General features: G+C 71.7%; 101 protein-coding genes and 1 pseudogene (1 of these 102 cut by a window edge). 59 read left to right on the top strand and 43 right to left on the bottom strand.

From position 1 onward, the window contains the following. The 8 genes from ACFYRY_RS25535 to ACFYRY_RS25570 all read left to right on the top strand — a co-directional run. On the top strand, window positions 1-1,608 hold the 3' portion of the coding sequence (locus ACFYRY_RS25535) for an NHLP family bacteriocin export ABC transporter peptidase/permease/ATPase subunit (RefSeq protein WP_389149936.1). 615 nt of this gene lie to the left of the window's left edge; 1,608 of the gene's 2,223 nt are visible here — the last part of the coding sequence; the start codon falls outside the window, past its left edge; the stop codon is at window positions 1,606-1,608. A gap of 1 nt (window position 1,609) precedes the next feature. Next, on the top strand, window positions 1,610-4,426 hold the full coding sequence (locus ACFYRY_RS25540; RefSeq protein WP_389149939.1) for an NHLP bacteriocin export ABC transporter permease/ATPase subunit: 2,817 nt from the start codon (window positions 1,610-1,612) through the stop codon (window positions 4,424-4,426). Between the two features lie 159 nt (window positions 4,427-4,585). Further along, entirely contained in the window at window positions 4,586-6,085 is a 1,500-nt protein-coding gene (locus ACFYRY_RS25545; protein ID WP_389149942.1) for an MFS transporter, read from the top strand. A gap of 201 nt (window positions 6,086-6,286) precedes the next feature. Continuing rightward, window positions 6,287-7,291: a Ppx/GppA family phosphatase gene (locus tag ACFYRY_RS25550; RefSeq protein ID WP_389149945.1), complete on the top strand. Its 1,005-nt coding sequence runs from the start codon at window positions 6,287-6,289 to the stop codon at window positions 7,289-7,291. Between the two features lie 77 nt (window positions 7,292-7,368). Further along, window positions 7,369-7,554 carry a hypothetical protein gene (locus ACFYRY_RS25555; RefSeq protein ID WP_389149947.1) on the top strand — a complete coding sequence of 62 codons (186 nt, stop codon included), beginning with the start codon at window positions 7,369-7,371 and terminating at the stop codon, window positions 7,552-7,554. A 115-nt stretch (window positions 7,555-7,669) separates the two neighbouring features. Further along, entirely contained in the window at window positions 7,670-8,683 is a 1,014-nt protein-coding gene (locus ACFYRY_RS25560; protein WP_389149950.1) for an iron-containing redox enzyme family protein, read from the top strand. 20 nt (window positions 8,684-8,703) lie between these two features. Further along, window positions 8,704-9,384 carry a HemK2/MTQ2 family protein methyltransferase gene (locus ACFYRY_RS25565; RefSeq protein ID WP_389149952.1) on the top strand — a complete coding sequence of 227 codons (681 nt, stop codon included), beginning with the start codon at window positions 8,704-8,706 and terminating at the stop codon, window positions 9,382-9,384. Further along, the gene (locus ACFYRY_RS25570; protein ID WP_389149955.1) at window positions 9,365-9,562 is read left to right on the top strand and encodes a CDGSH iron-sulfur domain-containing protein; all 198 of its coding nucleotides are present in this window, start codon (window positions 9,365-9,367) and stop codon (window positions 9,560-9,562) included. The genes ACFYRY_RS25565 and ACFYRY_RS25570 overlap by 20 nt, the downstream gene beginning before the upstream one ends. 156 nt (window positions 9,563-9,718) lie before the next feature. Here the strand turns inward: ACFYRY_RS25570 and ACFYRY_RS25575 are convergent, their stop codons facing one another. After that, window positions 9,719-10,153, bottom strand: coding sequence for a protease inhibitor (locus ACFYRY_RS25575; RefSeq protein ID WP_389149958.1), 435 nt, complete (start codon window positions 10,151-10,153; stop codon window positions 9,719-9,721). Window positions 10,154-10,478: 325 nt separating this feature from the next. Between ACFYRY_RS25575 and ACFYRY_RS25580 the strand changes: the two genes are divergently transcribed. The 3 genes from ACFYRY_RS25580 to ACFYRY_RS25590 all read left to right on the top strand — a co-directional run bounded on the left by ACFYRY_RS25580 (window position 10,479) and on the right by ACFYRY_RS25590 (window position 13,081). After that, window positions 10,479-11,030 carry a hypothetical protein gene (locus ACFYRY_RS25580; RefSeq protein WP_389149961.1) on the top strand — a complete coding sequence of 184 codons (552 nt, stop codon included), beginning with the start codon at window positions 10,479-10,481 and terminating at the stop codon, window positions 11,028-11,030. Window positions 11,031-11,120: 90 nt separating this feature from the next. Continuing rightward, window positions 11,121-11,810: an alpha/beta fold hydrolase gene (locus ACFYRY_RS25585; RefSeq protein WP_389149964.1), complete on the top strand. Its 690-nt coding sequence runs from the start codon at window positions 11,121-11,123 to the stop codon at window positions 11,808-11,810. A 101-nt stretch (window positions 11,811-11,911) separates the two neighbouring features. Beyond that, window positions 11,912-13,081, top strand: coding sequence for a lactate 2-monooxygenase (locus ACFYRY_RS25590; RefSeq protein ID WP_389149967.1), 1,170 nt, complete (start codon window positions 11,912-11,914; stop codon window positions 13,079-13,081). Window positions 13,082-13,091: 10 nt separating this feature from the next. Here ACFYRY_RS25590 and ACFYRY_RS25595 read toward each other — a convergent pair whose 3' ends face one another. From ACFYRY_RS25595 to ACFYRY_RS25605, 3 genes are all read right to left on the bottom strand, one after another. Then, complete coding sequence (locus tag ACFYRY_RS25595; RefSeq protein WP_389149970.1) at window positions 13,092-14,720, bottom strand: RICIN domain-containing protein; 1,629 nt, start codon at window positions 14,718-14,720, stop codon at window positions 13,092-13,094. Between the two features lie 506 nt (window positions 14,721-15,226). Beyond that, window positions 15,227-15,604 carry a toxin Doc gene (locus tag ACFYRY_RS25600; RefSeq protein ID WP_356778441.1) on the bottom strand — a complete coding sequence of 126 codons (378 nt, stop codon included), beginning with the start codon at window positions 15,602-15,604 and terminating at the stop codon, window positions 15,227-15,229. Window positions 15,605-15,607: 3 nt separating this feature from the next. Further along, window positions 15,608-15,853, bottom strand: a complete 246-nt coding sequence (locus tag ACFYRY_RS25605; protein WP_389149973.1) for a hypothetical protein — start codon at window positions 15,851-15,853, stop codon at window positions 15,608-15,610. Between the two features lie 189 nt (window positions 15,854-16,042). Between ACFYRY_RS25605 and ACFYRY_RS25610 the strand changes: the two genes are divergently transcribed. Further along, window positions 16,043-16,765 (top strand): 2OG-Fe(II) oxygenase, encoded by a 723-nt coding sequence (locus tag ACFYRY_RS25610; protein WP_389149976.1) that lies wholly within the window; start codon window positions 16,043-16,045, stop codon window positions 16,763-16,765. 60 nt (window positions 16,766-16,825) lie between these two features. Here ACFYRY_RS25610 and ACFYRY_RS25615 read toward each other — a convergent pair whose 3' ends face one another. Together ACFYRY_RS25615 and ACFYRY_RS25620 are read right to left on the bottom strand one after the other, a co-directional pair. Further along, window positions 16,826-19,069, bottom strand: a complete 2,244-nt coding sequence (locus tag ACFYRY_RS25615; RefSeq protein WP_389149979.1) for a glycoside hydrolase family 9 protein — start codon at window positions 19,067-19,069, stop codon at window positions 16,826-16,828. Window positions 19,070-19,206: 137 nt separating this feature from the next. Beyond that, window positions 19,207-22,302, bottom strand: a complete 3,096-nt coding sequence (locus ACFYRY_RS25620; protein WP_389149981.1) for a glycoside hydrolase family 2 TIM barrel-domain containing protein — start codon at window positions 22,300-22,302, stop codon at window positions 19,207-19,209. A gap of 267 nt (window positions 22,303-22,569) precedes the next feature. Between ACFYRY_RS25620 and ACFYRY_RS25625 the strand changes: the two genes are divergently transcribed. The 3 genes from ACFYRY_RS25625 (at window position 22,570) to ACFYRY_RS25635 (ending at window position 27,283) form a co-directional block, all read left to right on the top strand. Further along, a complete protein-coding gene (locus ACFYRY_RS25625) occupies window positions 22,570-24,960 on the top strand; it encodes a SpoIIE family protein phosphatase (RefSeq protein WP_389149984.1) in 2,391 nt (796 codons plus the stop codon). Window positions 24,961-25,181: 221 nt separating this feature from the next. Next, on the top strand, window positions 25,182-25,859 hold the full coding sequence (locus ACFYRY_RS25630) for a DUF4232 domain-containing protein (protein WP_389149987.1): 678 nt from the start codon (window positions 25,182-25,184) through the stop codon (window positions 25,857-25,859). A 125-nt stretch (window positions 25,860-25,984) separates the two neighbouring features. Continuing rightward, on the top strand, window positions 25,985-27,283 hold the full coding sequence (locus ACFYRY_RS25635; protein ID WP_389149990.1) for an arsenic transporter: 1,299 nt from the start codon (window positions 25,985-25,987) through the stop codon (window positions 27,281-27,283). Window positions 27,284-27,338: 55 nt separating this feature from the next. Here ACFYRY_RS25635 and ACFYRY_RS25640 read toward each other — a convergent pair whose 3' ends face one another. Continuing rightward, window positions 27,339-29,336, bottom strand: coding sequence for a ricin-type beta-trefoil lectin domain protein (locus ACFYRY_RS25640; protein WP_389149993.1), 1,998 nt, complete (start codon window positions 29,334-29,336; stop codon window positions 27,339-27,341). Between the two features lie 406 nt (window positions 29,337-29,742). Further along, entirely contained in the window at window positions 29,743-30,672 is a 930-nt protein-coding gene (locus ACFYRY_RS25645; protein WP_389149996.1) for a helix-turn-helix domain-containing protein, read from the bottom strand. A gap of 63 nt (window positions 30,673-30,735) precedes the next feature. Between ACFYRY_RS25645 and ACFYRY_RS25650 the strand changes: the two genes are divergently transcribed. Beyond that, a complete protein-coding gene (locus tag ACFYRY_RS25650; protein ID WP_389149999.1) occupies window positions 30,736-31,554 on the top strand; it encodes a phytanoyl-CoA dioxygenase family protein in 819 nt (272 codons plus the stop codon). A 36-nt stretch (window positions 31,555-31,590) separates the two neighbouring features. On the opposite strand, the gene ACFYRY_RS25655 is transcribed toward ACFYRY_RS25650, so the two are convergent. Next, window positions 31,591-32,559, bottom strand: coding sequence for an aldo/keto reductase (locus tag ACFYRY_RS25655; protein ID WP_389150001.1), 969 nt, complete (start codon window positions 32,557-32,559; stop codon window positions 31,591-31,593). A 71-nt stretch (window positions 32,560-32,630) separates the two neighbouring features. After that, window positions 32,631-33,158, bottom strand: a complete 528-nt coding sequence (locus ACFYRY_RS25660; protein WP_389150004.1) for a flavoprotein — start codon at window positions 33,156-33,158, stop codon at window positions 32,631-32,633. 254 nt (window positions 33,159-33,412) lie between these two features. Here ACFYRY_RS25660 and ACFYRY_RS25665 point away from each other — a divergent pair, with 254 nt between their 5' ends. Continuing rightward, entirely contained in the window at window positions 33,413-33,793 is a 381-nt protein-coding gene (locus tag ACFYRY_RS25665) for a hypothetical protein (protein WP_389150007.1), read from the top strand. An 84-nt stretch (window positions 33,794-33,877) separates the two neighbouring features. On the opposite strand, the gene ACFYRY_RS25670 is transcribed toward ACFYRY_RS25665, so the two are convergent. Continuing rightward, complete coding sequence (locus ACFYRY_RS25670; protein WP_389150010.1) at window positions 33,878-34,078, bottom strand: ferredoxin; 201 nt, start codon at window positions 34,076-34,078, stop codon at window positions 33,878-33,880. A gap of 11 nt (window positions 34,079-34,089) precedes the next feature. Then, window positions 34,090-35,289, bottom strand: a complete 1,200-nt coding sequence (locus ACFYRY_RS25675) for a cytochrome P450 (RefSeq protein WP_389150013.1) — start codon at window positions 35,287-35,289, stop codon at window positions 34,090-34,092. Between the two features lie 331 nt (window positions 35,290-35,620). On the opposite strand from ACFYRY_RS25675, the gene ACFYRY_RS25680 reads away from it, so the two are divergent. Beyond that, window positions 35,621-36,253: a LysE family transporter gene (locus ACFYRY_RS25680; RefSeq protein ID WP_389150016.1), complete on the top strand. Its 633-nt coding sequence runs from the start codon at window positions 35,621-35,623 to the stop codon at window positions 36,251-36,253. 43 nt (window positions 36,254-36,296) lie between these two features. On the opposite strand, the gene ACFYRY_RS25685 is transcribed toward ACFYRY_RS25680, so the two are convergent. Further along, complete coding sequence (locus ACFYRY_RS25685; RefSeq protein WP_389150299.1) at window positions 36,297-36,725, bottom strand: nuclear transport factor 2 family protein; 429 nt, start codon at window positions 36,723-36,725, stop codon at window positions 36,297-36,299. Window positions 36,726-36,939: 214 nt separating this feature from the next. Here ACFYRY_RS25685 and ACFYRY_RS25690 point away from each other — a divergent pair, with 214 nt between their 5' ends. Continuing rightward, window positions 36,940-37,389 carry a nitroreductase family deazaflavin-dependent oxidoreductase gene (locus ACFYRY_RS25690; RefSeq protein WP_389150019.1) on the top strand — a complete coding sequence of 150 codons (450 nt, stop codon included), beginning with the start codon at window positions 36,940-36,942 and terminating at the stop codon, window positions 37,387-37,389. 63 nt (window positions 37,390-37,452) lie between these two features. Here the strand turns inward: ACFYRY_RS25690 and ACFYRY_RS25695 are convergent, their stop codons facing one another. Further along, window positions 37,453-38,424, bottom strand: coding sequence for a cation diffusion facilitator family transporter (locus ACFYRY_RS25695; RefSeq protein ID WP_389150022.1), 972 nt, complete (start codon window positions 38,422-38,424; stop codon window positions 37,453-37,455). Window positions 38,425-38,555: 131 nt separating this feature from the next. Here ACFYRY_RS25695 and ACFYRY_RS25700 point away from each other — a divergent pair, with 131 nt between their 5' ends. Together ACFYRY_RS25700 and ACFYRY_RS25705 are read left to right on the top strand one after the other, a co-directional pair. After that, on the top strand, window positions 38,556-39,581 hold the full coding sequence (locus tag ACFYRY_RS25700) for a glutathione S-transferase family protein (RefSeq protein ID WP_389150025.1): 1,026 nt from the start codon (window positions 38,556-38,558) through the stop codon (window positions 39,579-39,581). Between the two features lie 44 nt (window positions 39,582-39,625). Then, a complete protein-coding gene (locus tag ACFYRY_RS25705; protein WP_389150027.1) occupies window positions 39,626-39,922 on the top strand; it encodes a DUF4235 domain-containing protein in 297 nt (98 codons plus the stop codon). Between the two features lie 31 nt (window positions 39,923-39,953). Here ACFYRY_RS25705 and ACFYRY_RS25710 read toward each other — a convergent pair whose 3' ends face one another. Continuing rightward, the gene (locus ACFYRY_RS25710) at window positions 39,954-40,346 is read right to left on the bottom strand and encodes a VOC family protein (RefSeq protein ID WP_356774123.1); all 393 of its coding nucleotides are present in this window, start codon (window positions 40,344-40,346) and stop codon (window positions 39,954-39,956) included. Between the two features lie 219 nt (window positions 40,347-40,565). Between ACFYRY_RS25710 and ACFYRY_RS25715 the strand changes: the two genes are divergently transcribed. Both ACFYRY_RS25715 and ACFYRY_RS25720 read left to right on the top strand, forming a co-directional pair. Continuing rightward, window positions 40,566-40,928, top strand: coding sequence for a DUF1304 domain-containing protein (locus ACFYRY_RS25715; protein WP_389150029.1), 363 nt, complete (start codon window positions 40,566-40,568; stop codon window positions 40,926-40,928). Beyond that, the gene (locus tag ACFYRY_RS25720) at window positions 40,925-41,488 is read left to right on the top strand and encodes a TetR/AcrR family transcriptional regulator (protein ID WP_389150032.1); all 564 of its coding nucleotides are present in this window, start codon (window positions 40,925-40,927) and stop codon (window positions 41,486-41,488) included. Before ACFYRY_RS25715 ends, ACFYRY_RS25720 begins: the two co-directional genes overlap by 4 nt. A 16-nt stretch (window positions 41,489-41,504) precedes the next feature. On the opposite strand, the gene ACFYRY_RS25725 is transcribed toward ACFYRY_RS25720, so the two are convergent. Beyond that, window positions 41,505-42,470 (bottom strand): GlxA family transcriptional regulator, encoded by a 966-nt coding sequence (locus ACFYRY_RS25725; protein WP_389150035.1) that lies wholly within the window; start codon window positions 42,468-42,470, stop codon window positions 41,505-41,507. A 71-nt stretch (window positions 42,471-42,541) separates the two neighbouring features. Here ACFYRY_RS25725 and ACFYRY_RS25730 point away from each other — a divergent pair, with 71 nt between their 5' ends. Beyond that, a complete protein-coding gene (locus ACFYRY_RS25730; RefSeq protein ID WP_389150038.1) occupies window positions 42,542-43,492 on the top strand; it encodes an NADP-dependent oxidoreductase in 951 nt (316 codons plus the stop codon). 45 nt (window positions 43,493-43,537) lie between these two features. Here ACFYRY_RS25730 and ACFYRY_RS25735 read toward each other — a convergent pair whose 3' ends face one another. Then, on the bottom strand, window positions 43,538-44,644 hold the full coding sequence (locus ACFYRY_RS25735; protein WP_389150041.1) for an NAD(P)-dependent alcohol dehydrogenase: 1,107 nt from the start codon (window positions 44,642-44,644) through the stop codon (window positions 43,538-43,540). Between the two features lie 25 nt (window positions 44,645-44,669). Next, the gene (locus tag ACFYRY_RS25740) at window positions 44,670-46,124 is read right to left on the bottom strand and encodes an aldehyde dehydrogenase family protein (protein ID WP_389150043.1); all 1,455 of its coding nucleotides are present in this window, start codon (window positions 46,122-46,124) and stop codon (window positions 44,670-44,672) included. Between the two features lie 103 nt (window positions 46,125-46,227). Between ACFYRY_RS25740 and ACFYRY_RS25745 the strand changes: the two genes are divergently transcribed. Both ACFYRY_RS25745 and ACFYRY_RS25750 read left to right on the top strand, forming a co-directional pair. Further along, a complete protein-coding gene (locus tag ACFYRY_RS25745) occupies window positions 46,228-46,665 on the top strand; it encodes a MarR family winged helix-turn-helix transcriptional regulator (protein ID WP_389150046.1) in 438 nt (145 codons plus the stop codon). A 135-nt stretch (window positions 46,666-46,800) separates the two neighbouring features. Beyond that, window positions 46,801-47,181: an anti-sigma factor antagonist gene (locus tag ACFYRY_RS25750; RefSeq protein ID WP_389150049.1), complete on the top strand. Its 381-nt coding sequence runs from the start codon at window positions 46,801-46,803 to the stop codon at window positions 47,179-47,181. Between the two features lie 52 nt (window positions 47,182-47,233). Here ACFYRY_RS25750 and ACFYRY_RS25755 read toward each other — a convergent pair whose 3' ends face one another. After that, window positions 47,234-48,187, bottom strand: a complete 954-nt coding sequence (locus tag ACFYRY_RS25755; RefSeq protein ID WP_389150052.1) for a ribose-phosphate diphosphokinase — start codon at window positions 48,185-48,187, stop codon at window positions 47,234-47,236. Window positions 48,188-48,317: 130 nt separating this feature from the next. Continuing rightward, window positions 48,318-49,508, bottom strand: coding sequence for a cytochrome P450 (locus tag ACFYRY_RS25760; protein ID WP_389150055.1), 1,191 nt, complete (start codon window positions 49,506-49,508; stop codon window positions 48,318-48,320). 143 nt (window positions 49,509-49,651) lie between these two features. On the opposite strand from ACFYRY_RS25760, the gene ACFYRY_RS25765 reads away from it, so the two are divergent. Beyond that, complete coding sequence (locus ACFYRY_RS25765; protein WP_389150058.1) at window positions 49,652-50,314, top strand: DUF4230 domain-containing protein; 663 nt, start codon at window positions 49,652-49,654, stop codon at window positions 50,312-50,314. A gap of 185 nt (window positions 50,315-50,499) precedes the next feature. Continuing rightward, window positions 50,500-51,084, top strand: a complete 585-nt coding sequence (locus ACFYRY_RS25770) for a VanZ family protein (RefSeq protein ID WP_389150061.1) — start codon at window positions 50,500-50,502, stop codon at window positions 51,082-51,084. A gap of 40 nt (window positions 51,085-51,124) precedes the next feature. Here ACFYRY_RS25770 and ACFYRY_RS25775 read toward each other — a convergent pair whose 3' ends face one another. Further along, complete coding sequence (locus ACFYRY_RS25775) at window positions 51,125-51,361, bottom strand: hypothetical protein (RefSeq protein ID WP_389150063.1); 237 nt, start codon at window positions 51,359-51,361, stop codon at window positions 51,125-51,127. Window positions 51,362-51,516: 155 nt separating this feature from the next. Between ACFYRY_RS25775 and ACFYRY_RS25780 the strand changes: the two genes are divergently transcribed. The 5 genes from ACFYRY_RS25780 to ACFYRY_RS25800 all read left to right on the top strand — a co-directional run bounded on the left by ACFYRY_RS25780 (window position 51,517) and on the right by ACFYRY_RS25800 (window position 57,110). Beyond that, the gene (locus ACFYRY_RS25780; protein WP_389150065.1) at window positions 51,517-52,557 is read left to right on the top strand and encodes a PHP domain-containing protein; all 1,041 of its coding nucleotides are present in this window, start codon (window positions 51,517-51,519) and stop codon (window positions 52,555-52,557) included. A gap of 50 nt (window positions 52,558-52,607) precedes the next feature. Then, a complete protein-coding gene (locus ACFYRY_RS25785) occupies window positions 52,608-53,264 on the top strand; it encodes an HAD family hydrolase (protein ID WP_389150068.1) in 657 nt (218 codons plus the stop codon). Window positions 53,265-53,312: 48 nt separating this feature from the next. Then, complete coding sequence (locus ACFYRY_RS25790; RefSeq protein ID WP_389150070.1) at window positions 53,313-54,602, top strand: aromatic acid exporter family protein; 1,290 nt, start codon at window positions 53,313-53,315, stop codon at window positions 54,600-54,602. A gap of 363 nt (window positions 54,603-54,965) precedes the next feature. Further along, window positions 54,966-55,937 (top strand): SDR family NAD(P)-dependent oxidoreductase, encoded by a 972-nt coding sequence (locus ACFYRY_RS25795; RefSeq protein ID WP_389150073.1) that lies wholly within the window; start codon window positions 54,966-54,968, stop codon window positions 55,935-55,937. Window positions 55,938-56,081: 144 nt separating this feature from the next. Next, window positions 56,082-57,110, top strand: a complete 1,029-nt coding sequence (locus ACFYRY_RS25800; protein WP_389150075.1) for an SDR family oxidoreductase — start codon at window positions 56,082-56,084, stop codon at window positions 57,108-57,110. A 101-nt stretch (window positions 57,111-57,211) separates the two neighbouring features. On the opposite strand, the gene ACFYRY_RS25805 is transcribed toward ACFYRY_RS25800, so the two are convergent. Then, window positions 57,212-57,493, bottom strand: a complete 282-nt coding sequence (locus ACFYRY_RS25805) for a hypothetical protein (RefSeq protein WP_389150078.1) — start codon at window positions 57,491-57,493, stop codon at window positions 57,212-57,214. 119 nt (window positions 57,494-57,612) lie between these two features. Then, window positions 57,613-60,780, bottom strand: coding sequence for a cytochrome P450 (locus ACFYRY_RS25810; protein ID WP_389150081.1), 3,168 nt, complete (start codon window positions 60,778-60,780; stop codon window positions 57,613-57,615). Between the two features lie 242 nt (window positions 60,781-61,022). Between ACFYRY_RS25810 and ACFYRY_RS25815 the strand changes: the two genes are divergently transcribed. The 4 genes from ACFYRY_RS25815 to ACFYRY_RS25830 all read left to right on the top strand — a co-directional run bounded on the left by ACFYRY_RS25815 (window position 61,023) and on the right by ACFYRY_RS25830 (window position 65,115). Beyond that, complete coding sequence (locus ACFYRY_RS25815; protein WP_389150302.1) at window positions 61,023-61,652, top strand: PAS domain S-box protein; 630 nt, start codon at window positions 61,023-61,025, stop codon at window positions 61,650-61,652. 229 nt (window positions 61,653-61,881) lie between these two features. After that, complete coding sequence (locus ACFYRY_RS25820) at window positions 61,882-62,376, top strand: FBP domain-containing protein (protein WP_389150084.1); 495 nt, start codon at window positions 61,882-61,884, stop codon at window positions 62,374-62,376. A gap of 145 nt (window positions 62,377-62,521) precedes the next feature. After that, on the top strand, window positions 62,522-63,748 hold the full coding sequence (locus ACFYRY_RS25825; RefSeq protein ID WP_389150087.1) for an aromatic acid exporter family protein: 1,227 nt from the start codon (window positions 62,522-62,524) through the stop codon (window positions 63,746-63,748). A 167-nt stretch (window positions 63,749-63,915) separates the two neighbouring features. Further along, window positions 63,916-65,115 carry a lactonase family protein gene (locus tag ACFYRY_RS25830; RefSeq protein WP_389150089.1) on the top strand — a complete coding sequence of 400 codons (1,200 nt, stop codon included), beginning with the start codon at window positions 63,916-63,918 and terminating at the stop codon, window positions 65,113-65,115. On the opposite strand, the gene ACFYRY_RS25835 is transcribed toward ACFYRY_RS25830, so the two are convergent. Next, window positions 65,083-65,805, bottom strand: coding sequence for a DUF2470 domain-containing protein (locus ACFYRY_RS25835; protein ID WP_389150092.1), 723 nt, complete (start codon window positions 65,803-65,805; stop codon window positions 65,083-65,085). The two genes, ACFYRY_RS25830 and ACFYRY_RS25835, sit on opposite strands and share 33 nt — an antisense overlap. 87 nt (window positions 65,806-65,892) lie before the next feature. Continuing rightward, window positions 65,893-66,840, bottom strand: coding sequence for a LysR family transcriptional regulator (locus ACFYRY_RS25840; protein ID WP_389150095.1), 948 nt, complete (start codon window positions 66,838-66,840; stop codon window positions 65,893-65,895). A 96-nt stretch (window positions 66,841-66,936) separates the two neighbouring features. Between ACFYRY_RS25840 and ACFYRY_RS25845 the strand changes: the two genes are divergently transcribed. Continuing rightward, window positions 66,937-68,097: a nuclear transport factor 2 family protein gene (locus tag ACFYRY_RS25845; protein WP_389150098.1), complete on the top strand. Its 1,161-nt coding sequence runs from the start codon at window positions 66,937-66,939 to the stop codon at window positions 68,095-68,097. Between the two features lie 4 nt (window positions 68,098-68,101). Here ACFYRY_RS25845 and ACFYRY_RS25850 read toward each other — a convergent pair whose 3' ends face one another. Then, a complete protein-coding gene (locus tag ACFYRY_RS25850; protein WP_389150101.1) occupies window positions 68,102-68,710 on the bottom strand; it encodes a TetR/AcrR family transcriptional regulator in 609 nt (202 codons plus the stop codon). A gap of 107 nt (window positions 68,711-68,817) precedes the next feature. On the opposite strand from ACFYRY_RS25850, the gene ACFYRY_RS25855 reads away from it, so the two are divergent. Then, window positions 68,818-70,428 (top strand): cytochrome P450, encoded by a 1,611-nt coding sequence (locus ACFYRY_RS25855; RefSeq protein ID WP_389150104.1) that lies wholly within the window; start codon window positions 68,818-68,820, stop codon window positions 70,426-70,428. On the opposite strand, the gene ACFYRY_RS25860 is transcribed toward ACFYRY_RS25855, so the two are convergent. From ACFYRY_RS25860 to ACFYRY_RS25905, 10 genes are all read right to left on the bottom strand, one after another. Further along, window positions 70,390-71,220 carry a pentapeptide repeat-containing protein gene (locus ACFYRY_RS25860; protein ID WP_389150106.1) on the bottom strand — a complete coding sequence of 277 codons (831 nt, stop codon included), beginning with the start codon at window positions 71,218-71,220 and terminating at the stop codon, window positions 70,390-70,392. The genes ACFYRY_RS25855 and ACFYRY_RS25860 overlap by 39 nt on opposite strands. 81 nt (window positions 71,221-71,301) lie before the next feature. After that, window positions 71,302-72,213, bottom strand: coding sequence for an RNA polymerase sigma factor SigJ (gene sigJ / locus ACFYRY_RS25865; protein WP_389150109.1), 912 nt, complete (start codon window positions 72,211-72,213; stop codon window positions 71,302-71,304). Window positions 72,214-72,306: 93 nt separating this feature from the next. Then, a complete protein-coding gene (locus ACFYRY_RS25870; protein WP_389150112.1) occupies window positions 72,307-73,050 on the bottom strand; it encodes a PIG-L deacetylase family protein in 744 nt (247 codons plus the stop codon). 87 nt (window positions 73,051-73,137) lie between these two features. After that, window positions 73,138-74,169 (bottom strand): LacI family DNA-binding transcriptional regulator, encoded by a 1,032-nt coding sequence (locus tag ACFYRY_RS25875; protein ID WP_389150115.1) that lies wholly within the window; start codon window positions 74,167-74,169, stop codon window positions 73,138-73,140. A gap of 79 nt (window positions 74,170-74,248) precedes the next feature. After that, complete coding sequence (locus ACFYRY_RS25880; RefSeq protein WP_389150118.1) at window positions 74,249-75,670, bottom strand: BNR repeat-containing protein; 1,422 nt, start codon at window positions 75,668-75,670, stop codon at window positions 74,249-74,251. A 16-nt stretch (window positions 75,671-75,686) separates the two neighbouring features. Continuing rightward, entirely contained in the window at window positions 75,687-76,007 is a 321-nt protein-coding gene (locus tag ACFYRY_RS25885; RefSeq protein ID WP_356774052.1) for an L-rhamnose mutarotase, read from the bottom strand. A 17-nt stretch (window positions 76,008-76,024) separates the two neighbouring features. Further along, a complete protein-coding gene (gene rhaS / locus ACFYRY_RS25890; RefSeq protein WP_389150122.1) occupies window positions 76,025-77,110 on the bottom strand; it encodes a rhamnose ABC transporter substrate-binding protein in 1,086 nt (361 codons plus the stop codon). 118 nt (window positions 77,111-77,228) lie between these two features. Continuing rightward, window positions 77,229-78,227, bottom strand: a complete 999-nt coding sequence (locus ACFYRY_RS25895; RefSeq protein WP_389150125.1) for an ABC transporter permease — start codon at window positions 78,225-78,227, stop codon at window positions 77,229-77,231. After that, complete coding sequence (locus ACFYRY_RS25900; protein ID WP_389150127.1) at window positions 78,220-79,260, bottom strand: ABC transporter permease; 1,041 nt, start codon at window positions 79,258-79,260, stop codon at window positions 78,220-78,222. The genes ACFYRY_RS25895 and ACFYRY_RS25900 overlap by 8 nt, the downstream gene beginning before the upstream one ends. Further along, the gene (locus tag ACFYRY_RS25905) at window positions 79,257-80,774 is read right to left on the bottom strand and encodes a sugar ABC transporter ATP-binding protein (RefSeq protein WP_389150129.1); all 1,518 of its coding nucleotides are present in this window, start codon (window positions 80,772-80,774) and stop codon (window positions 79,257-79,259) included. The genes ACFYRY_RS25900 and ACFYRY_RS25905 overlap by 4 nt, the downstream gene beginning before the upstream one ends. Window positions 80,775-81,010: 236 nt before the next feature. On the opposite strand from ACFYRY_RS25905, the gene rhaI reads away from it, so the two are divergent. The 8 genes from rhaI to ACFYRY_RS25945 all read left to right on the top strand — a co-directional run bounded on the left by rhaI (window position 81,011) and on the right by ACFYRY_RS25945 (window position 91,143). Beyond that, window positions 81,011-82,171: an L-rhamnose isomerase gene (rhaI, locus tag ACFYRY_RS25910; RefSeq protein ID WP_389150131.1), complete on the top strand. Its 1,161-nt coding sequence runs from the start codon at window positions 81,011-81,013 to the stop codon at window positions 82,169-82,171. A 126-nt stretch (window positions 82,172-82,297) separates the two neighbouring features. Next, the gene (locus ACFYRY_RS25915) at window positions 82,298-84,337 is read left to right on the top strand and encodes a bifunctional aldolase/short-chain dehydrogenase (protein ID WP_389150135.1); all 2,040 of its coding nucleotides are present in this window, start codon (window positions 82,298-82,300) and stop codon (window positions 84,335-84,337) included. Then, the gene (locus ACFYRY_RS25920) at window positions 84,334-85,797 is read left to right on the top strand and encodes a rhamnulokinase family protein (protein WP_389150138.1); all 1,464 of its coding nucleotides are present in this window, start codon (window positions 84,334-84,336) and stop codon (window positions 85,795-85,797) included. The genes ACFYRY_RS25915 and ACFYRY_RS25920 overlap by 4 nt, the downstream gene beginning before the upstream one ends. A 71-nt stretch (window positions 85,798-85,868) precedes the next feature. Next, window positions 85,869-86,624, top strand: coding sequence for a (Fe-S)-binding protein (locus ACFYRY_RS25925; RefSeq protein ID WP_389150141.1), 756 nt, complete (start codon window positions 85,869-85,871; stop codon window positions 86,622-86,624). Continuing rightward, on the top strand, window positions 86,621-88,132 hold the full coding sequence (locus ACFYRY_RS25930) for a LutB/LldF family L-lactate oxidation iron-sulfur protein (protein ID WP_389150144.1): 1,512 nt from the start codon (window positions 86,621-86,623) through the stop codon (window positions 88,130-88,132). The genes ACFYRY_RS25925 and ACFYRY_RS25930 overlap by 4 nt, the downstream gene beginning before the upstream one ends. After that, the gene (locus tag ACFYRY_RS25935; RefSeq protein ID WP_389150147.1) at window positions 88,129-88,773 is read left to right on the top strand and encodes a lactate utilization protein C; all 645 of its coding nucleotides are present in this window, start codon (window positions 88,129-88,131) and stop codon (window positions 88,771-88,773) included. Before ACFYRY_RS25930 ends, ACFYRY_RS25935 begins: the two co-directional genes overlap by 4 nt. A 157-nt stretch (window positions 88,774-88,930) precedes the next feature. Next, on the top strand, window positions 88,931-89,788 hold the full coding sequence (locus ACFYRY_RS25940) for an AAA family ATPase (protein WP_389150305.1): 858 nt from the start codon (window positions 88,931-88,933) through the stop codon (window positions 89,786-89,788). After that, window positions 89,785-91,143, top strand: coding sequence for a VWA domain-containing protein (locus tag ACFYRY_RS25945; RefSeq protein WP_389150150.1), 1,359 nt, complete (start codon window positions 89,785-89,787; stop codon window positions 91,141-91,143). Before ACFYRY_RS25940 ends, ACFYRY_RS25945 begins: the two co-directional genes overlap by 4 nt. Window positions 91,144-91,206: 63 nt before the next feature. On the opposite strand, the gene ACFYRY_RS25950 is transcribed toward ACFYRY_RS25945, so the two are convergent. From ACFYRY_RS25950 to ACFYRY_RS25960, 3 genes are all read right to left on the bottom strand, one after another. After that, window positions 91,207-91,566, bottom strand: coding sequence for a cupin domain-containing protein (locus ACFYRY_RS25950; RefSeq protein ID WP_389150153.1), 360 nt, complete (start codon window positions 91,564-91,566; stop codon window positions 91,207-91,209). Window positions 91,567-91,716: 150 nt separating this feature from the next. Beyond that, window positions 91,717-92,694, bottom strand: coding sequence for a threo-3-hydroxy-L-aspartate ammonia-lyase (locus ACFYRY_RS25955; RefSeq protein WP_389150156.1), 978 nt, complete (start codon window positions 92,692-92,694; stop codon window positions 91,717-91,719). Next, complete coding sequence (locus ACFYRY_RS25960; RefSeq protein ID WP_389150159.1) at window positions 92,691-93,386, bottom strand: transcriptional regulator; 696 nt, start codon at window positions 93,384-93,386, stop codon at window positions 92,691-92,693. Before ACFYRY_RS25960 ends, ACFYRY_RS25955 begins: the two co-directional genes overlap by 4 nt. Window positions 93,387-93,677: 291 nt before the next feature. On the opposite strand from ACFYRY_RS25960, the gene ACFYRY_RS25965 reads away from it, so the two are divergent. From ACFYRY_RS25965 to ACFYRY_RS25990, 6 genes are all read left to right on the top strand, one after another. After that, a complete protein-coding gene (locus tag ACFYRY_RS25965; protein WP_389150161.1) occupies window positions 93,678-94,991 on the top strand; it encodes an MFS transporter in 1,314 nt (437 codons plus the stop codon). Between the two features lie 38 nt (window positions 94,992-95,029). After that, complete coding sequence (locus ACFYRY_RS25970) at window positions 95,030-96,790, top strand: beta-galactosidase family protein (RefSeq protein ID WP_389150164.1); 1,761 nt, start codon at window positions 95,030-95,032, stop codon at window positions 96,788-96,790. Beyond that, a complete protein-coding gene (locus ACFYRY_RS25975; protein ID WP_389150167.1) occupies window positions 96,787-99,237 on the top strand; it encodes a beta-galactosidase in 2,451 nt (816 codons plus the stop codon). Before ACFYRY_RS25970 ends, ACFYRY_RS25975 begins: the two co-directional genes overlap by 4 nt. Before the next feature lie 132 nt (window positions 99,238-99,369). Next, window positions 99,370-100,437: a LacI family DNA-binding transcriptional regulator gene (locus ACFYRY_RS25980; protein ID WP_389150170.1), complete on the top strand. Its 1,068-nt coding sequence runs from the start codon at window positions 99,370-99,372 to the stop codon at window positions 100,435-100,437. A gap of 177 nt (window positions 100,438-100,614) precedes the next feature. Beyond that, window positions 100,615-101,586 (top strand): alpha/beta hydrolase, encoded by a 972-nt coding sequence (locus ACFYRY_RS25985; RefSeq protein ID WP_389150172.1) that lies wholly within the window; start codon window positions 100,615-100,617, stop codon window positions 101,584-101,586. 31 nt (window positions 101,587-101,617) lie between these two features. Next, a complete protein-coding gene (locus ACFYRY_RS25990; protein WP_389150175.1) occupies window positions 101,618-102,334 on the top strand; it encodes an alpha/beta fold hydrolase in 717 nt (238 codons plus the stop codon). A gap of 192 nt (window positions 102,335-102,526) precedes the next feature. Here ACFYRY_RS25990 and ACFYRY_RS25995 read toward each other — a convergent pair whose 3' ends face one another. After that, a complete protein-coding gene (locus ACFYRY_RS25995; protein ID WP_389150178.1) occupies window positions 102,527-103,231 on the bottom strand; it encodes a hypothetical protein in 705 nt (234 codons plus the stop codon). Between the two features lie 112 nt (window positions 103,232-103,343). Here ACFYRY_RS25995 and ACFYRY_RS26000 point away from each other — a divergent pair, with 112 nt between their 5' ends. Then, entirely contained in the window at window positions 103,344-103,721 is a 378-nt protein-coding gene (locus tag ACFYRY_RS26000) for a DUF952 domain-containing protein (protein WP_389150180.1), read from the top strand. A 27-nt stretch (window positions 103,722-103,748) separates the two neighbouring features. Here ACFYRY_RS26000 and ACFYRY_RS26005 read toward each other — a convergent pair whose 3' ends face one another. Together ACFYRY_RS26005 and ACFYRY_RS26010 are read right to left on the bottom strand one after the other, a co-directional pair. Next, a complete protein-coding gene (locus ACFYRY_RS26005) occupies window positions 103,749-105,362 on the bottom strand; it encodes a CocE/NonD family hydrolase (RefSeq protein ID WP_389150183.1) in 1,614 nt (537 codons plus the stop codon). A gap of 17 nt (window positions 105,363-105,379) precedes the next feature. Continuing rightward, the gene (locus ACFYRY_RS26010) at window positions 105,380-106,723 is read right to left on the bottom strand and encodes a CitMHS family transporter (RefSeq protein WP_389150186.1); all 1,344 of its coding nucleotides are present in this window, start codon (window positions 106,721-106,723) and stop codon (window positions 105,380-105,382) included. Between the two features lie 145 nt (window positions 106,724-106,868). On the opposite strand from ACFYRY_RS26010, the gene ACFYRY_RS26015 reads away from it, so the two are divergent. The 4 genes and pseudogenes from ACFYRY_RS26015 to ACFYRY_RS26030 form a co-directional block, all read left to right on the top strand. Beyond that, entirely contained in the window at window positions 106,869-107,792 is a 924-nt protein-coding gene (locus ACFYRY_RS26015) for a LysR family transcriptional regulator (protein ID WP_389150189.1), read from the top strand. Between the two features lie 125 nt (window positions 107,793-107,917). After that, a complete protein-coding gene (locus ACFYRY_RS26020; RefSeq protein ID WP_389150192.1) occupies window positions 107,918-109,138 on the top strand; it encodes a CaiB/BaiF CoA transferase family protein in 1,221 nt (406 codons plus the stop codon). Next, entirely contained in the window at window positions 109,128-110,042 is a 915-nt protein-coding gene (locus ACFYRY_RS26025) for an HpcH/HpaI aldolase/citrate lyase family protein (protein ID WP_389150195.1), read from the top strand. Before ACFYRY_RS26020 ends, ACFYRY_RS26025 begins: the two co-directional genes overlap by 11 nt. 105 nt (window positions 110,043-110,147) lie before the next feature. Then, window positions 110,148-110,390: pseudogene (locus ACFYRY_RS26030) on the top strand (DUF6461 domain-containing protein); the annotation flags it as partial. Between the two features lie 628 nt (window positions 110,391-111,018). Here the strand turns inward: ACFYRY_RS26030 and ACFYRY_RS26035 are convergent. Further along, a complete protein-coding gene (locus ACFYRY_RS26035; protein ID WP_389150198.1) occupies window positions 111,019-111,423 on the bottom strand; it encodes a MerR family transcriptional regulator in 405 nt (134 codons plus the stop codon). Between the two features lie 60 nt (window positions 111,424-111,483). Between ACFYRY_RS26035 and ACFYRY_RS26040 the strand changes: the two genes are divergently transcribed. After that, window positions 111,484-111,765 (top strand): MFS transporter, encoded by a 282-nt coding sequence (locus tag ACFYRY_RS26040; RefSeq protein WP_389150201.1) that lies wholly within the window; start codon window positions 111,484-111,486, stop codon window positions 111,763-111,765. Window positions 111,766-111,901 lie beyond the last annotated feature (136 nt).

The raw sequence follows: 111,901 nt of genomic DNA on the forward strand, positions 1-111,901 counted from the left end.
CCCGCGCTCAGCCGCACCTACATCGACATGTTCCTGATCGGCGGTCAGACCTCCCTGCTCGGCGTGCTGTTCGCGTCGATGGGGGCGTCCGTGCTGCTCACCCTCGTGCTGACTTGGTTGCAGCAGGCGAACCTGCTGCACGGCCGCATCATCTCCTCCACCCTCTCCAGCGCCCGCTTCCTGCGCCATCTGCTGCGGCTGCCGGTGACCTTCTTCTCCCAGCGCAGCCCCGCCGACCTGGTGCAGCGCCTGCAGTCGAACGACCAGGTGGCCGAGACCCTGGCCCGCGACCTCGCGGCGGCGGGCGTCGACGCGGTGGTCGTCGTCCTGTACGCGGTGCTCCTCTACACCTACGACCCGCAACTGACCTACGTCGGAGTCGGCGTGGCCCTGCTGAACGTGGTGGCCATGCGGGTCGTCGTCAAACTGCGCGCCACCCGTACGGCGAAACTGCGTGCCGACAGCGCGCGGCTCACCAACACCGCCTACACCGGGCTGCAGTTGATCGAGACGATGAAGGCGACCGGCGGTGAGGACGGCTACTTCCGCAAGTGGGCGGGGCAGCACGCCACCACGCTGGAGGAGCAGCAGCGGCTCGGCGTGCCGAGCGCCTGGCTGGGCGTGGTCGCGCCGACGCTGGCGTCGCTGAACAGCGCGCTGATCCTGTGGATCGGCGGGATGCGGGCGGTGGAGGGCGGCATCTCCGTCGGTCTGCTGGTCGCGTTCCAGGCGCTGGTCACCCGCTTCACCGCCCCGATCACCCGTCTTAACGGTGTCGCGGGCCGCATCCAGGACTTCGCCGCCGACGTGGCCCGGCTGAAGGACGTGGAGAACTTCCAGGCCGATCCGCTCTACGGCCGTCCCGGCGGCGGCGAGTCGACGCGCCGTCTGCAGGGCCATGTGGAGCTGGAGAACATCACCTTCGGCTACAACCCGCTGGACAAGCCCCTGCTGTCCGGCTTCGACCTGACCGTGGGTCCGGGCCGGCAGGTCGCGCTGGTCGGCGGTTCGGGCAGCGGCAAGTCGACGGTGTCCCGGCTGATCTCGGGCCTGTACACCCCCTGGGAGGGCGTGATCCGCATCGACGGGCAGCGTCTGGACGACATTCCGCGCGGGGCGCTCGCGGCGTCCGTCTCCTTCGTCGACCAGGACGTGTTCCTCTTCGAGGGCTCGGTCCGCGACAACGTGGCGCTGTGGGACCCGTCGATCCCGGACGACGCGGTGGAGGACGCGCTGCGGGACGCCGCCCTGTACGACGTCGTGGTGCGGCGACCGGGCGGCATCCACAGCAAGGTCGAGCAGGACGGGCGCAACTTCTCCGGCGGTCAGCGGCAACGCCTGGAGATCGCGCGGGCGTTGGTGCGCCGGCCCAGCATCCTGGTGCTCGACGAGGTGACCAGCGCACTGGACGCGGAGACCGAGCTGGTCGTGATGGACAACCTGCGCAAGCGCGGCTGTGCCTGTGTGGTGATCGCGCACCGGCTCAGCACGGTGCGCGACAGCGACGAGATCGTCGTACTGCAGCACGGCACGATCGTGGAACGCGGGCGGCACGAGGAGCTGGTGGCGCGCGGTGGCGCGTACGCCGAGCTGGTCAGGGAGCGGTGAGATGACGACCGCACACGAGCCGGACCTCGTTCTGGGCGCGCTCGGTTCCATGGGCGCGCCCCTCGACTGCACCGGCTTGAGCCGCCTCGATCTGGAGGGGCCGCAGGTGCTGTGGCTGGTCGCGGCCGGCGCCGTCGACCTGTTCGCGGTGGACGCCGACGAGCAGGGCCACTGGCACCACCTGGGCCGCCTGGAGGCGGGCTCACTGCTGCTGGGCCCGGTGCCCGGGCCCGAGCACACCCTGGTGGCGCGGCCGCTCAGGGACTGCGTGGTGCGCCGGATCGGTCTGCGTGAGCTGTACCAGCCCGCGAACACCGAGACCTGGTCCTACGACGAGTACGGCAACCCGCAGTACGTGCCGCCGACGACGAGCCCGCTGGAGTACGCCCTCGCCCTGGGCGTCGGCCGCAGCCTGTCGATCCTCTTCCAGGCGCCGATGGCCACCGAACGGGCCGCCGCGCTCACGGACGACGACGTGTTCTGGATGCAGGTCCCGCCGGGCAGTGTGCAGTACGGCTCGCTGTACGGCGCCGAGGCGGCCGCCGACCTGCTGATGGACCCTGCGGTGTGGCAGAGCATGGTCGACCAGCAGTACCGGCTGCTGACCACGCTGGACCGCTGGATCGAGCAGCTGGAGCACACCCACGAGACCCGCACGGCGGCCGGGATCAAGGCCGGCGAGGCGGTCCGCGCGCAGGCCGACCGGACGCTGCTGGCGTCGATCGGCAAGCGGTCCGACCGACGCACCACGGCCGCTGACGCGGACGCCAGTCACGCCGCGTGCAAGCTGGTCGCCGAGGCGGCCGGGATCACGCTCGCCGAGCCGGCGCAGTCCGGCACCGAGAGCGACCGTCTCGACCCGGTCGAACGCATCGCGATCGCGTCCCGCGTGCGCACCAGGGCCGTCCGGCTGGACGGGCGGTGGTGGCACGACAACGTCGGCCCGCTGGTGGGCCACCGGGCCCTGTCCGGCGCGCCGGTCGCGCTGCTGTGGCGGCGCGGCGGGTACGTGGCCGTCCATCCGGCGACCGGCCGGGAGACGCCGATCGAGAAGGCGAACGCGGAGGAGTTCGAGCCGCGTGCGGTGATGTTCTACCGTCCGCTGCCCGACCGTCCGCTGACGCCGCTCGGGCTGCTGCGCTTCAGCATGCGCGGCACCGGCGGCGACCTGCGGAACCTCCTGATCAGCGGTCTGGTGACGGTCGCGATCGGCGCGCTGGTGCCGATCGCGACCGGCAAGGTGCTCGGCGAGTTCGTACCGAAGGCGCAGACCGCGCTGATCGTGCAGGTCTGCCTCGCCGTGATGGTCAGCAGTGTGGTGGCGGCGGCCTTCATGCTGCTGGAGAACCTGACGATCCTCCGCCTGGAGGGCCGGATCGAGTCCACGCTGCAACCGGCGGTGTGGGACCGGCTGCTGAGGCTGCCGACCAAGTTCTTCACCCAGCGCTCCACGGGCGAACTGGCGAGCGCCGCCATGGGCATCAGCGCGATGCGCAGGATGATGGCGGGCATCGGTCCGGTGCTCGCCCAGTCGGTGACCGTGGGCGCGATGAACCTGGGGCTGCTGTTCTGGTACAGCGCCTCGATGGCGTTCGCGGCGATCGGCATGCTCGTCGTCATCGCCGCGCTGTTCCTGGGCCTCGGCCTGTGGCAGGTGCGGTGGCAGCGGCGGCTGGTGGTGCTCGGCAACAAGCTGAACAACCAGGCCTTCCAGACCCTGCGCGGCCTGCCGAAGCTCAGGGTGGCGGCCGCCGAGAACTACGCCTACGCGGCCTGGGCGTCGGAGTTCGCGCGCAGCCGGGAACTCCAGCAGAAGGTGGGGCGCATCAAGAACCTCACCACGGTGATGGGCGCGGTGTACCTGCCGCTGTGCACCCTGCTGATGTTCATGCTGCTGGCGGGCCCGGCGCGCGGGGCGATGTCGGCGTCCGCGTTCCTCACCTTCAACACGTCGGTGACGATGCTGCTGACGGCCGTGACCCAGCTGACCGGCTCCTTCGTCTCGGCGGTGGCCGCGCTGCCGCTGTTCGAGGAGATCAAGCCGGTCCTGGAGGCCACGCCCGAGGTGCGTACGGCGAGCACCCGGCCCGGCACGCTCTCAGGGGGTATCGAGGCCCGCCGGCTGTCGTTCCGTTACTCGGACGACGGTCCGCTGGTCCTGGACGACGTCTCGTTCGACATCAGGCCCGGTGAGTTCGTGGCGGTCGTCGGCCCGAGCGGCTGCGGCAAGTCGACCCTGCTCAGGTTGCTGATCGGCTTCGACCCGCCGGTCTCCGGCAGTGTGCTCTACGACGGTCAGGACCTGGCGGCGCTCGACCAGTCCGCCGTACGCCGGCAGTGCGGGGTGGTGCTCCAGCACGCGCAGCCGTTCACCGGCTCGATCCTGGACGTGATCTGCGGCACCGAGCCGTACACGCCGGAGGAGGCGATGGCGGCGGCCGAGATGGCGGGGCTCGCCGAGGACATCAAGCGGATGCCGATGGGTCTGCACACGATCGTCTCGGGCAGCGGCGCGGTCTCCGGCGGCCAGCGGCAGCGCCTCATGATCGCGCAGGCGCTGATCCGCCGTCCGCGCATCCTCTTCTTCGACGAGGCGACCAGCGCCCTCGACAACGAGACCCAGCGCACGGTCATCGAGAGCACCAAGGCCCTGCACGCCACCCGCGTGGTCATCGCGCACCGCCTGTCGACCGTCATGGACGCCGACCGCGTGATCGTGATGGAGGACGGCAAGGTCGCCCAGCAGGGCCCGCCCGCCCAGCTCCTCGCGGACACCGGCGGTCGGCTGCACGAGCTGGTGCGGCGCCAGATGGCCTGACGCCTCAGGCGTCAGGACCGGAGCGGGCGCGGCCGAGCTCCCCCCTTCCAACGAAACGTTGCCGTTTCGCTGGAAGTGCTCTAGTCTCCAAGCGTACGAAACGGTTTCGTTTACGTGCCCTTTCATCGCGAACGACTTCCCTGGAGTGTGGGTTCCCCGATGTCACAGAAAACGCTGACCGAGAGAAGCACGGAGGGCGCCGCGGCGCCGGACGGCGCCTCGTCGAAGAAGTGGTGGATCCTCGCGGTCATCGCGCTGGCCCAGCTGATGGTGGTCCTGGACGCCACCATCGTGAACATCGCGCTGCCCTCCGCGCAGGCCGACCTCGGGTTCTCCGACGGCAACCGGCAGTGGATCGTCACCGCGTACGCGCTGGCGTTCGCTTCACTGCTGCTGCTCGGCGGGCGCATAGCCGACCTGTTCGGCCGCAAGCCGGCCTTCCTCATCGGCATCGTCGGCTTCGCGGCGGTCTCCGCGCTCGGCGGCGCCGCGACCAACTTCGAGATGCTGGTCACGGCTCGCGCCCTGCAGGGTGCCTTCGGCGCGCTTCTCGCGCCCGCCGCGCTCTCCCTGCTGAACACCACGTTCACCGACGCCCGCGAGCGCGCCAAGGCGTTCAGCGTGTACGGCGCCATCGCCGGCGCGGGCGGCGCGGTGGGCCTGCTGCTCGGCGGCGTCCTGACCGACGCCTTCGACTGGCGCTGGACGCTGTACGTCAACGTCGTCATCGCCGTCGTCGCCTTCGCGGGCGGCTGGGTCCTGCTGTCCAACAAGCGCGCCGACTCGAACGCCAAGCTGGACGTGCCGGGCACCGTTCTGGTCGCCGCCGGTCTGTTCTCCGTGGTCTACGGCTTCTCCAACGCGGAGACCCACGACTGGGGCTCCCCCGCCACCTGGGGCTTCCTGATCGCCGGCGGTGTGCTGCTGGCCGCGTTCACCTGGTGGCAGACCCGCGCCGCGCACCCGCTGCTGCCGCTGCGCATCCTGCTGGACCGCAACCGCGCCGCCTCGTTCCTGGCCGTGCTGATCTCCGGCGCGGGCATGTTCGGCGTGTTCCTCTTCCTCACCTACTACCTCCAGCTGAACCTGGGCTTCAGTCCCACCAAGACCGGTGTGGCGTTCCTGCCGATGGTGGCCGCGCTGATGGTGACGGCACAGGTCGGCACCACGATGCTGGTACCGCGGATCGGGCCGAAGGCGGTCATCCCGCTGGGCTTCGCGATCGCCGGCGTCGGCATGGCCTGGCTGACCGGGATCGGCGTCGGCTCGTCCTACACGAGCACGGTGCTGCCGCAGCTCATCGTGACCGGCATCGGTCTCGGCCTGGTGATGCCGCCGGCCATGCAGTTGGCCACCGGCGGAGTGCGGGCCGAGGACGCGGGCGTCGCCTCCGCCACGGTCAACGCCATGCAGCAGGTGGGCGGTTCGATCGGCACGGCGCTGCTGAACACGCTGGCCGCGAGCGCCGCCGCCGACTACCTGGCCGGGAAGAACCCGGCCGACAAGCTGGTGCGGGCCCAGGCCACGATCGAGAGCTACACCACCGCCTTCTGGTGGTCGGCGGGCTTCTTCGCCGCCGGTGCGCTCATCGCGGGCCTGCTCTACCGACGCGGGGTGCAGGAGCAGGACGCGGACGCCGCGCCCGTCGTCCACATGTGACCCATGGGGTCTGAGCCGCCAGGTCCGAGGGGCCGCCGTCCGCAGGGAGACGGCGGCCCCTCCGCACGCTCCCGTCCCGTTGGGGCGCCCGCACCGGCCTGGCGACCCCAACCAGGCGGCGGGGCGAGGCAGTTGGCCGGTACCCGACCCCTTGGGCAGTCCTCGACGTTGGGCGAGAGGCCAACTGGGTACCCACGGGCTATGCGAATCAGCGTGGTGGACGTGGGCTCGAACACCGTCAGACTTGCGGTCGCGGACGCGGAGGACGGGGTTCCGTTGCCGGTTCACACCGCCAAGTGGCGTCTGCGGCTGTCCGACCAGGTGCAGCCGGGGGGTTCGATTCCGGACGAAGCCGTCGAGCGGCTGGTGGACGCCGTGGCCGAGGCGAGCCGGACCGCGACCCGGTGGGGTGCGGCGAACCCGCTCGCCTTCGCGACCGCGGTGGTACGCAACGCACCGAACCGCCAGGAGGTGCTGCGGGCCGTCCGGGCGCGGACCGGGGTCGAACTGTGCACCCTGCCGGGCGAGGTGGAGGCGGAGCTCACCTTCCTCGGCGCACGCCGCTGGATGGGCTGGCGGTCCGGGCCGCTCGCCCTGCTGGACATCGGCGGCGGCTCGCTGGAAGTGGCCTTCGGCCGCGGCCGGGTACCGGACTTCGTGGCCTCGCTGCCGCTCGGCGCGGGCCGCCTCACCCACGAGTTCTTCGACGGCCAGGACCCGCCGACGCCGGAGCAGGTCCGGGCGCTGCGCCGCAAGGTCCGCCACCAACTGCGGGACGCGGCGGCCCGGATCCGCTGGGAGGGACCGCACACCGCGGTGGCCACCTCGCGCACCTTCCAGCAACTGGGCCGCCTGTGCGGGGCTCCCCCCGGACGGCACGGCCCGTTCATGGAACGCCGGTTGCACCGCGACGACCTACGGGACGCGGCCGTCCGCCTGGCCACCCTGTCCACCGCCGACCGCGCCCTGCTGCCCGGTATCTCCGCGCCGCGCGCCGCGCAGAGCCTGGCCGGCGCGGTGGTCGGACACACCGCGATGAAGCTGACCGGGATCAAGACCGTCACGCTCTGCCCGTGGGCGATCCGGGAGGGAGTGCTGCTGCGGCACATCGAGGACGGGCCGTCCTGGTGGGCGGAGATCACCCGCCGCAACGAGGCGGCGCCGCCGGACCCGGTACCCCTGCGCATCGCGACCGCCACCAGCTGAACCGGGAAGGCCCGCGAGAGACGGGCCGGACGGGGAAGCCGTAGCAGCACAGCCACCACGGAAGAAGGGAGCCGACCATGGCCGACACCGGGAAGAACGACCGGAACGAGCCGCCCGAGACCGCTCTCGAAGAGGTCCTGCGGGAGATCGAGGACGCCGAGACCCGTACCGGGGAATCCGACGAGCGGCGCTCGCGCCGGGGCGAGGCCGGTGAGGCCATCACCCCGAACACCCGAGCCCAGGAGGAGTCCGAGGGCGAGTGACCTGCCCGGACGGCGCGCCCGCGGGACCTCTCGCAGGAGCCGCGCCGTCCGGGCACGTCCCGTGGGCGGGTCCGCTCGGACGGGTGGCCCGGCACCGGCGGGGTACCCGGCCCGCATGCCACACGAGAGCCAGGAGCCCCTTCTGCCGGCCCCACGAGGGCCGGTCTCGGCAGCCGTCGTGGAGTACCTGCGGGGCGCCGGACCGCTGCCGCGCCCCGAGGACGTCGCGGCCGCGCCCGTCTACGGCGACGACCTCCAGCTCGCCCTGTACCTCTGCTACGAGCTGCACTACCGCGGCTTCGCGGGCGTGGCCCCGGAGTGCGAGTGGGACCCGGACCTGCTGCGCACCCGCGCCGCGCTCGAACACCGTTTCCTCTCCGCGCTGCGGGCGGACACCCCCGTCCACGACAGCGTCCAGGACGCGCTCGCGGGAATCCTGGTCGAGCCCGTCGACGGCACGGGCGTCTCCCACCATCTGCGCGACCGGGGCGAGCTGTGGCAGGTGCGCGAGTACGCCGCCCAGCGCTCCCTGTACCACCTCAAGGAGGCGGACCCGCACGCCTGGGTGCTGCCGAGGCTGTGGGGCCGGGCGAAGGCGGGAATGGCGGCGGTGGAGTTCGACGAGTTCGGCGGGGGCCGCCCGGATCGCGTGCACGCCCGCCTGTACGCCGACCTCATGGCCGACCTGGGCCTGGACACGACATACGGCCGCTACCTGGACGCGGCCTCGGCCGAGCTGCTGGCCACGGTGAACCTGATGTCCTTGTTCGGGCTGCACCGCTCACTCCGGGGCGCCCTGGTGGGCCACTTCGCGGCGGTCGAGATCACCTCCTCCCCCGGCTCCCGCCGACTGGCCGAGGCGATGCGGCGCACGGGGGCCGGAGCCGCCGCCGAGTTCTTCTACGACGAGCACGTCGAGGCCGACGCGGTCCACGAGCAGGTCGTACGCCATGAGGTCATCGGTGGTCTGCTCGAACAGGAGCCGCACCTCGCGCCGGACGTCGCCTTCGGCATCGACGCCACCGGACATGTCGAGGACCGTTTCGCCGCGCGTCTGCTCGCCGACTGGACCGCGGGCCGCTCGTCGTTGCGCACGCCCCTGGAATCCGAAATGTCAGGAATCCCCTGAATGTCCCGGGGTACTCGGAGGTGGTGAATCCACTGGTGTTTCCCCTGGTCCTCCCGCTGGTCCTCCCAGGCGTGTACTGCCCTCAGGAGGACACCGCCCTGCTGACCGGGGCCCTGTCCGAAGAGCCGCTCCCGCCGGGAGCGGACGTGCTCGACGTGGGGACCGGGAGCGGGGCCCTGGCCATCGAGGCCGCCCGCCGCGGCGCCCGGGTGACCGCGGTGGACGTGTCGCGGCGTGCGGTGTACACCGCACGCCTGAACGCCCGGGTGGCGGGCGTGCCCATCCGCGTCCGGCGCGGCAACCTCTTCGCCCCGGTGCGGGGCCGGTCCTTCGACCTCATCCTCACCAACCCGCCGTACGTGCCCTCCCCCACGGGTCTGAGGCCGCCCCGCGGCCGGGCCCGGGCGTGGGACGCCGGGCATGACGGGCGGGTCGTCCTGGACCGGATCTGCCAGGAGGCGCCCACGCTGCTCAGGCCCCGCGGGGTCCTGCTGATGGTGCACTCAGGGCTCAGCGACCCGGCCCGGACGCTCGATCACCTGCGCACCGCCGGACTGAAGGCCTCCGTGATCCGACGCAGCCGGATCTCGTTCGGTCCGGTGCTGCGGGGGCGGGAGAAATGGCTGCGGGGGCGCGGGCTGCTGTCCCCCGCCGACGAGCAGGAAGAGCTGGTGGTCGTCCGTGCCGAACTCCCCGTCTGACCCGCCCCGCAGGATCTCGATGCGGCGCCGGGGGCCCCTGCTGGTGGAGGGCCCGGTGGAAGTGGAACTGGAGGATGGCACCACGGTGTCCTCCGACCGTTTCCGGGTGGCCCTGTGCACCTGTCGCCGCAGCCGCCGCTACCCCTGGTGCGACACCAGCCACCGCGACCGGGCCTGAATCCCGGCCCGGACATCCGGATACGGGGGTCGGCGGACGGCCCCACTCCGTCCGCCGACCCCGGTTGCGGGACCGCGTGTCCTCGCGCCGGGGGCCGGCACTCCCCTTACTGCGGGCCCCCCGGGAGGGTCACCAGGACCGCGCGGTCCCGGTCTCTCAGAACATGAAGACGCTGCTGCCGTAGGCGCTCTTCACGCACTCGTTGGCGAAGGTCCGCTCGTAGGAGACCCGCTGCCCCCGCCAGACACCGTCGACGGTGACGACCACGGGGTCGTACTGCTTGGTGCACTGGACGCCGCTCCTGGCCGTCAGGGCGTCGAAGTCCCCGTCGACGGAGCGGAGTTCGGCGCACGCCGACGCCGCGGCCGGGTGGGTCCCGGAGGCCGTCGGCGCACAGGTCAGGGTGACCGCACGGGCCGGAGTGGCGAGGCTCGCACTGTCGCCGTGCCCCACGGTGAGCACCAGGGCCGTGGGGGCGTAGAGCGAGGTCGGGGCGGTGGGCGGGGCGGCGAGCGCGGTCCCGGTGAGGGGGCCGCAGACGGCGGTGGCCGTCAGTCCGAGGGTCGCTGCCCAGCGCGCGGTGTTCCGCATTGTGTGCATCCTTCCGCTGATTCGAGGGTGTACCGCCGACCGGCTCGATCGGTGCCGGAGGCGGCGAGCGCGAGTCTGCCGAGTCCGTCGCCGAAACTCACATCGGACCCACAGGTTTCAGTAACCTTGCGTATTGAATCAGTGGCGCGAAGTCACGGAATTCGATCGCTTCGACCCCGGAACTGAGCGGTTCTTGATCGCCGGATCGGACCCGATGGCCGGATTCCCCCCGCTCGGCAATAGGCCTGAAACATTCCGCTTCAGCCCTGAGCGCATCCCTTGGCGACCCCTTGTGTTCATGTTCGGTTGGAGTAATGGTGATTACATGATTACTTCAGAGCAACGAGAGAAGCTGCGCGGCTGGTTCGCCGGCCGCCTCCCCGACGACCTGTTCGAGGAACTGGTCGAGGTGACGGTGGACCGCGAGGAGATCACGGTGATCGGCCGGATCCCCGAGCCCAGGCTGGCGGACGACGCCTCGGACGCCGAGCGGGAGGCCGCCGTACAGGGCCGGAGCCAGGAGTTCCGGGAGCGGACCCGGGACGCCCGGATCGCGGTGGCGCGGGACGCCGAGCACCGGTTCGGCCGGAAGGTCTCCTGGGGCGTGGTGTGCGGCACCGAACGCACCCTGTTCACCCATGTCGCGGCACCCGTGATGACCCGGCTGCGCCAGCCGGAGCGCCAGGTCCTGGACACCCTCATCGCGGGCGGTGTCGCCCGCAGCCGCAGCGACGCGCTCGCCTGGTGCGTGCGCCTCGTCCAGAGCCACACCGACGACTGGCTGGCCGAACTGCGGGAGTCCCTCGAACACGTCCAGCGGGTCCGCGCCCAGGGACCCGACGCCGAACCGGAGGACACACCGGCCGACGAGACATGAGGGAGGGGCCGCCCACCCACGGCCCCGGGCGATGCCGCCCACAGCCTCCCTGTCGGCCGCGCTGTCAGACCCCTCCGCTACGTTCTCGGCATGACCAACTTCGTTCTTGTGGCAGGCGCGTGGCTCGGCGCGTGGGCGTGGGAAGAGACGGCTGCCGGGCTGCGTGCGGCCGGGCATGACGTCCATCCGCTCACCCTGTCCGGACTCGCCGAGAAGCGCGGTGTGCCCGCCGGACAGCAGACCCATGTCCAGGACATCGTCAGTGAGGTGGAACGGCTCGACCTGCGGGATGTGGTGCTGGTCGGGCACAGCTACGCCGGGGTACCGGTCGGCCAGGCCGCCGGGCGGATCGCGGACCGGCTGACCCGGGTGGTGTTCGTCGACGCGAACGTCCCGGTGGACGGGGAGTCGTTCCTGTCCGGCTGGTCCAGCGAGCAGGTGCGGGAGGCGATCGAGGCCCACGGGTTCTGGCCCCCGCTCACCGCGCCCGACTTCGCGGGCCAGGGCCTGACGGACGAGCAGATCACCCGGATCGTCGACGGCTCCACCCCGCACCCCGGTGCCGCGGCCACCGAACCGGCCGTTCTCACCCGGCCTCTCGGCGAGCTGCCCGCCACGTACGTCAAGTGCCTGCTCGACGGCGACGAACCGCTGCCCGCCGCGGCCGAACTGCTCAAGAGCGAGCGCTGGGAGCGGGTCGACATGGACACCGGTCACTGGCCGATGTTCTCGCAGCCCGCCGAACTGGCCCGGGTCCTGGACCAAGCCGCCAGAGCCTGATCCCCCTCCGCAGGTCCACCCCCCGGTGGGCGGACCTGCGCTTACTCGCCAGTATCGTCAGGGAGCAGCGCGTTCTCAGCGACGAGAGGCGGGACGTCCCCATGGCCAAGCACTGGGCGGACTTCCAGTACGAGATCTATCTCAACGGGATGTCGGGCGCCGTCCCGCGCCTGCCCACCGATCTGACCCGGCTGGAGGAGCTGACCGAGCAGCGGCTCGGTCCGGGGCCCGTCGGGTATGTCGCGGGGAGCGCCGGTGACGGCAGCACCGCGCGCGCGAACCGGGCCGCCCTGGAGCGGCGCCGGATCGTGCCGCGCGTGCTGCGGGACGTACACGCACGTGATTTGTCCGTCGAGGTCCTCGGCCGGTCCCTGCCCGCCCCGCTGGCCCTCGCGCCGGTCGGAGTGCTGTCGATCATGCATCCGGAGGCCGAGCCGGCCGCCGCCCGGGCCGCCGCCGCGCAGGGCGTGCCCTACGTCCTGTCGTCGGCGTCGAGTACGCCGATGGAGCAGGTCGCGGAGGCGATGGGGGACGCCGAGCGCTGGTTCCAGCTGTACTGGCCGAAGGATCCCGAGGTGGCCCGCAGCTTCCTCGACCGGGCGAAGGCGGCCGGGTTCACCGTGCTGGTGGTCACGCTCGACACCCCGTTGCTGTCCTGGCGTCCACGCGACCTCGATCAGGCGTATCTGCCGTTCCTGCACGGCGTCGGCACCGCCAACTACTTCTCGGATCCCGCCTTCCTCGCGGGTCTGGCCAAGCCCGTGCACGAGGACATGAACGCCGCTGTTCTGCGTTTCGTCGGCATGTTCTCCGACCCGGCCAAGACCTGGCCGGACCTGGCGTTCCTCCGGGAGAACTGGGACGGGCCCATCGTCTTGAAGGGGATCCTGCATCCGGACGACGCCCGGCTCGCCGCCGACGCCGGGATGGACGGCGTGGTGGTGTCCAACCACGGGGGACGCCAGGTCGCGGGTTCAATCGCGGCGGCCGACGCGCTGCCTCGGGTCGCGGAGGCGGTCGGCGACCGGCTGACCGTCCTGTTCGACAGCGGTGTCCGCACCGGCGACGACCTCTTCAAGGCGCTGGCGCTCGGCGCCCGGGCGGTGCTGGTCGGACGGCCCTACGTCTACGGGCTCGGACTCGACGGGCAGGCGGGCGTGGAACACGTGATCCGCTGCCTGCTCGCCGAGTTCGACCTCACCCTCGCCCTGTCGGGTCACGCCGGCCCGGCCACCGTGGGCCCCGCCGACCTCGTGACGGAGCCCCGGTGAGCGCCATCCCCTAAATCCGGTCCGTCACCTCAGCCGGCCACGCCGGCGGCTTCTGCGTCCCGGTGATGGACAGGGATCCCGGGGTGGCCGTCGACGTCGAATCGGTCAGCCAGCGCTGATCGGTGGATCCGTCCCGGACCTTGACGACGATGTCGGCGCCCGCGTCGTCGTCGGTGAAGGTGACGGCGAGCCGGTCGTCCCAGCGGGGCAGCACCTCCCCCCGCACGGTCAGGTCGTAGCGCACGTCGTCGGCGCGCTTGTCCTTCTCGTCGGCGCAGCCGCCGAGGACCACCACACCGGCGTCCACGTGCGAGTCCAGGCACAACGCGGGATCGGCCACGCTGCGCAGCAGCCCGTCGTTCTCGTACGACCACTGCTGGGTCGCCGCGGTGGAGCACTTCGCCAGTTCCGTCCCGGCCCCCTTCTTCGGCTTGCCCGTGATGTCGAGGCACAGGTCGGCGTCGGCGCTGCGCAGCCTGGTCCGACCCGGAGCGGCGGGGAGTCCGGCGGTGCCGGAGGATGCCGTCGGCGGGGACGGGGAGCCGTTGTCCGGCCCGCCGAGGCCACCGTTCGCACTGGTGGAGGCGGCAGGGTCGACTCCGTCGTCCGTCGACCAGAGGCCGGCCACCAGCACCGTCGCCAGCAGCCCGGCGGAGGCGAGGCCGACTCCCGTGAGCAGTGTCCGCGAGGAGCGCAGGCCGCCCGGGATCCGGCGGTGCAGCGCGGCTGCGCCCGGGGTGCCGGTCAGAAGACGGCGGCGGCCGCCACCGTGCCGGGCGGTGCCCTGCGCCCCTTCCTCGGGCCCACCGCGGCCAGGGCGGCTGTCGAGGTAGCGGCGGGCGCCCCAGCCGATCACCGCCTCGGCGAGCAGGACCCCCAACCCGCCCTCGAAATAGCTCAGCTGTTCGGCGGCGTTACGGCAATAGCGACATTCCCCCAGATGGTGCTGAACATCCGGCAGCAGTCCCCCGCCCCGGCGAATCGGAACGTCGAGGAGGCGGTTGTAGAAGCGGCAATCCTTGGTCGGCGCGAGTTCCCGATGGGCATGTACACATCCTTCGCGGAATTTTTCACGCGCCTGTTCGAGTGCCGCCGACGCGGTGTCGATATCCATGCCGGACAGAGCGGCGGGGACGGATATGGGCTCCGCCTCCACCTCCACGTGCCACAGCACACAGCGGGAAAGTGCGGGAAGAGCATGAAATGACCGCTCGGCGAGCTTGCGGTTTTCCGGCGTCATGGACTTCGCCGTACGCATCGCGCGGGCGCCCGCGGGTTTGTCGAGGTCCGGCAGAACACCGGATATCCGGTCATCGGCGACCCACTGCCGGACCGTGTCCCGCACGGCCAGCAGCAGCCGGGGACGTAAGGCCATCGCCGATTCGCCGAGGGCCAGCCGGTCGAGGACCTGGTGGAAGGCGGCGGCGGTGGCCATGGAGGCGCTGTCGGCGGAATCGGCGAGACAGATCGCCGCGTACTCGTGGGCCGACGGCCAGTGCCGGGCCATCAACAGCGCCACGGCGGGGCTGCTCTCCCGGTCCGGGCGCCCTCTGAGTCTCGCGCCGAGACTGTCGTCGGATTCTTCGGGAGGCCCACCGGGCGGCGGGTAGGGGGGACGAGGGGGGTGGGGGGTGGACACGGAGCGGATTCCTTCCCACGCGCATACGGACACAGAAGTTCTGGTCGCCGAAAAGGAGCCCGGGGAGTGCGGCACCTTTCGGGCGCGGGCGCGGGGAGCGCGAATTCACCAACGTCCATCCGCCCCGGTTCCCCACGGGACGAATGCCGGCCGGCCCTTACCCCCACGCCGGTGCTTCACCCTTGCACAAGTCACTCATGACCAACAAGGCGCTCGGGGCAACCTGCACATCATTGAAAGAAAGTCAGATACGGCGAGGGGTCTGCGCCAACTCGTCGATCGAGTACCGGATTTCGGCATTGCACGCGCCCCGTGTGAAACGCGCGCACGCGCCGGAGCGCCACGCACGGTCCCGGCGCGGGGTCCCGCGTAGTGCACTGGAGGCGGCCTTTCCTCGAAGGCCCCGCGCAGGACGGCGGCTCTTCTGCGCGACGACGGCCGCCGACCCCGATCCTCCCGCCCTCGGTCGGCGGCCCCGAGGACGGTGCCAGGTGCCGCGCAGGACGTCAGATCTGCCAGGAGCGCAGCCGGTCGGCGGCGCCGTACACATCCGTCTTGCCGGAGATCAGGTCGCGGGCCAGGTCGACCAGAGCGCCGTAGGGCGGGTCGATGCCGACGTCGCTGACGAACATGTACGCCACGGCCGTCGCGCAGGCGAAGCGGGCGTTGGCCGCCGGCAGCGGCTTGAGCAGGGCGAGGGTGTGCAGCAGCGCCGCGGCCCGCCAGGCCGGGTCGGAGTCCACCCCGAGGCGCGGCGGGTCGACGCGGTGCCGGGCGACGGCGGCCACCAGCGCGGAGAAGTCGTTGACGGTGGGCTGGTCGGGCAGGACCTCTTCATGGCGCTGGAGCAGCCAGGGCACGTCGATGTGGACGACAGGAGCCATCGGTCAGGCGACCCGCCCCTCGCTTCGGGCGTGTGGTTCGTCCTCGGGGAAGGCGGCCGCGAACTCGTCGGCGTGCGAGGCGAAGAACCGGCGGAAGGCCTCGGCGCCCTCCTGCAGGGCCCGGTGCCGGGCGATGTCGGCCGCGGCTGCCTCACGCACCAGTGCCTTCATCGACGTACCGCGTTCCTTGGCGATCTGCCGCAGGTCCTCCAGCTCACGGTCGCTGAATTCCACGTTCAGAGCAGGCATGACCCCACGGTACCGCGCGGGTACTCACCCGTAAATACCACCAGGTCAAGGCAGGGTCTGCGCGGTACCAAAGGATCAGAAACACCAGGTCCGATTCCCGCCGGAGCAAGGACCGCGCCGGCCGCACACTCGGGAGGGAGAACACCGACGGGACATCACCCGCACAGGACGGGAGGAGGGGCGGACCTCATGACGCTCAGCACCGACACAGCCGTACGGCGGGTCGACGGCACCGACTGGGGCGCGCTCGCCGAGGACCTGGACACGCACGGCTGCGCCACCACTGCGCAGCTGCTGACGCCCGCCGAGTGCCGCGACCTGGCGGCGCTGTACGAGAAGCCGGAGCTGTTCCGGACGACGGTCGACATGGCGCGGCATCGCTTCGGCTCCGGGCAGTACCGCTATTTCACACACGACCTGCCCGACCCGGTCGCCGCGCTGCGCGAGAGCCTCTACCCGCGGCTGCTGCCGATCGCCCGGGACTGGGCGGCCCGGCTCGGCCGCCCGGCTCCCTGGCCCGACTCGCTCGGCGCTTGGCTGGAGCGCTGCCACGCGGCCGGGCAGAACAGGTCGGCGCAGATCCTGCTGCGGTACGGCGAGGGCGACTGGAACGCGCTGCACCGTGATGTGTTCGGGGAGCTGCTGTTCCCGCTCCAGGTGGTCGTCGGCCTCGACGCGTACGGCACCGACTACACGGGCGGTGAGTTCCTGATGGTGGAGCAGCGTCCCCGCGCGCAGTCCCGCGGCACGGCCACCGCGCTGCGCCAGGGACATGGGCTGGTCTTCACCACCCGGGACCACCCGGTGCGCACCCGGCGCGGCTGGTCGGCCGGAGCCATGCGGCACGGCGTGAGTGTCGTGCGCTCGGGCAGCCGGCACGCCCTCGGGATCGTCTTCCATGACGCGTCCTGACCGAGGCGGGGCGTGCCCCGGCCGCCCGGGAGCGGCCGGGGCACGGATGGGGCGGGGCCCTCAGGCCTGATCGGCGACGAAGGACGCCATCCGGGTCAGGGCGGAGTTCCAGTTGATCGTGTGCTCGTTGGTCGACCAGGACTGGATGTCGTCGATGTAGCAGAACTGACCGACGCAGCCCTGGAGTTTGCTCTGTGCGTAGGGGTCCTGGATGGACGAGTTCGGTCCGCCCGCGAGAGTTCCGACGGGCGGGGACGGCAGACCGGGGTCGAGCTCATGGGCGTACCAACGGCTGTGCTGGTTATGAGAGTTGACCTCGCCGTAGCCGGTCACGTACGACATGTTCAGCGCGTTGCGGCCTAGCAGGTAGTCCATGCTCTGGACGGCCCCGTCCCGGTACTTCGAGGCGCCGCTGATGTCGTAGGCGGTGGCGATGACGACCGCGTTGTGCAGGATCTGGTGGTTGGAGCCCCAGTCGTACAGGTTGCCGGCGGGCGCGTAGGGCATGCCGTACGGCTGTGACGCCAGGGTGGCGAGGTAGCGGTCGGCGCCCTTGATCACCGACTGGCGCACCTTGTCCCGGCCGGGCAGTCGGCTCGGCACGGTCGCGAGGTCGAGGCGGGCCGCCGCGGCCGTACGGGCCCAGTCGTAGCCGAGGGAGCCGAAGATGTCGGCCGTGTGGACCGGCGAGGCGAGCACGTGGTCGGCGAACGTCTTCTCCCCCGTGGTCAGGTACAGCTCGGCGGCCGCCCAGTAGAACTCGTCGGTGGCGTCGGAGTCCGCGTAGCTGCCGCCGCCGATGCCGTCGTTCGGGTCGGCGTACATCTCGGGGTGGGCGAGCGCGGCAGCCCAGGCCTTGCGGGCGGCGGTGAGGGCCCGCGCGGCGAACTCCCGGTCGTAGGGCCGGTACAGGCGTGCCGCCTGTGCGGCCGTCGCGGCCAGGTTCAGGGTCGCCTGGGTGCTCGGCGGGTGCAGTTCGCGCTTCTGCGGGTCGTCGCTGGGCAGCAGCGGCAGGCCGGTCCACTGTGCGTCGTGCATCTTGTGGTGGGCCATGCCGGCCAGCGGCTGCCCGTCCGGCACCTGCATCTTCATCAGGAAGTCCAGCTCCCAGCGGACCTCGTCGAGGATGTCCGGGACCTTGTTGCCGCTCTCCGGGATGGCGAGCGAGCCGTCGCCCAGCTTGGCCGGCTGTCCGGTGCGGGCGGTCAGGGAACGCTCGTAGGTGCTCAGCAGCTCCCAGACGGAGATGCCGCCGTTGACGACGTACTTGCCGTGGTCGCCGGCGTCGTACCAGCCGCCGGAGACGTCCAGCGTGTAGTCGCACCCGCCCGGCCGGCACGGCACGTTCGCGTCGCCCTGGTTGGGTGCGACGCCGACGTGGCCGGCGGGGCGGGCGTAGCCCGGGCGCAGGTCGTCGCGGATCGCGATGCCGCTGCGCTGCGTGTAGTAGTACTTCGCGGCGTCCAGGCGCAGCTTCTCGTAGGCGCCCGTGCCTATGTCGAAGGGACGGCCGGTCTCGCCGTCGGCCACCAGAGTGAAGCCGGTGCCGCGCTTCTTGTAGGCGCCGAAGTCGATGGAGTGGACGTTCTGCCCGGAGGAGGCGTCAGTGCCGCGCGGGACGGTCCAGCCGTGGGCCACGACCACGCCTGCGGAGTTCTTCAGCTGCCAGGGCAGTTTCGTGGTCGCGTCGGTGACGAGCGTCGCGTTCTTGGGCCCCGAGGGCAGATAGGCGACCTGGTTGACCCGCACCCGGGGCCCGGTGTCGGGCTCGTACACCTCGGGCGGCACCCCGCCCAGCAGGGACACGTCGTCCATGCAGAAACGGAACGGGTCCGCGCTGCCACCGAGCTGGAGGCCGACCTGGCCCTGGGTGGTGTCGACGGGTGCGGTGAACGTGTAGGAGTACCTGTTCCCCGACACGCTCAGCTGCGGGCTCACCTCGAAGTAGGTGTCGTAGGGCGCCACCGACAGGCCGACGATCGCGCGGACGACGTGTCCGTCGGGCGAGCCGTTCGCGGTGAAGGAGAACCGGTAGGACTCCCCCTTCACCAGGGTGATGTCGTTCTGGCCGACGGCGGCGTCCCAGCGGTTGGCGGTGCCGCCCGGCACGTCCGCGCAGAGCCGCCCCTCGGACAGGCCCGCGGTGACGTTGCTGGTGGTCCACCAGGGAGCGGTGGTGGTGTCGAAGGTGCCGTTCTTGACCTGTTCGACCTCGTCGGCGGCGGCACCGGGGGCGGGAAGGCCCACCAGGGCGGCCCCCAGCAGGGCCGTCAGGGACAGCAGGGCGGTTCTGCGTCGTTTCACGTCTGGGCTCCTCGGGGGGAGGTGCGGGTGACGCTCGCATGGGAGCGCTCCCAGAGGCGGACGCAGCCATGCTTGTTGGAAACATGACACTCCGTCAACGGCCGGGACAGGACTGGCCCGTCCCGGCCGCGCCCGTTTCAGCCCGCCGGAACCTCCAGCTTGCTGACGCGCATCGCGCCCCGGACCTCGCCGGGGTGCGCGCTGTTCAGCGTAAGCCGCAGCCGGGATCCGCGCACGGCGTCGAAGGTGATGACCGTCGGCGCGTCCGAGGCGGTGGCCCAGTCGACGACCGCACCCTTCACCGGTACGTACGCGTCGCCGTCCCACACCTCGACCTCGACAGCGGCGGGCAGGCTGTGGGTCTCGCTCAGCGTGAAGGAGACCTCCGCCCGGTCGAAGGTCCGGGTGCGCCCGAAGTCCACCGAGACCCAGTCCTCGGCCCGGGCCCCCGCGAACGCGGGCAGCAGGGCTGTGGCCGCCTTGCTGAAGGCGTTGGACCAGCCGGTGGCCGGGTCGCCGTCGAGCATCGCGGCGGGCAGCGTGTCCGGGCGGCCGGAGTAACTGGCGTCCGCCAAGGGATAGTTGACCGGGGCCGGGTGGTCCGGCTCGAACCTGGCCGCCGGGGTGGCGGCGGACGACCGGGCGGGGGTGGTGCGCACGGTCACGGAGCCCGGCCGCAGGCCCTCCACCCGGGCGGTCACCTTCAGGGACCCCGGCCGCGCGGAGGACCGTACGATCGCCAGCGCCTTGCCGTGGAAGGCGGTCCGGGTACTGGCCTGGTAGCGCTCGGCGCTCTCCTCCCGGCCGTTGTCGAGTCCGGCGAGCGAACCGCCCGTCACCGCGAAGGAGATCAGGTGCTCGGCGTCCGGCACGACCACACCGCGGGCGTCGACGATGTCCGCGGTGACGAAGACCAGCGCACGGCCGTCGGCGGCCAGGGACCGGCGGTCGGCGGTGAGGCGTACGGCGTGCGGTCTGCCCGCTGTGCGCAGCACGTCGGTGGCGACCACCTTGCCGTGTCTGCGGGCGACCGCCTTCAACTCGCCCGGCCGGTACGGCACTTTCCAGCCGAGGTGGAGCTTGCCCGCGCTGCCGTTCGGGCTGGTGTAGCTGCCCGGGTAGGGGCCGTCGGTGAAGGTCTTGTCGTCGCCGGTCGCCTCGGTGGTCTCCAGGTAGGCGCGGCCGTCTACGGTCTTCTTGCGGTCGAAGGTCCGGGTGCCGAGTGAGGTGCCGTTGAGGAACAGTTCGACGGTGTCGACGTTGGCGTACGCCCACACCTCGACGGTCTCGCCCTCCTGGTGGTTCCAGGTCATCGGCAGCAGGTGGACCATGGGCTCGGCGACCCACTGGCTGCGGAACAGGTGGTACATGTCCTTCGGGAAGCCCGCCGTGTCGACCGCGCCGAAGAAGGACCCCTTCACCGGGAAGACGTCGTACGGCGTCGGTTCCCCGATGTAGTCGATGCCGGACCACAGGAACTGCCCCGCGAACCACTTCCGGTCCCGGTCCTTCTTGTGACCGTACTCGCCGCTCATGGTCCAGGAGGCGAGGTTGTTGTCGTACGAGGAGGTCTCCCGCTTGCCCGGCGTGTGGTTCTCACCGGTGTTGAGGTGCTCGGGCTCCTGGTAGGCGCCGCGTGTCGAGGTCTCGGAGGACGACTCCGACTCGAAGAGGAACAGGTGCGGGTAGCGGGCGTGCAGGGCGTCCACCGACTTGGCGCTGTTGTAGTTGAGGCCGAGGCCGTCGAGCTTGGCGAGAATCAGGTCGCCCGGGGTGCCGGGGGCCGGCAGGCTGCGGTGCCGGTCGGAGCCGATCACGACGGGGCGGGTGTCGTCGAGTGCCTTGATGCCGGCGATGAGGCGGTCCGCGATGGTGAGTCCGGCGGTGGAGGTGAACTCGGAGATCTCGTTGCCGATCGACCACATGAGGACGGCGGGCGAGTTGCGGGCCGCCAGCACCATCTCCGCGATGTCCCGGTCGGACCACTCGTCGAAGAAGCGGCCGTAGTCGTAGCGCGTCTTGGAGCTGCGCCAGCAGTCGAACGCCTCCACCAGCATCACGATGCCCAGCTCCTCGCAGACCTCGATCATCTCCGGGGAGGGCGGGTTGTGCGAGGTGCGGAAGGCGTTGACGCCCATCGACCGCATGATGGTCATCTGCCGCCGGATCGCGTCCTTGCTGACCGCGGCGCCGAGCGCGCCGAGGTCGTGGTGCAGGTCGACGCCCTTGAGCTTGTGGTACGTACCGTTGAGGTGGAAGCCCTCGTCCGGGTCGAAGCGGAAGGTCCGGAAGCCGAAGGGAGTGCGGTAGGTGTCGACGGCCTTGCCGCCGACCCGCAGTTCGGTCTCCAGGGTGTAGCGGCGGGGCGTCTCGAGGTCCCACAACTGCGGTCGTTCAACGGTGAGTTCGTGGGTCTCGGTGGCCTGCCCGGCGACGTCGACCGTGGTCGTCGCGCGGGCCACGGTGCGCCCGTGGGGGTCCTTGATCCGGGACCGGATCTCGACCGGGCCCGCGGTTCCGGACTCGTTCAGCACGGAGATCCGCGCCTCGACCGTGGCGCGTTCCGCGGTGATCTCGGGCGTGGTGACACGGGTGCCCCAGCGGGCCACGTGCACCGGTTCGGTGACGACCAGGCGGGCCTCGCGGTAGATGCCGCTGCCCGAGTACCAGCGGCTGCTGGGGAGCCGGTTCTGCACCTTGACCGCGATCACGTTCTCCGTGCTGCCGTCGGTGTGCAGCAGGTCGGTGAGGTCGAAGGCGAAACCGGTGTACCCGTAGGGGTGCCGCCCGACCTCGGTGCCGTTGCAGTGGACGTACGAGTCCATGTAGACGCCGTCGAACTCCACCGAGATCCGCTTGCCGGCCAGGGCGGGCGGCAGGGTGAAGGCGAGGCGGTACCAGCCGAGCCCGCCGGGGAAGAACCCGGTGCCGCTCGTGGTGCCGTTCTGCGTGGTCGGCGTCAGCTCGATGCTCCAGTCGTGCGGCACCGCGACCTCGCGCCATCCGGAGTCGTCGTAGCCCGGCGCTGCGGCGTCGGCGTACGCACCGGTCGGGTCGGTGATGCCGCCCGGGTTGACCAGCGCGAAGCGCCAGCCGTCGCGCAGGGCGACGGTACTGCGGCCCTTCGCGTCTGCCGCGGCCTCGGCGGCCCATGCCACCGGGGTGCCCAGCAGCGCTCCCGCAGCCGGTGCGGCCGCGGAGGCGAATAAGACCGATCGACGCGTGACCTGCATGACGGCTCTCCCTCATCAGGACTCAGAAGTAATCACAATTGATCGTGAACAAACAGATTCTGACGGCCGACCACTCGGGCCCGTCAAGGGTGCGGGAACGGGCTTCTGCCCCAGGGGCCACAACGGCCGGTTTTCCCTCTTGCCCGAGGTCCGGTCACCGGACCGCCCGCACTGGGGTTCCCATCCGCGGGAGGGCCCGACGCACTACCCTGGAGCCCAAGTGAAGGCACCTGTTCACTGAGAGTGTGCGCAATGGAGTGGGCGCCGATGAGACCTGGCTACCCGTACGACGATGCCGCCACCGCGCGGGCGGTCATCGACGCCACGGGTACGCTCGTCGAGTGGAACGACGGGGCCGTCAAGCTCCTGGGCCACACGGCCGCCGAGGTCGTGGGCCGCCCCGCTGCCGAACTCCTGGCCGACGGATCCGCGCCACGCATGCCGGAGGGCCCCCGCGAGGACGGCACCCTCACGCTGCGTCACCGCGACGGCTCGACGGTCACCGTATGGCTGCTCGCCCACCACCGGGGCGCCGAGGGCGCCGCGCCGGGACAGTGGCTCGTGGTGACCCCGCTGGACGGCGACGGGCCGCTCCCGCCCGAGGAAGACCCCCTGGAGCGGGCCCAGCTCCTCCAGGCCCCCTGCGCGGTCGCGATCTACGACGAGCGGCTGCGGCTGCGCCGGATGAACGCCGCCATGGCCGAGGTGCTCGGACTGCCCGAGGAGCGGGTGCGGGGGCTCAGGGTGGCGGAGATGAGCGGACGGGCCCAGAGCCTGGACATCGAGCAGCATCTGCACCGGGTGCTGACCACCGGCCAGGGGCACGACGTCCGCACGTACCTGCCGATCGGCGACGACGGCCACGTGAACGCCTGGCTGGCCCGGATCGCCCCGATCACCGACGACACCGGCCGGGTGTGCGGCGTGTGCGTCGCCGCCCACGACTTCACCGAGCACCACCTCGCCCAGGAGCGGCTGCAGCTGGTGAACGAGGCGAGCGTCCGGGTCGGCACCACCCTCGACGTCGCCCAGACCGCCCAGGAGCTCGCGGACGTCTGTGTGCCCGCCCTCGCCGACTTCGTCAGCATCGATCTGCTGGACCCTCCGGAGGCGGGCGGCGAGCCGTTCACCGACCGGCTGACCGCGCCGGTCAGTCTGCGCCGGGCAGCCCACCAGTCGGTCAACCCGGGCAGCCCGGAGGCGGTCGCCAAGCCGGGCCAGCTGGACGTCTACCCCGCCCCCTCCCCGCAGGCCGACTCCATGGTCGCGGGGCACACCATCGTGGCGTCGACGGACACCGGCGACCTCGCCCACTGGCTCTCCTGGGACACGGTACGGCTGGACCGCATACGGCAGTACGGCATCCACTCCACGATGTCGGTACCGATCCAGGCGCGCGGCCAGACCCTCGGGGTGGCGGTGCTCACCCGCTTTCGGCGCGCGGACAGGTTCACGCCGGACGACGTGCTGCTCGCCGAGGAGATCACGGCCAGGGCGGCGGTCTGCATCGACAACGCCCGCCGTTACTCCCGCGAGCGGGAGACCGCCCTCGCCCTCCAGCGCAGTCTGCTCCCCAAGTCACTGCCGCGCACGGCCGCCGTGGAAGCGGCCTCCCGGTATCTCCCGGCGGCCCGGGCGGGAGTGGGCGGCGACTGGTTCGACGTGATCCCGCTGTCCGGGATGCGTGTCGCGATGGTCGTCGGGGACGTCATCGGCCACGGCATCCAGGCGTCGGCGACGATGGGCCGGCTGCGCACCGCCGTACGCACCCTCGCCGACATCGACCTGGCGCCCGACGAGCTGCTCACCCACCTGGACGACCTGGTGGCGCGGCTGTCCGCGGAGGCGGGCGGCATCGGCAACCCCGGCGAGGTGGGCGCCACCTGCCTGTACGCGGTGTACGACCCGGTGTCCCGGTGCTGCACGCTGGCCCGGGCCGGGCATCCGGCGCCGGTCATGCTCGCGCCGGGCGGCACCCCCGAGGAGATCGATCTGCCCGCGGGGCCGCCGCTGGGGCTGGGTGGGCTGCCGTTCGAGTGCGCGGAGGTCGAACTGCCCGAGGGGACCGTGCTGTCCCTCTACACCGACGGCCTGATCGAGACCCGGGAGCGGGACGTGGACGCCAGCCACGCGCTGCTCTGCGAGGCGCTGGCGGCCGGCTCCGACTCCGGCTCGCTGGACGAGACCTGCGACCGCGTGCTGCACCAGCTGCTCCCGCCGGGCGGCGCCCTCGACGACGTGGCCCTGCTGCTGGCGCGCACGCTCGGGCTGCCCGCCTCCCAGGTCGCCACCTGGGACATCCCGTCCGACCCCGCGCTGGTCTCCCCGATCCGCAAGCAGGTCGTCGCCCAGCTCACCCGATGGGGTCAGAGCGACGCGGCGTTCACCGCCGAGCTCGTGGTCAGCGAGCTGGTCACCAACGCCCTCCGGTACGGCGCCCACCCGGTCCGGCTGCGACTGATCCATGACGCGAACACGTTGATCTGCGAAGTGTCCGACACCAGCCACACGGCCCCGCATCTGCGTCGGGCCAAGACGTGGGACGAGGGCGGCCGCGGTCTGCTGCTGGTCGCCCAGCTCACCGAGCGCTGGGGCAGCCGGCACACGGAGGAAGGCAAGACCATCTGGGCGGAGATCCCCCTCCTCGACGAGGCATGACCTCAGACCGTCCCGGACAGCAGGACGGCGCCGCCCCGGCGACCGACCGCGTTGATCCCGGAGGCCGTACCCGGCGGAAGCTGACACGATTCGTTGTGGGCGACGCGCGAGCATCTCGGCGTCCGTCCGTGTCGGGCCGCTGTGACGGGGCACAGCGCACCGTAAGCACGTGGGTCATCCCCGTCCCCGTGCGTGAGGTCTCTTTGGGAGTGTGGGCAGACATGGCGAAGACATCCCGAAGCGCGCCGCGGGCGGCCCTGCTCGCCGGAACGGTCGCGGTACTGGGGCTGCTGACCGCGTGCGGCGACGGCGACACGGCGGGCGCTCCGCAGACGGACTCGACCACCAGCGGCGCCGCCACCTCCTCGGCCGCTCCCACCGGCACCGGCTCCACCGCGAGGACCTCGACACCGAGCCCGGACGACGGTGGCTCCACCCCGCCGGCCGCCACCCGGTCCGCCGCCTCCCCGGCCGCCGCCCTCAGTCGCTGCCACACCTCCGAGCTGCGCGCGACCGTCGGCCGCAACGACCCGGGCGCCGGCCAGGAGAACTTCCCCGTGGTCCTGACCAACGCCTCCAGCCGTACCTGCACCGTGCGCGGCTACCCGGGGGCCGCCTTCCTCGACACGTCCGGCAGGCAGCTGGGGCCGGACCCGAAACGGTCCTCCGCCACGCCCGAGACGGTGACGCTGGCGCCGGGGAGGAGCGCGTGGGCCGGGCTGTCGTTCGCCAACCCCGAGATCAGCGGGGCGCACGCGGCCACTCCGGCGTCGCTCCTGGTGACACCGCCGAACGAGCGGGACCCGCTGAAGGTGCCGTGGCGGGGCGGAAAGGTGCCGGTGTCCGGCAACGAGTCGTCGGTACGTCTGCTCCCGTTCAGTCCCGGCACCGGACCGTGACCGGCGGCTAGGGCCTGTCTGACGATTCCCGTGCCGCCCGAGGAGGCGTCGGTACGGGCGGGCGGGGTGGTCGCGAGCGGCCCGGTACGGGGTAGGCGTGGGGGCTCTTACCCTTGCCTGCTTTGATGGGCGGCCGGCCCCCGCCCATCGCGTTCGAAGGATCGACCCTGAACACCCCGCTCGCCGAATCCCTGTCCGTCGTCCTGCTCGTCGCCGTCCTCACGTGGGCGGTGCTACGCCCCTTCGGATGGCCGGAGGCGGTGGTCGCGGTCCCCGCGGCGGGGGCGGCGATCGTCGGCGGCGCGATCTCGCTGGAGCACGCGCGGCAGGAGGCCGAGCGGCTGGGCCCGGTGGTGGCGTTCCTGGCCGCGGTGCTGGTGCTCGCCCACTTCTGCGACGTCGAGGGGCTCTTCAAGGCGTGCGGGGCGTGGATGGCCCGCCGGGCGGCGGGGTCACCGAGGCGGCTGCTGACGGCGGTGTTCGTGCTGGCGTCGGCGATCACGGCCGTGCTCAGTCTGGACGCGACCGTGGTGCTGCTGACACCGGTGGTGTTCGCCACGGCCTCCCGGATGGGCGTGGCCGCGAAGCCGCACGCCTACGCGAGCGCGCACCTGTCGAACACCGCCTCGCTGCTGCTGCCGGTCTCGAACCTCACCAATCTGCTGGCGTTCGCGGCGAGCGGGCTGAGCTTCACCCGCTTCGCGGCCCTGATGGCGCTGCCGTGGCTGGTGGCGATACTGGCCGAGTACGTGGTGTTCCGGCGCTTCTTCGACCGCGAGCTGACTCGGACCACTCACCCGGCCGATCCTGCCGACGAACCCGAATTGCCGGTGTTCGCGCTGGTCACCGTCGCCTGCACGCTGGCCGGGTTCGTGGTGGCCTCGGCCCTCGGCATCGAGCCGGCCTGGGCCGCGCTGGCGGGGGCCCTGGTGCTGGCCGGCCGGGCCCTCGCGCGTCGGCAGGCCACCCCGCTCTCGGTGGTACGGGCGGCGCAGCCCGCCTTCCTGGCCTTCGTCCTGGCGCTGGGGATCGTCGTCCGGGCGGTCGTCGACAACGGCCTCGCCGGCGCGCTGCGTCACGCGCTGCCGGGCGGGACGGGTCTCGCCGCGCTGCTCGGCATCGCCGTGCTGGCCGCCGTACTGGCGAACCTGATCAACAACCTGCCCGCGGTACTGGTCCTGCTGCCGCTGACCGCGGCGGCCGGGCCCGGCGCGGTGCTCGCCGTGCTGCTCGGGGTGAACATCGGCCCGAACCTCACCTATGCCGGGTCGCTGGCCACGCTGCTGTGGCGGCGCATCGCGCACGGGCACGGGCACGATGTCGAGGTGGGCGAGTTCACCCGGCTCGGACTGCTCTGCGTACCGGCCGCTCTCATATCCGCGGTGCTGGCGCTGTGGGCGTCGCTCCAGGTCGTCGGGGTCTGAACCGACGGGCGGGACCCGAGCAGGACAGGATCGACCAGACCGGTCCGTAGCCCGGTCAGCGCTGCCCGCCGGCGCCGTAGTACGGGCCGTACCCTCCGTAACCGCCGTACCCGCCGCCCCAGTAGCCTCCCCCGTACCCGCCGTAGCCTCCCCCGTACCCACCGCTCCCCGAGGGCCCGTTCGTGGGATACGGGTACGACGGCGTCGGCGCGTGGGTGGCCCGCGGGGTCGGCGGGGTCGCGGAAGGCGTCGGCTCGGGGGTGGACGGGGGTGCGGACGTGGGTGACGGGCTCTTCGACACCTTGGGGGCGGGCGGGGCCTCGGGCGCCCGCACGGGGGTGGTGTCGGCGTCCCAGTTGACCACCTCCATCTGGAGGTCGGTCTTGGAGGTGTCGATGACCCAGTGCTGAGCCGAGTTGCTGTCGTCCCGGTTCTTGAGGACCAGCGCGCCCGACGCGTCGGTGGCCGCGGGAGTGAGCGCCAGGTCCTGGTCCCAGCGGGGGACGAGGGCGCCCTGGAGGGTGAAGTCGTAGCGGATGTTCTTGCTGTCGGACTTGGCAGCGGCCGTGCAGGGGGCCAGCACCACCGAGTGGCCGAGGTGGGAGTCCATGCACAGGTCGGGGGCGTCCGCGCTGCGCAGCAGACCTTCGGGCTCGTACGACCACTGCTGGCCCCGGTCCGAGGAGCAGGTGGTGAGGGCGGTCTCCGCGCCCTCTACGGCCTTTCCGCCGACGAGGCCGACACAGAGGCCGGACGTGACGTTGTGCAGCCGCCCGCGCACGGTGCCCTGCTGCGCGTCGCCGGCTTCGACCCAGGACCGGTCGGACGTCGACGTGCCCGACCCGGTGCCGGGCTCGGCGGAGAGGCCGTCGGCCTGCGGAGCGCCGTCCGAGGAGCCGATGGACGACCACAGGACCAGCGGCAGGACGATCAGCCCGCTGACGGTGAGGACGGCCACGGTGAGATTGCGGCGGGAAGCGCGGCGGCGGGAGGCACGGCGGGGTGACTTGTGGGCGGACCCGCGCGAGGCGCCGCGCGAGCGGGCGCGGGTGCCGGTACGGCTGCCCGCGGGCACGGGAGGCGTCAAGGGCGCGGCATCGGGCGCGAAGGGCGCGAAGTTCTCGCCCGCGAACGCGGGTTCCGCAATGGAGGTGTGGGGCATCGCGCCGAAGAACTCGTCCGGGACCGGCGCGGGCGGCGTCATCGTCCCGTCCGGGACGGCGTGCACGTGCGCGCGTGCCTCCACGTAGGCCTGGGCGCCCCAGCCGAGTACCGCTTCGGCGAGCGCGACGCCGAGGCCCTCGTTGAACTGGTGGAGTTGGTCCGCGGTGTCCCGGCAGTGCCTGCACCACCCCAGGTGCTCACGCAGATCGGCGTCCACGTCGACGCCGCGACGGCGGTAGGTCACGTCCAGCAGCCGCAGATAGTGCCGGCACTCCTGCTCGGGGGCGAGTTCGCGGTGGACCTGGAGGCATTCCTCGCGCAACCGCTCACGGGCCCGCCCCAGTTCGACACGGGCACCCTCCTCGTCCAGGCCGAGCAGCGCGGCGGGTATGTCGAGCGGTTCCGCCTCGACCTCGGTGTGCCAGAGCAGGCAGCGGGCCGACTGGGGCAGCCGCTGGAACGCCCCGGACAGCATCCGGCGGTTCGCGGGCGGCAGCATACGGGCGGCGATCCGGTCCCCGTTGCCGTCGGTTCTCAGTTCCGGGTGCAGCTGTTCACGTCGGTGGTCGGTGTCCCATTCCGCCGCGATCCGGCGCACGGTGACCAGGAGGTGGGGCCGCCAGGCGGAGCTCGGCCCGGTCTGGCGCAGGGATTCCCCGAAGAGCCGGGTGAACGCGGCGGTGGTGAGCATGCCCGCGGGACGCGGACCGTCGGTGCACAGCCTGGCGTAGGCGAAGGCCGCTTCCCAGTGCCGGTCGAGGAGTTCGCCGACGGGTTGCAGCGCGGGTGTCGCCCCACTCCACTTCTTGAGCTCGGCGCTCAGCTGCTCGTCCGTGGCATCGCTCGGGCGAGCGGGAGTCGGGGAATTCGACGGCCCTGCGCTATTCACTGCGGCATTCCTCCGAGGACAAACTGCACAAATTCCATACCAACGGGTATGCGGTGCCGTCGGCTGAGCGACGGGATCAATCCGCACAAGGTTCGGCATATCGTACGCCCGCCATGACGGCTCTTTTGAAGCGGTGGGGAGCGAACGGGAGCGGCCTTGTACGCACAGCGGAGACATGGGTGTCCGTGCGTCGACCTCGCACACCTTTGCACAGGCCACTGAGCTGTAACAAGAGATCACGCGGTTTTGTGCATTGCGTGCCCGTCGAAGGGATTTGACGAAGTGTCATACCCGGGACACTCCGGGGATCGACCCGGTGTCAGTGCGTCGTATCCGGAAATGACATCCAGTCGACCGCGGGCCGCTCAAACCATTGGACGACCACTCCAGCGCGCATTCCGGCCGACTACGCGGACCGGGTCCCAACCATTGGGCCACTCGACCGGTAACCGCCGGGCGGCAGACCGTAACGCTCGCGGAAGACCCGGTTGAAGTGACAGGGGCTCGCGAAGCCGCAGGCGGCTGCCACGCGTTCCACCGGCAGGTCGGTGCCCTCCAGCAGCAGGGCGGCGTGCCGCAGCCGCGCCTCGCGCAGTTCCCGCATCGGCGAGCGACCGAGCTGCCCGGAGAACAGGTGCGCGAACCGGGAGGGGGACAGTGCCACCTCGGCGGCGAGCGAGCGGACGGTGTGCGGGGCTCCCGGGTCGGCCGCGATCAGCTCCTGGGCACGGCGCACCCGGGGGTCGACGCCGGGCCGGGGTGACGGTGCGCGGTCGGCGCCGGTGGTGAGCAGGACGACTTCCTCCAGCGCGCAGAGGGCGAGTTCGCGGGCCGCGGTGCCGTGCGCCACCGCGACCTGTCCCCGGCCGTCCTCCGTCACCGGCGGCGCCCCGGTGCCCGTCCAGCGGGCGTCCGAGAGCATCCGGCGGAACGCGGCCTCGATCCGGTCGTGCACGGTGGCCGGGGTCGGGGTGATCACGTGCAGGCCGTCGCCGGTGGCGTACGGACGCAGCCAGGACGGCCAGGACGGTCTGGCCCGGCAGTGCGCCCACCAGAACCGCCAGTGCCGGGCGCCCGCCGCGACGCCGTAGTCGTGCCGGACGCCCGGGGCGAGCACCACCAGGTCCCCGGCACCCGTCCGCGTCCAGGACTCCCCTTGACTCAGCAGCCCCTGTCCGCCGGTGGTCCAGATGAAGAGCCAACTGTCGGCACCGCCTGGCCGGTCGACGCCGTACCCCGGGGGCTGGTCGTAGCGGCCGACCACCACCAGGCCGGGCGGCGGGGCGGGGTCACCGGGTGCGGCAGTCCTGGGCAATCCGTCAGCGGTCACGGGCATCCCCCTTCGGCGGGCGGCGGCCTAGCGTGTCGTAGCGACGGCACCCGACCGAGGAGCGGACGAATGACAGTCACGGACAACGGCACCGCCGACGTTCCCATCCTGCCCGAGGCGGGGCGGCGGGCGTTCGCGGAGGACGGCTTCACCGTCGTGCGGGGTCTGTTCGGGTATGACGAGATCGACCGGTTGCGCGCCGAGTTCGCGGCGCTGCACGCGGCGGGCCCGGTGCCGGGGCACTTCGAGCCCCGGGAGTCGGCGGATCCGCTGCACCGCTACCCGCGGGTGATGCAGCCGCACGAGTTCAACGGTCTCGCGCGGAGCGTGCTGCTGGATCCACGGCTGCGCTCCGTGCTGGAGGCGCTGCTCGGGGAGGAGGCGCTGGCCGCGCAGAGCATGTTCTACTTCAAGCCGCCGGGGGCCCGGGGGCAGGCGCTGCACCAGGACAACTTCTACCTGCGGGTCGAGCCGGGCACCTGTGTGGCGGCGTGGATCGCCTGCGACGAGATCGACCGGGACAACGGCGGTCTGGAGGTCGTGCCGGGCACCCACCGGATGGAGGTGTTCTGCCCCGAGGAGGCGGACGAGGAGGTGTCGTTCGCCCGGGAGTACGTGCCCCCGCCGCCGGGGCTCGCGGCCGCGCCGGTCGACATGCGGCCGGGGGACGTGCTGTTCTTCAACGGCAGCCTGGTGCACGGCTCGCAGCCCAACCGCACGTCCGACCGGTTCCGTCGGTCGTTCATCGGGCACTACGTGGGGCGTTCCACCGAGCGCATCGGGCACTTCTACCGCACGCTGTCGATGAGCGGCGAACGGGTACCGCTGCCGGAGAGCGAGGGCGCGGGCCCGTGCGGCACGGAGTTCGCACCGCACGGGCCGCACTGAATCCCCTCTGTCCGACGGGAATCGTTGTGACAGGACTCAGTGACCGGAGATCGGGCGGGCCGTGTAGGGCTGTTCGAGCTCCTCGATCTCCTTGTCGCTGAGTTCGAGTTCGACGGCGGCCACGGCGTCCTCGATGTGCCGTGGCTTGGCCGCTCCGACGATCGGGGCGGCCACCGTGTCCCGCTGCAACAGCCAGGCGAGGGCGACCTGGGCGCGCGGGACCCCACGGTCGTCCGCGATACGGGTGACGGCCTCGACGATGGTGCGGTCGCCCTCCTGGTAGAGCCGGCCGCCGAAGTCGTCGTTGGCGCTGCGCTCGGTCACCGTCCCCCAGTCCCGGGTGAGACGCCCGCGGGCGAGCGGGCTCCACGGCAGCGTGCTCACGCCCTGGTCCGCGCAGAGCGGCAGCATCTCCCGCTCCTCCTCGCGGTAGAGGAGGTTGTAGTGGTTCTGCATGGAGACGAACTTGGTCCAGCCGTGCCGCTCGGCCGTGTACTGCATCTTGGAGAACTGCCAGGCGTACATCGAACTCGCCCCGATGTAGCGGACCTTGCCCGCCTTCACCAGGTCGTGCAGCGCCTCCATGGTCTCCTCGACCGGGGTGTGCGGGTCGTAGCGGTGGATCTGGTAGAGGTCGACGTAGTCGGTGCCGAGCCGGGCGAGGCTGTGGTCGATCTCGGTCATGATCGCCTTGCGGGACAGCCCGGCTCCGTTGGGTCCGGGCCGCATGCGTCCGTTCACCTTGGTGGCGAGCACCACGTCGTCACGCTCGACGAACTCGGCGAGCGCCCTGCCGACGATCTCCTCGCTGGTGCCGTCGGAGTAGACGTTCGCGGTGTCGAAGAAGTTGATCCCGGTCTCCAGCGCCTGCCGGATGAGCGGACGTGACGCCTCCTCGTCGAGGGTCCACTCGTGCGCGCCGCGGTCGGGCAGGCCGTAGGTCATGCAGCCCAGACTGATCCGCGACACGTCCAGGCCCGTCGAACCGAGCTTCACGTACTGCATCGTTGCTGCTCCTGCCGTCGGGATGGGTACGAAGGTACGAGGGTACGAAGGGGAGCGTACGACGGTCCCCCTCAGGTCAGCAGGTGCAGCGCCCGTTCCCACCCGAAGTCGGGCCGCCCGCCGTCCTCCCCCGCCTCACCGGAGTACGGCTCACCGAACCTCACGTCCATCTGCCGCAGCCGTATCAGACTGTCTTGGTAGGCGGGATGGGCGGCCAGCGCGTCGGCCACACACGGGAGTACCGCGACCGGGACGCCCAGGCCGTAGGCCTCGCACAGGGTGGCCACGGCGAGGGTGTCGGCGAGTCCGGCCGCCCACTTGTTGATCGTGTTGAAGGTGGCGGGCGCGACGACCACGGCGTCGGGCGGCGGGAAGGGGCGCGGGTCGCCGGGGGTGCGCCAGGCGGAGCGGATCCGTCGTCCGGTGAGCGCCTCGACGGCGGCGGTGTCGAAGAAACCGTTCATGGCGACGGGCGTCGCGATGACACCGACCTCCCAGTCCCGCTCCTGGGCGGCGGTGATCAGCCTGCCGACGTCCACCGCGATCCCGGCGGCGCAGACGACGACGTAGAGGAAGGGTTTGCGGGCTTGTTCGGTCACCCGCGCACCCTACTCAAGGGCCCGGCAGCCCCGGGCCTACATGAGGGAACGTCAAATACGCTCATTCCTCGGTTACTTGACCATGCCTGCGCGCCGGAGGGCGCCCAGGTCGGCGATGAGCGCCCTCTATGCCCTCTGTCCGCACCATCGTGGCGTTTAGGGGGATTTCCTCCCTATTCGCCGAGCACCGCCGTGAGGATGGCCGGTGAGAGGACTCCGCTTCTCCGGGGCCCTCCTGACGGAAGGACATACGTATGCGAGGCAAGCAGGCGATCGGCGCGGGCGTTCTGGCCCTGGCCCTGGTGTCCGGAGTCGGCTGGGCCGCCCAGGCCACCGCCGGCGAGAGCGCGGGCAGCCAGGCTGTCGCGGCCAAGGCGCCGGTGCGGGCCGCGGGCGTGGACGGCTACCAGATCGTCCAGCTCCCCAACGCCAACGTTCCCAACTTCCAGCGCCGGACCCTCTACTGCCCGTCGGGCAAGAGGGTCATCGGCGGCGGCGCCGAGGCCCAGGGCAACGGCGCGGTACTGGTCGGCAGCTTCCCCACCGCCGACGGCACCGGCTGGATCGCCCTCGGCCGGCAGGACGGCTACTCCAGCGTCGGCATCAGCGTGTACGCGATCTGCGCCAACCCCTGATCAGGCAGTTCTGACCCAGTGGTGGTTGCTGCCCACGCGGCGGCAACCACCACCCGAGAGACCTCCGCCGAATCCTGTCGAGGCTCAGCGCACCGTCTCGGACACCGTGATGGCGGTGACCGGGCAGGCCCGGGCCGCCTCCCGGACCATCGGGTCGCCCGCGCCGTCCTCCCGGCCCGGCAGCAGGGTGCTGAGGCCGTCGTCGTCCTGGGTGAAGACGCCCGGGGCGGCGAGGGCGCACTGGCCGGCGCCGATACAGACGTCCTTGTCGATGTCGATGTGCATGACCGCAGCCCCTACCAGGTCACGGGGAGTTCCAGCATCCCCTGGATCGTGTCGCCGGGCTTGAAGGGGATCTCGTCCGCCGGGGCCGCGAGGCGGAGCGTGGGCAGTCGGTCGAAGAGGGTCCGCAGGGCGATCTCCAGTTCGGCGCGGGCCAGGTTCTGGCCGAGGCACTGGTGGACGCCGAAGCCGAAACTGACGTGGTGGCGGGCCGACCGTTGCCAGTCCAGGGTGTCGGGGTCGGGGTAGACGCCCTCGTCGCGGTTGATGACCGAGGTCGCGAAGACCACGCCGTCGCCCGCGCGGATCGTCGTTCCCGCCACCTCGATGTCGTCGGTGGCCCGCCGCAGCAGCCCGTCGGCGATCGACAGCATCCGCATGAGCTCCTCGACCGCGGTGGGCACCAGCGCGGGGTCGGCGCGCAACTCGGCCAGCCGGTCCGGGTGTCGCAGGAGCGTGTAGGTACCCAGCGAGATCATGTTGGCGGTGGTCTCGTGGCCCGCGACCAGCAGGATGAGCGCCAGGGAGATCACCTCCTGACGGTCGAGTTCGCCGTCGCGCAGCCGCTGGTGGACGAGGTCGTCCAGCACGCCGTCCCCTGGCTCCGGCTGCTTCTGCTTGTGGTCGATCAACTCGCCCAGGTACGCCTCCAGTCGGTCACGAGCGTCCGAGGTGTCCTCGGCCGTCGGTCCACGCAGCAGCCGTCGTGACTGGCCCTCGAAGAAGTCGTGGTCGGCGTAGGGGACACCGAGCAGAGCACAGATCACCGTCGAGGGCACGGGCAGCGCGAAGGCGCTCACCAGCTCGGCGGGCGGCCCCTGCGCGATCATCGCGTCCAGGCGTTCGTCGACGACCTGCTGGATGCGCGGACGCATTTCGGTGGCGCGTTTCAGGGTGAAGGCGGGGATCATCATCCGCCGCTGGGTCTGGTGCTCCCGGCCGTCGACGCCCAGCAGCGCGGTCTTCCGGTTCCGGGCCGCCGCGAAGCGGGCCGTGGGCGCGGGGAAGTCGGGGTGGGTGCGGTCGGTGGACAGACGCCGGTCGGCCAGCAGGGCGCGGGCGGTGGCGTGCCCGCTGACCAGCCAGGCGGGGCGGCCGTCGAAGAGCTCGATCCGGGTCAGTGGCCGGGTCTCGCGCAGCGGGTCGTAGGCGGTCGGCGGGTGATAGGGACAGGTGCGGTCCTGTGGGAAGGCGACGGATTCCGTTTCTGGCATGGAGACCTCGCAGACAGGGAGAACGTCGTGCAGATCTTCATTAGATGCTTCAGGCATCTATGAGGCGACGACAAGTTCGGCCAGATCAGCGACGCGCGCAATCTGGCCGGGGATGATCGCTTCACGCCCGCGCATCGGAGGATGGCATTCGCCCCGGCGCCCCAGGCGACGGGCATCCCTGGGAAAACGGGTTGTCGCCGCTCGGTCCGCACCCTCAGGATCTGGCCATGTCTACGTTCGATGCCCTTCTGCCGTCCGCCGCCACCGCCATCCGCCCGGTGGCCCGCCGTCAGCAGTCCGGCCGACCGGGGAGTCCGACGCCGCCGCGCTCGTGACCGCCGCGCTCGTCGCGGGGCTGCTCGCGGGGTACGGCATCGCCGTGCCCGTCGGCGCGGTCGGAACCTATCTGGTCTCCCTCACCGCCCGTACGTCCTGGCGGACCGGGAGCTGCGCCGCGCTCGGCGTCGCGACCGCCGACGGCTGGTACGCCCTGCTGGCCACGCTCGGTGGCGCCGCTCTCGCCGGTGCGCTGCGGCCGGTGCTCGGGCCGCTGCGCTGGGCCTCCGCGCTGGTGCTGATCGTGTTGGCGGTCCGGGGCGCGGTCACGGCCGTGCGCCGGCACCGGGGCCACCGCCTCGCCACCCGTTCCGAACCGCCTCCGCCAGGCCCGGCGCGGGCCTTTCTGGGACTGCTCGGGATCACCCTGCTCAACCCGACCACCGTGGTCTACTTCACCGCGCTGGTGCTGGGCACCCGGGCCGAGGAGGCCGTACGGCCCCTGGAACAGGGGGTGTTCGTGCTGGCGGCCTTCACCGCGTCCGCGAGTTGGCAGTTGCTGCTCGCCGGAGGCGGCGCCTTGCTGGGCCGTGCTCTGACCGGGAACCGGGGGCGACTGGTGACGGCGCTGGTGTCGAGCGGCGTGATGACGGCCCTGGCGGTGCGGATGCTCGTGGCTCCGGGGTGAGCGGGCCGATCGTCCCAGGCGTGCGCGTGAGCGGGCCGGCCGGTCACGGTGTGAAGGCGTGAGCCACCGCGAGGCTGTCCTCGTAGACGTGGTGTCGGACGATCAGGCCGTCCTCGACGGTGAGATGGAGGGCGAACCTGGCGCGATAGGGGCGCCCGGTGGCCGCGGCGGTCTGCCGGATCTCGCCGAGCACCACGGCGTCGGCACCGTCCACCAGGACGCGTTCGATCTCCGTGCCCGCCTGCCCGGGACGGTGGTGGGCGGCCAGTTCGCGGTAGTGGGCCGCGGCGTCGGCCCGGGTGGCCCGGTGCCGGATCCAGGGGGTCTCGGCACGGCCGTGCTCGCCCTCGGGCCAGTTCAGCTTCCAGTCCACCCGCTCGGCGTACAACTCGGCGATCTGCTCCGGGTCGCCCTCGCCGATCCGCAGCAGCAGGTCCTGGACCACGGTACGGGTCGTCGGGACGGAGGTCATGGTCATGGTGCGGCCCTCTCACGGGGACGGACGGCTGTCGTGCCGGGTCGTCCACGACGGTGCCCCACGCGGCCCGTTCGCGCGATTACCGGGGAGGTAATAGCCAGGGGCGCCCTTTGGCGTCGTCACGGAAAACGGTAAGGATGGATCTCGCACGGTTCGATGTTGAACCGTGTGCGAGCAAGCCGTAGTCGATGACGATGGGACGGATGCCATGCCTCTTGAGGGCGAGTACGAACCCAGCCCGACGCAGTGGGTGCGCGACCAGGTGGAGCTGTACGAGAGCTCGGGCGGCACCAAGGGGACGACCCTGATGGACACGGGGATGCCGGTCATCCTGCTGACGACCCGGGGCTCGAAGAGCGGCAAGCTTCGCAAGACGCCGCTGATGCGCGTGGAGCATGACGGGCGTTACGCCGTGGTCGCCTCCCTGGGCGGGGCACCCAAACACCCCGTCTGGTACCACAACGTCAAGGCTGATCCCCAGGTGGAGCTCCAGGACGGCCCGGTGAAGCAGGACATGAGGGCCCGTGAGGTCACCGGGGCGGAGAAGGCCGAGTGGTGGGAACGTGCCGTCGCGGCCTTCCCGCAGTACGCCGACTACCAGAAGAAGACAGACCGGGACATCCCGGTCTTCGTGCTGGAGCCCGTCCAGGGGAGCTGAACCCGTCGGAAAAAAATATCGCCCGGCGGACGCATGGACCCGCGTCCGCCGGGCACCCGACGGTCAGGCCCCGCCGCGCTCCCCCGTCGCGGCGGGGCTTTCTCGTGCCTCGGCGGCAGGTCGGTCGGTCACGTCGAGGAAGATCTGGTCCGCCTCCGAGACGATGTCGGCGATCGACCGCTTGATCCGTACGGCGACCTCCTCGACCCGTTCGCTGTCCATTCCGGGCATCAGGTCGACGCGGGCGGCGACCAGCACCGAGTCCAGACCCATCTTCATCGTGAACAGCGCCTCCACGCTGTCTATCTCGGGCTGGGCGTCCAGCAGGGCCCGGATCCGGCCGCTGGCCTCCGGGTCGGCCGCCTCTCCGATCAGCTGGTCCCGTGCCTCGCGTCCCAGCCGGTAGGCGACGTAGACGAGCAGCGCGCCGATCGTCAGTGAGGCGGACGCCTCCCACACCACCTGCCCGGTGATCATATGCAGCGCCATGCCGATCATCGCGAGCGTGACACCCAGCACCGCCGTGCCGTCCTCGGCGACGACCGTGCGCAGCGCCGGGTCACGCAGGCCGTCCATGCCCCGGCCCTGGCGGCGCACCTGGTACAGCGCCCTGACCAGCGAGGCCCCCTCGGCGAGCAGGGCGACGCCCAGCACGATCAGGCCGGCCACGTATCCGCTCTGCTTCTCCTCGGCCCCGTTGCGGAGCGCGTCGATGCCCTGGAAGAAGGAGAAGCAGCCGCCCATCACGAAGATCCCGACGGCCGCGAGCAGCGACCAGAAGAAGCGCTCCTTGCCGTAGCCGAAGGGGTGGCGCCGGTCGGCGGGGCGGCGGCTGCGGCGCAGCGCCGCCAGGAGGAAGACCTCGTTGAGGCTGTCCGCGACGGAGTGCGCGGCTTCGGAGAGGAGCGCCGGTGAGGCGGCGAAGATCCCGCCCACGGCTTTGGCGACCGCGATCACCAGGTTCGCGGCGAGCGCCACGAGCACCGTGACGCGTGTCTTCCGGTCGGCTTTCTTACTTGAGGATGTCCCTGTCACCTCCGCCGACTGCCCCGGTCATTTCAGCTCACACCGTGCCGTCGGCGGAAAACGGGGAACGCGTTCACCAGGGCAGGCGTACCGCCGAGCACAGTGGCGGGCGTACCGCGAGGGACAGCAGGGAGGACGGCATGACCGCCGGCGAGGACGGCAACAGCGGGTACGGGAGGAAGGCGTTCAAGCGGTCCAAGAGCCATTTCGCGGACCGGATCACCGCGGACGGCCGCGACGGCTGGCCGGTGGAGGCGGGCCGCTACCGCCTGGTGGCCAGCCGCGCCTGTCCGTGGGCGAGCCGGGCGCTGATCTCCCGGCGTCTGCTCGGTCTGGAGGACGCACTCTCCCTCGCGATCGCCGATCCGATCCAGGACGACCGCAGTTGGCGCTTCACCCTGGACCCGGACGACCGCGACCCGGTCCTCGGCATCCGCTTCCTCAGTGAGGCCTATGACGAGCGGGAGCGGGACTACCCGGGCGGGGTGAGCGTGCCCGCGATCGTGGACGTGCCCAGCGGGAAGCTGGTCACCAACGACTACCAGCAGATCACCCTGGACCTCGCCACCGAGTGGACGGCCCTGCACCGGGAGGGGGCGCCCGACCTGTATCCGGTGGCGCTGCGCGACGAGATCGACTCGGTGATGGCGGAGGTCTACGAGGACGTCAACAACGGTGTGTACCGGGCGGGCTTCGCGACCGGCCAGGAGGAGTACGAGGCCGCCTGCGCCGGTGTGTTCCGTCGGCTGGAGCTGCTGACACCGCGTCTTGCCCGGCAGCGCTATCTCGTCGGTGACACCCTCACCGAGGCGGACATCCGGCTGTTCACCACTTTGGTCCGTTTCGACGCGGTCTACCACGGTCACTTCAAGTGCAACCGCTGGAAAGTGGCCGAGAACCCGGTCCTGTGGGCGTACGTCCGCGATCTCTACCAGACACCCGGCTTCGGCGACACGGTCGACTTCGACCACATCAAGCGGCACTACCACCAGGTGCACACCGGTATCAATCCGACCGGCATCGTGCCCCTGGGGCCGGATCTGTCGGGCTGGCTGACCCCTCATCACCGGGAGGAACTGGGCGGCCGGCCGTTCGGGGACGGGACCCCGCCGGGGCCGGCTCCGGCGGCCGAGACGGTTCCGGCTGAGCACCGGCCCACCCGCTGACGACCGACCCGCTGAAGACCCGCCCACCGACGAAGGAGAGTGACATGGCGAAGAAGAAAAAGATGCCCCTCGCCTACAAGCCCATCGGCTTCCTGCTGGGCTGGACGAGCGGGACGCTGGCCGGACTGGCCTTCCAGAAGACCTGGAAGGTGATCCGGCACGAGGACGACGCGCCCGACGCGCTGGACCGGGACCGCGGCTGGGGAGAGATCCTGTTCGCCGCCGCGGTCCAGGGCGCCATCTTCGCCGTGGTGCGCAGCGCGGTGGATCGCGCGGGCGCCAAGGCCATCGAGCGCTCCACCGGCGCCTGGCCCTCCGAGGAGAAGGGCGGCCGGGACTGACCCGCTCCCCGGCCGCCGGTTCGGACGGCGCTCAGCCCTGCTTGGGCGCCGTCGACGGGACCAGGCGAAGGGTGAAGGAGTGGCCGGCCGGGTCGGCGAAACCGCGTTCCTCGTACGGCCCGCTGGCGTCCTTGGTCTCCAGCGGCCGCCCGCCGAGCCCGATGACCCTGCGCTCCGCGTCGTCCAGATCCTCCACCACGAAATCCAGGTGGGCCTGGAGGGCGTTCTCCGGACGGGGCCAGCTCGGCGGCGTCGCGTTCACGTCACGCCGGAAGGCGATCCGGAGCCCGTCGTCGGCCCTGATCTCCACCCGGTTGGCGCTCTCGTGTGTCTGCTCGGCCTCCAGCAGTTCCTTGTAGAACACCGCGAGCTTCTCCGGCTCGGCACAGTCGAGCACGATGACACCCGCTTTCACCAAGACCATGTCTCCTCCGAAGGGTTCGGGGCGCGGGACGTCCGTGCCCCGCCCTCTTACTTGCGGATATCCCGAGCCGCCCGATTCAGTCGGTGACCGGCCGCTCACGGTGACCCGACATCCCTACGAACGGTGACCGGCCGCTCGTCTCCTGCACGACTCTTGGACAGGTGTCCATGTATGGTGGACACCTGTCCAATAATTTGTCGCTATGAAGGAGTGCCGCGCGTGGAGACGGTCGCGAATGTGCTGGTAGGCCTGGTGGCCGCCCTGCACGCCTACATCCTGGTGCTGGAGATGTTCCTGTGGCAGAAGAAGCCCGGCAGATCGCTGCACGGCTTCGATGCCGAGATGGCCCGGGCGACCGCACCCATGGCCGCCAACCAGGGGCTCTACAACGGCTTCCTCGCCGCGGGTCTGGTGTGGGGTCTGATCGCCGCCGATCCGACCGGTTTCCGCGCCCAGGTCTTCTTCCTGTGCTGTGTCGTGGTCGCGGGGGTGTACGGCGCCGTCACGGCGAACCGTCGGATCCTGTTCGCGCAGGCCCTGCCGGGCGCGCTCGCCCTGGGCGCCGTCCTGCTCGCGCGATGACCCGCGGCGGACCCGGGGACCCGCGGGCCGCGCGCACCCGGGAGCGACTGCGCCGGGCCCTCCTCGACGAGTGCGCCGAGCGCCCCCTGTCGGAGGTCGGGGTGGCCGCGCTGGTACGGCGGGCGGGTGTCGGCCGGGCGACGTTCTACGTCCACTACGCCGACCTGGAGGCGCTGGCGGTCGACGCCTGCGCGGACGTCGTACGGGAGGCCGTCGAGGCGCTGCACGCCTGGCGCGGGCGCCCCGATCCGGTGCACGCGCCGCCCGCGCTGGCGGAGTTCTTCGCCTCCCTCTCCCCCCATGCCGCGCTGTACCGGGCCCTGCTCGCGCCGGGTGGCGGCGGCCCGCTGGGAGGTGTGCTGAACCGGGACCTGCGGGCCTACAGCCTGCGCGAGCGTGAACTCGCGGGCGCGGCCGACGCCCCGCTGGTCGCCTCCGCCGTCGCCGCCACCTTCGCCGGAGTCCTGGCCGACTGGCTGCACGGGCTCCTCGAAGCCGACGCCGCCCACATCGCCGACCAGGTGTGGCAGCTGCTGGTCGCCCTGCACGCGAGCCGGTGAGAGCCGTCCGCGACGTTCAGCGGGCGACGGCGGTGGCCTTGAAGGTGCGCCGGTACGTCTGCGGCGCGACCCCGATCGCGGCCCGCAGGTGCTGGCGCAGCGAGGCGCCCGTGGCGAACCCGACCTGGCCGGCGATCTGGTCCACCGACAGGTCGCTCGCCTCCAGCAGCTGACGGGCCCGTGTCACCCGCTGCTGGATCAGCCAGCGGCCAGGGCTGAGGCCGACCTCGTCGTTGAAGCGGCGGGCGAAGGTGCGCAGGCTCATCCGGGAGTGGGCGGCGAGGTCGGCCAGGGTGAGCGGTTCGTCAAGGCGTTCCAGCGCCCAGGCTCGCGTGGCGGCCGTGCCGACGGCGCCGAGTTCGGGGACGGGCTGCTCGATGTACTGGGCCTGGCCGCCCTCCCGGAAGGGGGGTACCACGCAGCAGCGGGCCACCCAGTTGGCCAGGTCGCCGCCGTGGTCGGTGCGGACGACGTGCAGGCAGACGTCGACTCCGGAGGCCGCGCCCGCCGAGGTGAGGATCCGGCCGTCATGCACGAAGAGCACGTCGGGGTCGAGGTCGACGTTCGGGTACGTACGCCGGAACAGATCGGCCACATGCCAGTGCGTAGTGGCCTTCCGGCCGTCGAGGAGGCCCGCCGCGGCCAGCACGAAGGCGGCGGTGCAGATGGACACGATCCGCGCGTCCGGGCGGATCAGGTCGAGCGCGGCGGCGAGCTCGGCGGACAGCTCGGTGGGGATGTGCGAGGACGCCACGGAGGCGACCACGACCGTGTCGGCCGTCGCCAGGATCTCGGGCCCGTGCTCGACACCGATCGTGAAGTCGGCGTTGGTGCGCACGGGTTGTCCGTCGACGCTGCAGGTCAGCACCTCGTACCGGCCGCCCGCCGCGCCGAAGATCCGGCTGGGGATGCCCAGTTCGAAGGGATACACCCCGTCCAGGGCCAGCACCACGACCCGTTCCACCCGCTGTTCGCCACTCATGGCACGATCCTATCGAAGGTTGGCAATCGTGCCATTCCCTGGGATGGGGCCGCTCCGGCAGGCTGGTGCGCATGAGCAGTGAGAACACGATGCGAGCCATCAGTCAGGACGTCCTCGGCGGTCCCGAGGTGCTGAAGGAAGTGGAGCTGGCGCGTCCGGAGCCACGTGCGAATGAGGTACTGGTGCGGGTGCGCGCCGCCGGGGTCAACCCGACCGACTGGAAGCACCGGGCGTTCGGCGCCTTCCTCGGCGAGCCGCCCTTCGTGCTCGGCTGGGACGTGTCCGGCGTGGTCGAGGCGGTCGGCGTCGGTGTGGCCACGTTCCGGCCCGGCGACGAGGTCTTCGGCATGCTGCCGTACCCGTACGGCCACGGCTCGCACGCCGAGTACGTCATCGCCCCGGTCCGGGCCCTCACCCACAAGCCGTCCGTGATCGACCACACCCAGGCCGCCGCGCTGCCGCTGGTCTCCCTGACGGCGTGGCAGGCCCTGGTCGAGAACGCGGACCTCCAGCCGGGGCAGCGGGTGCTGATCCACGCGGCGGCCGGCGGTGTCGGGCACGTCGCCGCGCAGATCGCCAAGGCGCGGGGCGCGTATGTGATCGGTACCGCGAGTGCGGGCAAGCACGAATTCCTGCGCGGCATCGGCGTGGACGAGGCGATCGACTACCGGGAGACGGACTTCGTCGACGCGGTGAAGGACGTCGACGTCGTGCTGGACACGCTGGGCGACGAGACCTCGGTGCGTTCGCTGCGCGTCCTGCGGCCGGGCGGGATCGTGGTGTCGATCCTGCCGATCGGATCGGAGGACTTCTTCGAGGAGGCCGAGCGGCTCGGCGTACGGGCACTCAGGATGCTCGTGGACGCCGACCGGGCCGGGATGAGGGCGATCGCGGACCTCGTCGAGCAGGGGAGGCTGAGGCCCACGGTCGCCCGTACCTTCCCGCTGGCCGATGCCGCCGAGGCGCATGCGCTGGGCGAAACCGGCCGGACCACGGGGAAGCTGGTCCTCACGGTCGACTGAGCCGGTCCCCCGACCGGTTAGGTCAGAACGTGGGCACCGCCTGCTTCAGAACGTGAGCACCGGCTTGATCGCCTTGCCCGCGCCCATGTCGCGCACCGCCTGGTCGATGTCCGCGAACGGATACGTGCTGATCAGGCGGTGCAGCGGAAGCCGCCCCTCCTTCACCAGCCGGACCAGGGCGGGGATGAACGTCTGTGTCTCGGCGTCACCGAGGGTCAGTCCCACGACCTGCTTGCCGCCGAGCATCCCGTTGACGTCCAGGGCGACCTCGGTGCCGAACGGCGGGGCGCCGACGATCACCAGGGTGCCGCGGGCGGCGAGCGCGTCGACACCCTGGCGCAGCACGCCGACGTTGCCGGTGGTCTCCACCACGCCGTCCGCGCCGTGACCGCCGGTGATCTCCGCGAGCGCCTCACCGAGGTCCCTCTCGCCCGCGGTGACGGTGTGGGTGGCGCCCAACTCCTTGGCGAGTTGCAGGCGTTCGGCCACCCGGTCGACGGCGACGACGGTGGTGGCGGGGCTGAGGGCGGCCGCCATGACCGCGGACAGTCCGACGGCTCCGGCGCCGAGGACCACGAGGGTGCTGCCGGTGACCGGCTTCAGCACGTTCCAGACGGCGCCGACACCCGTCTGCACTCCGCAGCCCAGCGGGGCGATCGACTCCAGCGGAACCTCCGGGTCGACCTTGACCAGGCTGCGCTCGTCGACCAACGCCCGTTCGGCGAACGAGGACTGGCCGAAGAAGTGACCGCCGAGCGGCTCGCCGTCGCGGCTGATGGTGCTGGTGCCGTCGGCGCGCCGGCCGCCGATGAGGTTCAGCGGCAGCCAGCCGTCGCAGTACGCGGGGTGGCCGCCCCGGCAGTTGCGGCAGTCGCCGCAGGAGGTGAAGGACAGCACGACATGGTCGCCGGGAGCGACGCCGGTCACGGCGGACCCGACAGCCTCGACGACGCCCGCACCCTCGTGCCCGAGAACTCCGGGGAGCGGAAAGGGCAGTCCGCCGCTCGCCACACCGAGGTCGGTGTGACACAGGCCGGTGGCGACCATCCGGACGACCGCCTCGTGCGCCCCGGGCTCGTCGAGCTCAACGTCACTGAGGGTGAAGGGCGCTCCGCCGGACTCGACGACGGCAGCGCGGGTGGTGAAGGACATCGCAGGAACTCCTTGGAGAGCGCGCTCAGTCGAGCGAGACGACGACGGACTTGACCTTGGTGTAGGCGGCGAACGCCTCGGGCCCGTACTCGCGGCCGAAGCCGGAGTCCTTGACCCCGCCGAACGGCACCGCGGGATCGAGCATCGCCCAGTCGTTGATCCACACGATGCCCGCCTGGAGCCGTGCGGCGACCCGGTGGGCACGGGCGAGGTTGCCGGTCTGGACGCCGGAGGCCAGGCCGTACGGCGTGGAGTTGGCGAGGGTGACGGCCTCCTCCTCGGAGTCGAAGGGCTGCACGGTGAGGACCGGCCCGAAGATCTCCTCCTGCACCACCCGGGAGTCGTTGGGGAGGTCCGCGATCACGGTGGGCCGGTAGTAGTAACCGCCGTCCAGGTCGAGACGCTCACCGCCGCAGACGACGCGGCCGCCCTCCTTGCGGGCCAGGGCGACGTACTCCTCGACCTTCCTCAGGTGCTTCTCCCCCGCCATCGGCCCGACGACGGTCTCGGCCCGGCGCGGGTCGCCGACCGGTACACCGGGGACGGCCTCGGCGAGGATGCCGAGGAGGGTGCTGTACACCGGGCGCGCCACCAGCAGCCTGGGGCCGCCCATGCAGAACTGCCCGGTGTTGAAGACGAAGCCCTTGATGACGGCGCCGACCGCCTTCTCCAGGTCGGCGTCCTCGAAGACCACGTGGGCCGCGTTGCCGCCGAGCTCCATGGTGACGGGCTTGAGGGCCTGCCCGGCGACGCTCGCGGCGTGCCGGCCCACGGCGGTGGAGCCGGTGAAGGCGATCTTGTCGACGCCGCTGTGCCGCAGCAGCGCCTCCCCGGCCACCGGGCCGGCGCCGGTGACGATGTTGACCACACCGTCCGGGACCCCCGCCTTCTGGAAGAGGCGGGCCATGTAGAGGGCACTGAGCGGGGTCTCGTCGGCCGGTTTGTGCACGACCGTGTTGCCGGCCGCGAGCGCCGGGGCGATCTTGGATCCGGCCAGGATCAGCGGGAAGTTGAAGGGCGTGATCGCGGCGACCACCCCGATCGGCTCACGCCGGGTGTAGGCGAGGGCGTTCATGGGGGTGTCACGGTTCGAGCCGTGCAGGGAGTGGGCGAGCGCGGCGAAGTGCTCGTAGTCGTTGGCCGCGTTCGTCACGTCGACGGCGTGGCACAGCGTGATCGGCTTGCCCACGTCGAGGCTCTCCAGGTACGCGATGTCGTCGGCGTTCTCCCGGATCAGCTCGGCGACACGATGCAGGATCCGGCCCCGCTCGCGGCCGCTCAGCCCTGACCAGGCGCCCCCGTCGAAGGCCGCACGGGCGGCGCGTACGGCGTCGTCCACATCGGCCTCGCCCGCCTCCGCGACGGTCGTGACGACCGCGCCCCGGGACGGGTCGACCACCTCGGTGCGCGCTCCGTCGGCGGCCTCGCGCCACTGGCCCCCGATGAACAGCCGGCCGGGTTCGATCTCGAAGGTGGTCATCGCCACTCCTCAGCCTCATTGCCAAGATTTCAACAAACAGGATTCCTGTTGGTCCGCAGTCTCTTTACAGACAGGTTTCCTGTCAATGCTCTAGGGTGAACTCATGCTCGACTCCCAGGCGACCAAGGCGACCCCGTCGCTCCTCTACATGGTGAAACAGGTGGAGCTCGTCGCGCGCTCCCGACTGGACGAGCTGGTCAGGCCGTCGGGGATCACCGCTCTCCAGTACACCGCGCTCACGGTCCTGGAGCGACACGACGGACTGTCGGCCGCGCAACTGGCCCGCGACTCGTTCGTGACCGCCCAGTCGACCGCCGATCTCGTACGGTCCCTGGAGAACCGCGGGCTGGTGCACCGGGAGCGCAATCCCCGCAACCGCCGCGAGCTGCTGATCCTGCTGACCGACGCGGGCCGCGAACTGCTCGCGCACCACGAGGGTCTCGTCCGGGAGCTGGAGGAGCGGATGGTGCGGGACCTCACCCGGCACCAGACCCAGCAGTTCCGGGAGGCGCTCACCAAGGCCTGGCAGGCCCTGTCGTAAGTCGCGCGTCGCAATTCGATGACATATGTCAATCGAACATGCTCAAATTTGATCCATCGAGGGTAACTTGCAGAGCGGGCGGGGGGTTTGGGCTCTCCCTTGCCGCCCTGGGAGCCAGTTGGAGGCGATGGAGTCGTGCAGCAGGAACCCGCACCGCTCGCCCGGCATCTGCGCATCCACCAGGACCGGGGACACACGGTGCTGGAGTTACACGGAGAGATCGACATCGCCGCGGCCATGGAGATCATCCCGTATCTGGACCAGGTGACGGGGCAACCCGACGTCCGTCTGGTGATCGACCTCAGCGGCGTGGAGTTCTTCGACTGCTCCGGGCTGCGACTGCTCTACCGCGCCCGGGCGCGGGTGCGGGACGGGGGCGGACGGCTGCTCCTGGTGTGCACGCATCCGCTCACCCTGCGCGTCCTGCGGGTCACGGGCCTGGCCAGGCTGCTCCCGCCGATGCCGACGCTGGACGCGGCCCTGGAACAGCCGGAGGCCACGTCCGGCCCCGTGTGACCGCGAGCCCTTTCGCGAGCCTCCTCGCGTGCCGCCCTTCGCGGCGCGACGGCTACTCGGTCGGCGGCGCGTCGAACAGGGCGCTGACGGACTCGCCATTGTGGATCCGGCGTACGGCCTCGGCGAGCGCCGGGGCGACGGTGAGGATGCGCAGCTTCTCGGTGCGCTCCTCCTCGGGGACCGGCACGGTGTTCGTGCACACGATCTCCAGGACGTCGGGCTGCTCCCCGATCCGCTTCAGCGCTCCGGCCGCGAACAGCCCGTGCGTGCAGGCCACCCGGATCGAGCGGGGTCCCAACTCCCGCAGCCGGTCGAGGAGTTCCAGCACCGTGCTGCCCTTGGCGATCTCGTCGTCCAGCACGATGACGTCCCGTCCGGCGACCTCGCCGATGACGGAGCTGATGCTGACGCGGTCGTCCGCGAACCGCTGTTTGGCGCCGGCCGCCACCTGGGCGCCGATCATCCGGGCGAACGCGGCGGCCTCCTTGGCGTTGCCGAGGTCCGGCGAGACGACGGTGGTGCGGGACAGGTCGTACTGCCGGAAGTGGACGGCGAGCTCGCGCAGCGCGTGCAGGTGGTCCACCGGGACCGAGAAGAAGCCGTGGACCTGCGGCGAGTGCAGCGTCATCGCCAGGACCCGGCTGGCGCCCGCGGCCACCAGCAGATCGGCGACCAGCCGCCCGCCGAGGGAGATGCGGGGCTCGTCCTTCTTGTCGGAGCGGGCGTAGGAGTAGTGCGGCATCACGACACTGATCCGGCCGGCCGAGGCCCCGCGCGCGGCGTCGCACATCAGCAGCAGCTCCACCAGATGCTCCTGGACCGGCTTGACCAGTGGCTGGATGAGGAAGACATCCCGTTCCCGGCAGTTGGCCTGGAGCTGTATCTCCAGACAGTCATTGGCGAACCGGCTGACCCGGGTGGGGCTGAGCGGCACGCCGAGATGCGCGCAGACCTCCTGGGCCAGCTCGGGATGGGCGCTCCCGCTGAACACGGCGATGTCTCGCACGATCCGCTCCTAGCATGATCATTCCGGTTGCAGGGGTCATGCTACGGGCCGGGCGAATTCCGGTCGCGGACCGTCCACGGGCGCACGGCATGGTTAGCGCGAGTGTGCCTTCGTGCCTTCGAAGGGATGCTCACCAGGACACCGGCAGTCGTCGGGGACCGCGCGTCATCTGGCCCTCCCGCCACTCGATGGTGTCCGGCGTGAACTCGGCGCGCAGGCGGGGGAAGCGGACGGCCAGCCGGTGCAGGGCCAGGCCGAGTTCCAGGCGGGCGAGCCAGGCGCCGAGGCAGTGGTGGGGGCCGGCGCCGAAGACCACGCTGGGCGGGTTCAGCGGTGCGAACAGGTCGGGCGGGCCGGGCGGGAAGACGTCCGGGTCGCGGTTGGCCGAGTTGAGCTGGACCGCGACCACGCTGCCCGCCGGGATCGTCACTCCGCCGATCTCGACGTCGGTGAGGGCCCGGCGGATCAGACCGGGCAGCACCCTGCCCTCGCTGAGCGGGACGGTCCGCAGCAGCTGTTCGACCGCCGTCGTGGCCGCCTCCTCGCCCTCGGCCAGCCCCGGCCAGGCCTCCTTCCCGTCGGTGAGGAGGTGGACGACGATGTTGCCGAGGGCGGTCATGGTCGTCTCGTGTCCGGCCACGACCAGTCCGAGGACCAGCATGACCAGGTGCCGTTCCTCGATCCCGACCCCGTCGCCCGCCGCCACCAGCGCGCTCACCAGGTCGTCGCCCGGTTCCTTGCGGCGCTCGGCGACCAGGTCGGCGGCGAAGACCCCGAACTCCCGCATCGCGCGGCCGACTTCCTCGGCGGTGTGCGCGCCGCCGGACAGGGCGTGGTCGGCCCAGGAGCGGATGCGTTCCCAGTCCGCGTGGCCGAGACCCATCAGCCGGGAGACGACCGAGACCGGCAGCGGACGCGTGAACCCCTCGATGATGTCGGCGGGGTGGGGCCGCTCGGCGAAGTCGTCGAGGAGGGTTTCCACCACCGAGGCCACCCAGGGCCGCCAGCGGGCGACGGCACGGGGGGTGAACGCCCGCTGGACCGTGCCGCGCAGCCGGTGGTGGGCGGGGCCGTCCTGGTTGAGGAGACCGTCCGGTGAGTCCAGCAGGTTCGGTACGACAAGCAGCGGCGGCGCGTCATCGGCGTGCAGGGACCGCCGGTCGAAGCGGGGGTCCATGAGGACCTGACGCGCCTCCGCGTACCGGGTCACGAGCCATACCGGGGTGCCGGTGGCGAGGGAGGTCGGCCGGGGCGGACCGGACTCGGGGAAGGTCACGCGGTGCATGGGAGGAAGGGGGCGGGGGGTGCGGTCTGCGCTCATCCGGGTCTCCAGATGCGCCGGTAGGGAGGTTTTCTCCACGCTAGTGCGCCCCTCTGCTGCCGTCAGCGGCGCCAACCGGCCAACGAGTCGGTCTGCCAAGGCCTTTGAGGGGCATCCGTTCGGTAGGAAGGAGGGCCGTCGCCATGACGACTCCCATCAGACGCGTGTCCGGACGCATGCCCGGCTGGGCGAAGGCAGTGAGCGCCGTGGTACTGGTGCTCGTCGTGTTCTTCGCGGGGATCCGGCTGAGTGTGCTGCCGGGCCTCAAGGACCTGTTCGGCACCGAGACCCACGACCGAACCGGCCCCACACTGCTGCAGTCCATCCAGGACATCAGCCGTTACGACGCCGCCTCCGGCAATTTCCAGGTCGTCGTGGACCTGGAGAAGGACACCAAGTACCTGCCCGACGCGATCCGCGGCTCCCGCACCCTGTACGTCGGGGCGGGCTCCGTCGACGCCTACGTCGACCTCGGCCAGGTCGGCAAGAACGACGTGACGGTCAACGCCGACCGTACGTCCGCCACGCTGCGACTGCCGCACGCCCGACTCGGCAAGGCAACGCTGGACGCCGACCGCTCGTACGCCGTCTCCAAGCAGCGCGGTCTGCTCGACCGGCTCGGCGACTTCTTCTCGGACAACCCCAACGGCGAGCAGGCCGTGCAGAAGCTCGCCGTTCGGCACATCACCGACGCCGCGAAGGAGAGTGAGCTGACGAGGCGTGCCGAGACCAACACCACCACCATGCTGAAGGGTCTGCTCGGCTCCCTCGGCTTCAAGGAGGTGAAGGTCACCTACGGCACCTGATCAGCCGTGGTGGATCCCCCGCGGGGCGCGGGCACCGGACAGGACGGTGCCCGCGCGAACCGACCCCCACGAGCAGTGCCACACCGTCTGGAAGCCGCCTCCGGGCAGGGGCAGGGAGGCGCATCGTCGGGCAGTTCGCGGGTAACCGCCTAACGACACCGGGAACTTGAAATCTGGAGGAATGGATGGCCTGGGCAGCCTCACGAACGCGAGCAGTGTTGCGCACCCGCACCTCCAAGACCGAGCGCCCTCCGCAGAAGCAGAAGACGAGCCGCAACGAGCGTTCACCCCAGAGATCGAGCCAGGAGCGGCGTCCCCTGCCGTGGCCGCTGCGTCTGCTGGCGGTGCTCTGTGCGTTCGCCTTCATGGTGGCCTTCGCCGTCGTCCTGGCGCGGCTGACCCTGGAGCCCTCCCCCGCGTCGGTGGAGCTGACGCACACCAACATCCATCCGGGCAGTTCCCTGCGGGCCTATCTGGATCAGCCGGAACTGCGGGACGCCGTCAAGCAGATCGGCGGCAACCTGCTGCTGGGCGTCCCGTTCGGCATCCTGGTGCCGGTCGTGGCCCCGCGCACCCGCGGGATCCTGCGCATCCTGCTGCTGACCGCGGTCGTGATGCTCATGGTCGAGTTCGCCCAGGGCGCGCTGATCACGGGGCGGGCCTTCGACATCGACGACGTCATCCTCAACACCACCGGAGCGCTCGTCGGCTACCTCCTGCTGGGGCGGCGGATGAGCCGGGCGGTGCACGCGCGCAAGCCGAAGGGGTGACCGGGGCAACCAGGAGTGGGCGGTCGGCGGGCCCGGTCGATCAGTGTCGGCGCCAGGTGAACTTGTCGCCGCCCACCCAGCGGACCACCGCCGGGTCGTCCAGGTCGTGGACCGTGATGCCGAACGCCGCGGCGGCCTCCAGAACGTCGGTGACGGTCTTCGCCTCGCCGACCACCTCGCCGTCGATCTCCACGATCCGGAACGGCGGCGTGCCCGGCTGCACCCCGAGCACCAGGATCCGCGGGTTGGCCATGTACGGGCTCGCGCTTTCGGTCATGAACCGAGCGTAGATCGCATCCGGCGGGAGGGAGAGTCGTACGTCACCCGACCAGCGGGCCCGGGGGTGCCCGCACAGTCCCGCCTGCCCCCGGGGAGCGCACACTCGTCGTGCGCTCCCCGGGCAGCTGGGCAACGCTGGAGGTGGAGGTAGCGATGGACCCCGTCGAGGCTCTGGACCGGATCGCCTTTCTGCTGGAGCGGTCCCTCGCGCCCACCTACCGTGTGCGCGCCTTCCGTACGGCGTCCCGGGTGCTGTCCCCGCTCTCCGGCGCGGAGGTCCGCGAGCGGGCGGACGCCGGGACACTGGAGGCCCTGAAGGGGCTCGGTCCGAAGACGGCGCAGGTGGTGCGCGAGGCGCTGGAGGGGCGGGTGCCCGGCTATCTGGAGAAGCTGGAGGGCGAGGCCGCCGGGGCGCCGCCGACGCCGGGCGGGGAGGAGCTGCGGGCCCTGCTGCGCGGGGACTGCCATCTGCACTCGGACTGGTCCGACGGCGGCAGCCCCATCGACGAGATGGGCCGGGCGGCTGCGGCGCTCGGCCACGAGTGGGCCGCCCTGACCGACCACTCACCCCGGCTGACCGTGGCGCGCGGGCTGTCACCCGAGCGACTGCGCCGCCAGCTGGACGTGGTGGCGGAGCTGAACGAGACATGGGCGCCGTTCCGGCTGCTGACCGGCATCGAGTGCGACATCCTCGACGACGGTTCACTCGACCAGGAACCCGAACTGCTCGACCAGCTGGACGTCGTGGTGGTGTCCGTGCACTCCAAGCTGCGGATGGACGCCCGCTCGATGACCCGGCGCATGGTGGCCGCCGTACGCGATCCGCACGCGAACGTCCTCGGGCACTGCACCGGACGGCTGGTGACGGGACGAGGGCGGCCCGAGTCGGAGTTCGACGCCGAAGAGGTGTTCGCGGCGTGCGCCGAGTCCGGTACGGCGGTGGAGATCAACAGCCGCCCCGAACGCCTCGATCCGCCACGGCGCCTGCTGCGTGCCGCCGTGCGGGCGGGGGTGCTGTTCTCGATCGACACCGACGCGCACGCGCCCGGCCAGCTGGACTGGCAGATCCACGGCTGCGCCCGCGCGCAGGAGTGCGGGGTGCCCGCCGGGCGTGTGGTCACGACCTGGTCGCTGCCTCAGCTGCTGGCCTGGACCCGGCAGGGCCGCGTTCCGGACGGCGTGGCGAGCGGCTGACGTGGTACTCGACGCGCTGACCGGGCGATGCGGGACGAAAGGACAGGCATATGGGACGGGCCGCGGTGTTCGACGTCGACGGGACCCTCGTCGACACCAACCACCTCCACGTGGTGACCTGGTGGGAGGCCTTCCGACAGGCCGGGCACCGGGTGCCGACGCACGCCATCCACCGGGCGATCGGGCTCGGCTCCACCGACCTGATCGCCCATCTCCTCGGCGACGGCCGGGACCAGGACCGGGACGCGGAACTGAGCGCCGCCCACAAGGCGCTGTACGGGCAGTACTTCGACCGGCTGCCCGCCTTCCAGGACGCCGGGCGGCTGCTGCGGCGGCTCGACCGGGACGGCTGGACGGTGGTGCTGGCCACGTCGGCGGGCGGCGCCGAGCTGTCCGCGCTGCGTCGCGCGATCGACGCGGACGAGGCGATCACCGACACGGCGAGCGCCGACGACGTCGACCAGGGCAAGCCCGCGCCCGAGCCCGTGGAACACGCCCTGGAACTGGCCGGTGTCCCTCCCGAGCAGGCGGTCTTCGTCGGCGACACCGTCTGGGACATGCGTGCCGGCAGCCGGGCCGGGGTGCGCTGCGTCGGCGTCCTGTGCGGCGGCATCCCGCGGGCCGACCTGGAGGGGGCCGGGGCGACCGAGATCTACGACGACCCCGCGGACCTGCTGGCCTCCTTGGCGGACAGCCCCCTGGCATGAGCTGCAAAATTCCAGGTGAGGGGCTCTTCGACGCGGAACCCAGCGTGCATGACGCGTGTGAAAGAAGCGGTACGACCGTACGGCGGCCGTCCGGCCGATGCGCTGCGGAGGGATGCCCTTGCCGTCGTCCGGGCCGCCCGGGCCGTCTGGCGCGGTCCGGGCCGGGAGCGTGACCTGGTCGTGCAATCGTTGAAAGCCGCCGCGGCGGCCCTGATCGCCTGGTTCGTGGCGAGCGACTGGCTGGGCGACCCGATGGCGTTGATGGCGCCCTGGGTGGCGTTGGTGCTGGTGCAGGCCACTGTCTACAGCTCGCTGCGGCATGCAGCCCAGCAGTGGGTGGCGCTGTGCGCCGGAACCCTGCTGGCGTCGGCCGCCCAGGCCCTCACCGGCAACACGCTGGGTGCGCTGGCCCTGTCCGTACCGGTGCTGATGCTGCCGGCGAACTGGTCCCGCTTCGGTGACCAGGGGATATACGGCGCGACCACCGCCGTCTTCACCCTCGCCTCGGGGACCGTCTCGGCGTCGGCGGTCGGGCACCGCGTCGGACAGGCCCTGCTGGGCGCGGTGATCGGGGTGCTGATCAACGCTCTCGTCCTGCCGCCGATCCATCTGCGGGACGTGCGCGAGAACCTCGCGGCACTCGCCCGGGAGACGGGCGACCTCCTGCACGCCATCGGCGCGGATCTGCGTGAGGACGAGTGGGACGCGCAGACCGCGGCCCACTGGTCGAGCGCCGCGGCCCGGCTGGAGCGGTGCCTGGCCGCGCTGCGGTCGGCCCGCGCGTGGAGCCGGGAGAGCCTGCGGCTGACCGCCGGCCCGCTGCGCGCCGTTCGCAGGCCCCCGCAGCCCCTGCCCTCCGAGGACGAGGACGAACGCTGGAGCCGGGTCACCGGCCACGTCAGAGCGCTGACCCGGACCCTGGGCGTCGCGGCCGACGACCGCCGCGCGCCCTCCGTGCCTGGCGGCCCGGCACTGCGCTCGTACGGCCGTCTCCTGGAGCTCATCGGGGACGCGTGCCGTGCGGAGGGCCGTCAGTTGCTGAAATGGCGGGAGGACACGCGACCGGAGGACGGTGTCCAGGACTCCATGCGGGACCTCCACGAACGGCTGCAGCAGGGTCTCCGGGAGCAGGCCGCGGAGGGAGCCACCAGGACGGCCGTCCTGGGAACCCTGTTGTTGCAGGCCGAGAACCTCTGGAACGAGACCGTTCCGGACACCGGGGCCGCCCAGGACGACGAGGACCTTCGGGGCACCGGGGCCGCTCCGGACGACGAGGTGGCCGCGGACACCGAGACCGTTCCGAACACCGCGACCGTTCCGGGTGTGCACGAGCGGTGACACGGATCACCCCGTTCCGCGGCAGATCGCGGAACACCCAGGGGTGGTTGCCCGTTGAACAGACCGTGGGTGCGGATGGGACAGTGTACCCGGGCCTCACCTTTTGCCCACAGGGACGATCGTTCGGCTGAAGCCCTGTGGAGCGTTTCGCCGAGAGGCGACCGCCATCCGCGCCCACGACAGACCAGCCCCGACCGTGATTCCCCCGTCCGGTCGGGGCTTCCCTCTGTCCGGACACCGCCGCCACCGTGCCGGACCGTGCTTGCCGCCCGACTCGGCCGCGCCTGACTTCGAACGCTTGCTTGGAGCGCTTGACTTCGAGCGCTTGACTTCGAGCGCACTCCAGTCCGTAGCGTTCTGGACATGAGCTCCGCACGCACCGCACAGCACAAGATCGGCTCGGGGTTCGGCGCCCACAGCACCGCCGACGACGTCCTGGCCGGCATCGACCTGACCGGACAGCTCGCGCTCGTCACCGGTGGCTACTCGGGCCTCGGCCTGGAGACCACCCGCGCCCTGCGCGCGGCCGGCGCCCGGGTCGTCGTCCCGGCCCGCCGTCCCGCCGTCGCCCGGGAGGCACTGGCCGGGGTCGACGGGGTAGAGGTCGACGAACTGGACCTCGGGGACCTGGACAGCGTCCGCGCCTTCGCCGAACGGTTCCTCGCCTCGGGCCGCACACTCGACATCGTCATCGACAACGCCGGGATCATGGCCTGTCCCGAGACCCGCGTGGGGCCCGGCTGGGAGGCGCAGTTCGCCACCAACCATCTGGGCCACTTCGCCCTCGTCAACCGGCTGTGGCCGGCCATCGAGCCCGGCGGTGCCCGCGTGGTGTCGGTGTCCTCGCGCGGCCACCACTTCTCCGGCATCCGCTGGGACGACGTCGACTGGCGGGACGGCTACGACAAGTGGCAGGCGTACGGGCAGGCGAAGACCGCGAACGTCCTGTTCGCCGTGCACCTCGACCGGCTCGCCCGGGAGCGCGGCGTACAGGCCTTCGCGCTGCACCCCGGCGGCATCCTCACTCCGCTCCAGCGGCACCTGCCCCGGGAGGAGATGGTGGCCAGGGGCTGGATCGACGAGGACGGCACCCCGATCCCGCAGGAGGGGATGAAGACTCCCGAGCAGGGCGCGGCCACCCAGGTCTGGGCGGCGACCTCCCCCCGGCTGGACGGTCTGGGCGGCGTCTACCTGGAGGACTGCGACATCGCCGAGCTCGCACCCGCCGATGACGAGCGCACGGGCGTCAAGGAGTACGCGATCGACCCCGAGCAGGCGGCCCGCCTGTGGGATCTGTCGGTGGATCGGACGGGAGTGAACGCGTTCGCCGACTGAGCCGGGAAGGGGGTCGGCAGATCCCCGCCTGGACGGGTGCCAGTGCGCGCCCGGATGGATGGGCGGCCGGCATCGCGTGGATCGCTTTCGGTGGGGTACTCGGGGCGTTCCCCGGTCGCCCCACCAGCCGTGAGGAGCCCACAGATGAGTACGTCAACGGGCAGCAGAATCGTCGTCACGGGCGCCACCGGCAACGTCGGCACCAGTGTGGTGCGTCTTCTCTCCGAGGATCCGGAGATCGGGTCCGTGCGGGGGCTGGCCCGCAGGATCCCCGACTGGTCGCCGGCGAAGACGGACTGGTCGGCGGTCGACCTCGCGTCGGACCAGTCCGATCTCGTGAAGGAATTCGAGGGTGCGGCCGCCGTCGTCCATCTGGCCTGGGCGTTCCAGCCCACCCACGACCCGGCGGTGACCTGGCGCACCAATGTGCTCGGCTCGATCCGGGTGTTCGAGGCGGTGGCCTCGGCGGGCGTGCCGACGTTGGTGCACGCGTCGTCGGTCGGCGCGTACTCCCCGGGGCCGAAGGCGCACACGGTCGACGGGTCGTGGCCCACCCACGGCTGGCCGGATGCCGCCTACTGCCGGGAGAAGGCCTACCTGGAGCGTGCCCTGGACACGTTCGAGCGCGACCACCCCGACGTCCGGGTGGTCCGCATGCGCCCGGCCTTCCTGTTCAAACGGGAGTCGGCGAGCGAGCAGCGCCGCATCTTCGGCGGGCGTTTCCTGCCGGGTCCGCTGGCGCGGCCCGAACTGCTGCCGTTCCTGCCCGACATCCCCGGCCTGCGGGTGCAGGCGCTGCACAGCGACGACGCGGCGAAGGCGTACCGTCTCGCGTTGCGCTCCGACGTGCACGGCGCCTTCAACCTGGCCGGCGATCCGCCCGTCGACGCGGAAATGCTCGGCCAGATGCTCGGCACCCGTCCGGTCCGGCTGCCGCGCACCGCGGCCCGCTCGGCGGTCGCCGCCGCGTGGGGGCTGCGTCTGCTGCCGGCCTCTCCCCATCTCTTCGACGCGGTGCTGAGGCTTCCGCTGATGGACTGCACCCGCGCCCGTACGGAACTGGGCTGGCGCCCGGACCACACGGCGACGGAGGTGCTGGAGGAGTTCCTGCACGGTGTGCAGCAGGGCGCGGGGGCGCGTACGGAGCCGATGCGGGGCCACAAGGTCGGCTGACGTCGGCCCGTGGCGGTGCGCGCACGCGGTCAGGGCACCTCACAGGCCGCCCGACCGGCCGCCCGACGGTCAGGAACCGTCGGGCGGCCGGTCAGGCGGTGTCAGCCGGTGGGTTCGTCCGGTACCGGGTGCTCGGGGTCCACGGCGCCCGAGTGCGGGGCGCCCCGCCTGCCCGTCCCCGACTCGTCGGTGTCGGGGACGTCGGTGGCCTCCTCGTCGGAGTCCCCGAGGTCGTCGGCCTCGGTGGTGTCAAGGGTGTCGCCCCGTGCGCGACCGGCGCCCACCTCCCAGGGGTCCTCGCCGTCGTGCGCCTGCTGGTCCGGCAGGTCACGCGGTACGGGCTCACCGTTCTCACCAGGTCCTTCGCTGCGGTGCTCGTCCACGACGCACTCCCTTCGTGGGTTTGGGGGCGACACGCGAGTACCTCCGAGCTGATCAGCGAAACGTGAGCGTGGCGCCGGCCCGTCCGGGCCGGGAGCGGTCGCCAGGGGGTGTCCCCCGGTCAGCCGGCCGCGTACACGTCCTCGACGTATCGGCCGTCCCGCACCAGCTCGTCGAGCCACCGCTCGGCGGACGACTCGTCGGCGTCCGGTGTGCGCTCGCGGTACAGGGTGCGGAACGCGTCCCGCACGCCCGGCGCCATGCGCGAACCGTCGCCGCAGACGTGGACCCGGGCGCCCGCGTCGAGCAGTTCCCAGACCTCGTCGGCCTCGGCCGTGACACGGTGCTGCACGAAGGTCGCTCCGGCCTCGGGGGCGGCACTGAAGGCGGGGCGCAGCCGTACCGCACCGGCGGTCTCCGCGGCGCGCAGTTCGTCGGCGTGCAGGAAGTCGGCGTCGGGGGCGTCGCAGCCGAAGTAGCACAGCGCGGGCGGGAGTTGCTCGCCCCGGCCCAGGGCGGCGACCCGGTCGGCGACGGCTCCGCGGAAGGGAGCCAGACCGGTGCCGGCCGCGATCATGACGACCGGTCGGGTGTGGTCGACCCGGAACGCCTCCCGGCAGGGCTGGACGCGGGCCAGGACGGTGTCCCCTGGCTGCACGCCGACGAGATAGCCGGAGCCGACGCCCCGGTAGGTGCCCAGTTGGGAGCGGGCGGGTGCCTCCAGGAGGGAGACCATCAGGTCGACGTGCCCGGGGGCGGCCGCCGGGGACGAGGACACCGAGTAGTGGCGCGGGCGCAGCGGCACGAGGAGGTCGAGCAGGGCGGGCCAGTCGAGGGTGCCGCGCAGGGCGGGGTAGGACTCGAAGAGTTCCACCAGCGTGCGCGGGTCGTCCACCAGGGCGGCCAGTTGGGCTCGTTCCGGCGGGCAGGGGTTGGCGGCGGCCAGCGCGGACAGCTGCTCGGCCGTCGGGCGCTGCTGCAACTCCACGTGCAGGGTGAACAGTTGACGTACCGTCACCGGGCGGTCGACGGCGAGTCCGTCGCGGCGCGGGCGGGTGGGACGGATGTCCAGTACGACGTCGAGGTCGACACCGAAGGCGTCCGCGGCCCGCTCGACGAGCGCCTTGTCGTTGGTGGGGAGGACGGTGACGTGGTCGGCGGTGCGGTAGGTGGTGCCGGCCGGGAGGGCGAGCCGGACGAACCGCTTGACGCGGGGGTGGCCGGGCGCGGTGAGGTCGTACGCCTCCGTCACGGTCATCGGGACCAGGTCGTGCCGCTCGGCCAGGGCGTCCAGCGGACCGCCGGCCAGGGCCCGGACCTCGTACCCGGCGGTCGGCTCCGGTGCGGCGGCACCGTGGGAGTCCGGGTCGCCGTACACCTCGAGAAGCGCGGTGCGCAGCCCGGCGGTGAAGGCGCGGACGGCACCGGTGAGGTCGCCGGAGGCGTCCGCGGCCGCGCGCTCCAGGAGGCGGGTGGCGCCGAGGTCCCCGAGGCGTTCGTCGATGCGGGTCGGGACGTGCTGGTAGGTCGCGGCCCAGTTGCGGTCGCCGACGCCGAGGACGGCGTAGCGGATGCCGGTCGCGTCGGCGAGTTCGTCGAGCCGGGCGGCGAACTGGCGGGCGTCGTCCGTGGGTTGACCGTTGTAGGAGGCCGCGGTGATCACGACCGGGCGGTCCGTGGGGAGGTGCCCGGCGTACGCGTCCAGGGGTGCGACCTCCGTCTCGCAGCCCAGTGCGGCGGCCTCGTCGGCGAGTTGGGCGGCGAAGTCGCGGCAGGTGCCGTAGTTGCTGCCGTGCAGGAAGAGGGCGCGGGTGCCGGGGCGGACCCGGGCCGGGAGACCGGTCTCGGCGGAGGTGTCGTCGGCGGTGGCCGGGACCGCTCCCGGCAGGGGCGGGTGGGCGCGGTCGGCGGCGGTGCGCGGCGCCAGGGTGAGGGTGAGGCCGTCCGGCTTGAGGGTGAGGGTCTCCTTGACGGTGAGCCGGTAGTCGGCGTGGTCGTTCAGCCGGTAACGGTGCACCAGCATGGCCAGCAGCATGGTGGCCTCGTGCAGGGCGAACTGCCGCCCGATGCAGGCGCGTTCGCCGGTGCCGAAGGGCTTGAAGGCGTGCGGTGAGCGGGCCGCCTCCGCTTCGGGCGTGAAGCGGGAGGGGTCGAACAGCTCGGGATTGTCGCCCCACACCGGTTGCCGGTGCAGCATCGGCGCGATCACGGTGAGGGCCTGTCCGGCACGCAGCGGGATGCGCCCGCCGAGCAGGGTGTCCTCGCGGGCCTGCCGGGTGAAGGCGGCGGCGGTCGGCCACAGCCGCAGGGCCTCGTTGAGGACCTGGCGGGTGTAGGTGAGCCGCCCGACCTCGTCGAAGGTCGGCTCGGGGTCGGCGGTGTCGCCCCACAGCTGGTCCACCTCGCGCTGGACGAGCTGGAGCACGGCCGGGTGCTTGGCCAGGTAGTACATCGCGAAGGACATCGCGCCGGAGGTGGTCTCGTGTCCGGCGATCAGGAAGGTGATGACCTGGTTGCGGATGTTGGTGGTGTCGAGGGTGGTGCCGTCGGCGGGGTGCGCGGCGGTGAGCATGAGTCCGAGGAGGTCATCGGCACCGGTCTCACCGGAGGCCACCCGGGCGCTGATCACGTCGTCGACGACCTGCGCCAGATACCCGGCGTCCGCGCGGAACGCCTCGTCGGCGGCCGCGTAGTCGCCCCCGGGGGTGCGGGCCAGGCGGGTCATCGCCCACTCCAGGCAGCGCACCATCGACTCGACGAAGGGGTGCGGCTCGTCCCGGTCGAAGGAGCCGAAGTCGTAGCCGAACCCGGCGAGCCCGATGGTGTCGAGGGTCATCCGGGTCATGTCGTCGGGGATGTTCACGGGCTGCCCGGTGCGGGTGGCCCGGTCCCAGGAGCCGATCAGGCGCTGGGCGACGCGCAGCATCACCGGGTGGTAGGTGCGCATCGAGCCGAGCGCGAAGGCGGGCATCAGGATGTCGTGGGCCTTGGCCCAGTTGGGCTCGTCGTTGTACGCGGTGAACAGTCCGTCGGCGGCGAACTCGCGGACGTTCTCCAGCGCGGGCCCGATGGCCTTGGCGAACCGGGTCTCGTCGGCGAGTTCGGTGACCAGGTCGAGGTCGGCGACGAAGGTGACGTCCCGCCCGTGCAGCCGTCGTACGAGCACGGGACCGTGTTCCCGCATCAGTTCCATCGCCTGCTGGAGAGGGGCGCGGCCGGGGCCGGTGGCGGAGATGTCGACGAGGGGAACGCCGGGGAGGGACGACGCGGTCTGCGCGGTGGGGGGCATGGCGCGGCAACTGCCTTTCGCGGTACGGGAGTACTGCGATCCAGGTTGATCCACCGAGCCTGCCGGTCCGTACCGACCGCCTACATGATTGTGTAGTACATGCGGGCGCGTCGCCCTTGCGCCGGGCGGCCCGCCGTGGCAGGGCGCGGCCTTCGGGGCGGTGAGTGTCGGCACCGAGGCGGGAGGAGGTGCGGGTGGACACGGACCGGCGGTCAGCCGTGGTGTGGCGCAACCGCGCCCTGATGCTCTTCGACCGGGTGTCGATGCCGGTCGCGGTGTGTGACGTCTACGGCGCCGTCCTGCTCGCCAATCCCGCGATGGCGGCCGAGTGCGGTACGACCCCGGGGCGGTTGCGCGGCCGTGAGGTCCTCGAGCTGTTCCGGCCGCAGGAGGTGACCCAGGTGGACCGGATCGCGCAGGCCCTGCGGCTGCGGCACCGGTCGCGCTATGAGGTGTCGGTGCGCTGGGAGACACCCGGCGGCGACGAGCGGTACGGGGAGCTGACCGCGGACCCGGTGAGCGACACCGTCGAGGAGACGCCCGCCCTGCTGGTGATGCTGCGGGTCCGTGGCGGGCGCGCGCACCGTGCCGAGGAACCCGTGCGGGTGACCGCGACGGAGGCCCGGATCCTGGCACTCCTCGCCGGCGGGGCGACCACGGCCCGGGCGGCCCGCGAGACGGGCCTGACGACCGACGGCGTCACATATCACCTGCGGCGCCTGTCCGCGCGTTGGGCCGCGGGCAACCGTACCGAACTGGTCGCCCGCGCTTACGCGCTGGGGGTGCTGGCCCCGGGCGTCTGGCCCCCGACACCTGCCGCGGAGCCCTCGAAGGCCGGCGCCTTCTCCACGGACCCGAGGCCCGCGGAATAGGCCGAGGCCTCGCAGCGGGCGGCGTGAGGACGCGACCCGGGCCCCGGCGACACGGCCGGCAGCGACCTCAGCCGCCCGTGCCACTTGACGGGGCAGGGCAGCAGTCGGGCCGCCGTCTCGACGTGGTCCGACGTCCTCGAAATCCATTGGCCTCTCCCGACTGGGCCTGAGTACTGTAGCCGCTAACCTAGTCGCCCTAGGTTTCACCGCGATCCCCAGGAGACACCTCATGAGACCACTCACCGAGCAGGACATCCGCACCTCGTTCGTCAACTGCTCGAAGGGGGAGGCCAAACGCCTGGCCACGCCCCGGGAGCTCGACGAACTCCCCTGGGATCACCTGGACTTCCTCGGCTGGCGGGATCCGGGCGCGCCCGACCGCAGCTATCTGGTCGCCGAACGGGACGGGGCACTCGTCGGCGTGACGCTGCGGTTCCCGTCCTCACGGCGGGGGTTCCTGCACCGCAGCATGTGCTCCCTGTGCCTGACCACCCACCCCGGAGGCGGCGTCTCCCTGATGACGGCCCGCAAGGCCGGTCCGGCGGGCCGCGAGGGCAACTCCGTCGGCCTGTACATGTGCACCGACCTGGCCTGTTCCCTGTATGTGCGGGGCAGGAAGGTGCCGGGCGGCGGGTCCCGGCTGGAGGAGAGCCTCACCGTGGCGCAGCAGATCGCCCGCACGACGGACAACCTGTCCGCCTTCCTCGACAAGCTGTACGACTAGGACGCCACCACCCCGGACTGACCCACCGGCCGTGCCGCAGCGGTACGGCACACTGTGGTGGCGGAACGACGACCTTCGCTTTCTTGCGGACAGTTCCGGTCCAATACGTACCTCCGGTACATATGCGGAAGGGAACAGCCCGAGGATGCGAGATGTACGTGAGTGGACGGCGTCCCTCGTGCGGGTCGGGAAGCTGAATGACCCGGTGGTCGTCCGGGCGCTGCGGTCGGCCGCCGCCGCGACGGTCGCCTACGTCATCGCGTTGCGCCTCAGCCCCGAGGCCGCGCCGCTCACCGCGCCGCTGACGGCGCTGCTGGTCGTCCAGGTCACGCTCTACTCCACGCTCACCACCGGTGTCCGCCGGGTGAACTCCGTGGTGGCCGGGGTCCTGGTCGCCATCGCCTTCAGCCTGCTGGTGGGGCTGACCTGGTGGAGTCTCGGGCTGCTGATCGTGGCGGCGCTCGCCGTCGGGCATCTGGTGCGGGTCGACGAGTTCGTGAACGAGGTGGCGATCAGCGCGATGCTGGTCCTCGGCGTCACGACCGTCGGGGACACGGCGTGGGCTCGCGTACTGGAGACGCTGATCGGCGCGGTCGTCGGGCTCGGCTGCAATCTGCTGCTCGCTCCCCCGGTGTGGGTGGGTGAGGCCGGGGAGTCGATCGAGGGGCTGGCCCGTCGGGTCAGACAGCTGATGCTGCGCATGGGCGAGGAGGCCTCGGGTCTGACGCCCGTCGAGCACGCGACGGAGCGGTTGCACGAGGCGCGCCGCCTCGATCACGACATCGTCGAGGTGGACGCGGCCCTGCGGCAGGCCGAGGACAGTCTGCGGCTCAATCCCCGGGTGCGGGAGGGACTGCTGCACCGGGTGGTGCTGCGTACGGGGCTGGACACCCTGGAGATCTGCACGGTCGTGCTGCGGGTGCTCGCGCGCACCTTCACCGACCTCGCGAAGAAGCGCGATCCCGACCCGCTGTTCGCACCGGCGACCGGTGCCGCCGTGGAACGGCTGCTGTCGGAGATCGCCGACGCTGTGGTCAGCTTCGCGGTGCTGGTCACCTCGCCGGTGAGCCTGAACGCGGACGCGGCGGAGTCCCGGCTGACCGCCGAACTGCGGCAGGCCGCGGCCACCCGCGACAAGCTGGCGCGGCTGCTCCTGGAAGAGGTCAAGCGCGACGCGAGCCAGTGGCAGTTGCAGGGCGCGGTGCTGACCGAGGTGAATCGCATCCTCGACGAGCTGGACACCGAGCACCGCTCGCGCCGGCTGCTGGAGGAGCTGGACCGTACCGCCCGCGAGCAGCGGGAACGCATGCCGCGGCTCACCCGGCTGCGGGAGAGCCTGCGGGTGCCCGAGCAACTGCGTCGCGACCGCTAGTGCCCGGCCGCCGTCCTCGCCGCGGGCCGTTCTCCGGCCCGAAGCCGGCACGGCTGAGGCGTACGGCCGCGTCCCGTGCGATGCCAGGTGCCGTTGTTGCGTCTGACAGGTGATCCACGTCAAGGTGACTGTCACGGCCCGAACGAACGAGAACCTGAGGTGGAGACATGGACCGGGGCGGCTGGACCAGGCGGCGCTTCGTCGGTGCCCTGACGGGGACGGCCGCCGGAGCGGCGCTGCCCGCCTGCGGCACCGAGTCGGGGGATGACGCCGCCTCCGCTCCCGAGGCGAGTGCGAGCCCCAGCGCCTCGGCCGCGCCGAGCACGACCCCGCGTCCCGCCGGGCCCCAGCCCCTGTACCTCGGCACCTACACCACGGTCGAAGGCGGCGGCACGGGTATCGGCCTCGCCACCTACGACGCCGACAGTGGCCGTATCAAGAGCATCGGGACCATCACCCGGGTGGCCAATCCCTCGTACCTCGCCGCGCACCCCGACGGCCGCACCCTGTACGCGGTGAACGAGCGCGACGACGGCGCGGTGACCGCCGTACGACTGGCCGACCGCACGATCCTGGCGGCCCGGAGCACGGGCGGCGCGGGGCCCTGCCATCTGTCCGTGCATCCGGGCGGGCGCTGGCTGCTGAGCGCGAACTACGGCTCCGGCAGCGTGGCCGTGCATCCCATCGACGCCTCGGGCTCGCTCGGTGAACGCACCGACCTGGTCACGCACTCCCGTCCGGCGCCCGGGCCGGGCCAACAGGGCCCGCACGCACACCAGTTCATCACGAGTCCGGACGGCGGTCATGTGCTCGCCGTCGACCTGGGCACGGACACCGTGTACACCTACCGGCTGGACGAGCGCACCGGAAAGCTCACCGAGGTCGCGCAGGCCCACACCCGTCCCGGCGCCGGGCCGCGCCACCTCACGTTCCACCCCAAGGGCCGGTACGCCTACCTGGCGAACGAGGTCGACAACACGGTCGCGGTCTGCGCCTACGATCCGGACACCGGCCGCCTCACCGTGGGCGGGGCCCAGTCGACGGGCACGGGGTCCGGCACCAACTACCCGGCCCAGTTCCTGGTGACCTCGAACGGGCGGTACGCCTATCTGGCCAACCGGGGCCACAACAGCATCACGCGCTACGCGGTGGAGGCGGACGGTGCCCGGCTCAGGCTGCTGGACACGGTGCCGGTGTCCGGCGACTTCCCCCGGCAGATCGCCTTCTCACCGGACGGGGGGCTGCTGTTCGCGGCGAACCAGAAGTCGTCCACCGTCAGCGTATTCCAGGTGAGCGCGAACGGAGAACTCCGGCTGACGGGCGAGCCGTTCGCCTCACCCGTCGCCGTCTGCGCGCTGCCGCTGTAGCGCCCGCGGGCAGGAGGCGGCGGCCTGGGTGAGCAGGACGTGCATGCGTTCGGTGAGCCCGGTGACGTCGTCGGCGGGCGCGTGGAACGCCAGTCGTACGTCGCCGTGGGAGCGGACGCGCTCGATACGCAGCGTCAGTCCGTGCCGGTCGACCGCCAGGGGCTGTACGCGGACCGCGCCGTGCAGGCTGTCGGGGTCGACGAGCCGGGTGAGCCGCTCGACCGCGTCGGCGTGGCAGTCGGCGAGGTGGGTGAGCAGCCGGGCCTCGGCGGTGGCGAGCGGGTCGGGCGCGGCGGCGGCGAACTCGCCGGGGTCGACGACGACCTCGCCCGACGCCCCGCGCAGTACCACGCGCGTGGCCCGGAACGCCAGCCGGCCGTCCTCGGGAACGAACCAGCCGGCCATCCAGAGCCGGGCGCGGATCCGGCTGCGCACCGGGACGGGCGCGGCATCGGCGAACTCCAGTACGGCCGAGGCCTCGCCGCGGGGCGCGCAGATCGCCGCCGCGAGCAGCCTGCTGTCCTCGGGTGCCTCCAGAAGCACCCGGCCGTCCTCGGTCGCGCTGTGCGCGCCGACGAACTCCTCCCGTCCGCCGTCCGCGGTCACCGCGCAGGACCACGCGGCGGCGAGCACCGATCGGGCCCGTTCCGCCGCGGAAGGCGCGGCTGTCCAGCTCTGGCTGTCACCCATCCGAAACCTCCTAAGGTAAGGCTCACCTAACTTATCGAAGATCGGCGGTGAAGCCAACCATGGGGGCCGAGAGTGAGCCGGGCGCGTTCAAGCACTTCCCACCCCAGGTCCGGCGGACCGGTGATCCCGGCCCGCGGCCCGGGCCGGATGGACCGACGCGAAGGCCGTGACGAGCAGGTCGAGCAGGGGTGCCGCGCGGGGGTGCGGGTCCCGGCGGGGGGTGATCGCGTAGATGCCTCGGGTCGGAGGATCCACGAGGCCGACCGTGGTGACATCGGCCCGCAGCGCGCGCCTCAGCACTCCGGGGATCAACGCGATGGCGTGGCCGGTGGCGACCAGCGCCAGCTTGCCGGGCAGGTCGGCCGCGGTGAGGTCGATGGTGGCGGCGACTCCGGCACGGGCGGCCTGCTGACGCAGGAGCGCCGCCGAGCCGTCGTTGTCCTCGACCCAGGCCTGGTCGGCCAGCTCCCGGATGTGTACCGGCCCTCGCTCGGCCTGCGGATGGCCGGCGGGCAGGACGACGACCATCTCGTCCAGCCCGAGGTACCGGCGTTCGACCCGCGCGTCGACGGCCAGCCCCGGCGGTGCGTCGGTGACGAGGGCGATGTCGAGATCGCCGGCGATCACGCGGTCGTGGAGGTGTGCGCTCAGCGCCGGGAGCAGGCTCCACCGGAGGGGCCCGGTCCGCTGCAACAGGCTCCGGACGGCCTCGGGGACCATCCCGGCGGCGAGAGACGGCGTCGCTCCGACGGCCAGCGGCCGATCACCCACCCCGTCGCGAACGTCCCGTACCGCGCGCACGGCGCGGTCGGCCTCGTTGAGCGTGGCCAGGGCATGGCGCCGGAACACCTCACCGGCCGGCGTCGGGCGCACACCGCGCGCGTGGCGCTCCACCAGGGGCACGCCGAACTGCCGCTCCAGTCCGGCGATCTGCCGGGAGACGGCCGACTGGGTATGACTCAGCTCGACTGCCGCCGCCGACAGCGACCCGACCCGGCACACGGTCACGAAAGTTCGCCACACAGCCAAATCCATGGCCGCAGTATGCCCAGCCGGTATGCGCGCCCCGCAGGGCGGGCATGCGAAATATGCGCTTGTCGCAACCCTCGAAGATCCACCAGGGTGGCGCGCATGACCACACCACCGCACACGATCGCCGTCCTCGGTCTGGGGCGCATGGGCGGCGCGATCGCGACCCGGCTGGCCGCCCAGGACCGGGACGTCGTCGGCTGGACACGCTCGGGGCGCGCATCGGGCACCGTCAAGATGACCGCCGACCCGAACGAGGCCGTGGCCCGGGCCGATCTCGTACTGCTGGCACTGTTCGACGGTCCGGCCTGCCGGCAGGTCCTCGACGACGTCCGTGACTCGCTGCGCACGGGCACGATCGTGCTGAACACCAGCACCATCGCTCCCGCCGAAGCATCGAGACTGGCCCGGCGACTCGGCCCGTCCTACGTCCACGCGCCCGTGCTCGGCTCCGTTCCGGCTGCCGTCGCCGGAGCCCTGCAGATTCTCGCCGCCGCGGACCAGGACGTGCTCGACCGGGTCCGCCCGGTTCTGGAGACACTGGGCACCGTCCGGCAGGTGGACGACGCCTCCACCGCCGCCGCACTCAAGCTGATCGCCAACCACAGCCTCGCCGGTGCCGTGCTCGCGCTGCGTGACTCACTGCGGCAGGCCGACGCCCTCGGCCTGCCCCGTACCCAGACGCTGGACGTCCTCGAACTCGGCCAGCTCGGCGGGCTCGTGGCCCGCAAGCGAGCCTTCCTCCTCGGCGAGACGCCCACTGCCACGGCCGAGTTCACGATCGGCGCGCTGGCCAAGGACATGGCGTTGCTCACCACCGCGTCGGACACCCCGCTGCGCGGCGCGGCCGGCCTGACCGACGCCGCTGCCGACCTGGAGGCCGACATCGCCGTCGCGGCCACGGCCCCCGCCGTGGCGGACGCCGTGCTCGAACCGCTCCGCGCCTACATCCGCGGCCACGCCACCGGCGACCCCGCCCACTTCCGCGACGCGTTCCTGCCCACCGCTCACATCGAAGGGCTGCGGGACGGCGCGTTCGTCTCCTGGCAGGTGGACGAGTACTGCTCCCTCTTCACCGGCCGGCCGGCCCCGGACGAACCGACCCGCTCCCGCCGTATCGACGCCGTCGACGTCCACGGCACCGTCGCGACGGCCACCATGACGCTTTCGCACGGGGCGGACACGTTCACCGACATCTTCCTGCTGGTTCGCGCCGACGGCAGGTGGCGCATCGCCAACAAGGCCTATCACCGCCACTCCTGAGAGCTCAGGGCGCGATGACGCCCAGCAGTGCCCGTGCGCACAGGTCCCGCACCTGGTCGTGGGAGAGGTTCGAGCCGCGCAGCCACTCCAGGCAGACGGCGGTGGTGAAAGCCAGCCAGCCCCGGACGGCCAGGGCGAGGTCGGGGCGCGTACCCAGGAGGGGACCGAACTCGGGGTCCGCGACGAGCGCGGCGAGGATCTGGCGCTCCTGCGCGGCCAGCGCCCGCCGGTAGACCCCGCGTACCGTGCGGTCGCCGGCCGCGTCGGCACGGTGGAAGGCGCGGTAGCCGTGCGCGTGGGCCCTGACGTATTCCAGGTACGTGTCCAGGCCGGCGGTGAGTTGCTCACGGACCGGCACGCCGGGAACGGCCTGGGTCATGCGCAGCATGCGCGCGCTCTCATGCTCGACGACCGCCGCGAAGAAGTCCCGTTTGGTGGGGAAGTAGTGGTAGAGCAGTCCGCGTGAGACGCCCGCGATCTCGGCGACCTGTTCGATGCGGACCTCGTCGTAGGGACTGTCCGAGAACAGTCGCGCGCCCACCGAGAGCAGCTGCCCCCTGCGCTCCTCGGTGCTGAGCCGACGGCGCGCGCGCTCGCCCTGTTCCGCGGACATGCCCGCACTTTACTTGACCTCGATTCACTAGCGGGACGAGACTGAGGCGCTATTGAACCCGTGTACAACATGGTCGAACCCACGCCTGGATCAAGGGAGTTGGCGTCATGGCGGATACGAGGACGGGCAACGTGCTGCCGAAGGGATTCCGTGGCGCCGAGCTCGGCTGGCCCGAGTTGCGCCGCATCCCGCACCCGCCCCGTCGGCTGCCCCTGCTGGGTGACGTGCTCGGCGCCAGCGGGCGCGCACCGCTGCAGGACACCCTCCGCCACGCCCGCAGGCTCGGGCCGATCTTCCGGCGCAAGGCCTTCGGCCGGGAGTTCGTGTTCACCTGGGGCGCGGACCTCGTGGCCGACCTGGCGGACGAGTCCCGGTTCGCCAAGCACGTGGGGCTCGGGGTGGCCAATCTGCGGCCGGTGGCCGGGGACGGGCTGTTCACGGCGTACAACCACGAGCCCAACTGGCAGCTGGCGCACGACGTCCTGGCTCCCGGCTTCAACCGGGAGGCCATGGAGGGCTACCACGCGATGATGGTGGCGGTGGCCGGCCGGCTCACCGACCACTGGGACCGCGAGCTGACCGCGGACCGGGCGGTGGACGTGCCCGGGGACATGACCAAGCTGACCCTGGAGACGATCGCGCGGACCGGCTTCGGGCACGACTTCGGTTCCTTCGAACGCTCCCGCCCGCATCCCTTCGTGACCGCGATGGTGGGCACCCTCACCTACGCGCAGCTCCTCAACACCGTGCCTTCCCCGCTGCTGCTGCGGGCGGCCGCCCGTCGCAACCAGGCCGACGTCGCCCACCTCAACCGCACCGTGGACGAGCTGATCCGGGTCCGGCGCGCGGGCGGCGGCGGGAGGGGGGACCTGCTGGACCGGATGCTGGACACGACGCATCCGGAGACCGGGAAGCGGCTGTCGACCGAGAACGTCCGGCGTCAGGTCATCACGTTCCTGATCGCGGGCCATGAGACCACCTCCGGTGCGCTCTCCTTCGCCCTGCACTACCTCTCCCGCCACCCCGAGGTCGCCGCCCGCGCCCGTGCCGAGGTGGACCAGGTGTGGGGCGGGGCCGAGGCGCCCGGCTACGACCAGGTGGCCAAGCTGCGGTATGTGCGCCGGGTGCTGGACGAGTCGCTGCGGCTGTGGCCGACGGCGCCCGCCTTCGCCCGGGAGGCCCGCGAGGACACCGTGCTGGCCGGGGCGCATCCGATGCGGCGGGGCGCGTGGACGCTGGTCCTGCTGCCGATGCTGCACCGGGATCCCTCGGTCTGGGGCGCCGACGCGGACCGGTTCGACCCGGACCGCTTCGAGGCGAAGGCCATACGGTCCCGGGCGCCCCACACCTACAAACCGTTCGGGACCGGGGCGCGGGCCTGCATCGGCCGACAGTTCGCGCTGCACGAGGCCACACTGGTCCTCGGCCTGCTGCTGCGCCGCTACGAGTTCCGGGCCGACCCGGCGTACCGGCTGCGGGTGGCCGAACGGCTCACCGTGATGCCGGAGGAGCTGCGGCTGCGGCTGGAACGGCGGTCCGACCCGGCGAAGGTCCCGGCCGAAGTCCGTACGTCCGTTGCCGCCGCCGCACCGGAGGGCCGGCGGTCTCGCCCCGCCGATGTCTCCCCCGGGGCCCGCCCCCGGGGCGGGTCTCCCGCGGCGGACGGGTCCGAGGCTCCGTCAGGGCCGCGGTGTCCAGTGCACCGGGCGGGTGACTGACCCGGGAAGGCGGGTGCCGGGACCGCCCCTGGCCGCGTTCAGCTGGGGCTGGGTGAGGAAGAAGGCGCCGGTCAGGTCCGCGTCCGTGAGGTCGGTGTCGCGCAGGTCGGCGCCTATCAGGTCCGCCGCGCGCAGGTCGGCGCCGGTGAGGTCGGCGGCGATGAGGTAGGCGCCCCGCAGGTTGGCACCCCTGAGGTCGGCGCCCTTGAGGCGGGCCCCCATCAGGTCCGCGCCCCGGCGGTTCTTCTTCCGGCCGCCCACGCCTGCCCGTACCAGCTCGCTGGCCCGCAGCAGCAGGACGTTCACCTCCTGCCGGTGCTCCCCCACGTCCAGGGCGTCGAGTTCCTCCGGGGTTCCACGGGTGAGGGCCTCGGTCCGCTCCAGCGCCTCGCGCAGGTCGGCGTGGACCGGGCGGGCCGCCGGGAGGGTGAGGGCCTCGGTGAGGTACCAGAGCAGTTCGTGGAGCTGGCGGACGACCGGGAACACGTCGACCATGCGCCGGGCCTGCTCGCGCGGGCCGGTGCGCCAGTCCTGGCCACCGAAGGTGACCTGCGAGACCTTCTGGCCGGCGCCGAAACAGTCGTAGACCGTGCAGCCGTTGAACCCCTTCGTCCGCAGGTCGGCGTGGATGCCGCAGCGGTGGTCGCCCCGAAGGTTCGGGCAGGGCTGCCCCGCCTCCTTGTCGAGGGCGAAGTCCGCCGAGGCGGCGAACGGCAGGGCGACGCAGCACAGGCCGAAGCACGCCTCGCAGTCGCCACGCAGGTCGGCCCGGTCCGTCAAGTGGTCTCGCATCCCACCAGCGTACTTACCCGCACGTCAGGAGCGGCCACCCGCCCGCGTGCCCCACGGGCACACCCGCCGGGGCCGCCTGAGTCAGCCGAGATCGAGGGTGTCCGGCAGATCGAGCTCCGCGAGGCGCTCGGGGTCGGCCAGGATGTACATCTCGACGATCCGGCCGTCGGCGACGGTGGCGCCCATGACCGCCTGCAACCGCCCGTCCGGCGCGTTGACCATGCCGACCGCGCCGTTGACGAGTGCCATCCGGGCGAACGGCGCGAACTGCCGGAACAGCATGGCCTGTTCGGCCACCGCCCGCGCCCCGCGCACCAGCTTCGAGGCGGCCGCGCCGCCGACCAGGGCGCCGGAGTCGACCCGCAGCACGATGTCCGGGTGCAGCACCGCGAGCAGCGCGTCGAAGTCGCCCGCCACGGAGGCCGCCATGAAGGCGTCGACGACCGCGCGCTGGCGGCCGAGGTCCCGGTCGGCCGAGGGAGTGGCCCCCTGGACGCGACGCCGGGCGCGGCTGGCGAGTTGGCGGGTCGCGGCCGCACCGCGGTCCAGGATCGGGGCGATCTCGTCGAAGGGCACGGCGAACATGTCGTGCAGCACGAACGCGAGCCGCTCGGCGGGCTCCAGCGTCTCCAGGACGATCATGAGGGCGAGGCCCACCGAGTCGGCCTGGAGGACCTCCTGTTCCGGGTCGGCCCGGTCCAGGGACCGGACGAGGGGGTCGGGGATGAAGGTGTCGTCCAGCGGGTCCTCGCGGCGTGCGGTGCGCGAGCGCAACAGGTCGAGGCAGACCCGGCCGACCACGGTGGTCAGCCAGCCGCCGAGGTTGCGGATCTCCCCCGCGTCGACGCGGCCCAGCTTCAGCCAGGTCTCCTGGACGGCGTCCTCGGCCTCGGCCAGCGAGCCGAGCATGCGGTAGGCCACCGCCCGCAGGTGCCCGCGGTGTTCCTCGAAGCGGTCCGCCAGCAGTTCCGTCTCGCTCACGCCGTCCCCCATGCCATCCCCATACCCAGCCCGGTGCCGTGCGAGGCCTGATGATCCAACCACGTCGTCCGTGTCGACAGGGGAACGACTCCCCCCGGCCCCGGGCTATCGGCCGAATACCTCGAACGCGACAGCCGGCTTCCCGCCGAAGCGCTCCCCGGTCGCGGCGGCGTTGCCCGTCAGGAAGCGGCGGACGTACGTCTCGGGGTCCTCGTCCGTGAGCGCCTGGATGTAGGTGCGGTGTTCCAGCAGCGAGTGCACCGCCCGCTCCAGACCCGGCCCCGCGTCCACGGCGTGCGTGGGTGTGCTGGAGCCCGCGACCGCGACCCAGCGGACGCCGTTCCACGGCCGCAGGCCCTGCTCGCCGAGCTCCGGGAAGATCCAGCGGTTGCCCGCGTCGCCCGCCGCGTCCAGCGTGGCACGCCCGACCGCCACGTGGTCCGGGGTGTTCCAGGCGACCCCGCCCCAGGTGTCCCGGTGGTTGAGGGTGATGACCAGCTCGGGCCGGTGCCTGCGGATCGCGGCGGCGATGTCACGGCGCAACGCGGTGCCGTACTCGATGATCCCGTCCCGGTGGTCGAGGAACTCCACCACCGACACCCCCACCCTGGCCGCGCTCGCCCGCTGCTCGCGCTCGCGCAGCGGGCCGCACTCGGCGGGCTCCAGCGTGTCGATGCCGGCCTCACCGCGGCTGGCGAGGACATAGGCGACCTCGCGGCCGCCGTCGGTCCAGGCGGCGATCGCCGCGGAGCAGCCGTACTCGAGGTCGTCCGGGTGCGCCACGACCGCGAGGGCACGGTGCCAGTCATTGGGCATGGGCTGGAGCTGAGGGGGCTTCGGCTCGGTCATGGCCGCAGACTAGTGCGCCCCGACGACCTCGGCAGGCGACACCCGTTCAGCGCGCCGAGAGACTCCGACCGGATCAGCGCGACCGGATCAGCGCGCCGAGAGGCTGGAGCGGCGGACCACCAGTTCGGGCTGGAGCACCACCCGCCGGTGCTCGTGGCCGCGTGAGGCGCCCTCCGCTTCCGCCTCCGTCTCCTCCAGAAGGAGTTCGGCGGCCAGGGCGCCCATGGTGACGGCGGGCTGGCGGACCGAGGTGAGCGGGACGGCCGCGGCGGCCGCGAACTCGATGTCGTCGTAGCCGACGATCGCGAGGTCGTCGGGGACTTTGACGCCGGCCGCGTACATGGCCTGCAGGACACCGAGGGCGAGCAGGTCGTTGGCGCAGAACACGGCGGTCGGGCGGTCGGCGAGGCCGAGCAGGCGGGCGCCGGCGTCGCGTCCGGCGGCCACGTCCAGCCGCTCGGTGGGCAGCTCGCGCAGGCACTCCGGGCCGAGGCCCGCCTCGGCGAGCGCGTTCAGGGCGCCGGTACGGCGGTCCCGGACCTGGTTGAGCCCCGGCGGGCCGCTGACGTACGCGAGGGAACGGTGTCCGGCGTCCACGAGGTGGCGCACCGCGAGCGCGCCGCCCGCCACGTCGTCGACGGAGACCGAGCACTCGGTGGTGCCCTCGGCGACCCGGTCGACGAGGACGAAGGGGATGCCGTGGCGGCGGAACGACTCGATGTTGCGTCCGGTCGCGTCCGCGGGCGTCAGCAGCACACCCCGCACCCGCTGCTCGGCGAACAGGGAGAGGTACTCCGCCTCCTCGCCCGGGTTCTGGGCACTGTTGCAGACCATCACACCGAGTCCGGCCTCCCGCGCGGCCCGCTCGGCACCGCGCGCGACGTCGACGAAGAAGGGGTTGCCCATGTCGAGGACGAGCAGCCCCATGATCCGGCTGCGGCCCGCGCGCAGCTGGCGCGCGGACTCGCTGCGGACGTAACCGAGCCGGTCTATCGCGGAGAGCACCCGGGCCCGGGTCTCGGTGGCGACCGTGTCCGGGCGGTTGATGACGTTCGACACCGTACCGACGGAGACTCCGGCGGCACGGGCGACGTCTTTTATACCCACCGACTGGGCCATCAGGCAGGGACCTCCACGAGGGTGAGGGGTGGCCGGGAGACCCTCACATTACCGTCATCACACCGCGTATCCGGCCCGGTCATGCGGGGAGTGCGAAGTCGACGACGTGCAGCGCCGACGGGGTCGTGCCGCTCGACTTCTCCTGGTACATGAACGACAGCACGTTGTCGGCCTCGACCCGCGACTCGTCGATCACGACCTCGCCGAAGGCGTTCAGGCCGCTGCCGTCGAAGAGGATCTTCCAGTCGGTGTACCCGGAGGCCGCGGACGCTGCGGCGATCCGGCCGAAGGGGAAGATCGCGTACGCGTTGTCGTACCTGTCCAGGACCAGCTTGGTGCGCTGGCTGGAGTTCAGCGGGACCGGGATCTCGGTCTTCTGCCAGTTGCCGGAGGCGTTCTTGCGGAGATGGAAGGCGCGGCCGTTGGCGGTGCGGTCGGATACGTAGTTCGTCGTGCACTGACCGAAGCGGCCGGGGACGTAACTGATGATCGCGTGCGGCCGGCCGGCCGAGTCGGTGGCCTGGCTCTCCTGGTTCATCAGGGAGTGGTCCGGGTTGAGCGCGTCGACGACGAGGCCCGTGTCGGTGACCGCGACCTTGTCCGAGCCGCCGGTCGTGCCGACGACCGTGCCCGCGTTGTTGCGCCAGGTCCGGCCGCGGTCGTCGGAGTAGACGTAGCCGGTGTCGTGGTTGGTGATGCCGCCGCCGTTGCACATCACGGCGCCGTTCTGCTCACGCCAGGTGAAGAAGGAGTGCAGCCGGCCGTTGCCGTCGTAGTCGATGCCGTGCAGGTACATGTTGCGGGCCGTGCTGGAGCCGTGCTCGCTGGTGTAGGTGCCGGTGGAGCTGGACCACTCGCCGAGCGCCGTCCACTGCGAACCGTCGTACTCGGCGAGCGCGTTGCGGCCGTTGCCGGAGATGGCGACCCGGTAGCTGAGCTGGAGCCTGCCCTCGGGGGTGGAGACGAACTGGGGGTACGTGAACTGCGTGGTGAGCGCGAGTCCGTCGAGCGTCGACTGGGGTGCGCCGAAGCGGGCCGGTGTCCAGCTGAGTCCGGCCGGGTTGTCCATCAGCCCGGCCACCGACTTGACGTAGGTGAAGCCGTCGCTGTGCGAGTCCATGGTGAGGTGGAGGCGGCCGTCGACCTTGGAGACGCCCATGGAGATGACGTTGTGCGAGTCGTCGGCCTTGAGCGTGTGGCCGACCTGGACGGTGGACCAGGTGCCGCCGAGGACCCGGCGGGCGACGACGGCATTGCGGTCGGCGGTGTACCAGGCGGCGTACTGGTAGCCCTTGTAGGTGAGCAGCCCGTTCTTCTGGAACGAGTTGTTGTTGACCAGTCCGTCGTACGACACGAAGAAGACGGCCTGGCTGTCCAGGGTGGTCGTGCCGGTCCGTCTGACCGAAGGGCCCGGGTCGGCGGCTCGGGCCGTGCCGAAGGCGAACGCGGGGGTCACCGCGGCTCCGGCGAGGGCGGCGCCCAGCAGCGTACGTCGTCTCATCTCGGGGACTCCATTGTCAGGCGAGGTGGAACACCTCGGTGAGCGGTTTCATGGCCTCGTCGGGTCGGGCGCCGTCCAGTGACTCGAAGAACGGGGCCATGTCGGCCTGCCAGCGGGCGTTGACGTCGGTGGCCTCCATGCCGGCCACGGCGGCCTGGAAGTCCTCGGTCTCCAGATAGCCGACGAGCAGGCCGTCGTCACGCAGGAACAGGGAGTAGTTGTGCCATCCGGTGGCCGAGAGAGCTTCGAGCATCTCCGGCCACACGGCGGCATGGCGTTCGCGGTACTCGGCGAGCCGGTCCTCACGGACCTTGAGCAGGAAACAGACGCGCTGCATGAAGTACCGCCGCCTTCCTAGAAGTTGAACTGGTCGATGTTCTTCGCGTTGAAGACGGTCGGCTTGCCGAGGCTGATCACGCCATCCTTGCCGATGGTGTACGAGCCCATGTCACCGGCCTTGAAGGTCTCGCCCTCCTTGCCGGTGATCTGCCCGGAGGACAGCGCGACAGCGGTGCGCGCGGCCAGCTCGCCGAGCTTCGCCGGGTCCCACAGCTCGAACCCCTCGACCGTGCCGTTCTTGACGTACTTGCGCATGTCGTTGGGGGTGCCGAGGCCGGTCAGCTTGACCTTGCCCTTGTACTTGGAGCCGGAGAGGTACTGGGCGGCGGCCTTGATGCCCACGGTGGTCGGGGAGATGATCCCCTTCAGGTTCGGGTGCTCCTGGAGCAGGCCCTGGGTCTGCTGGAAGGACTGCTGTGCGTCGTCGTTGCCGTACGCGACCTTCACCAGCTTCATGTCCTTGTACTTCGGATCCTTGAGCTCGTCCTTCATGAACTCGATCCAGGTGTTCTGGTTGGTCGCGGTCTGCGCGGCGGACAGGATCGCGATATCGCCCTTGTAGCCGATCTGTTCGGCGAGCAGCTGCACCTCGGTGCGGCCCAGGTCCTCGGCGCTGGCCTGCGAGACGAAGGCGTTGCGGCAGTCGGGCTTGGTGTCCGAGTCGTACGTGACGACCTTGATGTCGTTCTTCATGGCCTGCTTGAGCGCGGTGCACAGGGCGCCCGGGTCCTGCGCCGACACGGCCATGGCGTCGACCTGCTGCTGGGTGAGCGTGTTGACGTAGCTCACCTGGCCCGAGGTGTCCGTGGCGTTGCTGGTGCCGACCTCCTTGTACTTCGAGCCCAGCTCCGTCAGGGCCTTCTCGCCGCCCTTGTCGGCGGAGGTGAAGTACGGGTTGTTGACCGCCTTGGGCAGGAACCCGACGGTCAGGCCCTTCTTGGTGGCGGCGTTCGGGTCGGCCTTGCCGCCGGCGGCGGCGTTCGAGCCGGTCTCTTCCTTGACGTCGTCCTTGGAGGTGCCACCGCAGGCGGTGGCGGCCAGGGCGAAGGAGGTGACGGCCACGAGGGCCGCACAGGCACGGCGGACTGATGACTTGTGCATAGTGAGTCCTTTTCAAGAAGGGGAGTACGGCGCGCCCCAAGGGGCGCGGGGGTGTATTGACATGCGGCTCCGCCGCGGGGCGCGACCAGCCACAGACAACCCGCGGCTTTCGAACGGCCTATCCAGCGGAGCGTGCCGCCGCCCGTGCGACGGAGATCTGCCGTGCCACCCGGGGGCCGAGCACGGACAGGACGAGCAGAACGCCGGTGACGACGATCTGCGACTGGGCGGAGACATCCTGGAGGCTCATCACGTTCTGCAGCGCGCCGAGCAGGAAGACTCCCGCGATCGCGCCGCCCAGCGTGCCCTTGCCGCCGTCGAAGTCGATGCCGCCGAGCAACACCGCGGCGATGACGGAGAGTTCGAGGCCGGTGGCGTTGTCGTAGCGGGCGCTGGCGTAGTGCAGGGCCCAGAAGACGCCGGTGAGGGAGGCCATCAGGCCGGTCAGCGTGAACAGGATCAGCTTCTGCCGCTTGACGCGGATGCCGGCGAACCGCGCGGCCTCCTCGCTGGCTCCGATCGCGAACACCGACCGGCCGAACGGTGTGGCGTGCAGGGCGACCACGGCGATCGCGAGCAGCACCAGGAAGGGCAGGAAGGCCTGCGGGAGGAACGTGTCCCCGATGCGTCCCGCCGCGAAGTCCAGGTACTGCGTCGGGAAGTCGGTCACCGCGTCCGAGCCGAGCACGATCTGCGCGATGCCCCGGTAGGCGGCGAGGGTGCCGATGGTGACGGCGAGGGACGGCAGCCCGAGCCGGGTCACCAGCAGGCCGTTGACCAGCCCGCACACCACGCCGAGGACCAGACAGATCGGGATGATCGTCTCGATCGTCATGCCCTCGTTCCACAGGGCGCCCATCACCGCGCCGGACAGGCCCGCTGTCGAGGCGACGGACAGGTCGATCTCGCCGGACGCCACGAGCAGGGTCATGGGCAGGGCGACCAGCGCGATCGGGAGCGTGTTGCCGATCAGGAACGACAGGTTGAGGGCGTTGCCGAAGCCGTCCACCGTGGTGAAGGACAGCAGCAGGACCACGATGAGGAGGGCGCCCACGGCTGAATCCCACCTTTTCAGGGCGGACCAGCGGACGGCGCGCGCGCGAGCGGAGTCAGCCATGGCGGGCGTTCCTCTTCTTCAGTGCGGACGCCACGCGCAGGGCGACGATCCGGTCTACGGCGATGGCGAGGATGAGCAGGACACCGTTGATGGCGAGCACCCAGACGGAGCTGACTCCGAGGGCGGGCAGCATGCTGTTGATGGAGGTCAGCAGCAAGGCGCCGAGCGCGGCCCCGTACACGCTGCCGGAGCCGCCGGTGAAGACCACGCCACCGACCACGACCGCGCTGACCACGGTCATCTCGTATCCGTTGCCGGTGCCGGAGTCGACGTTGCCGAACCGGGCCAGGTACATCGCGCCGGCCAGCCCGGCGAGGGCGCCGCAGAAGGTGTAGGCCGCCAGGATCCGCTTGCGTACGGGGATGCCGGCGAGCCGGGCGGCCTCCGGGTTGGAGCCGAGCGCGTACAGCTCACGGCCGCTGCCGAAGTGCTTGAGGTAGTACGCCGTGGCGACGAGGACCACGAGCGCGACGAGCGCCAGGTACGGCACGGCCGAGATGCCGCCGGAGCCGAACTCGATGAACCCGTCCGGCAGGCCCGCCGCGGTGATCTGCTCGGAGCCGACCCAGATGGAGTCGATACCGCGGATGATGTACATCGTGCCGAGGGTGACGACGAGTGCGGGCACCTGGCCGAAGCTGACCAGCAGGCCGTTGAGGAGCCCGAAGCCGATGCCGAGCAGGACCGCGAGGGCGATCGCCACGACGGAGTCGCCGCCGCCCTGAAGATACGTACCGGCCGCGAAGGCGCTGATGCCGAGCGTCGAGCCGACCGACAGGTCGACGTTGCGGGTGATCACGACCAGCGACTGGCCGGTGGCGACCAGCATCAGGATGGTCGCGTTCAGCAGGAGGTCCTTGATGCCCTGCTCGGAGAGGAACTCACTGTTGCCCAGCTGGGTGATGACGATCATCACCAGGAAGACGGCCAGGATGGCGAGTTCGCGCATCTTGAAGACGCGGTCCACCAGCCGGGTGCCGCTGGACTTGGGCACCTCGGCGGCGGGAGCGGGGTTGGGAGCGGTCACCGTCATGCGGCGGTCCTCCCGGTGGCTGCGGCCATCACGGATTCCTCGGTGGCGTCGGAGCGTGGGATCTCGGCGGTGAGCCGGCCCTCGTGCATCACGAGGACGCGGTCGGCCATGCCGAGGATCTCGGGCAGGTCGGAGGAGATCATCAGGACGGCCACGCCGTCGGCGGCCAGCCGGCTGAGCAGCCGGTGCACCTCGGCCTTCGTACCGACGTCGATGCCGCGGGTCGGCTCGTCGACGATCAGTACCTTCGGGCCGGTGGCGAGCCACTTGGCGAGGACGACCTTCTGCTGGTTGCCGCCGGAGAGCGTGTTGACGGTGTCGGCGATCCGCGCGTACTTGACCTGGAGCTTGACGGCCCAGTCGAGGGAGCGGTCGCGTTCGGCGCCGCGGTTCATCAGACCTGCCTTGACCGTGGTGCGCAGTCCGGTCAGGCCGATGTTGCGCTCGATGGACATGTCCATCACCAGGCCTTGGGCGCGGCGGTCCTCGGGCACGAGGGCGAGGCCCGCCGCCATGGCCGTGGACGGCGCGCCGTTCGTCAGTTTCCTGCCGTCGATCTCGACCTCCCCGGCGTCCCAGCGGTCGACGCCGAAGACGGCCCGGGCGACCTCCGTGCGCCCGGCGCCGACGAGCCCGGCGAGACCGACGATCTCGCCGCGCCGGACGTCGAAGGAGACATCGGTGAAGACACCCTCGCGGGTCAGCCGCCGTACGCTCAGGGCGACTTCGCCCGCTTCGACGTCCTGCTTGGGGTAGAGATCCTCGAGGTCGCGGCCGACCATGCGGCGTACCAGGTCGTCCTCGGTCATGCCGTCGATCGGCTCGCTGGAGATCAGGGCGCCGTCGCGCAGGGTGGTGACCCGCCGGCAGATCTGGAAGATCTCCTCCAGTCGGTGCGAGATGAACAGCACGGCCGAGCCCTGGTCGCGCAGGGTGCGCACGACGCCGAAGAGCCGGGCCACCTCGCTGCCGGTGAGGGCGGCGGTCGGCTCGTCCATGATCAGGACGCGGGCGTCGAAGGAGAGGGCCTTGGCGATCTCGACGATCTGCTGGTCGGCGATCGACAGGCCGCGGGCGGGACGGTCGGGGTCGAGTTCCACGCCGAGCCGCTGCATCAGGGCCAGGGTGGCCGCGTGGGTGGCCTTGTGGTCGATCCGGCCGAGGGCGCGCCGCGGCTGGCGGCCCATGAAGATGTTCTCCGCGATCGACAGGTCCGGGAAGAGCGTGGGTTCCTGGTAGATCACGGCGATTCCCGCGTCGCGGGCGTCGCCGGGGCCGTGGAACTGGACGGGCGCGCCGTCGAGGAGCACCTGACCGGTATCCGGTCGGTGCACCCCTGCGAGGGTCTTGATGAGGGTCGACTTGCCCGCGCCGTTCTCGCCGGCGAGGGCGTGTACCTCACCGGGGAACAGCTCCAGGGACACGTCCCGCAGGGCGCGCACCGCTCCGAAGGACTTGGAGACGTCCTTGAGCGACAACACCGGGGCCGGACCCGCTTCGGACGGGTGGGTCATGAGGGGCTCCTCGACGACGCCGGCGGAATCCGTCACAGCGTCGTGAAAGGTTTCAACTTGGTTGCCGGGACGTTAGGCGCGCCACGCATGTCACGTCAATGGGTCCGCCTCGAAAAAGTTTCGATAGCCAAAGGTCACGGTCAGGGCACGGAAGACGAGGTGTGCCGTACCCCTTGACACCCCTACGGGCGCCCCATAGCTTCGCGCTCTGAATCGATTCATACAGAGGAGCCCCGATGACCGAGCTCGCCGCGGTGAAGTCCGCTCTCAGGACCCAGGCAGTCGAAACGCCGTCATGGGCGTACGGGAACTCGGGCACACGGTTCAAGGTGTTCGCCCAGCAGGGCGTTCCACGGACGCCGCAGGAGAAGCTGGACGACGCGGCGAAGGTGCACGAGTTCACCGGAGCGGCGCCGACGGTCGCCCTGCACATTCCCTGGGACAAGGTCGACGACTACGCCGCGCTGGCGAAGCACGCCGAGGACCGCGGGGTGCGGCTGGGCGCGATCAACTCCAACACCTTCCAGGACGACGACTACAAGCTCGGCAGCATCTGCCACCCGGACGCCGCGGTGCGGCGCAAGGCGCTGGACCACCTGCTGGAGTGCGTCGACATCATGGACGCCACCGGTTCGCGGGATCTGAAGCTGTGGTTCGCCGACGGGACGAACTATCCCGGCCAGGACGACCTCCGGGGACGCCAGGACCGGCTCGCCGAGGGTCTGGCCGAGGTGTACGAACGGCTCGGTGACGACCAGCGGATGCTGCTGGAGTACAAGTTCTTCGAGCCCGCCTTCTACGCGACGGACGTGCCGGACTGGGGCACCGCGTACGCGCACTGTCTCAAGCTGGGCGAGAAGGCACAGGTCGTGGTCGACACCGGGCACCACGCCCCGGGCACCAACATCGAGTTCATCGTCGCCACGCTGCTGCGCGAGGGGAAGCTGGGCGGCTTCGACTTCAACTCGCGGTTCTACGCGGACGACGACCTCATGGTCGGTGCCGCGGACCCCTTCCAGCTGTTCCGGATCATGTACGAGGTCGTGCGCGGCGGCGGGTTCTCGTCCGACGTGGCGTTCATGCTGGACCAGTGCCACAACATCGAGGCGAAGATCCCCGCCATCATCCGGTCCGTGATGAACGTCCAGGAGGCCACCGCGAAGGCGCTCCTCGTGGACGCGGCGGCCCTGGCCGAGGCCCAGCGGTCGGGTGACGTGCTGGAGGCGAACGCCGTGATCATGGACGCGTACAACACGGACGTACGGCCGCTGCTTCGTTCGCTTCGCGAGGAGATGGGGCTCGACCCCGACCCGATCGCCGCGTATCGGCGGTCCGGGTGGGCGGAGAAGATCGTGGCGGAGCGGGTTGGTGGGCAGCAGGCCGGGTGGGGGGCGTGAGCGGCTGTTTCGCGTCTGCCGGGTGAGCCCGGTCGCAGGCTGCGGGCCGTATGTGGCTGGTCGCGCAGTTCCCCGCGCCCCTGAAGGGGCGCTGTCCGAACCCTCGTTTCGAAGGACTGAACAGACATGGCACCCCATCCCGAAGCCGCCGCTCTCCTCGCCCGGTCGCACCGGCTCGGCGCCGATCCCCGCAACACCAACTACGCCGGCGGCAACGCGTCCGCGAAGGGCACCGACACCGATCCCGTGACCGGCGGGGACGTGGAGCTGATGTGGGTGAAGGGGTCCGGTGGGGATCTCGGCACCCTGACCGAGGGCGGGCTGGCCGTGCTGCGCCTTGACCGGATGCGGGCGCTCGTCGACGTCTACCCGGGGGTGGAGCGCGAGGACGAGATGGTCGCCGCGTTCGACTACTGCCTGCACGGCAAGGGCGGCGCCGCGCCCTCCATCGACACGGCCATGCACGGTCTCGTGGAGGCCGCGCACGTCGACCATCTGCACCCGGACTCCGGGATCGCGCTGGCGTGCGCCGCCGACGGGGAGAAGCTCACGACGGAGTGCTTCGGCGACACGGTGGTGTGGGTGCCGTGGCGCCGGCCCGGCTTCCAGCTCGGGCTGGACATCGCGGCGGTGAAGGAGGCCAACCCGCAGGCGATCGGCTGTGTCCTCGGCGGGCACGGGATCACAGCCTGGGGTGACACCTCGGAGGAGTGCGAGCGCAACTCGCTGCACATCATCCGGACCGCGGAGGCGTTCCTCGCCGAGCGGGGCAGGCCCGAGCCGTTCGGTCCGCTGCTCGACGGGTACGAGGCGCTCGCGGAGGGCGAGCGGCGGGAGCGTGCCGCGGCCCTGGCGCCGTACGTGCGTGCCGTGGCGTCGCAGGACAGGCCGCAGGTCGGGCACTTCACCGACTCCGATGCGGTGCTCGACTTCCTGGCGGCCGCCGAGCATCCCCGGCTCGCCGCGCTCGGCACCTCCTGCCCCGACCACTTCCTGCGGACCAAGGTCCGCCCGCTGGTCCTGGACCTGCCGCCGACGGCCCCGCTCGACGTGGCGATCGCCCGGCTGAAGGAGCTGCACACCGAGTACCGCGAGGAGTACGCGGCCTACTACCAGCGGCACGCCGAGCCCGACTCCCCCGCGATGCGCGGCGCCGACCCGGCGATCGTGCTGGTCCCGGGTGTCGGCATGTTCTCCTTCGGCAAGGACAAGCAGACCGCCCGGGTGGCCGGCGAGTTCTACGTCAACGCGATCAACGTGATGCGCGGGGCGGAGGCGGTCTCGACGTACGCGCCGATCGAGGAGTCGGAGAAGTTCCGCATCGAGTACTGGGCCCTGGAGGAGGCCAAGCTCCAGCGGATGCCGAAGCCCAAGCCGCTCGCGACGCGGGTCGCGCTCGTCACGGGGGCCGGCAGCGGGATCGGGAAGGCGATCGCGCAGCGGCTGGTCGCGGAGGGCGCGTGTGTGGTGGTCGCGGACCTCGACGCCGAGAACGCCGCTCGGGTCGCCGAGGAGCTCGGCGGGAGCGACAAGGCCGTCGCGGTGACCGTGGACGTCACCTCCGAGGAGCAGATCGCCGACGCGTTCAAGGCGGCGGCGCTGGCCTTCGGCGGCGTCGACCTCGTGGTGAACAACGCCGGCATCTCCATCTCCAAGCCGCTCCTGGAGACCTCGGCGAAGGACTGGGACCTCCAGCACGACATCATGGCGCGCGGTTCCTTCCTGGTCTCGCGCGAGGCGGCCCGGGTGATGATCGCGCAGGAACTCGGCGGTGACATCGTCTACATCGCCTCGAAGAACGCCGTGTTCGCCGGCCCCAACAACATCGCCTACTCCGCGACCAAGGCCGACCAGGCCCACCAGGTGCGGCTGCTGGCCGCCGAGTTGGGCGAGCACGGCATCCGCGTCAACGGGGTCAACCCGGACGGGGTGGTGCGCGGCTCGGGCATCTTCGCGGGCGGCTGGGGAGCGAAGCGGGCGGCCGTGTACGGCGTGCCCGAGGAGAAGCTGGGCGAGTTCTACGCCCAGCGGACCATCCTCAAGCGCGAGGTGCTGCCGGACCACGTCGCGAACGCGGTCTTCGCACTGACCGGCGGGGAGCTGACGCACACCACCGGCCTGCACGTCCCGGTCGACGCCGGTGTCGCGGCCGCCTTCCTGCGATGAGCGCGACCGTGAAGTCGTACGCCGCGGTCGACCTCGGCGCGTCCAGCGGACGTGTCATGGTCGGCCGCGTCGGCCCCGACAGCCTGGAGCTGACCGAGGCGCACCGCTTCCCCAACCGGCCCGTCCGGGTGCCGGAGGGGCTGCGCTGGGACGTGCTCGGGCTGTACGGGGGTGTCCTGGACGGGCTGCGGGCGGCGGGAGCCCACTGCGGTGGACGTCTCGACTCCGTCGGCATCGACAGCTGGGCGGTGGACTACGGCCTGCTCGACGTGGACGGGGCGCTGCTCGGCAACCCCGTGCACTACCGGGACTCCCGGACCGAGGGGGTCGCGGAGAAGGTGTGGGCGACCGTGCCCGCTCCCGAGCTGTACGCGGCCACCGGCCTGCAGTACGCCCCCTTCAACACCCTCTACCAGCTGACCGCTGCCCGCTCCGCCGACCAACTGGCCCACGCCAGGCGGCTGTTGCTCATCCCCGATCTGCTGACCTACTGGCTCACCGGCGAGCAGGGCACCGAACTGACCAACGCGTCGACGACCCAGCTGATCGACCCCCGCACCCGCGACTGGTCGTACGACATCGCCTCCCGTCTCGGGATCGACCTCGGCCTGTTCGCTCCGCTGCGGCAGCCCGGTGACCCGGCGGGTGTGCTGCGGCCCCAGGTGCTGGAGGAGGCCGGGCTCGCCGGACCGGTGCCGGTCACGGCGGTCGGGTCGCACGACACCGCGTCCGCGGTCGCGGCGGTCCCGGCGGGCGGCGAGCGGTTCGCGTACATCTGCACCGGCACCTGGTCGCTGGCCGGCCTGGAGCTGGCCGCGCCGGTACTCACCCAGGAGAGCCGGCTGGCCAACTTCACCAACGAGTTGGGCCTCGACGGCACGGTCCGGTACCTGCGCAACATCATGGGCCTGTGGCTGCTCCAGGAGTGCGTACGGGCCTGGGGGGAGACCGATCTGGGAGCGCTGCTCCTCGACGCGGCCAAGGTGCCGGCGCTGCGGTCGGTGGTGGACGCCGGGGACGCCACGTTCCTGGCGCCCGGCCGGATGCCGGAGCGGATCACCGAGGCGTGCCGTGCCTCGGGGCAGCCGATGCCCGAGTCGCCCGCGGAGATCACGCGGTGCATCCTCGACTCCCTCGCCCTGGCCCATCGCCGGGCCGTGGCGGACGCACAGCGGCTGGCCGACCAGCCGGTGGACGTCGTGCACATCGTGGGCGGCGGCACCCGCAACGCGCTGCTGTGCCAGCTGACCGCCGACGCCTGCGGGCTGCCGGTGGTCGCGGGTCCGACCGAGGCGGCGGCCCTGGGGAACGTGCTGGTGCAGGCCCGGGCCCACGGGCTCGTGGGCGACCTGGCGGGGATGCGTGAGCTGTTGGTCCGCACCCAGCCACTGACCCGCTACGAGCCGCGCGGTGACGCGGCCCGGTGGCGCGAGGCGCAGGCCCGGCTCACCAGGGGGTGACCGGGGCTCCCCCCGGGCACCCGGCCCGGACTAGGCTTCACCCATCCGATGATCGACCACAAGGAGCCGCGATGCGTGTCGCCCTGTTCCTGACCTGTGTCAACGACACGTTGTATCCGGACACCGGGCGCGCCGTGGTGAAACTGCTGACCAGATTGGGCGTCGAGGTCGACTTCCCGATGGCGCAGACCTGTTGCGGGCAGGCGCACTACAACACCGGATACCGGCATGAGGCGGAACCGCTGGCGCGGCATTTCTCCGATGTCTTCGGGGACTACGAGGCGATCGTGACGCCGTCCGGGTCGTGCGGGGCGATGGTGCGGGAGCTGTACCCGCGGATGGGTGAGCGGGCCCGGGCCGAGGGACGCGGGGACACCCTCGCGGCCACCCTGGCGCCGGTGGTGCCGAAGACGTACGAGCTCACGGAGTTCCTGGTGGACGTGCTGGGGGTGACGGACGTCGGGGCGCACTACCCGCACACGGTGACGTACCACCCGACCTGCCACGGCCTGCGCGGGCTGGGTCTTGGCGACCGGCCCCGGCGGCTGCTCCAGGCCGTGAAGGGGCTGGAGCTGGTCGAGTTGCCGGGCGCCGACGAGTGCTGCGGCTTCGGCGGGACGTTCGCGCTGAAGAACCCGGACGTCTCGGCGGCGATGGGCGCGGACAAGGTGCGCAACGCCGAGTCGACGGGGGCGGAGGTGCTGTGCGCGGCCGACAACTCCTGTCTGATGCACCTCGGCGGGACGATGACCCGGCTGAGGACAGACATGCGGCCGGTACACATCGCGGAGATCCTGGCGAGCACGGAGGAGGAACCGGCGGTATGAGCGGGACGTTCGTAGGAATGCCTGTGTTTCCCCCGCCCACCCACCCGGCCTTCCCCGAGGCCGCGCACGAGGCGGTCGGGAACCAGACCCTGCGCGGCAATCTGCGCCACGCCACGCACACCATCCGCGCCAAGCGTGAGAAGGCCGTGGCCGAGGTGTCCGACTGGTCCGCGCTGCGGGAGGCCGGGAAGCAGATCAAGGACCACACGCTGCGCCATCTGGAGCGGTATCTGGTCCAGCTGGAGGAGGCGGTGACGGCCGCGGGCGGCACGGTCCACTGGGCCGCCGACGCCGACGAGGCCAACCGGATCGTCACCGAACTCGTCCAGGAGACGGGCGAGTCGGAGGTCGTCAAGGTCAAGTCGATGGCCACCCAGGAGATCGGCCTCAACGAGGCCCTGGAGGCCGCGGGCATCCGGGCCTACGAGACCGATCTCGCCGAGCTGATCGTGCAGTTGGGCAAGGACCGGCCCTCGCACATCCTGGTCCCGGCGATCCACCGCAACCGGGGTGAGATCCGGGACATCTTCGCGCGGGAGATGAACGAGTGGGGCCGCCCGGCCCCCGAGGGTCTCACCGACACGCCCGCCGAACTCGCCGAGGCCGCCCGGCTGCACCTGCGGGAGAAGTTCCTGCGCGCCAAGGTCGGCGTCTCCGGCGCCAACTTCATGGTCGCCGAGACCGGCACGCTGGTGGTCGTGGAGTCCGAGGGCAACGGGCGGATGTGCCTGACCCTGCCCGAGACGCTGATCTCGGTTGTCGGCATCGAGAAGATCGTGCCGACCTGGCGGGACCTGGAGGTCTTCCTGCAGACCCTCCCCCGCTCCTCGACGGCCGAGCGGATGAATCCGTACACGTCGATGTGGACCGGAACGACGGACTCCGAGACCGCTGACGGGCCGCGGACCTTCCACCTGGTCCTCCTCGACAACGGCCGCACCGACACCCTCGCCGACGAGGTCGGCCGCCAGGCCCTGCGCTGCATCCGCTGCTCGGCGTGCCTGAACGTCTGCCCGGTGTACGAGCGGGCCGGCGGGCACGCCTACGGCTCGGTCTACCCGGGCCCGATCGGCGCCATCCTCAGCCCGCAGCTGCGGGGCACGTCCAGTGAGATCGACGCCTCCCTGCCGTACGCCTCGTCTCTGTGCGGGGCCTGCTACGAGGTGTGCCCGGTGGCCATCGACATCCCGGAGGTGCTGGTGCATCTGCGGGAACGGGTCGTGGAGGGCGGCCAGGTGACCCGGGAGGGCAACAAGGTGGTCCTCAAACCGGCCAAGGGGCACGCGGCGGAGCGGGCGGCGATGCGCGCGGCACGCTGGGCGTTCTCGCGTCCGGGGGCACTGCGCACCGGCCAGCGGCTCGCGTCGCGCACCCGCCGCTTCCATCCCCGTACCCTGCCAGGCCCCGGCAGCGCGTGGAGCGGCACCCGGGACCTGCCGCCGGTGCCTGCGGAGCCGTTCCGCGACTGGTGGCAGCGCACGCACGGCGGAAAGGACAGCGCGAAGTGAACAGCAGGGAGCGGATCCTGGGCAGGGTGCGGCGCGCGCTGAGGGACGTACCGCGCGACGACACTCCCTACGATCAGGCCGTCTCGCGGGAGTACCTGCGCGAGCACGGTGACCGGGATGTCGAGCAGACGGTGGATCTGCTGGCCGAGAACCTGGCGGACTACCGGGCGATCGTGCACCGCTGCGGTGCCGCGGATCTGGCGGCGACGATCGCCGGGATGCTGGCCGCGCGGGGCTCGAAGACCGTGGTCGTGCCGACCGGACTGGATCCTGCGTGGCTGGCGCAGACGGAGGCCGACCTGGTCCCCGACCGGGCGGAGAGCACCCCCTACGAACTGGACCGGGTCGACAGCGTGGTGACCGCGTGCGCGGTGGCGATCGCCGAGACCGGCACGATCGTCCTGGACGGCGGCCCCGACCAGGGCCGACGCCGCATCACTCTCGTCCCCGACCACCACATCTGTGTCGTACGGGTGCCCGATCAGGTCGTCTCCTCGGTGCCGCAGGCCCTGGAACGCCTCGACCCGGCCCGTCCGTTGACCTGGATCTCCGGGCCGTCCGCCACCAGCGACATCGAGCTGGACCGGGTGGAGGGGGTGCACGGCCCGCGCACCCTGGAGGTGGTGCTGGTGACGGCCTGATCGGCCTGATCGGGCGACCCGTACGCGGCGGCGTCACAGTGGCCGGGTCGGGTTCGACGCAGCCGGCCCCGTTGAGTGGAGCCCCCCGTGACACCGAGGTGAACAAGCGCTTAGATAGTGGTCCGACCTGGTCCGCGCCCAGCTGGAGGCCCCGTTGCTGTTCACTTCCGTCGACGACGTCTCCGCACGCCTGGCCCGGACCGGCTATCTGGCCTCCGCCGCGGTGGCCACCACCGTCTTCCTCGCCGACCGCCTCGGTAAGCCGCTGCTCGTCGAAGGGCCCGCCGGGGTCGGCAAGACCGAGCTCGCGAAGGCGGTGGCCGAGGTCGCGGGGGCACGACTGGTGCGTCTGCAGTGCTACGAGGGCGTCGACGAGTCCCGCGCCCTGTACGAGTGGAACCACGCCAAGCAGTTGCTGCGCATCAGCGCGGGCCGCGACGAGAGCTGGGACGAGACCCGCACCGATATCTTCAGCGAGGAGTTCCTGCTCCCCCGCCCGCTGCTGACCGCGATCCGGGGCGACGAGCCGAAGGTGCTGCTGATCGACGAGACCGACAAGGCGGACGTCGAGGTGGAGGGCCTGCTGCTGGAGGTGCTCAGCGACTTCCAGGTGACGGTGCCCGAGCTGGGCACGGTCACCGCGACCCGCCGCCCGTTCGTCGTCCTCACCTCGAACGCGAGCCGCGAACTGTCGGAGGCGCTGCGCCGCCGCTGTCTGTTCCTGCACATCGGCTTCCCCGAGGCGGAACTGGAGCGCCGGATCGTACGGCTGAAGGTTCCCGGCCTGGACGACACGCTGGCCGAGTCGGTGGTACGGGTCGTCGGCGCGCTGCGGGAGATGGACCTGCGGAAGGTGCCGTCGGTGGCCGAGACCATCGACTGGGCCCGTACCCTCCTCGCGCTCGGTGCCGACACCCTCGACGAGACCGTCGTACGGGACAGCCTGGGCGTGCTGCTGAAGCACCAGGACGACATCCTCAAGGCCGGCGCGAAGCTGGATCTGGAGGCCTTGTGAGCGCGCCGACCGGCGTGGCGGAGCGAGTGACGTCACTCGTCGGGGCGCTGCGCGCGCACGGCATCCGGGTGGGCACCGGCGAGAGCGTGGACGCGGCACGGGCGGTGGAGGCGCTGGGCCTCGACGACCGGGAACGGCTGCGCGAGGGACTCGCGGCGACCCTGCTGCACGGCACGGCTCAACGGCCGGTGTTCGACCCGGTCTTCGACCTGTACTTCCCGCGGGGCGTCGGCGCGCCCGGGACCGAGCCCGCGGACCGGGACGATCTGCGCGAGCGGCTCGCGGCCGCGCTGGCCGCGAACGACCGGGCGCTCCTTGGCCGGTTGGCGGCCGAGGCGGTCGACGGGTTCGGCGGCTACGGTTCCTCGCCGGCGTCGGACGGCTGGTCGTCACACCAGGCGCTGGACCGGCTGCGTCCGCAGACACTGCTCGCGCGCGTCCGGGACAGCGTCCGCGCGCAGGGCGGCGCTGCGGGGTTCACCGACCGGCTGCTGGAGGACGAGATCCGGCAGCGCATCGAGGTCTTCCGCCGGATGGTGGCCGCCGAGGCGCGGCGCCGGGTCGCCGAGCGGCGCGGCCGCGACGAGATCGCCCGGCGGGCGGTGGCCCCGACCGCCGACCGGGTCGACTTCCTGTTCGCGGGGAAGGCCCAACTCGCCGAGCTGCGCAGGACGGTGCAGCCGCTGGCCCGCAAACTGGCGACCCGGCTGACGGCACGCCGGCGGCGGACCACGAGGGGCACGATCGACCTGCGGCGCACCCTGCGCGGGTCGCTGTCCACGGGCGGGGTCCCGATGCGCCCGGTGCTGCGGCGCCGCCGTCCCGCGCGCCCCGAACTGGTGCTGCTGTGCGATGTGTCGGGCTCGGTGGCCGGGTTCTCCGACTTCACGATGCTGCTGGTGCAGGCGCTGCACGACCAGTTCAGCAAGGTGCGGGTGTTCGCCTTCGTCAACCGGATCGACGAGGTGACCGGGCTGCTCGTGCACGGCGCGGCCGACCCGGAGGGGCTCGGCGCCCGGATCCGCTCGGAGGCCGTGCTCACCGGCTGGCACGGCAGCAGCGACTACGGCGTGGCGCTGGGCGAGTTCGCCGAGCGGTACGGCGACGCGGTCGGCCCGAGAACGACCGTGCTGATCCTCGGGGACGCCCGCACCAACATGAGCGACCCCAACCTGCACGCCCTGCGGCGGATCGCGGAACGAGCCCGTCGTGTCCACTGGTTGAACCCGGAGGCAGGTACACAGTGGGGCACCGGCGACTCCGCGGCCCCCGCCTACGCCGAACTGGTCGAGATGCACGAGTGCCGAACCGCCCGGCAACTCGGCGCCCTGGTCGGACGTCTACTGCCGGTCTGATCGCCGGTGATCATGCGCCGCGGGTGGGGACGCTCAATCCCTTGCCCCCGCCCGCGGCCGGGTTCATTCGGCCTTCGCGTAGTCCGTGGCCATGCCGCCCGCGAAGTCGTACACCACGGCCTGCTCGTCGCCCACGACCCAGGCGTCGTGGCCGGGCGGGCAGACGAAGACGTCACCGGGGCCCACCTCGCTCTCGGCGCCGTCGTCCATGCGGATGCGCATGCGTCCCTGGACGATGTAGCCGTTGTGGTGCACCTGGCAGCTGTCCGTGCCCGCTATCGGAGCCACGGATTCCGACCACCGCCAGCCCGGCTCGAACGTCGCCACGGCGAAGTCCAGGCCGGTGAGGTGGACGGCTTCGAGGTGCCCCCGGGGGAAATCGCGCCGCTCGTCAGCCTTTTCGAGTGTCTTGATCTCCAGCATGACGGCTCTCCCTTCCGGCCGTTGTCCGTACGGCCGGGGCCGGTCTCCGTCTCCCCGCCCACCACGAGCGGAACCGGCGGGGGCCGAGCCCCACCACTCCATCGTCCGCCCGTCCGCCCGGTACCGCCATCCGGGTGACGGAGCCTGAGGTCAGGTCCCGGTCGCGCACAGCCGCGCGAACCGTTCCGCGTCGATGTTCCCACCGGAGACGATCACTCCGATCCGGCGCGGCAGCCGACCCGCCCGCCCGGCGAGCAGGGCGGCCAGCGGGGTGGCGCCACTGGGCTCGATGACGATCTTCAGGCGCTCGAACGCGAACCGCATCGCCTCGCGGATCTCGTCGTCGGACACCAGGGCGATCTCGTCGACGAGCCGCCGGTTGACGGAGAAGGTCAGCTCCCCCGGGGTCTCCGCGGCCTGGCCGTCGGCGATGGTGCGCGGCACCGGGATCGTGACCCGTCGGCCCGCCTCCAGCGACCGCCGGGTGTCGTCCCCAGCCTCCGGCTCCACGCCGATCACCCGGACACCGGGGTCCAGGCCCTTGGCCGCGGTGGCGCTGCCGGCGATCAGTCCGCCGCCGCCGACCGGAGTCATCAGCGCACCCAACTCCCCCACTTCTTCCAGGAGTTCCAGTGCCGCGGTGCCCTGACCCGCTATCACGTGCGGGTGTTCGTAGGGCGGGATGAGGGCAAGGTTCCGCTCGGCGGCCAGGGCCTCGCCGATGGCCACGCGGTCGCCGGTGTAGCGGTCGTACGTCACGATCTCGGCGCCGTAGCCGGCGGTGGCCGCACGCTTGGAAGCCGGGGTGTCCTCCGGCATGACGATCACCGCGGTGGTGCCGAGCTCGCGGGCGGCCAGGGCGACGGCCTGGGCGTGGTTGCCGGAGGAGTAGGCGGCGATGCCCCTGGCCAGCTGCTCCGGGGTGAGCCGGGAGGCCGCGTTGTAGGCGCCGCGGAACTTGAAGGCGCCCACCCGCTGGAAGTTCTCACACTTGAGGAAGACCTCGGCGCCGACCCGTTCGTCGAGGGTGTGCGAGCGCAGGACGGGGGTGTGGTGGGCGACGCCCTTGAGTCTGGCGGCCGCGTCACGGATGTCGTCGAGGGTGACCGGCGGGGTGGTGGTCGTCACGCGTGTCCTCCATGGGAGTCGGGGGTCGCGTCGGTGGCGGCCCGGGCCTGGGAGAGGTAGCTGTACGCGGAGGCACGGGAGATGCCGAGCCGGGCCGCGACCTGTTCGACCGCGCGCCGCACGGCGAACACTCCGCGGTCGTCGAGCCCGCGGAACAGTTCCAGGCGCTCCGCACGGTCCAGTGCCGCCCAGGGGCGGTTCTGGTGGAGTTGGTGGGCGTCGAGTATCACGTCGACGACGGAGTCGATGTCGTTCCCGAACGTGGTCACCGGCAGTTCGGCCGGCTCCCGGCCGGTCCCGGCCAGGGCGCCGAGGAGGCTGTGGGCCTCGGTGACCGCGGAGACGTCGAGATTGACACAGACCGCACCGAACACCGCGCCCGTCGAGTCCCGCAACACCATCGTGGAGGACTTGACGATCTGTCCGCCTCGGGTGCGGGTGCGGTAGTTCAGCTCGTCGGCCGCCTCGTCGCCGCGCGCGACCATCCGCATGCCGATCTCGCTCATCGCCCCGCCCACCGCCCGCCCGGTCACCGAGCCGGCGAGGGCGACCACCGACTCCTCCGGGCGCCGGTAGTCATGAAGGACCACCTCGCACATCGGCCCGAAGGTCGCCACAAGCCCGTCCACGACCGGCTTCAGCGCGGCGAGGATCGCGTCCCGCTCGGCTTGCGGCCCCTCTTCGACCGACATCGCACCCCACCTCTCCTCACGTCCCGTCACATCCCGCCCCTCGATCCTGAATCCAGACTACACATCCAATCGCTGGACTAAAAGTCCAATTCAAAGCCCAATTCTTTGCGAACTTCCCCCGCGGTCACGCTGCGCGCGCCGTTCATGACCGTCCGGGATCTTGACGGCCGCGATGTTACCGGTAACATCACTGCGTCGGGGAAAGAGAGGTGTGCCGTGCCGGGGGAAGAACGCGTCGTCGACAGCAACAGGCACAGCAGGCACAGCAGGCACAACAAGCACCCCAGGCAGGTGTCCTCAACCGAGGCCCGGCCGGGCACCCCGGTCTTCAGTCCTGCCGCCGTGGTGGCGTCCTGCGTGGGCTTCGTCCTCATCGGTGCCCTTCAGGCCCTCTACGGGCCGGCCATCCCGGCGTTCCGCGAGGAGTTCGGCCTGACTCCCTCGGCCGCCGGCCTGGGGCTGAGCGCCCACTTCGTCGGCGGGGTGGCTGGTGTACTGCTCTTCGACCGGCTCCACGGCCGCCTCGGCAACCGGCAGATCCTCGGCGCCTCGTACCTCCTCATGGCGGTCGGCGCGGCGGGCTTCGCGCTCGCGCCGAACTGGCCGGCCGCGCTGGCCGCCGCCCTGTTCGCCGGGCTCGGCTTCGGCGGCATCGACTACGGCCTCAACCAGTTGTTCGCGGTCGGCTTCGGTCACCGTTCGACCGCGATGCTCAACATCCTCAACGCGCACTTCGGCCTCGGCGCGATTCTCGGTCCCGCGCTCGTCGGCGCGGTCGGCTCCGCGCACTATCCCGCGGTCTTCCTCGGCTTCGCCGTCGCCAACCTGCCGCTGCTGCTGTGCCTGAGGGGCGTTGGCGACCGGGCACCGCAGCCGACCGGTGTCCCGGAGTCCGGCGGGACACGGGTCCTCGGCCGCAGTCTGGGGTCCGTCCTGGCGGTGTTCGTCGCGCTCTACGTCCTGCACGTGGGCGTCGAGGCGGGCGTCGGCGGCTGGGAGCCCACCCATCTGGAGACCGTCGGGTACGGCGCCGGGTTCGCGGCGACCGCCACCTCCGTGTACTGGCTGATGATGACCGTCGGCCGGTTCCTGGTCGCGCCGATCGCGCTGCGCTTCTCGGCGCAGACCATCATCACCGTCTCCTGCGCGGGCATGACGGCCTGTCTGCTGCTGGCGTCGGTCCCGGCCCTCGCGCCGTACGCCTACGCCGGGGTCGGACTGTTCATCGCCCCGATCTTCCCCACCGGGCTGCCCTGGCTGCACCGGGCGGCCCCGACTGCCCGCCGGGCCGGTGCCCTCGTCATCGCCGCGTCCATGGTCGGCGGCGTCGCCGCGGGTCCGGCGCTCGGCGGGGCCATCGAGGCGTCCGGCATCCGCGCGGTCCCGCTCCTGCTGAGCGGGATCTCAGCGCTGTGCCTGGCCGCCACCCTCTGGCTGATCCACGCCACCCGCACCGCCGACACCAGTCACACATCCGACACCTTCCGCACCGCCGACACCACCCGCACGGCGGACGCCGCCCCCGACCAGAGCACCTCCCGCCCTGCCGACACCTCCGACACTCCCGACGCCCCCAGCACCGTCAACGCCCCCGGCCCCAGCTGAACCGGCCCTGTCGCACCCGACCCGAAGGGAAGCCCCGCATGCCCGCTCTGACGACGTCGTCCGACGGTTTCCTCCTGCACGGCGAGCCGTTCCGGATCATCTCCGGCGCTCTGCACTACTTCCGCGTCCACCCCGACCAGTGGACCGACCGGCTGCGCAAGGCCCGACTGATGGGGCTCAACACCGTCGAGACGTACCTGCCGTGGAACCTCCACGAACCAGAGCCCGGCACGCTCGTCCTCGACGGTCTGCTCGACCTGCCCCGCTTCCTGCGGCTGGCCCAGGCGGAGGGCCTGCACGTGCTGCTGCGCCCCGGCCCGTACATCTGCGCCGAATGGGACGACGGCGGGCTGCCCGCGTGGCTGATCGCGGATCCCGGTATCCGGCTGCGCACCAGCGATCCACGGTTCACCGGCGCCCTGGACCGCTACCTGGACCAGCTCCTGCCCCCGCTGCGGCCGTATCTCGCCGCGAACGGCGGGCCGGTGATCGCCGTACAGGTGGAGAACGAGTACGGCGCGTACGGCGACGACACCGCGTACCTGAAGCACGTCGAGCAGGCGCTGCGTTCCCGTGGGGTCGACGAGCTGCTGTTCACCTGCGACCAGGCCAACTCCAAGCACCTGACCGCCGGCAGCCTGCCCGGCACGCTCAGCACCGGCACCTTCGGTGGCCGGGTCGACGAGCACCTGGCCGCGCTGCGCGCGCATCAGCCCGAGGGCCCGTTGATGTGCGCGGAGTTCTGGATCGGCTGGTTCGACCACTGGGGCGGCCCGCACCATGTGCGGTCGGCCGAGGAGGCCGCGGCGAACCTGGACCGGCTGCTGGCCGCGGGCGCGTCGGTCAACATCTACATGTTCCACGGCGGCACCAACTTCGGTTTCACCAACGGCGCCAACCACCACCACACATACGCGCCCACCGTCACGTCGTACGACTACGACGCCCCGCTCTCCGAGAGCGGCGACCCCGGCTCCAAGTACCACGCCTTCCGCGAGGTCATCGCCCGGTACGCGACGGTCCCCGACGAACCGGCCCCGGAACCCGGCCCCAAACTCCCGCCGGTCACCGTCGACCTGGACCAGCGGGTGCCGCTGCTGCCGTACGCCCGGAAGCTGGAGGGGGTCGTGCGCGCGCAGGACCCGGTCACGATGAACGAACTCGGTGTGCACGGCGGCCATGTGCTGTACCGCACCACCGTTCCCGCCGCGGGAGACGGGCTGCTGCACTTCGAGGGCGGCGTCGGCGACCGCGCGCAGGTCTTCGTGGAGGGCGCCGCCGTCGGCGTACTGGAGCGCGAACGCCGCGACGAGACGCTGCCCGTGCGGGTGCCGCACGCCGGTGCCGTGCTGGAGGTTCTGGTGGAGAACCAGGGCGGGGTCAACTACGGGCCACGGATCGGCGCGCCCAAGGGACTGCTCGGTCCGGTGTCCTTCCAGGGTGTCGCGCTGCACGGCTGGGAGTGCCGGCCCGTGCCCGTGGGCGACCTGGACGCGCTGCCGTTCGCGCCGTCCGACGCGGTCACCGACGCCGTGCCCGCCTTCCACCGGGGCACGTTCGAGGTGGCGTCCCCGGCCGACACGTTCCTCGCGCTGCCCGGCTGGACCAAGGGCCAGGCCTGGGTCAACGGCTTCCACCTCGGCCGATACTGGAACCGGGGCCCGCAGCAGACCCTGTACGTCCCCGGCCCGGTGCTCCGTCCGGGCGTCAACGAGCTCGTCCTGCTGGAGCTGCACGCCACCACCGGCACCCGCGCCCGGCTCACCGACACCGCCGACCTGGGACCGGTGGGCGAGTGACCACCCGCCCGCACCACCTGCGGGTTCCCGCTCCCGCAGGTCCACCGCTGACCGGTCACCTGCCCTTCGCCGACCCTCCCGGCGTACCCGATCCGATCGAGGTCAACAGCCGTTGGCTCACCCGCGGCGGGCGCCCCTGGTTCCCGGTCTCGGGCGAGTTCCACTACTCCCGCTACCCGGCCGGCGAGTGGGAGGAAGAACTGCTGAAGGTGAAGGCGGGCGGGGTCACCGCGGTCGCCGCCTACATCATCTGGATCCACCACGAGGAGATCGAGGGCCGGGTCCGCTTCGACGGCGACCGCGACCTCAGGCGTTTCGCCGAGCTGTGCGCACGGCACGGCCTGGACTTCGTCCCGCGCATCGGCCCCTGGTGCCACGCGGAGGTCCGCAACGGCGGCCTGCCCGACTGGCTGCTGGCCCGCGACTGCGTCCCGCGCACCGACGACCCCGCCTATCTGGAGGCGGTGCGCGGCTGGTTCGCGGCCGTCGCCGAGCAGTTGCGGGGCCTGGACCGGGCGCACGGGGGCCCGATCGTGGCGATCCAGATCGAGAACGAGCTCTACGACCGGCCCGGCCACCTGCTGACCCTCAAGCGGATGGCCCAGGAAGCCGGTCTCAGTGCCCCGTTGTGGACGTCGACCGCCTGGGGCGGGGTCCGCCTGCCGCCCGACGAACTGCTTCCGCTGTACGGCGGCTACACCGAGACGTTCTGGACCGAGGCGGACGGCGGCTGGCCCGACACCTGCCGCACGCACTTCTTCTTCACCCACCAGCGCGACGACGAGAGCATCGGCGCCGATCTGAGACCCACCACGGTGCGGGGCGGCGAGGCGGACGCGTTCGCGGACCGGTTCCCGTGGGCCACCTGCGAGTTGGGCGGCGGCATGGCGGTGTCGTACCACCGCAGGCCGCGGGTCGACGCCGACGACATCGGCGCGCTCGGCCTCACCAAGATCGGCTGCGGCTCGGTCTGGCAGGGCTTCTACATGTTCCACGGCGGCACCAATCCCGCCGGTGAGCTCACCCCGCTGCAGGAGTCCCACGCCACCGGCTCCCCCAACGACCTGCCCGTCCTGACGTACGACTTCCAGGCACCGCTCGGCGAGTACGGCCAGTACCGGCGGTCGTACCACGAACTGCGGCTGCAGCACCTGATGCTGGCCGACTTCGGGCATCGCATCGCGCCGATGGAGTCGGTGCTGCCCGAACTGCGGCCGACGGGGCAGGGCGACCGGGAGACCCTGCGCTGGGCGGTGCGCGGCGACGGCGGTTCGGGCTTCCTGTTCGTCAACAACCACCAGCCCCACGAGCCACTGCCGGACCACCCGGACACCTCGTTCACGGTCGAGTTCCCCAGTGACGCCGGGACGTTGACGCTGCCGAGCAGCCCCGTCACCGTCCCGACGGGCGCCTACTTCTGCTGGCCGTTGCGGTTCGACGTCGCGGGGCTGCGGCTGGAGTGGGCCACCGCGCAGCCCGTGTGCCGGCTCGACCTGGACGGGCGTACGGTCCTGGTGCTGGCCGCCGTCGACGGCATCGCTCCCGAACTCGCCCTGGACGCGGCCACGGTGACGTCGGTCAGCACACCGTCCGGGCACACCACCCCGGTCGCCGACCGGCTGCTGGTGACCGGGCTGCGGCCGGGTACCGACGCCCTGGTCGAGGTGGAGACCGCGGCCGGCGAGCGGGTCGGCCTGCTGGTCCTGGACGCGGCGACCGCACGCACCGCCTACCGGGGCGTGGCCTGGGGTGCCGAGCGGCTGGTGCTGAGCGAGGCGGGCGTCGTCTTCGACCGGGAGGAGGTACGGCTGCACGGCTCGACCTGCGCTGTCTCGTTCGCGGTACTGCCCGCTCCGCCGCGGGCGCCCGCTGTGGACGGGGCGGTGGTCACCGAGTCGGCGGACGGCGTGTTCACGCGGTACTCGGCGCGGGCCGGGACGACGGCCCACGACGCCGCGGTGCCGAACGGGCCCGGGGCCGGGACCGGTGACGCTGTCGTGCGGTGGGCCGGGGGCGGCGACGCCGCGGTCGTGCCGCTGCGGCCTGCCGGTCCGGCGCCGGAGCCGACGACGGGTGTGCGGGGCCGGGCGAGCGCGCCCGCGGAGAAGCACTTCGACAGCACGGCCGCCGAGTACCGGATCGACGTCCCGGACGGCCTGCCGCCGGGGACGTTACTGCGGCTGCACTGGACCGGGGACGTGGGACGGGCGTACGTCGGGGACACCCTCGTCGCGGACCAGTTCTTCTCCGGGCAGGTCTGGGACATCGGCCTGGACCGGCTCCCCGGCGAGACCCTGCGGGCGGCGGGCCTGCGGCTGCGGGTGCTGCCCTCGCATCCCGACGCGGCGGTGTACGTGCCGCGAGAGGCGGGCGACTCGGGACGGACGGCCGCGGTGACACGCGCCGAGTGGGTCACCGCCCGCACCTGGGCAGTTCGGCCCGGTTGAGCTCGCCCACCCGCGTGGTTCCGAGGGCCCGGCCCCCGGGTCTTCGGGACCGTCCCGTCGTACGCCCGGCCTATGCTGTGGGCCTGCCGGGCGAGACCACACCGCCGTACCGACGTCGAGGAAACCGCCACCATGACTCCAAGCGCCGCCGACGGAGCCGTTCCGAAGTGGCGCAGCAGACGGAACTTCGCGGGGTCGCGCCCCGTGATGGACGACGTGGCCCGGCTGGCCGGTGTCTCCAAGCAGACCGTCTCCCGCGTGCTCAACGAGCATCCGTCCGTCCGCGCCGAGACGCGTGAGGCGGTACTGGCGGCCATCCGCACCCTCGGCTACCGCCCCAGCCGCAGTGCCAGGTCGCTGGCGAGCGGCCGGACCCGGATGCTCGGTGTGATCTCCTTCGACGCGGCCCGTTACGGGCCCGCCTCGATCCTCACCGCGATCAACACGGCGGCGCAGGACGCCGGTTACCTGGTCAGTTCCATCGCGCTCGACACCGCCGACCACGACACGGTCGTGGAGGCGGTGGACCGGCTCTCGGCCGAGGGGGCGGACGGGGTGATCGCCATCGCGCCGCAACTGTGGGTGGGGCGGGCGCTGGCCGACACCCACCTGGACATTCCCCTGGTGGTCCTGGAGAACGGCCTCGACACCGAGACCGCGCTGGTCACGGGCGACTCGCGAGCCGGGGCCCGGATGGCCACCGAGCATCTGCTGCGGCTCGGGCACGCCACGGTCTGGCACATCGCGGGCCCCACCGGCTGGACCTCCGCCGACCACCGGCTGGCCGGCTGGCGGTCGACCCTGGAGGACACCGGGGCGCGGGTCCCCGAGCCGCTGGTGGGTGACTGGAGCGCCGACTCCGGGTACGAACTGGGCCGGCGTCTGGCCGCGCGCCCCGACGTCACGGCGGTGTTCGTGTCCAACGACCAGATGGCGCTGGGTCTTCTGCACGCCCTCCACGAGGTGGGACGTTCCGTTCCCGGCGAGTTCAGCGTCGTCGGCTACGACGACATCCCGGAAGCCGCCCACCTCCTGCCGCCCCTGACCACCGTCCGCACGGACTTCTCCGAGATCGGCACCCGCTGCCTGCGCCTTCTCCTGAACCGCATCGACGGCTCCACCGCACCGCCCCGCCCCGAGTCCCTGGTGCCGGTCGATCTGGTGATCCGCGCCAGCAGCGGTCCCCCTCCTGGTAGTTGACTGGCCGTCAGGTCTCGCGTTCGGTGCGCTGTGAGGCCAGTACCGGTGCGCTGACAGTCGCTGCCTCCCTCGCTGATGGGCATAGCGTGCGATCGGCGGCCCCGCGGATCCCCGTGTCCGCGCCGAAGCCGCGCCGCCGGAGAGACCGGCGCATCGCACGAAACGCAGGAGACATACATGTCCGACGTCGCTGAGCCGGTTCAGCCGGTCCTGGAGCCGGCGGCGGCCGCGTTCGCCGCGGCGACCGCCAACCCGCCCTATCTCTTCGACCTGTCGCCCGCCGAGGGCCGCAAGGCCGTCGACGAGGTGCAGTCCGGCGACATCGCCAAGCCGGCCGTCGACGAGGAGTGGATCAGCGTGCCCGGCGGCCCGACGGGCACCGTGCGGGCTCGGCTCGTCCGGCCGGCCGGCGCCACCGGGGTCCTGCCGGTGATCCTCTACATCCACGGCGCGGGCTGGGTGTTCGGCAACGCGCACACCCATGACCGCCTGGTGCGGGAACTCGCCGTGGGCGCGCACGCGGCCGTCGTCTTCCCTGAGTACGACCTCTCCCCCGAGGCCCGCTACCCGGTCGCCATCGAGCAGAACTACACGGTCGCGCGCTGGATCGTGGAGCAGGGCGCGACCAAGGACCTGGACGCCTCCCGGCTGGCGGTCGCCGGTGACTCCGTCGGCGGCAACATGAGCGCCGCGCTCACGCTCATGGCCAAGCAGCGCGGAGACGTACCCCTGGTCCAGCAGGTCCTCTTCTACCCGGTCACCGACGCGAACTTCGACACCGGTTCCTACCACCAGTTCGCCACCGGCTACTTCCTGCGCCGCGACGGCATGCAGTGGTTCTGGGACCAGTACACGACCGACGAGGCCGAACGCGCGCAGATCACCGCGTCGCCGCTGCGCGCCAGCACCGAGCAGCTGACCGGTCTGCCGCCCGCTCTGGTCATCACCGGTGAGGCCGACGTGCTGCGCGACGAGGGCGAGGCCTACGCCAACAAGCTGCGTGAGGCCGGGGTCCCGGTGACCGCGGTGCGTTTCCAGGGCATCATCCACGACTTCGTGATGCTCAACGCCCTGCGCGAGACCCACGCCGCCGAGGCCGCGATCACGCTGGCCGTCGGCACCCTGCGCGGCGCGCTGCACGACAACTGAGACATCCGTCATGCCACAAGGAGAGCCCCTCATGTCCACCACCCCCACCGTCCTGCTCGTGCACGGCGCCTTCGCGGACGCCGGCAGCTGGTCAGGGGTCATCGCGGAACTGCAGAACCACGGCGTCCCCGTGGTGGCGCCGCCCAACCCGCTGCGCGGTCTCGTCTCGGACGCCGCGTACGTCGCCTCCGTGGCCGCCCAGATCGACGGCCCGGTCGTGCTGGTCGGCCACTCCTACGGCGGTGCGCTCATCACGGTGGCGGGCACCACCGAGAACGTCGTCGGTCTGGTCTACGTCGCGGCCTACGTGCTCGAAGAGGGCGAGAGCCTCGGTGAGCTGCAGGGCCGCTTCCCGCTCTCGCCGCTCGTCGCGAACCTGAAGGAGTGGACGTACCCGGTCGAGGGCGCCGAGCCCGCGGTCGAGGTGACCATCAAGGCCGAGGAGTTCCCGGCGATCTTCGCCGCGGATGTTCCGGCCCCCGTCACCAAGGTGCTGGCCACGGCCCAACGCCCGCTCGCCGTCTCGGCGTTCGAGGAGAAGGCCGCTGCCGCCGCGTGGCGGACCAAGCCGTCCTGGGCGCTGGTGGCCTCCGCCGACCAGGCGATCAACCCCGAGGTGGAGCGCTTCGGCGCCGAGCGGGCCGGGGCCACGATCGTCGAGTTGGACGGCGCCTCGCACGCCGTGGCGGTGTCCCGGCCGAAGGAGGTCGCCGACCTGATCCTCGACGCGGTGCGCGCGACGAGCTGACCCGGGGGCGGGCGGTGCGGACGGATGCCGGGCGGGTGTCCGTCCGCGCCGCCCGCTGTGGCGTGGGGTGGCGCGGGTGTTCCTGGCGTGCCGCGGGTGTTCCTGGCGGGCCGCGGTCACCGCGACGACGGGAGTGCCGTTGTGGCCGGCCCGGTCACCGCGACGACGGGCGTGCCATTGTCGTCGGCCCGGTCACTCGTGCAGCCAGATCCGCAGCGGACCGACCGGCTCGAAACCGTGCCGCACCGCTGCCGTCAGGTCGTCTCCGTGCTCGTAGCCGACCACCGGCAGGGTGGGAAAGAGCCGGTGCACCGCGCCGAGGACGACGGGCCAGGCCAGGTCGGGGCCGCCGTCGCGGGCGAAGACGTTGGAGACGCCGACCACATGCTCACCACGGCTCGCCACCGCTCCGGTGACGACCCGGCCGTCGGCCGAGTGCCCGGCGAGGACGAACGTGTCGGGGTCGTCGAGGAGTTCCGGCCGGAAGAGGTCCGCGGCACCGTCGTCCCATGCGAGCGCCCACGCGCGCAGCGTGTCCGGGTCCCCCGCCACGTCCCAGTCGAGATCCGACGTGCGGGAGGGCGGGCCCGCGGGGCGGTGGATCCACCACGCGTCGAACAGGACCCGGTAGCCGGCCCCGGTCAGGTCGAGGTCGGCGAAGCTGTCCTTCACGGAGGCCCCGGGAGTGGTGGTGTCGACGCGGGCGGCCAGCGCGTCCGGGTCGGCACCCGGCACCAGCGTCACCGCGTCGGGGTAGTACGGGGGTGTGCGGGCGACCGCGGCCCAGGCCTGCGCCTCGAACCCGCTCGCCACCCCGTGCGCTCGGCTCATCGCCGCACACCACTCGGCGTTGTTGCGGGCGGCGGCCCGGACCAGGAACTGCTTCGACGTCGTCACGAGTGCGGATCATGGCCTGTGACGGGCCGGCCGGTCGAACCCTTTTCCTTTTCGGATCTTCAGCACCCTCCTAGTCTTGGTCCCCCGCCCCCGCCCTGAAGGGACCCCCCTCATGTCCGGCAGCACCACCATCCTGCACGTGGTTCCGTTCGACGACTGGAACGCCGACCCCGATCGTCCGTACGCGCCCGCGTCCCTCGCGGTGGACGGATTCGTCCACTGCTCCCCCGACGCCGAGTCCACGCTGGCCGTCGTCAACGCCTTCTACCGGACGGCACCCCGGCCGCTGCTGACGCTGGTCCTCGCCGCGGACCGGCTGGACTCCCGGCTGGAATGGGAGGCCGCGGCGCCCGTACCCCCGCCCGGCGTCCCGGCCGACACCTTGTTCCCGCACGTGTTCGGGCCCCTCAACCGCGACGCCGTCGAGCGCGTCCTGGAGGTCCAGTGGGACGACCAGGGGCAGGCGACCGGGTTGCGGGAGGTGACCTGACGGAACTCGGACGGGCGGCTGTGCCGCCTACCGAGGGGCTCTCGTCACGGTGAGGCGCAGCGACGATCCGTGCGGGCCGGGCCGTAGGGTCACGCGGCCGGGCGGGGCGTCGGAGTCGATCTCCGGGTGGTCGTCGCTGGAGACGCGGAGCACGAGGCGGTGCCCCGCGGTGACCCGGTAGTGCGTGGGCCAGATGTGCACGTCCAGGTCGTAGGTGGTGCCCGGGGCGACGGGAGACAGCTTCGTGTGGCCGTGGCGATGGCTCGCCTTCAGCCATCCGGCGGTGACCCTGGTGGTGGTCCCGTCCGGAGCCTGGTCGTACAGGACGGCCGCGATGTTGCCGTCCTCGGCGGTGAACGCGGCACGGATGTGCGCGGTGGCGTCTCCCGCGAGGACCAGGTCCTGACGCAACTCGGCGGTGGTGAAGCGCAGTTGTTGGTTCTCCCGCGGCTCGGTCGTGCCCGTGTTGACGTCGAAGGCGGCGTCGGCTCCGGGGCCGGGGCTTGTCGCGAGCGTGCCGTCCGCGCGCAGCCCGAGTGTCAGGTCGTGGGCGCCCTTCGGCGGCCACTGGTCGAACTGCTGCCAGCCCCTGCCCGCACCGGGTCCGGGTGTCTCGTACGAGGTGACGCGGGCCGCCGGGAGCGGGGCGCGGGGGTTCCGGGCGAGCCAGTGGTCCCACCAGGCGAGGTAGCAGCCGGGGCCGAACCCGGCGTACTGGCCCTCGGGGTAGCCGTGCTCCCACGGGCCCGACACCAACCACACCTGGTCGGGGCGGGCGAGGTAGTTCTTCACCATGCCGTCCCGATAACGGTCGTACCAGCCGTTGATCTCCAGGGTGGGCACGGCCAGTCGGTCCCAGCGGGACATGACACTGCGGTCACGCCAGAAGTCGTCGTAGCGGGGGTGGGCGGCGTAGGTGCGGAGCGTGTCGGGGGCGGTCGCCCGTTGCCAGTCGCGGATACGGGCGGAGTAGATGCCGCCGCGGTAGATGGTGTTCTCGTACCAGTCGTGGATCGCGTTCATCGGGATGATCGCCTCGAGGTGCGGCGGGCGGTTCACCGCCGCGAGCAGGGTCGTGTGCCCGCCGTAGCTGACGCCCATCTGCCCGATCCGGCCGGTGCAGCCGGGGTGCCGGGCGAGCCACTCGATGACGTCGTGGTTGTCGCGTTGTTCTCGCGGGCCGAAGGGGTCCACCGTGCCGGGTGACGTGCCCGAACCGCGGACCTGGCAGACCAGCGCGTTGTATCCCCGTCGTACGAAGTAGGAGGCGCCGGTGCCGAAGGCTTCCAGGGACGTGGCGTACGCCGTGTACTCGTAGACGATGCCCGGGAAGCGACCGGCGGCCGGCCGTCCCGAGGCGTCCGCCGGGCGATACAGCTGCCCCGCCAGGCGGCCGCCGTCGCGCAGCGGCACGGTGACGTCCTCGCGTACGACGCCGTGATCAGCCGGACGGTCGTAGGAGAAGAACGGGTCGGTCAGCGGGGCGGTGTGCTCCTCGGGCCGGGGCCCGCCGGGCACGGGTGCCGCCGACGCGGCCGCCGCGGCTCCGGGGCCGAACGCGGCCGTCACGGCGGTGGCCATGCCCAGGGCGCCGAACACCCTGCGTCGTGGCCGCGGCTGCCGACTGGTGGACTCGCCCATGATCGACTGCTCCTGTCTCAGAGGGAGATCGCGCCGGTCAGCAGTGCCACCACGGTCATCACCAGCGTGGTGCCGAAGGCCCAGCGGAAGATGAAGCGCTGGTGCTCGCCGAGTTGTACGCCGCTCATGCCGACGAGGATGAAGGTGGAGGCGGTGAGCGGGCTGAGCGGGAAGCCGGTGGTCATCTGGCCGAGGATGGCGGCCCGGGCGATCTCGGCCTGGTCGGTGCCGAATCCGGACGCGGTGTGCGAGAGGACGGGCAGCACGCCGAAGTAGTAGGCGTCCGGGGTGAAGGCCAGGCTCAGCGGCATTCCGGTGACGGCGACCACGGCGGGCAGATGGCCGCCGAGGGAGTCGGGGACGACGGACACCAGCGCCTCCGCCATCTCCGAGATCATCTTGGTCCCGGTCAGCACACCGGTCAGCACTCCCGCGGCGAAGATCATCGTGGTGACCAGGACCACGCTCTTGGCATGCTTCTCCAGCAGGGCCTGCTGCGCTTCCCAGGTCGGGTGGTTGACCAGCAGGGCCAGCGCGAAGGCCAGCGCGAACAGGACCGGCAGCGGCATGACCTCCAGGACCAGACCGACCAACAGGACCACGGTCAGCAGGGCGTTGAAGGCGGTCAGCCACATCGGCGGCCGCTCCGTCGTCCGCACCAGCGGGGTGCCGGGCCCGTCGCCGGCCAGCTGCGCCGGCACCGGCTGCTCGACCGTCTCCTCGACGGCCTCCTCGGTCACCGCCGCGCCGGCCAGCCGGCGCCGCTCGCGGCGGCCGATCCAGTAGGAGGCCAGCAGGACCCAGAGGACACCGGCCCCCATCGCGGGCAGGACCGGCGTGAAGACCTCCGAACTCTCCAGCTTCAGCGCGGCCATCGCCCGGACCGTCGGTCCGCCCCAGGGGATCATGTTCATCACACCCGCGCCCAGGCACACGGTGCCGGACAGGACCAGAGGGCTCATGCCGAGCCGTTTGTAGACCGGCAGCAGCGCCGAGACGGTGATGAGGAAGGTCGAGGCGCCGTCACCGTCGAGGGAGACGCACATGGTGAGCACGGCGGTGCCGACGGCGATCCGGGCCGGGTCGTTGCGGGCGGCGCCGAGGATGAGACGGATCAGCGGGTCGAAGAGGCCGGCGTCGACCATCAACGTGAAGTAGAGGACCGCGAAAGCGATCATGATGCCGGTGGGCGCCACCGTGGTCAGTCCGGTCAGGACCATCTCGCCCAGTTCACCGGCGAAGCCCCCGACGAGTGCGGCCAGGACCGGCAGCAGCACCAGCGCCACCAGCACGGAGACCCGCTTCGTCATGGTGAGCAGCAGGAACAGGCCGATCGTGGAAAACCCCAGAGCTGCCAGCATCGATGTCGCTCACTTCCTCGTCTACGGCTCCATGCGTCGCGGACGAGTGTCGAAGCGGCGAGAGGTCGGCGTCCAGCATCAAACCGAGATCTATCCATGTCGTCTGCGCATCAATGCCCTTGGTGCGTGCCTATGCTCACTCGCCATGGAGAACAATCTGCGTCAACTGGCGGCGTACGCGGCCGTCGCACGCGCGAGGAGTTTCACCGCGGCCGCCGCCCGTCTGCATGTCTCCCAGTCCTCACTGAGCCGTGCCGTCGCCGATCTGGAGCGGCAGTTGGGGACCCTGCTGCTCGAACGGGACACCAGGAACGTCCAGTTGACGGTCGCGGGGGTGGAGGCGCTGCGGATAGCCGAGCAGATCGTGAACGCCCATCGCTCGGGCATGAAGGAACTCGAACGGTTCCTGCTCGGCGAGGCGGGGACGGTGGCGGTGGCCACGCTCCCGTCCGTGGCCGCCGTACTGCTGCCTCCGGCGATCGCCGGTTTCCGCAGACAGTGGCCCCGGGTGACGATGCAGATCATGGACGGGCTCGAACAGTCGGTGCTCGGCCGGGTCCTGTCGGGGGACGCCGACTTCGCCATCACCACCGGTGAGCCGTCGGGGCAGTTGGAGCACCGGCCTCTCGTACGGGACCGGTTCGTCGCGGTCCTGCCGCAGGACCATCCGCTGGCCGAGGGGCCGGAGGTGTCCTGGGAGGAGTTGTCCCGCGAGCCCTTCCTCGCCGTGGGGCCGGAGTCGAGCGTGCGGCGGCTCACCGACGCCGCCTTCGCGCAGATCGGCGTGCGGGCCGCGCCTGCCACCGAGGCCGGGAACGTGGCGACGGTGGGCGGGCTGGTCGCGGCCGGCCTGGGGGTGTCCGCGCTGCCCGCCCTCGTCCTGCCGCTGCTGGGCACCGGATCCATCGTGCATCGTCCGCTCGTCGGACCCGTGGTCGACCGGCGCCTGGACGTCGCCCTGCGCGCGCGACGCGCCCTGCCGGTGGCGGCCAGTCGGTTCCTGGAGACCTTGGAGGACTCCCGGGCCCGGCACAACGACCTTCCACCCGGGGTCTCCTGGGCCTTGTGACGTCCATCCATGCGGAAACGGCATGGATTGATGGGTCTCTCTTGCTGGACAGGCATCCTCCGGTCTCGGCACGCTGAAGCGGACGGCAGGCCCGGCTGGGCCGACGGATCCGACGAGGGAGCACAGTGGTTTCGAACGGGCAGCCTGACCTGCCGGGCCGTGGGCAGCTCCGCGGCCTGAAGGTGGTCGAGTTCGCACATGTGGTGGCCGGCCCGCTGGCCGGTTCCCTGCTCGCCGACCAGGGCGCCGACGTGGTGCACGTGGAACCGCCCGGTTCCGGCGACGCGGCTCGCGCGATGGGGCCACGCAAGGACGGACACCCCCTGTGGTTCAAGGTCGCGGGCCGCAACAAACGGTCGGTCACCCTGGATCTCCATCACCAGGCCGGCCGCGACCTCGCGCACCGGCTCGTCGCCTGGGCGGACGTCGTGATCGTCACCCTGCGCAGTGGACGGCTGCGTACCTGGGGTCTGGACTGGGAGTCCGTGCACCGCATCAACCCCAAGGCCGTGCTGCTCCAGATCTCCGGCTTCGGGGCGACCTCCTCGCAGGCCGACGCGCCCGGTTTCGGCAAGGTCGGCGAGGCGCGCAGCGGTGTCGTGCACCTGACCGGGTTTCCCGGCGGCCCTCCGGTGCACACCGGTTTCTCGCACGGGGACTCCGTGACCGGGCTGATGGGCGCGTACGCCATCCTCGCCGCGCTGCACCGCCGCGACCACGATCCCGACTTCGACGGTGAATGGATCGACCTCGCCCTCTTCGAACCGCTGTTCAGGCTCGTCGAGTGGCAGGTCATCGTCCACGACCAGCTGGGATCGGTCCCCGAGCGCTCCGGCAACCAGCTTGCGGTCGCCCCAGCCGCCGTGATCAACACCTACCGGTCCCGTGACGACGAGTGGATCACCGTGACCTCGGCGACCCTGCGCTCCGTCCGCAACATCGCCCGGCTGCTCGGGCTCGACGAGGAGCGGTTCATGACGGCGCGACAGCAGCACGCGGGGCGCGCCGAACTGGACGACGGACTGCGGGCGTGGGTGGCCGAGCGCCCCGCCGCCGAGTGCCTCGAGGCGTTCGCCGGCGCGGAGGTGGTGGCCTCACGGGTGTTCAGCGTCGCGGACATCGCCGACGACCCGGTCTACGCCGAGCGCGAGGACATCGTCACCGTCGACGACGCGGACCTCGGGCCCGTCCGGATGCAGGCGGTGCTGCCCCACTTCAGGCAGCGGCCGGGACAGGTGTGGCGGACCGGGCCCGCCCTGGGTCAGGACAACGACCTCGTCTACCGCGACTGGCTCGGCCTCGGTGCGGACGAACTCGCGGAGCTGGAGAAGCACGATGTCGTCTGACTCCGACGTCTCCCCGGTGGCCCGTCCGCGGCTGCGCTCCCTGCTGTTCGTGCCCGGCACCCGGACCGACTGGCTGCCCAAGGCCGCCGCGGCGGGCGCCGACGCGGTCATCCTGGACCTGGAGGACGCGGTAGCGCACAGCGGCCGGGCATCGGCGCGTGACCAGGTGGCGGAGGCCGTCGCGCGGGCGGCCCCCCGTTCCCCGGCCCTCTTCGTCCGCGTCAACCCGCTCGATGACTGGTCAGCCGCCGAGGAACTCCGGGCCGTCGCCCGCCCGGGGCTCAGTGGCATCGTGCTTCCCAAGGTGAGCGGCCCCCTCGACGTACGCCACGCCGATCGGCTGCTGTCCTGGTGCGAGCGTGAACACGGCCTGCCCCAGGGGCAGTTCGCGCTCGTCCCGCTGCTGGAGACGGCACCCGCCCTCCGCAAGGCCTACGACTGCGCGGCCGCCGCCCGTCGCGTCGCCTACCCGGGCGCGATCACCGGAGCCGGGGGCGACGTCGAGCGCGCCGTGGGGTACCGCTGGAGCCCGCAGGGCAACGAGACGCACGCCCTGCGCTCCCGGGTCCTGCTGGACGTGCGCGCCGCGGGAGCGGCCCACCCGGTGGCCGGCCTGTGGACCCGCGTGGGCGACCTCGACGGCCTGCGCGCCTTCGCCGAGCAGAACCGCGCCCTCGGCTACACGGGAATGATGGCGATCCACCCGTCCCACGTCCCCGTCCTCAACGAGGTGTTCTCCCCCTCCCCCGCCGAACTCGCCCGCGCCGCACGGCTGATCGCCGCCGTAGAGGAGGCACAGGACCGGGGCGAGGGAGCGGTGACCTTCGAGGGAGAGATGGTCGACGAGGCCATGGCCACGACAGCGCGCGCGGTCCTGGAGGCCGAGTCCCGCCGGACGGCGTGAGCGAGGCGCGACCCGTTCTCAGCTCCGGGCGCGTGACCTGCCGAACCGCAGGTACTCCTCGCCGGGAATGTTCGGCTTGGTCGTTGCGCCCCCCACGGCCCCGCCGTCAGCCGGTTCGAGCCGGGCCTCGAGCACGAGCGCACCGGCGTGGATCCCGACCGGCTCGCCGGGGCTATGCGGGAGGCAGGGCTGCTGTTCGCGGACGGCCGGTCGCCCTATGAGCATGGTGCCGACGGGGAGCAGCACGAACTTCGAGCTCTGACTTTGGCGGAGTCAGTGTTCGGGCTGGATCTGCCGCGCACCGAGGTCCTGGACGGGCCACTCCTCGCAGCCCGGCTGGAGGAGTGAAACCTCAGTCGGCAGTGCAACCGCTGACGTAGGCGGGGCCCGGCGCAAACTCCCGCTGGCCCAGGGCTGGTTCACCATTCGGACGGGTGCAATCAGTACACGTCTAAATCAGCCAATTGCACAGGTCAACGCACCCGTCCCCGCGGTTTCAGAGGCGTCGGCGGCAGTTCGGGGGGGGCGACAGCGGGTCCCCGTCGTAGCCCTTCGCCTCCCCGAATGACGACTACCGGCAGACTGGCGACAACGGCTTCCTCTGGCCGGCCCATCTGTACGGGCGGGAGCACGCCTACTGCCAGCTGGAGAAGCTCGCCCAGCTCGACCGGCTGCCCGCCGCCACTGGATTCACCGTCGCCTGCTTCCCCGTCAGGCTCGTGGGGCTCGGGGCGGGGTGGACGCGGGCGGCCGCCATCGTCGAGGAGCCGTGAGCGGCACCGTATGAGCCACGGTGGGGCGCGGCCGACCCGGCCGCGCCCCACCGCGCGTATGCCTCCTACGAGCGTTCCTGAGCCCGTCCTGTGCCTCAGCCCGCCTGCGCCGGTTCGAGCGGCACCCAGAGCCGGTCGGCCTCGCCGGCGGCGAGCCGGCCGCGATAGACGTCGATCTTGTGATCGATGAGCGCCAGGTTCTCCTAGAGCTCATCGATCCTGACGGTCACCTCGGCGCGGTGCGCCTCCATGAGGGCGAGCCGCTCCTCCTCGTTGCCGTGCCCGGCCGCGACGAGCTCCGCGTACTGCCGGATCGTACGGATGGGCATGCCGGTCGCCCGGAGCTTGGTGCACATGCCGATCCAGGTCAGGTCCCGCTCGTGATAGCGGCGCCGGCCGCCGGGCGTGCGGTCCACGTCGGGGATGACCAGGCCGACCCGCTCGTAGTAGCGGAGCGTGTGCACGCTAACGCCGGTCCTGCTGGCGACCTCGGCGATGGTCAGACCGGAGTCCGGCGGTACGTCTTTCCCGCGGACCGTGACCGGCCGTGCCGGTGCCCCGACGGACGGGCTGAATCCCCCGGGCCTGTCCGTCGGGCGCACCGGCACGGCCCTCGAACCGGTGTCACCTGCGAGGGGCGGCAGCGGCCCTGATCAGATTGGAATCCGATGTCTGAACTCAGACCTCAACGACGGTCGTTACTGCTGGCGATCTGCTTCGCCAGCATGGTGGTCGTCGTCATGGACATCTCCATCGTTAACGTAGCGCTGCCGAACATCCGTGACGACCTGGGCGCCTCTGTGGCCGGCCTCCAGTGGACGGTCGACGCCTACACCCTCGTCCTGGCGAGCTTCCCGCTGCTCGCCGGGTCCACCGCCGACCGGATCGGCCGTAAACGCGTCTTCCTGACCGGCCTCGCCGCCTTCGGGATCGGCTCTCTAGATGATTGAGTCCAAGGGCTCGTAGCCGTAGGCCGTCAGCGAGCGGTGTCGCATGTCGCTGCCATCGCTCGCCCAGCACGTGCAAGGCGTGCCCGTTTCATCCTGGCGGTCAGCGGAGAGCGCGCAACGCATGCTCCAGCAACTC

The organism is Streptomyces sp. NPDC005263 (assembly GCF_042872365.1).
Lineage (GTDB): Bacteria > Actinomycetota > Actinomycetes > Streptomycetales > Streptomycetaceae > Streptomyces.

Excerpts from the sequence above, each read along its gene's own strand:
- ACFYRY_RS25970 (WP_389150164.1), top strand. The coding sequence starts at position 95,030 with ATGCCCGCTCTGACGACGTCGTCCGACGGTTTCCTCCTGCACGGCGAG.
- ACFYRY_RS25905 (WP_389150129.1), bottom strand. The coding sequence starts at position 80,774 with ATGACCCACCCGTCCGAAGCGGGTCCGGCCCCGGTGTTGTCGCTCAAG.
- ACFYRY_RS25585 (WP_389149964.1), top strand. The coding sequence starts at position 11,121 with ATGACCAACTTCGTTCTTGTGGCAGGCGCGTGGCTCGGCGCGTGGGCG.
- ACFYRY_RS25835 (WP_389150092.1), bottom strand. The coding sequence starts at position 65,805 with ATGGGTGACAGCCAGAGCTGGACAGCCGCGCCTTCCGCGGCGGAACGG.
- ACFYRY_RS25605 (WP_389149973.1), bottom strand. The coding sequence starts at position 15,853 with ATGCCTGCTCTGAACGTGGAATTCAGCGACCGTGAGCTGGAGGACCTG.
- ACFYRY_RS25980 (WP_389150170.1), top strand. The coding sequence starts at position 99,370 with ATGACTCCAAGCGCCGCCGACGGAGCCGTTCCGAAGTGGCGCAGCAGA.
- ACFYRY_RS25960 (WP_389150159.1), bottom strand. The coding sequence starts at position 93,386 with ATGTCGGTCGAAGAGGGGCCGCAAGCCGAGCGGGACGCGATCCTCGCC.
- ACFYRY_RS25725 (WP_389150035.1), bottom strand. The coding sequence starts at position 42,470 with ATGAGTGGCGAACAGCGGGTGGAACGGGTCGTGGTGCTGGCCCTGGAC.
- ACFYRY_RS25815 (WP_389150302.1), top strand. The coding sequence starts at position 61,023 with ATGCTCTTCGACCGGGTGTCGATGCCGGTCGCGGTGTGTGACGTCTAC.
- ACFYRY_RS25845 (WP_389150098.1), top strand. The coding sequence starts at position 66,937 with ATGACCACACCACCGCACACGATCGCCGTCCTCGGTCTGGGGCGCATG.
- ACFYRY_RS25820 (WP_389150084.1), top strand. The coding sequence starts at position 61,882 with ATGAGACCACTCACCGAGCAGGACATCCGCACCTCGTTCGTCAACTGC.
- ACFYRY_RS25575 (WP_389149958.1), bottom strand. The coding sequence starts at position 10,153 with ATGCGGAACACCGCGCGCTGGGCAGCGACCCTCGGACTGACGGCCACC.
- sigJ (WP_389150109.1), bottom strand. The coding sequence starts at position 72,213 with ATGGGGGACGGCGTGAGCGAGACGGAACTGCTGGCGGACCGCTTCGAG.
- ACFYRY_RS25870 (WP_389150112.1), bottom strand. The coding sequence starts at position 73,050 with ATGACCGAGCCGAAGCCCCCTCAGCTCCAGCCCATGCCCAATGACTGG.
- ACFYRY_RS25915 (WP_389150135.1), top strand. The coding sequence starts at position 82,298 with ATGGCACCCCATCCCGAAGCCGCCGCTCTCCTCGCCCGGTCGCACCGG.
- ACFYRY_RS25740 (WP_389150043.1), bottom strand. The coding sequence starts at position 46,124 with ATGACCACCTTCGAGATCGAACCCGGCCGGCTGTTCATCGGGGGCCAG.
- ACFYRY_RS25875 (WP_389150115.1), bottom strand. The coding sequence starts at position 74,169 with ATGGCCCAGTCGGTGGGTATAAAAGACGTCGCCCGTGCCGCCGGAGTC.
- ACFYRY_RS26025 (WP_389150195.1), top strand. The coding sequence starts at position 109,128 with ATGTCGTCTGACTCCGACGTCTCCCCGGTGGCCCGTCCGCGGCTGCGC.
- ACFYRY_RS25590 (WP_389149967.1), top strand. The coding sequence starts at position 11,912 with ATGGCCAAGCACTGGGCGGACTTCCAGTACGAGATCTATCTCAACGGG.
- ACFYRY_RS25810 (WP_389150081.1), bottom strand. The coding sequence starts at position 60,780 with ATGCCCCCCACCGCGCAGACCGCGTCGTCCCTCCCCGGCGTTCCCCTC.
- ACFYRY_RS26040 (WP_389150201.1), top strand. The coding sequence starts at position 111,484 with ATGTCTGAACTCAGACCTCAACGACGGTCGTTACTGCTGGCGATCTGC.
- ACFYRY_RS25650 (WP_389149999.1), top strand. The coding sequence starts at position 30,736 with ATGACAGTCACGGACAACGGCACCGCCGACGTTCCCATCCTGCCCGAG.
- ACFYRY_RS25635 (WP_389149990.1), top strand. The coding sequence starts at position 25,985 with ATGGGCGGCCGGCCCCCGCCCATCGCGTTCGAAGGATCGACCCTGAAC.
- ACFYRY_RS25790 (WP_389150070.1), top strand. The coding sequence starts at position 53,313 with ATGACGCGTGTGAAAGAAGCGGTACGACCGTACGGCGGCCGTCCGGCC.
- ACFYRY_RS25880 (WP_389150118.1), bottom strand. The coding sequence starts at position 75,670 with ATGAGACGACGTACGCTGCTGGGCGCCGCCCTCGCCGGAGCCGCGGTG.
- ACFYRY_RS25550 (WP_389149945.1), top strand. The coding sequence starts at position 6,287 with ATGCGAATCAGCGTGGTGGACGTGGGCTCGAACACCGTCAGACTTGCG.
- ACFYRY_RS25610 (WP_389149976.1), top strand. The coding sequence starts at position 16,043 with ATGACGCTCAGCACCGACACAGCCGTACGGCGGGTCGACGGCACCGAC.
- ACFYRY_RS25920 (WP_389150138.1), top strand. The coding sequence starts at position 84,334 with ATGAGCGCGACCGTGAAGTCGTACGCCGCGGTCGACCTCGGCGCGTCC.
- ACFYRY_RS25630 (WP_389149987.1), top strand. The coding sequence starts at position 25,182 with ATGGCGAAGACATCCCGAAGCGCGCCGCGGGCGGCCCTGCTCGCCGGA.
- ACFYRY_RS25580 (WP_389149961.1), top strand. The coding sequence starts at position 10,479 with ATGATTACTTCAGAGCAACGAGAGAAGCTGCGCGGCTGGTTCGCCGGC.
- ACFYRY_RS25930 (WP_389150144.1), top strand. The coding sequence starts at position 86,621 with ATGAGCGGGACGTTCGTAGGAATGCCTGTGTTTCCCCCGCCCACCCAC.
- ACFYRY_RS25670 (WP_389150010.1), bottom strand. The coding sequence starts at position 34,078 with ATGCACATCGACATCGACAAGGACGTCTGTATCGGCGCCGGCCAGTGC.
- ACFYRY_RS25770 (WP_389150061.1), top strand. The coding sequence starts at position 50,500 with ATGGCCTGGGCAGCCTCACGAACGCGAGCAGTGTTGCGCACCCGCACC.
- ACFYRY_RS25825 (WP_389150087.1), top strand. The coding sequence starts at position 62,522 with ATGCGAGATGTACGTGAGTGGACGGCGTCCCTCGTGCGGGTCGGGAAG.
- ACFYRY_RS25730 (WP_389150038.1), top strand. The coding sequence starts at position 42,542 with ATGAGCAGTGAGAACACGATGCGAGCCATCAGTCAGGACGTCCTCGGC.
- ACFYRY_RS25795 (WP_389150073.1), top strand. The coding sequence starts at position 54,966 with ATGAGCTCCGCACGCACCGCACAGCACAAGATCGGCTCGGGGTTCGGC.
- ACFYRY_RS25675 (WP_389150013.1), bottom strand. The coding sequence starts at position 35,289 with ATGCCAGAAACGGAATCCGTCGCCTTCCCACAGGACCGCACCTGTCCC.
- ACFYRY_RS26000 (WP_389150180.1), top strand. The coding sequence starts at position 103,344 with ATGTCCGGCAGCACCACCATCCTGCACGTGGTTCCGTTCGACGACTGG.
- ACFYRY_RS25540 (WP_389149939.1), top strand. The coding sequence starts at position 1,610 with ATGACGACCGCACACGAGCCGGACCTCGTTCTGGGCGCGCTCGGTTCC.
- ACFYRY_RS25620 (WP_389149981.1), bottom strand. The coding sequence starts at position 22,302 with ATGCAGGTCACGCGTCGATCGGTCTTATTCGCCTCCGCGGCCGCACCG.
- ACFYRY_RS25745 (WP_389150046.1), top strand. The coding sequence starts at position 46,228 with ATGCTCGACTCCCAGGCGACCAAGGCGACCCCGTCGCTCCTCTACATG.
- ACFYRY_RS25895 (WP_389150125.1), bottom strand. The coding sequence starts at position 78,227 with ATGGCTGACTCCGCTCGCGCGCGCGCCGTCCGCTGGTCCGCCCTGAAA.
- ACFYRY_RS25655 (WP_389150001.1), bottom strand. The coding sequence starts at position 32,559 with ATGCAGTACGTGAAGCTCGGTTCGACGGGCCTGGACGTGTCGCGGATC.
- ACFYRY_RS25710 (WP_356774123.1), bottom strand. The coding sequence starts at position 40,346 with ATGGTCTTGGTGAAAGCGGGTGTCATCGTGCTCGACTGTGCCGAGCCG.
- ACFYRY_RS25900 (WP_389150127.1), bottom strand. The coding sequence starts at position 79,260 with ATGACGGTGACCGCTCCCAACCCCGCTCCCGCCGCCGAGGTGCCCAAG.
- rhaS (WP_389150122.1), bottom strand. The coding sequence starts at position 77,110 with ATGCACAAGTCATCAGTCCGCCGTGCCTGTGCGGCCCTCGTGGCCGTC.
- ACFYRY_RS25925 (WP_389150141.1), top strand. The coding sequence starts at position 85,869 with ATGCGTGTCGCCCTGTTCCTGACCTGTGTCAACGACACGTTGTATCCG.
- ACFYRY_RS25705 (WP_389150027.1), top strand. The coding sequence starts at position 39,626 with ATGGCGAAGAAGAAAAAGATGCCCCTCGCCTACAAGCCCATCGGCTTC.
- ACFYRY_RS25775 (WP_389150063.1), bottom strand. The coding sequence starts at position 51,361 with ATGACCGAAAGCGCGAGCCCGTACATGGCCAACCCGCGGATCCTGGTG.
- ACFYRY_RS25720 (WP_389150032.1), top strand. The coding sequence starts at position 40,925 with ATGACCCGCGGCGGACCCGGGGACCCGCGGGCCGCGCGCACCCGGGAG.
- ACFYRY_RS25780 (WP_389150065.1), top strand. The coding sequence starts at position 51,517 with ATGGACCCCGTCGAGGCTCTGGACCGGATCGCCTTTCTGCTGGAGCGG.
- ACFYRY_RS25685 (WP_389150299.1), bottom strand. The coding sequence starts at position 36,725 with ATGACCTCCGTCCCGACGACCCGTACCGTGGTCCAGGACCTGCTGCTG.
- ACFYRY_RS25560 (WP_389149950.1), top strand. The coding sequence starts at position 7,670 with ATGCCACACGAGAGCCAGGAGCCCCTTCTGCCGGCCCCACGAGGGCCG.
- ACFYRY_RS25840 (WP_389150095.1), bottom strand. The coding sequence starts at position 66,840 with ATGGATTTGGCTGTGTGGCGAACTTTCGTGACCGTGTGCCGGGTCGGG.
- ACFYRY_RS25985 (WP_389150172.1), top strand. The coding sequence starts at position 100,615 with ATGTCCGACGTCGCTGAGCCGGTTCAGCCGGTCCTGGAGCCGGCGGCG.
- ACFYRY_RS25885 (WP_356774052.1), bottom strand. The coding sequence starts at position 76,007 with ATGCAGCGCGTCTGTTTCCTGCTCAAGGTCCGTGAGGACCGGCTCGCC.
- ACFYRY_RS25850 (WP_389150101.1), bottom strand. The coding sequence starts at position 68,710 with ATGTCCGCGGAACAGGGCGAGCGCGCGCGCCGTCGGCTCAGCACCGAG.
- ACFYRY_RS25665 (WP_389150007.1), top strand. The coding sequence starts at position 33,413 with ATGCGAGGCAAGCAGGCGATCGGCGCGGGCGTTCTGGCCCTGGCCCTG.
- ACFYRY_RS25555 (WP_389149947.1), top strand. The coding sequence starts at position 7,369 with ATGGCCGACACCGGGAAGAACGACCGGAACGAGCCGCCCGAGACCGCT.
- ACFYRY_RS25760 (WP_389150055.1), bottom strand. The coding sequence starts at position 49,508 with ATGAGCGCAGACCGCACCCCCCGCCCCCTTCCTCCCATGCACCGCGTG.
- ACFYRY_RS25600 (WP_356778441.1), bottom strand. The coding sequence starts at position 15,604 with ATGGCTCCTGTCGTCCACATCGACGTGCCCTGGCTGCTCCAGCGCCAT.
- ACFYRY_RS25860 (WP_389150106.1), bottom strand. The coding sequence starts at position 71,220 with ATGCGAGACCACTTGACGGACCGGGCCGACCTGCGTGGCGACTGCGAG.
- ACFYRY_RS25785 (WP_389150068.1), top strand. The coding sequence starts at position 52,608 with ATGGGACGGGCCGCGGTGTTCGACGTCGACGGGACCCTCGTCGACACC.
- ACFYRY_RS25735 (WP_389150041.1), bottom strand. The coding sequence starts at position 44,644 with ATGTCCTTCACCACCCGCGCTGCCGTCGTCGAGTCCGGCGGAGCGCCC.
- ACFYRY_RS26010 (WP_389150186.1), bottom strand. The coding sequence starts at position 106,723 with ATGCTGGCAGCTCTGGGGTTTTCCACGATCGGCCTGTTCCTGCTGCTC.
- ACFYRY_RS25690 (WP_389150019.1), top strand. The coding sequence starts at position 36,940 with ATGCCTCTTGAGGGCGAGTACGAACCCAGCCCGACGCAGTGGGTGCGC.
- ACFYRY_RS26005 (WP_389150183.1), bottom strand. The coding sequence starts at position 105,362 with ATGGGCGAGTCCACCAGTCGGCAGCCGCGGCCACGACGCAGGGTGTTC.
- ACFYRY_RS25765 (WP_389150058.1), top strand. The coding sequence starts at position 49,652 with ATGACGACTCCCATCAGACGCGTGTCCGGACGCATGCCCGGCTGGGCG.
- rhaI (WP_389150131.1), top strand. The coding sequence starts at position 81,011 with ATGACCGAGCTCGCCGCGGTGAAGTCCGCTCTCAGGACCCAGGCAGTC.
- ACFYRY_RS25645 (WP_389149996.1), bottom strand. The coding sequence starts at position 30,672 with ATGCCCGTGACCGCTGACGGATTGCCCAGGACTGCCGCACCCGGTGAC.
- ACFYRY_RS26015 (WP_389150189.1), top strand. The coding sequence starts at position 106,869 with ATGGAGAACAATCTGCGTCAACTGGCGGCGTACGCGGCCGTCGCACGC.
- ACFYRY_RS25855 (WP_389150104.1), top strand. The coding sequence starts at position 68,818 with ATGGCGGATACGAGGACGGGCAACGTGCTGCCGAAGGGATTCCGTGGC.
- ACFYRY_RS25800 (WP_389150075.1), top strand. The coding sequence starts at position 56,082 with ATGAGTACGTCAACGGGCAGCAGAATCGTCGTCACGGGCGCCACCGGC.
- ACFYRY_RS25545 (WP_389149942.1), top strand. The coding sequence starts at position 4,586 with ATGTCACAGAAAACGCTGACCGAGAGAAGCACGGAGGGCGCCGCGGCG.
- ACFYRY_RS25950 (WP_389150153.1), bottom strand. The coding sequence starts at position 91,566 with ATGCTGGAGATCAAGACACTCGAAAAGGCTGACGAGCGGCGCGATTTC.
- ACFYRY_RS25625 (WP_389149984.1), top strand. The coding sequence starts at position 22,570 with ATGAGACCTGGCTACCCGTACGACGATGCCGCCACCGCGCGGGCGGTC.
- ACFYRY_RS25700 (WP_389150025.1), top strand. The coding sequence starts at position 38,556 with ATGACCGCCGGCGAGGACGGCAACAGCGGGTACGGGAGGAAGGCGTTC.
- ACFYRY_RS25830 (WP_389150089.1), top strand. The coding sequence starts at position 63,916 with ATGGACCGGGGCGGCTGGACCAGGCGGCGCTTCGTCGGTGCCCTGACG.
- ACFYRY_RS25990 (WP_389150175.1), top strand. The coding sequence starts at position 101,618 with ATGTCCACCACCCCCACCGTCCTGCTCGTGCACGGCGCCTTCGCGGAC.